101 protein-coding genes, 1 tRNA gene and 1 riboswitch are annotated in these 108,496 nt (G+C 65.2%); of the genes, 42 read left to right on the forward strand and 60 right to left on the reverse strand.

Annotated elements, in window-relative coordinates:
• A partial coding sequence (locus BMY90_RS12225) for a transposase (protein ID WP_139201666.1) occupies positions 1–228 on the forward strand: 228 nt, incomplete at its 5' end.
• Between the two features lie 483 nt (positions 229–711).
• Here BMY90_RS12225 and BMY90_RS12235 read toward each other — a convergent pair.
• The 4 genes from BMY90_RS12235 to BMY90_RS12250 all read right to left on the reverse strand — a co-directional run bounded on the left by BMY90_RS12235 (position 712) and on the right by BMY90_RS12250 (position 4,458).
• Positions 712–1,338 carry a glycosyltransferase gene (locus tag BMY90_RS12235; RefSeq protein WP_217638574.1) on the reverse strand — a complete coding sequence of 209 codons (627 nt, stop codon included), beginning with the start codon at positions 1,336–1,338 and terminating at the stop codon, positions 712–714.
• Between the two features lie 87 nt (positions 1,339–1,425).
• Entirely contained in the window at positions 1,426–2,346 is a 921-nt protein-coding gene (locus tag BMY90_RS12240; RefSeq protein ID WP_092704303.1) for a restriction endonuclease, read from the reverse strand.
• A 148-nt stretch (positions 2,347–2,494) separates the two neighbouring features.
• Entirely contained in the window at positions 2,495–4,168 is a 1,674-nt protein-coding gene (gene hutU / locus BMY90_RS12245; RefSeq protein WP_092704305.1) for a urocanate hydratase, read from the reverse strand.
• 14 nt (positions 4,169–4,182) lie between these two features.
• Entirely contained in the window at positions 4,183–4,458 is a 276-nt protein-coding gene (locus tag BMY90_RS12250; RefSeq protein WP_139201741.1) for a hypothetical protein, read from the reverse strand.
• Here BMY90_RS12250 and BMY90_RS12255 point away from each other — a divergent pair.
• Both BMY90_RS12255 and BMY90_RS12260 read left to right on the forward strand, forming a co-directional pair.
• Complete coding sequence (locus BMY90_RS12255; RefSeq protein ID WP_217638575.1) at positions 4,457–5,560, forward strand: catalase family peroxidase; 1,104 nt, start codon at positions 4,457–4,459, stop codon at positions 5,558–5,560. The two genes, BMY90_RS12250 and BMY90_RS12255, sit on opposite strands and share 2 nt — an antisense overlap.
• Positions 5,557–6,099 carry a cytochrome b gene (locus tag BMY90_RS12260; RefSeq protein WP_092704311.1) on the forward strand — a complete coding sequence of 181 codons (543 nt, stop codon included), beginning with the start codon at positions 5,557–5,559 and terminating at the stop codon, positions 6,097–6,099. The genes BMY90_RS12255 and BMY90_RS12260 overlap by 4 nt, the downstream gene beginning before the upstream one ends.
• A 230-nt stretch (positions 6,100–6,329) precedes the next feature.
• Here the strand turns inward: BMY90_RS12260 and BMY90_RS12265 are convergent, their stop codons facing one another.
• Complete coding sequence (locus tag BMY90_RS12265) at positions 6,330–7,751, reverse strand: GDSL-type esterase/lipase family protein (RefSeq protein WP_245735036.1); 1,422 nt, start codon at positions 7,749–7,751, stop codon at positions 6,330–6,332.
• A 179-nt stretch (positions 7,752–7,930) separates the two neighbouring features.
• On the opposite strand from BMY90_RS12265, the gene BMY90_RS12270 reads away from it, so the two are divergent.
• Together BMY90_RS12270 and BMY90_RS12275 are read left to right on the forward strand one after the other, a co-directional pair.
• Entirely contained in the window at positions 7,931–9,445 is a 1,515-nt protein-coding gene (locus tag BMY90_RS12270) for a DNA-3-methyladenine glycosylase 2 family protein (RefSeq protein ID WP_092704313.1), read from the forward strand.
• On the forward strand, positions 9,442–9,978 hold the full coding sequence (locus BMY90_RS12275; RefSeq protein ID WP_008209330.1) for a methylated-DNA--[protein]-cysteine S-methyltransferase: 537 nt from the start codon (positions 9,442–9,444) through the stop codon (positions 9,976–9,978). Before BMY90_RS12270 ends, BMY90_RS12275 begins: the two co-directional genes overlap by 4 nt.
• An 11-nt stretch (positions 9,979–9,989) precedes the next feature.
• Here the strand turns inward: BMY90_RS12275 and BMY90_RS12280 are convergent, their stop codons facing one another.
• Positions 9,990–10,385 (reverse strand): hypothetical protein, encoded by a 396-nt coding sequence (locus tag BMY90_RS12280; RefSeq protein WP_139201742.1) that lies wholly within the window; start codon positions 10,383–10,385, stop codon positions 9,990–9,992.
• A 59-nt stretch (positions 10,386–10,444) separates the two neighbouring features.
• Between BMY90_RS12280 and BMY90_RS12285 the strand changes: the two genes are divergently transcribed.
• The 4 genes from BMY90_RS12285 to BMY90_RS12300 all read left to right on the forward strand — a co-directional run bounded on the left by BMY90_RS12285 (position 10,445) and on the right by BMY90_RS12300 (position 15,609).
• Positions 10,445–11,728 carry an alkaline phosphatase family protein gene (locus BMY90_RS12285; RefSeq protein ID WP_092704317.1) on the forward strand — a complete coding sequence of 428 codons (1,284 nt, stop codon included), beginning with the start codon at positions 10,445–10,447 and terminating at the stop codon, positions 11,726–11,728.
• A 492-nt stretch (positions 11,729–12,220) separates the two neighbouring features.
• A complete protein-coding gene (locus BMY90_RS12290) occupies positions 12,221–13,462 on the forward strand; it encodes an NRAMP family divalent metal transporter (protein WP_245735037.1) in 1,242 nt (413 codons plus the stop codon).
• 122 nt (positions 13,463–13,584) lie between these two features.
• Complete coding sequence (locus BMY90_RS12295) at positions 13,585–14,523, forward strand: alpha/beta hydrolase (RefSeq protein WP_092704321.1); 939 nt, start codon at positions 13,585–13,587, stop codon at positions 14,521–14,523.
• Between the two features lie 171 nt (positions 14,524–14,694).
• A complete protein-coding gene (locus BMY90_RS12300) occupies positions 14,695–15,609 on the forward strand; it encodes a LysR family transcriptional regulator (protein WP_008207764.1) in 915 nt (304 codons plus the stop codon).
• Positions 15,610–15,712: 103 nt separating this feature from the next.
• Here BMY90_RS12300 and BMY90_RS12305 read toward each other — a convergent pair whose 3' ends face one another.
• The 4 genes from BMY90_RS12305 to BMY90_RS12320 form a co-directional block, all read right to left on the reverse strand.
• Positions 15,713–16,969, reverse strand: coding sequence for an MFS transporter (locus tag BMY90_RS12305; protein ID WP_092704444.1), 1,257 nt, complete (start codon positions 16,967–16,969; stop codon positions 15,713–15,715).
• Between the two features lie 176 nt (positions 16,970–17,145).
• Positions 17,146–18,150 carry a TolB family protein gene (locus BMY90_RS12310; RefSeq protein ID WP_175481566.1) on the reverse strand — a complete coding sequence of 335 codons (1,005 nt, stop codon included), beginning with the start codon at positions 18,148–18,150 and terminating at the stop codon, positions 17,146–17,148.
• A 177-nt stretch (positions 18,151–18,327) separates the two neighbouring features.
• The gene (locus tag BMY90_RS12315; RefSeq protein ID WP_092704325.1) at positions 18,328–19,704 is read right to left on the reverse strand and encodes a HAMP domain-containing sensor histidine kinase; all 1,377 of its coding nucleotides are present in this window, start codon (positions 19,702–19,704) and stop codon (positions 18,328–18,330) included.
• Positions 19,701–20,384 (reverse strand): response regulator transcription factor, encoded by a 684-nt coding sequence (locus BMY90_RS12320; protein ID WP_092704327.1) that lies wholly within the window; start codon positions 20,382–20,384, stop codon positions 19,701–19,703. The genes BMY90_RS12315 and BMY90_RS12320 overlap by 4 nt, the downstream gene beginning before the upstream one ends.
• A gap of 135 nt (positions 20,385–20,519) precedes the next feature.
• Between BMY90_RS12320 and BMY90_RS12325 the strand changes: the two genes are divergently transcribed.
• Positions 20,520–21,017 (forward strand): Spy/CpxP family protein refolding chaperone, encoded by a 498-nt coding sequence (locus BMY90_RS12325; RefSeq protein ID WP_092704329.1) that lies wholly within the window; start codon positions 20,520–20,522, stop codon positions 21,015–21,017.
• A 135-nt stretch (positions 21,018–21,152) separates the two neighbouring features.
• Here the strand turns inward: BMY90_RS12325 and BMY90_RS17250 are convergent, their stop codons facing one another.
• Positions 21,153–21,317, reverse strand: a complete 165-nt coding sequence (locus BMY90_RS17250; protein ID WP_157617978.1) for a YXWGXW repeat-containing protein — start codon at positions 21,315–21,317, stop codon at positions 21,153–21,155.
• A gap of 123 nt (positions 21,318–21,440) precedes the next feature.
• The gene (locus BMY90_RS12330) at positions 21,441–22,844 is read right to left on the reverse strand and encodes a formimidoylglutamate deiminase (RefSeq protein WP_092704331.1); all 1,404 of its coding nucleotides are present in this window, start codon (positions 22,842–22,844) and stop codon (positions 21,441–21,443) included.
• Positions 22,845–22,924: 80 nt separating this feature from the next.
• On the opposite strand from BMY90_RS12330, the gene BMY90_RS12335 reads away from it, so the two are divergent.
• The 3 genes from BMY90_RS12335 to hutI are packed head-to-tail and all read left to right on the forward strand — an operon-like array spanning position 22,925 to position 27,237.
• Positions 22,925–24,496, forward strand: a complete 1,572-nt coding sequence (locus tag BMY90_RS12335) for a bifunctional GNAT family N-acetyltransferase/carbon-nitrogen hydrolase family protein (RefSeq protein WP_008207749.1) — start codon at positions 22,925–22,927, stop codon at positions 24,494–24,496.
• A gap of 27 nt (positions 24,497–24,523) precedes the next feature.
• On the forward strand, positions 24,524–26,011 hold the full coding sequence (locus BMY90_RS12340) for a chloride channel protein (RefSeq protein WP_092704333.1): 1,488 nt from the start codon (positions 24,524–24,526) through the stop codon (positions 26,009–26,011).
• Complete coding sequence (gene hutI / locus BMY90_RS12345; RefSeq protein ID WP_175481567.1) at positions 26,008–27,237, forward strand: imidazolonepropionase; 1,230 nt, start codon at positions 26,008–26,010, stop codon at positions 27,235–27,237. The genes BMY90_RS12340 and hutI overlap by 4 nt, the downstream gene beginning before the upstream one ends.
• A gap of 64 nt (positions 27,238–27,301) precedes the next feature.
• On the opposite strand, the gene BMY90_RS12350 is transcribed toward hutI, so the two are convergent.
• From BMY90_RS12350 to gltX, 6 genes are all read right to left on the reverse strand, one after another.
• Complete coding sequence (locus tag BMY90_RS12350) at positions 27,302–27,463, reverse strand: 30S ribosomal protein THX (protein ID WP_008207743.1); 162 nt, start codon at positions 27,461–27,463, stop codon at positions 27,302–27,304.
• 80 nt (positions 27,464–27,543) lie between these two features.
• On the reverse strand, positions 27,544–28,524 hold the full coding sequence (locus tag BMY90_RS12355) for a cation diffusion facilitator family transporter (RefSeq protein WP_092704337.1): 981 nt from the start codon (positions 28,522–28,524) through the stop codon (positions 27,544–27,546).
• Between the two features lie 58 nt (positions 28,525–28,582).
• Positions 28,583–29,011, reverse strand: coding sequence for a MerC domain-containing protein (locus BMY90_RS12360; protein WP_092704339.1), 429 nt, complete (start codon positions 29,009–29,011; stop codon positions 28,583–28,585).
• 203 nt (positions 29,012–29,214) lie between these two features.
• Positions 29,215–29,697 carry a transcriptional repressor gene (locus tag BMY90_RS12365; protein ID WP_008207736.1) on the reverse strand — a complete coding sequence of 161 codons (483 nt, stop codon included), beginning with the start codon at positions 29,695–29,697 and terminating at the stop codon, positions 29,215–29,217.
• Between the two features lie 82 nt (positions 29,698–29,779).
• On the reverse strand, positions 29,780–30,043 hold the full coding sequence (locus BMY90_RS12370; protein WP_008207733.1) for a hypothetical protein: 264 nt from the start codon (positions 30,041–30,043) through the stop codon (positions 29,780–29,782).
• Between the two features lie 24 nt (positions 30,044–30,067).
• Positions 30,068–31,468 carry a glutamate--tRNA ligase gene (gltX, locus tag BMY90_RS12375; RefSeq protein WP_092704341.1) on the reverse strand — a complete coding sequence of 467 codons (1,401 nt, stop codon included), beginning with the start codon at positions 31,466–31,468 and terminating at the stop codon, positions 30,068–30,070.
• A gap of 31 nt (positions 31,469–31,499) precedes the next feature.
• Here gltX and BMY90_RS12380 point away from each other — a divergent pair, with 31 nt between their 5' ends.
• Entirely contained in the window at positions 31,500–32,288 is a 789-nt protein-coding gene (locus BMY90_RS12380; protein WP_245735039.1) for a transporter, read from the forward strand.
• A 30-nt stretch (positions 32,289–32,318) separates the two neighbouring features.
• Here BMY90_RS12380 and BMY90_RS12385 read toward each other — a convergent pair whose 3' ends face one another.
• Positions 32,319–32,753, reverse strand: a complete 435-nt coding sequence (locus BMY90_RS12385; RefSeq protein WP_092704345.1) for a DUF4399 domain-containing protein — start codon at positions 32,751–32,753, stop codon at positions 32,319–32,321.
• A gap of 201 nt (positions 32,754–32,954) precedes the next feature.
• Here BMY90_RS12385 and BMY90_RS12390 point away from each other — a divergent pair, with 201 nt between their 5' ends.
• Both BMY90_RS12390 and BMY90_RS12395 read left to right on the forward strand, forming a co-directional pair.
• Positions 32,955–34,115, forward strand: coding sequence for a glycosyltransferase family 4 protein (locus BMY90_RS12390; protein ID WP_092704347.1), 1,161 nt, complete (start codon positions 32,955–32,957; stop codon positions 34,113–34,115).
• Positions 34,084–34,647 (forward strand): phosphatase PAP2 family protein, encoded by a 564-nt coding sequence (locus BMY90_RS12395; protein WP_092704349.1) that lies wholly within the window; start codon positions 34,084–34,086, stop codon positions 34,645–34,647. Before BMY90_RS12390 ends, BMY90_RS12395 begins: the two co-directional genes overlap by 32 nt.
• Before the next feature lie 280 nt (positions 34,648–34,927).
• Here BMY90_RS12395 and accD read toward each other — a convergent pair whose 3' ends face one another.
• From accD to trpB, 3 genes are all read right to left on the reverse strand, one after another.
• Positions 34,928–35,803 carry an acetyl-CoA carboxylase, carboxyltransferase subunit beta gene (gene accD / locus BMY90_RS12400; RefSeq protein WP_092704351.1) on the reverse strand — a complete coding sequence of 292 codons (876 nt, stop codon included), beginning with the start codon at positions 35,801–35,803 and terminating at the stop codon, positions 34,928–34,930.
• A gap of 48 nt (positions 35,804–35,851) precedes the next feature.
• Positions 35,852–36,652: a tryptophan synthase subunit alpha gene (gene trpA / locus BMY90_RS12405; RefSeq protein ID WP_092704353.1), complete on the reverse strand. Its 801-nt coding sequence runs from the start codon at positions 36,650–36,652 to the stop codon at positions 35,852–35,854.
• Positions 36,653–36,762: 110 nt separating this feature from the next.
• Entirely contained in the window at positions 36,763–37,974 is a 1,212-nt protein-coding gene (gene trpB / locus BMY90_RS12410; protein WP_092704355.1) for a tryptophan synthase subunit beta, read from the reverse strand.
• A gap of 130 nt (positions 37,975–38,104) precedes the next feature.
• Between trpB and BMY90_RS12415 the strand changes: the two genes are divergently transcribed.
• Positions 38,105–38,995, forward strand: a complete 891-nt coding sequence (locus tag BMY90_RS12415) for a LysR family transcriptional regulator (RefSeq protein ID WP_092704357.1) — start codon at positions 38,105–38,107, stop codon at positions 38,993–38,995.
• An 8-nt stretch (positions 38,996–39,003) separates the two neighbouring features.
• Here BMY90_RS12415 and BMY90_RS12420 read toward each other — a convergent pair whose 3' ends face one another.
• The 10 genes from BMY90_RS12420 to prmB all read right to left on the reverse strand — a co-directional run bounded on the left by BMY90_RS12420 (position 39,004) and on the right by prmB (position 49,141).
• Entirely contained in the window at positions 39,004–40,038 is a 1,035-nt protein-coding gene (locus BMY90_RS12420; protein WP_092704359.1) for a cupin-like domain-containing protein, read from the reverse strand.
• Positions 40,035–40,670 carry a phosphoribosylanthranilate isomerase gene (locus tag BMY90_RS12425; RefSeq protein ID WP_092704361.1) on the reverse strand — a complete coding sequence of 212 codons (636 nt, stop codon included), beginning with the start codon at positions 40,668–40,670 and terminating at the stop codon, positions 40,035–40,037. The genes BMY90_RS12420 and BMY90_RS12425 overlap by 4 nt, the downstream gene beginning before the upstream one ends.
• Positions 40,667–41,434 carry a tRNA pseudouridine(38-40) synthase TruA gene (gene truA / locus BMY90_RS12430; protein ID WP_008207705.1) on the reverse strand — a complete coding sequence of 256 codons (768 nt, stop codon included), beginning with the start codon at positions 41,432–41,434 and terminating at the stop codon, positions 40,667–40,669. Before truA ends, BMY90_RS12425 begins: the two co-directional genes overlap by 4 nt.
• A 107-nt stretch (positions 41,435–41,541) precedes the next feature.
• Positions 41,542–43,899, reverse strand: coding sequence for a motility hub landmark protein FimV (locus BMY90_RS12435; protein WP_092704363.1), 2,358 nt, complete (start codon positions 43,897–43,899; stop codon positions 41,542–41,544).
• A gap of 194 nt (positions 43,900–44,093) precedes the next feature.
• The gene (locus BMY90_RS12440) at positions 44,094–44,399 is read right to left on the reverse strand and encodes a hypothetical protein (protein ID WP_139201743.1); all 306 of its coding nucleotides are present in this window, start codon (positions 44,397–44,399) and stop codon (positions 44,094–44,096) included.
• 8 nt (positions 44,400–44,407) lie between these two features.
• The gene (locus BMY90_RS12445; RefSeq protein WP_092704367.1) at positions 44,408–45,436 is read right to left on the reverse strand and encodes an aspartate-semialdehyde dehydrogenase; all 1,029 of its coding nucleotides are present in this window, start codon (positions 45,434–45,436) and stop codon (positions 44,408–44,410) included.
• Positions 45,433–46,470: a 2-hydroxyacid dehydrogenase gene (locus BMY90_RS12450; protein WP_092704369.1), complete on the reverse strand. Its 1,038-nt coding sequence runs from the start codon at positions 46,468–46,470 to the stop codon at positions 45,433–45,435. Before BMY90_RS12450 ends, BMY90_RS12445 begins: the two co-directional genes overlap by 4 nt.
• Positions 46,471–46,501: 31 nt before the next feature.
• Positions 46,502–47,590: a chorismate synthase gene (aroC, locus tag BMY90_RS12455; RefSeq protein WP_092704370.1), complete on the reverse strand. Its 1,089-nt coding sequence runs from the start codon at positions 47,588–47,590 to the stop codon at positions 46,502–46,504.
• Between the two features lie 78 nt (positions 47,591–47,668).
• Positions 47,669–48,211 carry a GNAT family N-acetyltransferase gene (locus tag BMY90_RS12460; RefSeq protein WP_008215712.1) on the reverse strand — a complete coding sequence of 181 codons (543 nt, stop codon included), beginning with the start codon at positions 48,209–48,211 and terminating at the stop codon, positions 47,669–47,671.
• Positions 48,212–48,214: 3 nt separating this feature from the next.
• Positions 48,215–49,141, reverse strand: coding sequence for a 50S ribosomal protein L3 N(5)-glutamine methyltransferase (prmB, locus tag BMY90_RS12465; protein WP_092704372.1), 927 nt, complete (start codon positions 49,139–49,141; stop codon positions 48,215–48,217).
• 175 nt (positions 49,142–49,316) lie between these two features.
• Between prmB and asd the strand changes: the two genes are divergently transcribed.
• Together asd and BMY90_RS12475 are read left to right on the forward strand one after the other, a co-directional pair.
• Complete coding sequence (asd, locus tag BMY90_RS12470) at positions 49,317–50,162, forward strand: archaetidylserine decarboxylase (protein WP_092704374.1); 846 nt, start codon at positions 49,317–49,319, stop codon at positions 50,160–50,162.
• Positions 50,163–50,288: 126 nt separating this feature from the next.
• On the forward strand, positions 50,289–50,729 hold the full coding sequence (locus BMY90_RS12475) for a hypothetical protein (protein WP_008215708.1): 441 nt from the start codon (positions 50,289–50,291) through the stop codon (positions 50,727–50,729).
• Positions 50,730–50,821: 92 nt separating this feature from the next.
• Here BMY90_RS12475 and BMY90_RS12480 read toward each other — a convergent pair whose 3' ends face one another.
• Positions 50,822–52,312 carry a transglycosylase SLT domain-containing protein gene (locus BMY90_RS12480; RefSeq protein ID WP_092704376.1) on the reverse strand — a complete coding sequence of 497 codons (1,491 nt, stop codon included), beginning with the start codon at positions 52,310–52,312 and terminating at the stop codon, positions 50,822–50,824.
• A 143-nt stretch (positions 52,313–52,455) separates the two neighbouring features.
• On the opposite strand from BMY90_RS12480, the gene BMY90_RS12485 reads away from it, so the two are divergent.
• Entirely contained in the window at positions 52,456–53,967 is a 1,512-nt protein-coding gene (locus BMY90_RS12485; RefSeq protein ID WP_092704378.1) for a helicase HerA-like domain-containing protein, read from the forward strand.
• A gap of 169 nt (positions 53,968–54,136) precedes the next feature.
• Complete coding sequence (gene greB, locus BMY90_RS12490) at positions 54,137–54,640, forward strand: transcription elongation factor GreB (RefSeq protein ID WP_092704380.1); 504 nt, start codon at positions 54,137–54,139, stop codon at positions 54,638–54,640.
• Positions 54,641–54,646: 6 nt separating this feature from the next.
• Here greB and BMY90_RS12495 read toward each other — a convergent pair whose 3' ends face one another.
• The 4 genes from BMY90_RS12495 to rimO form a co-directional block, all read right to left on the reverse strand.
• Complete coding sequence (locus tag BMY90_RS12495; protein ID WP_092704382.1) at positions 54,647–55,729, reverse strand: ADP-ribosylglycohydrolase family protein; 1,083 nt, start codon at positions 55,727–55,729, stop codon at positions 54,647–54,649.
• A gap of 303 nt (positions 55,730–56,032) precedes the next feature.
• Positions 56,033–57,175, reverse strand: a complete 1,143-nt coding sequence (locus BMY90_RS12500; protein ID WP_175481568.1) for a M23 family metallopeptidase — start codon at positions 57,173–57,175, stop codon at positions 56,033–56,035.
• A 186-nt stretch (positions 57,176–57,361) separates the two neighbouring features.
• Positions 57,362–58,171, reverse strand: a complete 810-nt coding sequence (locus tag BMY90_RS12505; protein WP_092704386.1) for a DUF3025 domain-containing protein — start codon at positions 58,169–58,171, stop codon at positions 57,362–57,364.
• A 4-nt stretch (positions 58,172–58,175) separates the two neighbouring features.
• On the reverse strand, positions 58,176–59,513 hold the full coding sequence (rimO, locus tag BMY90_RS12510; RefSeq protein ID WP_092704388.1) for a 30S ribosomal protein S12 methylthiotransferase RimO: 1,338 nt from the start codon (positions 59,511–59,513) through the stop codon (positions 58,176–58,178).
• 227 nt (positions 59,514–59,740) lie between these two features.
• On the opposite strand from rimO, the gene BMY90_RS12515 reads away from it, so the two are divergent.
• Entirely contained in the window at positions 59,741–60,421 is a 681-nt protein-coding gene (locus BMY90_RS12515) for a dienelactone hydrolase family protein (RefSeq protein WP_092704390.1), read from the forward strand.
• A complete protein-coding gene (locus BMY90_RS12520; protein ID WP_092704392.1) occupies positions 60,418–60,840 on the forward strand; it encodes an HIT domain-containing protein in 423 nt (140 codons plus the stop codon). Before BMY90_RS12515 ends, BMY90_RS12520 begins: the two co-directional genes overlap by 4 nt.
• A gap of 109 nt (positions 60,841–60,949) precedes the next feature.
• Here BMY90_RS12520 and BMY90_RS12525 read toward each other — a convergent pair whose 3' ends face one another.
• The 4 genes from BMY90_RS12525 to apbC form a co-directional block, all read right to left on the reverse strand.
• Positions 60,950–61,456 carry a hypothetical protein gene (locus BMY90_RS12525; RefSeq protein WP_008212275.1) on the reverse strand — a complete coding sequence of 169 codons (507 nt, stop codon included), beginning with the start codon at positions 61,454–61,456 and terminating at the stop codon, positions 60,950–60,952.
• A 91-nt stretch (positions 61,457–61,547) separates the two neighbouring features.
• Positions 61,548–62,117 carry a dCTP deaminase gene (dcd, locus tag BMY90_RS12530; RefSeq protein WP_092704446.1) on the reverse strand — a complete coding sequence of 190 codons (570 nt, stop codon included), beginning with the start codon at positions 62,115–62,117 and terminating at the stop codon, positions 61,548–61,550.
• 170 nt (positions 62,118–62,287) lie between these two features.
• A complete protein-coding gene (locus BMY90_RS12535; protein ID WP_092704394.1) occupies positions 62,288–62,833 on the reverse strand; it encodes an NADPH-dependent FMN reductase in 546 nt (181 codons plus the stop codon).
• Positions 62,830–63,924, reverse strand: coding sequence for an iron-sulfur cluster carrier protein ApbC (gene apbC / locus BMY90_RS12540; protein WP_092704396.1), 1,095 nt, complete (start codon positions 63,922–63,924; stop codon positions 62,830–62,832). Before apbC ends, BMY90_RS12535 begins: the two co-directional genes overlap by 4 nt.
• A gap of 177 nt (positions 63,925–64,101) precedes the next feature.
• On the opposite strand from apbC, the gene BMY90_RS12545 reads away from it, so the two are divergent.
• Positions 64,102–64,566, forward strand: a complete 465-nt coding sequence (locus BMY90_RS12545) for a DUF2147 domain-containing protein (protein ID WP_008212281.1) — start codon at positions 64,102–64,104, stop codon at positions 64,564–64,566.
• Between the two features lie 111 nt (positions 64,567–64,677).
• Here the strand turns inward: BMY90_RS12545 and BMY90_RS12550 are convergent, their stop codons facing one another.
• Genes BMY90_RS12550 through BMY90_RS12560 form a run of 3 tightly spaced genes read right to left on the reverse strand, consistent with a single transcriptional unit; the run spans position 64,678 to position 67,236 of the window.
• On the reverse strand, positions 64,678–65,475 hold the full coding sequence (locus BMY90_RS12550; protein ID WP_092704398.1) for a DeoR/GlpR family DNA-binding transcription regulator: 798 nt from the start codon (positions 65,473–65,475) through the stop codon (positions 64,678–64,680).
• Positions 65,468–66,097, reverse strand: a complete 630-nt coding sequence (locus BMY90_RS12555) for an HAD family hydrolase (protein ID WP_092704400.1) — start codon at positions 66,095–66,097, stop codon at positions 65,468–65,470. Before BMY90_RS12555 ends, BMY90_RS12550 begins: the two co-directional genes overlap by 8 nt.
• On the reverse strand, positions 66,094–67,236 hold the full coding sequence (locus BMY90_RS12560) for an MFS transporter (protein WP_008212287.1): 1,143 nt from the start codon (positions 67,234–67,236) through the stop codon (positions 66,094–66,096). The genes BMY90_RS12555 and BMY90_RS12560 overlap by 4 nt, the downstream gene beginning before the upstream one ends.
• A 220-nt stretch (positions 67,237–67,456) precedes the next feature.
• Between BMY90_RS12560 and metG the strand changes: the two genes are divergently transcribed.
• The 4 genes from metG to nth all read left to right on the forward strand — a co-directional run bounded on the left by metG (position 67,457) and on the right by nth (position 71,503).
• On the forward strand, positions 67,457–69,574 hold the full coding sequence (gene metG / locus BMY90_RS12565; protein WP_092704402.1) for a methionine--tRNA ligase: 2,118 nt from the start codon (positions 67,457–67,459) through the stop codon (positions 69,572–69,574).
• A 32-nt stretch (positions 69,575–69,606) separates the two neighbouring features.
• A complete protein-coding gene (locus BMY90_RS12570; protein ID WP_008212290.1) occupies positions 69,607–70,104 on the forward strand; it encodes a hypothetical protein in 498 nt (165 codons plus the stop codon).
• A 15-nt stretch (positions 70,105–70,119) separates the two neighbouring features.
• Positions 70,120–70,725: an electron transport complex subunit RsxB gene (rsxB, locus tag BMY90_RS12575; RefSeq protein WP_092704404.1), complete on the forward strand. Its 606-nt coding sequence runs from the start codon at positions 70,120–70,122 to the stop codon at positions 70,723–70,725.
• Positions 70,726–70,867: 142 nt separating this feature from the next.
• On the forward strand, positions 70,868–71,503 hold the full coding sequence (nth, locus tag BMY90_RS12580; protein WP_092704406.1) for an endonuclease III: 636 nt from the start codon (positions 70,868–70,870) through the stop codon (positions 71,501–71,503).
• Between the two features lie 283 nt (positions 71,504–71,786).
• On the opposite strand, the gene BMY90_RS12585 is transcribed toward nth, so the two are convergent.
• Positions 71,787–73,091 (reverse strand): porin family protein, encoded by a 1,305-nt coding sequence (locus tag BMY90_RS12585; protein ID WP_092704408.1) that lies wholly within the window; start codon positions 73,089–73,091, stop codon positions 71,787–71,789.
• Positions 73,092–73,280: 189 nt separating this feature from the next.
• Here BMY90_RS12585 and rnt point away from each other — a divergent pair, with 189 nt between their 5' ends.
• The 6 genes from rnt (at position 73,281) to phoU (ending at position 78,753) form a co-directional block, all read left to right on the forward strand.
• Positions 73,281–73,928 carry a ribonuclease T gene (gene rnt, locus BMY90_RS12590; RefSeq protein WP_092704410.1) on the forward strand — a complete coding sequence of 216 codons (648 nt, stop codon included), beginning with the start codon at positions 73,281–73,283 and terminating at the stop codon, positions 73,926–73,928.
• Between the two features lie 175 nt (positions 73,929–74,103).
• Positions 74,104–75,105, forward strand: a complete 1,002-nt coding sequence (pstS, locus tag BMY90_RS12595; protein WP_092704412.1) for a phosphate ABC transporter substrate-binding protein PstS — start codon at positions 74,104–74,106, stop codon at positions 75,103–75,105.
• Between the two features lie 150 nt (positions 75,106–75,255).
• Positions 75,256–76,227: a phosphate ABC transporter permease subunit PstC gene (pstC, locus tag BMY90_RS12600; protein ID WP_092704414.1), complete on the forward strand. Its 972-nt coding sequence runs from the start codon at positions 75,256–75,258 to the stop codon at positions 76,225–76,227.
• Positions 76,227–77,093, forward strand: a complete 867-nt coding sequence (gene pstA / locus BMY90_RS12605; RefSeq protein WP_092704416.1) for a phosphate ABC transporter permease PstA — start codon at positions 76,227–76,229, stop codon at positions 77,091–77,093. The genes pstC and pstA overlap by 1 nt, the downstream gene beginning before the upstream one ends.
• Entirely contained in the window at positions 77,090–77,902 is an 813-nt protein-coding gene (pstB, locus tag BMY90_RS12610) for a phosphate ABC transporter ATP-binding protein PstB (RefSeq protein WP_092704418.1), read from the forward strand. Before pstA ends, pstB begins: the two co-directional genes overlap by 4 nt.
• 119 nt (positions 77,903–78,021) lie before the next feature.
• Positions 78,022–78,753 carry a phosphate signaling complex protein PhoU gene (phoU, locus tag BMY90_RS12615; protein WP_008212302.1) on the forward strand — a complete coding sequence of 244 codons (732 nt, stop codon included), beginning with the start codon at positions 78,022–78,024 and terminating at the stop codon, positions 78,751–78,753.
• Positions 78,754–78,867: 114 nt separating this feature from the next.
• On the opposite strand, the gene sugE is transcribed toward phoU, so the two are convergent.
• From sugE to rnr, 4 genes are all read right to left on the reverse strand, one after another.
• Entirely contained in the window at positions 78,868–79,191 is a 324-nt protein-coding gene (sugE, locus tag BMY90_RS12620; RefSeq protein WP_008212303.1) for a quaternary ammonium compound efflux SMR transporter SugE, read from the reverse strand.
• A gap of 108 nt (positions 79,192–79,299) precedes the next feature.
• On the reverse strand, positions 79,300–79,572 hold the full coding sequence (locus tag BMY90_RS12625) for a CBU_0592 family membrane protein (RefSeq protein WP_008212304.1): 273 nt from the start codon (positions 79,570–79,572) through the stop codon (positions 79,300–79,302).
• Positions 79,569–80,315 carry a 23S rRNA (guanosine(2251)-2'-O)-methyltransferase RlmB gene (rlmB, locus tag BMY90_RS12630; RefSeq protein ID WP_008212305.1) on the reverse strand — a complete coding sequence of 249 codons (747 nt, stop codon included), beginning with the start codon at positions 80,313–80,315 and terminating at the stop codon, positions 79,569–79,571. The genes BMY90_RS12625 and rlmB overlap by 4 nt, the downstream gene beginning before the upstream one ends.
• Positions 80,312–83,071: a ribonuclease R gene (gene rnr / locus BMY90_RS12635; RefSeq protein WP_425438663.1), complete on the reverse strand. Its 2,760-nt coding sequence runs from the start codon at positions 83,069–83,071 to the stop codon at positions 80,312–80,314. Before rnr ends, rlmB begins: the two co-directional genes overlap by 4 nt.
• Before the next feature lie 114 nt (positions 83,072–83,185).
• Between rnr and BMY90_RS12640 the strand changes: the two genes are divergently transcribed.
• Positions 83,186–83,272: transfer RNA gene (locus BMY90_RS12640), tRNA-Leu, on the forward strand.
• 119 nt (positions 83,273–83,391) lie between these two features.
• On the opposite strand, the gene BMY90_RS12645 is transcribed toward BMY90_RS12640, so the two are convergent.
• Positions 83,392–83,799, reverse strand: coding sequence for a VOC family protein (locus BMY90_RS12645; protein ID WP_092704420.1), 408 nt, complete (start codon positions 83,797–83,799; stop codon positions 83,392–83,394).
• Positions 83,800–83,911: 112 nt separating this feature from the next.
• Here BMY90_RS12645 and BMY90_RS12650 point away from each other — a divergent pair, with 112 nt between their 5' ends.
• Positions 83,912–85,114 carry a sialidase family protein gene (locus tag BMY90_RS12650; protein WP_092704422.1) on the forward strand — a complete coding sequence of 401 codons (1,203 nt, stop codon included), beginning with the start codon at positions 83,912–83,914 and terminating at the stop codon, positions 85,112–85,114.
• Between the two features lie 191 nt (positions 85,115–85,305).
• A riboswitch (glycine riboswitch) is annotated at positions 85,306–85,418 on the forward strand.
• Between the two features lie 38 nt (positions 85,419–85,456).
• Entirely contained in the window at positions 85,457–88,384 is a 2,928-nt protein-coding gene (gcvP, locus tag BMY90_RS12655; RefSeq protein WP_425438664.1) for an aminomethyl-transferring glycine dehydrogenase, read from the forward strand.
• A gap of 69 nt (positions 88,385–88,453) precedes the next feature.
• Here gcvP and BMY90_RS12660 read toward each other — a convergent pair whose 3' ends face one another.
• The 8 genes from BMY90_RS12660 to miaA form a co-directional block, all read right to left on the reverse strand.
• Positions 88,454–91,102: a M1 family metallopeptidase gene (locus BMY90_RS12660; RefSeq protein ID WP_092704426.1), complete on the reverse strand. Its 2,649-nt coding sequence runs from the start codon at positions 91,100–91,102 to the stop codon at positions 88,454–88,456.
• A 273-nt stretch (positions 91,103–91,375) separates the two neighbouring features.
• Entirely contained in the window at positions 91,376–92,668 is a 1,293-nt protein-coding gene (locus BMY90_RS12665; RefSeq protein WP_008215005.1) for an adenylosuccinate synthase, read from the reverse strand.
• A gap of 77 nt (positions 92,669–92,745) precedes the next feature.
• Positions 92,746–92,931 (reverse strand): DUF2065 domain-containing protein, encoded by a 186-nt coding sequence (locus tag BMY90_RS12670; protein ID WP_092704428.1) that lies wholly within the window; start codon positions 92,929–92,931, stop codon positions 92,746–92,748.
• 10 nt (positions 92,932–92,941) lie between these two features.
• The gene (gene hflC, locus BMY90_RS12675; RefSeq protein WP_008214999.1) at positions 92,942–93,811 is read right to left on the reverse strand and encodes a protease modulator HflC; all 870 of its coding nucleotides are present in this window, start codon (positions 93,809–93,811) and stop codon (positions 92,942–92,944) included.
• Positions 93,808–95,022, reverse strand: a complete 1,215-nt coding sequence (gene hflK / locus BMY90_RS12680; RefSeq protein WP_092704430.1) for an FtsH protease activity modulator HflK — start codon at positions 95,020–95,022, stop codon at positions 93,808–93,810. The genes hflC and hflK overlap by 4 nt, the downstream gene beginning before the upstream one ends.
• Positions 95,023–95,192: 170 nt before the next feature.
• Entirely contained in the window at positions 95,193–96,581 is a 1,389-nt protein-coding gene (gene hflX, locus BMY90_RS12685; protein ID WP_092704432.1) for a ribosome rescue GTPase HflX, read from the reverse strand.
• A gap of 41 nt (positions 96,582–96,622) precedes the next feature.
• Positions 96,623–96,901 carry an RNA chaperone Hfq gene (gene hfq, locus BMY90_RS12690; RefSeq protein ID WP_008214995.1) on the reverse strand — a complete coding sequence of 93 codons (279 nt, stop codon included), beginning with the start codon at positions 96,899–96,901 and terminating at the stop codon, positions 96,623–96,625.
• Between the two features lie 164 nt (positions 96,902–97,065).
• Entirely contained in the window at positions 97,066–98,013 is a 948-nt protein-coding gene (gene miaA, locus BMY90_RS12695; protein ID WP_092704450.1) for a tRNA (adenosine(37)-N6)-dimethylallyltransferase MiaA, read from the reverse strand.
• A 448-nt stretch (positions 98,014–98,461) separates the two neighbouring features.
• Here miaA and tdh point away from each other — a divergent pair, with 448 nt between their 5' ends.
• The 5 genes from tdh (at position 98,462) to kbl (ending at position 105,981) form a co-directional block, all read left to right on the forward strand.
• Complete coding sequence (tdh, locus tag BMY90_RS12700; protein ID WP_175481569.1) at positions 98,462–99,496, forward strand: L-threonine 3-dehydrogenase; 1,035 nt, start codon at positions 98,462–98,464, stop codon at positions 99,494–99,496.
• A 118-nt stretch (positions 99,497–99,614) separates the two neighbouring features.
• A complete protein-coding gene (locus BMY90_RS17255; protein WP_175481570.1) occupies positions 99,615–99,779 on the forward strand; it encodes a hypothetical protein in 165 nt (54 codons plus the stop codon).
• Positions 99,773–100,600, forward strand: coding sequence for a tetratricopeptide repeat protein (locus tag BMY90_RS12710; RefSeq protein ID WP_092704434.1), 828 nt, complete (start codon positions 99,773–99,775; stop codon positions 100,598–100,600). Before BMY90_RS17255 ends, BMY90_RS12710 begins: the two co-directional genes overlap by 7 nt.
• A 314-nt stretch (positions 100,601–100,914) precedes the next feature.
• Positions 100,915–104,508, forward strand: coding sequence for a DUF748 domain-containing protein (locus BMY90_RS12715; protein ID WP_092704436.1), 3,594 nt, complete (start codon positions 100,915–100,917; stop codon positions 104,506–104,508).
• A 279-nt stretch (positions 104,509–104,787) separates the two neighbouring features.
• Positions 104,788–105,981, forward strand: coding sequence for a glycine C-acetyltransferase (kbl, locus tag BMY90_RS12720; RefSeq protein ID WP_008211596.1), 1,194 nt, complete (start codon positions 104,788–104,790; stop codon positions 105,979–105,981).
• A 39-nt stretch (positions 105,982–106,020) separates the two neighbouring features.
• Here kbl and BMY90_RS12725 read toward each other — a convergent pair whose 3' ends face one another.
• Both BMY90_RS12725 and BMY90_RS12730 read right to left on the reverse strand, forming a co-directional pair.
• Complete coding sequence (locus BMY90_RS12725; RefSeq protein WP_175481571.1) at positions 106,021–106,743, reverse strand: pseudouridine synthase; 723 nt, start codon at positions 106,741–106,743, stop codon at positions 106,021–106,023.
• 293 nt (positions 106,744–107,036) lie between these two features.
• Positions 107,037–108,155 carry an OmpA family protein gene (locus tag BMY90_RS12730; RefSeq protein ID WP_092704440.1) on the reverse strand — a complete coding sequence of 373 codons (1,119 nt, stop codon included), beginning with the start codon at positions 108,153–108,155 and terminating at the stop codon, positions 107,037–107,039.
• Positions 108,156–108,496: the final 341 nt, after the last annotated feature.

Here is a 108,496-nt window from a genome sequence, read left to right on the forward strand (position 1 = left end):
AGCGCCATCGATGCGCGCAAGGCGCGCGGCAAGGGGTACGCGATGAGTCTTCAGGTACGCAAGCGCATCGAGCAGGGTTTTGGCTGGATCAAGACTGTTGGCGGGCTGGACAAGTTGCCGCTGGTATCGCTGCCCAAGGTGCGTGGTTGGGTGACGTGGACGTTTGCGGCATACAACCTGATCCGACTCGGCGGCATTGGCGAGTGGTGGAATCCATCGCCAACGTGAGCCGCGACGGGAGGCGTGCGCCCGGAACCTGGAAAAGGGTCTTCACCCAAACGGACATGCACCTGCTGCGATAGAAAAACTCTATCGCTGCAGCTTTGAAATCGACATTCTCAACAGCCTGCTAGATATACCTTAGCTTTTGCTCCACCAATGCTTATGTACGCATAAGCACCTGGAGCATCACGGTGCCAAGAAGACCCCATATACCTAGCTCTAAAAATATACCGAAGACAAATCCGAAGGGCTCTTCGGCGGCGATTGACTTGACGAACCTGAGGCCTCGAATTGAGACAACATACCCTTTCGATATGTTAAAAATGAGTTTTATTAGTTGCAATACACTAACAACTAAGATCGGTGAAAAAAAAGCCCTTCTCATGGCAACCATTGCATGAGTCCCGGGTATTGGCACATAAAATTTTGTCAGTCCCCAGAAGAGCAACAGGTCAAGAAAGAGAATACCGACCATTGCACCATAAAATTTCATACAGCGACCTCTTTTAAGTGACAATGACATTGGTCAATTTTCATTACGCCAGCCACGGCGGAAACCATATGCATGTACGCGCGCACCCCTTCTTCGGACGAATATTTCATTGCCGTTTGCAGCGCCTGCCTTCGAAGTTCCGATCGGTTGGTTTTTCGCGTTAGGGCTCTGCATGCGGCATCCGCAATCTCGTGCGGATTAAAAAAATCCACCAACTCGCCGTTTTTGCCGTCCGTGATAACTTCTCGTACTGGCGCGGTATCTGAACCAATGACGTGGCAGCCACATGCCATGGCTTCCAGCAGCGACCAAGACAACACAAACGGGTAAGTAAGGTAGACATGCACTTTAGAAATTTGTAAAAACTTTCTGTATGTGCCGTAGCCGACCCTGCCGAGAAAGTGCACGCGAGAGGCGTCCATGGGATTCTCGCGCAGAAGCTTTTCACGCCAATTGGCGGCGTCGTCCGGTCTATGGCCATAACTCACTCCATCGCCACCCATGACAACAACATGGCAACTCGGGTTTTGCTCCAAAACCCCGGGAAGAGCACGCATAAATTGATGGAAGCCACGATGAGGTTCCAGGTTGCGTGCGACGTACGTTACGACTGGATCACCCACGCGCAGGATGTGGCCAAGGAAACAGGGGTCAGAGTCGACTTTCTACAATGCCAGCTTCAAGAAAGTGCACTCTCCCCCCTGTTTTGCTCACGCATCCGGATCGAAATAATCGCTATCGATGCGCTTGACGATGTAGGTAGCCTCCTGGCTCACGCCCACGTTGTGGCGGATCATCAACTCGGCCAGCTTGCGACCGTCGATCAACACGATCTTCTTGCTGATCTTGCCCACGTAGTCGTGAGCCTCGGCGGTGAAGGCAGAGGTGGTGATGAAAACGCCCTTGGTGGCGCGCTCGCCTTCCAGTGAACCGGAAAATGCCTGAACCAGCGGGCGGCCGACGTTGTCCTTCCAGCGCTTGGCCTGCAGGTAGATCTTGTCCAGGCCAAGCTGGTCCTCGTCGATGATGCCGTCGATGCCGCCATCGCCAGACCGGCCCACGGTATGTCCCGCCTCGGCGCGGGAACCGCCGTAGCCCATGGCCAGCATCAGATCCACCACGATGCGCTCGAAATACTCGGGGCTGACCTGCTTGACGCGTTCCAGCAACTCGTCGGCCAGATCGCGTTGTAATTGTCCGTACATGCGTTCAAGCGCTTCACGCGGTGTCTCGTCGTCGGTCGCCGATGGTTGGCTGTCGATGGACGATTGAGGCGATGCCGGTTTCGAGGGACGCGCCCACTCGGCGAACTCCGGGTAACGCATCAGCCAAGCGTCATTGAGGGTGGCCGGATTTTCCTGCAGCACTGACCTGCCGCGCTCGGTGATGCTGACCATGCCCCACTTGGGCGACTGCACCAGTCCCGCCTTCTTGAGAAAGGTGCGCGCCCAGGCGATACGGTTGCGATAGGTGTGATCCGTACCGCTTGGCAGCATTTCGCCAAGATCTGCGTCGGTCAGGCCTGCCTCTTTGGCGAGCGCATCGTATACGTCGGACATGCGCCATGCCTGGTCGTCACTGAGCAGGCGCAACAGCGGCAGATACCACCAGTCGTATTTGGGTACGGCCATGACTTGCTCCTTGTCCGGAGACTTTGGGACGGTTCAAATGAAGCGTCATCCCGGCGAACTATTGGACCCGGCGCCTCGGCAACCATTTGAAGGCACTGGATTCCAGCGTTCGCTGGAATGACGGGCAAAGGCTTGATCAGAGCGTCCCTTACGGAACCATCGGCAACTTCAACCCCTGCTCTTTCGCACACGCCACGGCATCCTCATACCCCGCATCCGCATGCCGCATCACGCCGGTGCCCGGATCGTTCCACAGCACCCTGGCAATGCGCTTGTCGGCCGCTTCGCTGCCGTCGCAGACGATGACGAGGCCGGCGTGCTGGCTGTAGCCCATGCCGACGCCGCCGCCATGGTGGAAGCTGACCCAGGTGGCGCCGCTGGCGGTGTTGAGCAAGGCGTTGAGGATGGGCCAATCGCTGACGGCGTCGCTGCCGTCTTTCATGGCTTCGGTTTCGCGGTTGGGGCTGGCCACGGAGCCGGAATCCAGGTGGTCGCGGCCGATCACCACGGGTGCCTTCAGCTCGCCGTTTCGCACCATTTCGTTGAAGGCCAGGCCCAGCTTGTGGCGCACGCCAAGGCCCACCCAGCAGATGCGCGAGGGCAGGCCCTGGAAGGCGATGCGCTGCTCGGCCATGTCCAGCCAGTTGTGCAGGTGCTTGTCCTCGGGGATCAGCTCTTTGACCTTGGCGTCGGTCTTCAGGATGTCTTCCGGGTCGCCGCTGAGCGCCACCCAGCGGAACGGGCCGATGCCGCGGCAGAACAGCGGGCGCACGTAGGCGGGCACGAAGCCGGGGAAATCGAACGCGTTCTTGCAGCCCACGTCGAACGCCATCTGGCGGATGTTGTTGCCGTAGTCGAAGGTGGGGATGCCCTGCTGCTGGAACGCCAGCATGGCTTCCACGTGCACGCGCATGGAAGCCTTGGCAGCGTCGCGGGTGACTTCGGGCTCGCTCTTGCGGCGCTCGAACCATTCTTCCAGCGTCCAGCCCTGCGGCAGGTAGCCGTTGACCGGATCGTGCGCGCTGGTCTGGTCGGTGACGGCGTCGGGGCGCACGCCACGCTTGACCAGCTCGGGCAGAATGTTGGCGGCATTGCCCAGCAGCGCGATGGATTTCGCTTCGCCGGCTTTCGTGTACTTCTCGATGCGTGCCAGCGCGTCGTCGAGGTCGCTGGCCTGCTCGTCCACGTACTTGGTCTTCAGGCGGAAGTCGATGCGGCTTTGCTGGCACTCGATGTTGAGGCTGCAGGCACCGGCCAGGCTGGCCGCCAGCGGCTGCGCGCCGCCCATGCCGCCGAGGCCTGCGGTAAGCATCCAGCGGCCCTTGAGGCTGCCGCCGTAGCTCTGCCGGCCCATTTCCACGAAGGTTTCGTAGGTGCCCTGGATGATGCCCTGCGAGCCGATGTAGATCCACGAGCCGGCGGTCATCTGGCCGTACATCATCAGGCCCTTTTTATCGAGCTCGTGGAAGTGCTCCCAATTGGCCCAGGCCGGCACCAGGTTGGAGTTGGCGATGAGCACGCGCGGCGCGTCCACGTGGGTGGGGAACACGCCGACCGGCTTGCCGGACTGCACCAGCAAGGTCTCGTCGTCGTTGAGTTCGCGCAGCGCCTTGAGGATGGCGTCGAAGCACTCCCAGTTGCGCGCAGCGCGACCGATGCCGCCGTACACCACCAGTTCGGCCGGATTCTCCGCCACGCCGGGATCCAGGTTGTGCTGGATCATGCGGTACGGCGCCTCGGTGAGCCAGCTCTTGCAGCTGAGCTTGTCGCCCTTGGGCGGATGGATCACGCGAGTGGTGTCGATGCGGGTGGGGGCGGTCATCAGCAGATCCTTGGCTACGAAATCGAAGCCTCGATTATGCGGCCCGGGCCACCCTGCCGACATTGCGCACTGCCGCAAATGCCCGCTTCGACGCAACAGCCACGCAACAACATCAGCGCCATCATGCAGCCGACGCCTGCCGTCACACGGGCCGCGCCCGCCAACCCGCGTTCGTGCACGTAGTGATGTAACCGAACCCAGTCGGGCAGCGAAACACCAGCCAACAGCCGCCGGCCGATGACAGCCAAACCATCGCCACGCATACGACCGTCCTGGCAGGAGTCCAGCATGTCCGATTCACCCTCTTCCCTTTTCCGCATGACGCCGAAACGCCAAGCGGGCGCGTTCCTGTTGATCGCCGCCATCGTGGCGGCTTTCGCACTGCTCTTCGGTTACGTCGGGGGCTGGCTTGCGCCGCATCGCCTGACGCCAAAGCGCATCGTCAACCAGTTTCAGAAGAATGCCGGCGTGTTTCCCGGTTACCGCCGCAACCACGCCAAAGGCGTGTGCGTGTCGGGCTATTTCGAAGGCAATGGCAACGCCGTGCCCTACTCCATGGCGCAGGTGTTCACGCGCAGTCGCACACCCGTGGTCGGGCGCTTCGCGATTCCCGGCAGCAACCCGTATGCGCCCGATGGCAGCGTACCGATCCGCAGCCTGGCGCTGCGCTTCACCCAGGCCGACGGGCAGCAATGGCGTACCGGCATGAACGCCATGCCGGTGTTCCCGGTGTCCACGCCGCAGGCGTTCTACGCGCAATTGAAAGCGACGCAACCGGACCCGGCCACCGGCAAGCCTGATCCGTCGAAGGTCGCGGCATTCTTTGCCGCCCATCCGGAAGCCGCGGCATTCCGTGCCTGGGCGAAAACCGCCAAGCCATCGGCCAGCTTCGCCACCGAGAGCTACCACAGCATCAACGCCTTCATCTTCATCAATGCCGCCGGCCAACGTCAGGCCGTGCGCTGGGTGATGGCACCGGTCGCCACCGATGCCAGCCACGATATCCACAAGGCTGGTGACCCGAATTACCTGGCGGCCGACCTGTCCCAACGTCTGGCCAACGGTCCGCTGCGCTGGCACCTGATGGTGACACTGGCGAACCCGGGTGACCCGACCAACGACGCCACCAGGACATGGCCAGCCGACCGCCGCAGCATCGACGCCGGCACGCTGGTGATCGACCACACCACGCCGCAGGAAAGTGGCCCGTGCCGCGACATCAACTACGACCCCACGGTGCTGCCCGACGGCATCGAGATTTCCGACGATCCGCTGTTGCCCGCGCGTTCCGCCGCCTACGCCGCTTCCTACCTGCGTCGTACCAGCGAGGAAGCGCATCTGCCTGGCACCACGCAAACACCGACCAAGCCCGCACCGGAGGCCACGCCATGAGCAACACGACCGGCATGTTCGTCCTGTCCGCCCGCATCCTGCACTGGCTGATGGCCGTGTTGATTCTGGCGATGCTGTTCATCGGCATCGGCATGGTGGCTTCGGTGTCCGAACGACACGAGTGGCTGATCCACATCCACAAGCCGCTGGGTATTGCGATCCTGATTCTTGCCGTGCTGCGCCTGGCTATTCGACTGCGCAATCCGGCACCGCCCTTGCCGGCCGACCTGCCATGGCTGCAGAAACTCGCCGCGCATGCCTCGCACTGGCTGCTCTACGGCTTGATGATCGCGATGCCGTTGATCGGCTGGGCGATGCTGTCGGCCGGCGGCTACCCGGTGATGCTGAGCGATTCGCTGCGACTGCCGCCGATCTTCCCCACCAACGCCATCGCCTTCGCCATCCTGCGCCAGTTGCACACCGTACTCGCCATGTTGCTGTTCCTCACCTTCCTGGCGCACATGGCAGCGGCGCTTTATCACGGGTTGATCCGGCGTGATGGCGTTTTGTCGAGCATGACCCACCGCCGAAAACCCTGAACGCATCGGCTTCGGTCATCCCGCATTACGCAACGCGCACCGACACCACGCCCTTGTTCGTCGTTTCGGCGCAGGCGGGAACGCGGTAGCCGTATGGCCTGAGCAAGCGAGGTCGTGACTGGATGACCAGACTGCCGCCTGTTGAAAGGCGCCTCCGGCCTGCGCCGGGATGACGAACACGACAGGTCATCGCTGGCCGATTTTGAGTCGCTCGCTTGCCACTCTCGTGCTCAATGGCACCCCTGCGCCGGCTTCAGTTTTGTGTGGAACAGCACGTTGTAAGCCAGCGTACCCATCACCGCATAACCGCGATCGTTCGGATGCAGGCCCTCGTCGCCGGCGCACACGATCGCCATGCCGGCGGGCAACGGCTTGAGCGTCGCAACCAGCGGCGGCGCATTGTAAGCACCGCGCACGGCGGCGGCAAAATCGATCACGCCATCGAAGCTGCCGGAATCGCGTATCCACCGGTTCACCTGCAGGCGGATTGCTTCCTTCTGCGGGGTGTACCAACCCGGCTCGCCAGCGAATGGCGTGATGGTGCCGGCGTAGATGCGCAAGTGATGCTGATGGGCAACATCGATCAACATGCGGTACGCGGCAATCAGGTCGCCGGCGGACACCCCGCTGGGATAACCGGCCGGATCGATGCCCCGGTTGAGGTCGTTGGCACCGAACAGCACGATCACGTCGGTGAGACCGGGACGATCGACGACATCGCGCAGGAAACGCTTCAGCCCGGAGGTACCTGCCCCCGGCGCGCCGATCTGGTCCGTGGTCAACTCATCCGCGCTGATGCCCGCATTGCCCACCGCGGCCGGCGTTCCACCCGCACGGTTCGCGATACCGGCCAGCGCAGCCGGCCACGACGTCGACGGCGCAGTGGCAAGGTAACCATCGGTAATCGAATCACCGAACGCGATGATGCTGCGTGTCGCCGTCGGCACCTCCATCTCAAGGCCGGTCAGCAGATAGATATGGTCGTCGCCCTGCTTGCCCGGCAGCGCTTTCGACGGCGCCCGCTGCGCCAGCGACGCGGCCTGCGTGGCGTCGCCATCCACGATGCGGGTGACATGGCCATGCTGCAAGGGATGGAAATCCGCAAGCGTTGCGTTGCCGGCGAAATACAGACTGACCACCACGTTCGACAGCGCCGGTACGTGCAGCGCAATCGGGTCGCTGACGATCTCCTGGCCAGGCGCAATGGTGACCGTGGTCTGCCCGCCGTGGAAGGTCAGCTTCCGATCGCTGTCGAGCTGGATCGCGGACAGGTCATCCGACTTGCCGACGCCGAGCGCGATGCGCGCGGCACTGATCGTGAGCGGTTGCAGACCGTAATAATTCGACAAGCGAATGCGCACGCGATCACCACCGATGCTGGCAAGCACGTTCTGGCGCAAGGTCACGTCGTGAACCGCTGGCGCGTGATCGACCGGCTGCCCGTAAGCATCGCGCTGCGGCTTGCCATCGGGGCCGTCGACCTGCGTGTATTGCGAAGTCATCGCCTGTTCCCAACTGCCGACCCACTTGCGCCCTGCCGTCGTCGCGCTGGCCGTCCACGCCATCAGCAAGAACACGCCGAGCAAAGCCGTGGACAGACTGCGGCGAATGCGCGTGCATGCCCCACGTGTGATCGACGTTCCAAGCGGCATGCGCGAATCCTCGAATGAAGACGGTGTGCGGAGAAAGATCGCACCGGGCATCCTCTGCCGACCCGTGCAAGCCTGTCAAACCGCCCGCGCCCCGATGCTTCCCGTCCAGGCAATGCGGCATGCGCATTGATGTCCGAAAACGGCGAGTCATGCGCCGGCCGCAGTGCTAGCCTGAGGCCATGTCCGACGCCCAGATCCATTCCTCGCTCGATCCACAAACCTGCGAACAGGCTCGCCTCAGTCGCGATGCGCGCTTCGACGGGCTGTTTTTCGTCGCCGTCACCAGCACCGGCATCTACTGCCGGCCAGTGTGCCCGGCGCGGGCTTCGAAGCGCGAAAACGTGCGCTACTACGCCAGCGCCGCCGCGGCCGAAACTGCAGGGTTTCGTCCGTGCCTGCGCTGCCGGCCGGAACTGGCGCCGGGCAACCTGGTATGGCAGCGCGGCGATCATGTGGTGGCCCGTGCGCTGAAGCTGATCGAGGCCGGGGTGCTGGATGAAGGCTCGCTGGACGACCTGGCCCGGCAAGTGGATGTGGGCTCGCGCCAATTGCGCCGGTTGTTCGTGGACCGGCTCGGCGCACCGCCGATCAACGTGCACACCACACGCCGACTACTGTTCGCCAAGCAGTTGCTGACCGAGACATCGATGCCGGTGACCGAAGTGGCAATGGCCTCCGGTTTTCGCAGCCTGCGCCGCTTCAATGCCGCGTTCGCGCAGGCGAACCGCATCGCACCGCGCGAATTGCGTCGCCATCCGCGCACGCCGCCGGGCGATACGCTGGTGCTGCGTTTGGGTTATCGCCCACCGTACGATTTCGATGCGCTGCTGACGTTCCTGCGCGGCCGCTCGCTGCCGGGTATCGAGCACGTGGACGAGCACAGCTACGCGCGCGTGTTCGGGCCCGCTGATGCACCGGGCTGGCTGCGCCTCAGCGCATGGCCGAATGCGGAGCACGCGTTGAAGCTGGAACTGCATTGTCCGCAGCCGGCGCAGATGTTGCCGGTGGTGACACGCATCCGCCGCATGTTCGACCTGGACGCCGATCCGCAAGCCATCGCCGGCGCCTTGCGCACGCATCCGGTGCTGCGTCCGCTGTTGCGCAAACGCCCCGGCCTGCGCCTGCCCGGCGGCTGGGGCGGTTTCGAAATCGCGGTGCGCGCAGTGCTCGGCCAGCAGGTCAGCGTGGCCGCGGCACGCACGCTGGCCTCGCGCATCGTGCAACGCCACGGCCTCGTGGTGCCGAATCCACCACGCCCCGGGCTGGAGCGATTGTTTCCAAGCCCCGAAACCCTGGCCGATGCCGACCTGCGCGAGATCGGCGTGACCACGGCACGATCCGAAACGATTCGCGGCATCGCCCGCGCGCTGCTGGACGGGCGCGTGGATTTTCGCAACGACCAGCCGCTGGACACCTTCGTCGCGCGCTGGGTGGCCTTGCCGGGCATCGGCGAATGGACCGCGCATTACGTGGCCATGCGCGCACTGAGCCATCCCGATGCGTTTCCCGCCGCCGACCTGATCCTGCGTCGCGCCGCCGCCGATGACGGTTCGATCCTCAGCACGAAAGCGCTCGACCACATGGCCGAAGCATGGCGCCCGTGGCGCGCCTACGCGGTGATGCACCTGTGGCGCAGTACAGCCGATGTACCACCCGCCCCGCGGCCCAAACGCCACAAGGAGGTCCGTGCATGACAAGCACCATCACTCGCACCGACGCCGAGCCGATCTGGTTCGACGAGATGCCCAGCCCGGTCGGCCGGCTGCTGCTGATCGCCGATCCGCACGGCCTGCGCCAGATCTGGTTCGAAACCGAACGCCACCCGAAAATACTGGCCGCGGACAGCATCCGCGATGCCGGCCGCGTCGCCTTCGCCCGCGTGCAACTCGATGAGTATTTCGCCGGCACAAGGCAACACTTCGACATGCCGCTGCATCCGCTTGGCACGCCATTCCAGCTGGAGGTATGGCACGAGCTGGCGAGGATTCCCTACGGCACCACGCTCAGCTATGGCGAGATGGCGCGTCGCATCGGCCAACCGAAAGCCGTGCGCGCGGTGGGTGCCGCCAACGGTCGCAACCCGCTGCCCATCGTGCTGCCCTGCCACCGCGTGATCGGCAGCGACGGCAGCCTCACCGGCTTCGGCGGCGGACTGCCGATCAAACGCCAGTTGCTGGCGATGGAAGACCGCATCGCGCGCGGCGACCTGTTCGGCCTGCGTGCCTGACGCGGCGGGGCTCAGCCGCCGGATGAGCTGCTGTGCGCCGGCTTTTTGCTGCGGGTGGGCCGCGGCGTCACCGCACTCTCGTAGCTGTCCAGCGCATTTTGCTGATGCGCCTGATAACGGTCGCGATGGGCCTGGTCGGCCTGGTTGATCAAATGCGTGGTGGCCGCGTCGTTCGTATACGGGCGCTTGGCGTTGTCGGAAATGTTCTGCCGCTGCTGCTCGCGGATGCTGTTGTCGCGCAACTTGTTGTTGAGCTGCTGCTGGCTCACGTTCTGCTGGTACTGCGCGCGCTGCTGCGCGTTGACTTGCGGCTGGGTCTGCGCCGCCGCCAATCCGGCCCAGGCGAATGCTGCCGCGCCCAGCAAGGTCACGCTGCCGCGGACACGCGAATGTCGAAAACTTGTCATGGCCATGATCCGGTCCCTGCGCGATGATGGAAGGATATTTCCATCCTGAGACATGCCTCATGAAATTTCCGTTTCGCCTGCTGTGCTGCGCCGTCGTCATGCTCGGTGCCGGCTGCGCCACGCAACCGCATGCGTCGCAACAAAATGCGGCGTCGGCAAGCGCTGCCGCGGCAACGCAGGCGCCCGCGCCGCTGCTGTTGATCTCCATCGATGCCTACCGTGCGGACTACTACGACCGCGGCCTGAGCCCGACCCTGGAGATGCTGGCGAAAACCGGCGTGCATGCCGATTCGATGCAGCCGTCGTTCCCGTCGCTGACCTTTCCCAACCACTACACCATCGTCACCGGTCTGCGCCCGGACCACAACGGCATCGTCAACAACACGATGTTTGACGCACAGCTCGGCAAGTTCTCGCTGGGCAACCGCAAGGCCGTGGCCGATGGCCGCTGGTGGGACGAAGGCACGCCGATCTGGGTCACTGCCGACGAACATGGCCTGCGCACTGCCACCATGTTCTGGCCCGGCTCGGGCGCCGACATCCACGGTCACTACCCCGATTACTGGAAGCCGTTCGACGACCACATCACGGCCGACCAGCGCGTCGACCAGGTGCTGGCCTGGCTGGACCTGCCGCAAGGCCAGCGCCCGACCTTCCTCACCCTGTACTTCGACGCCGTCGACCACGCCGGGCACAAGTACGGTCCGCACTCGCCGCAGGTGAACGAGGCGATACGCCATGTCGATGCCGCACTTGCTCGACTGGTGCAGGGGCTGCAGCAACGCCACCTGTTCGAGCGGATGAACATCATCGTGCTGGCCGACCACGGCATGGCCAGCGTGCCGCTCGCCAACAACGTGATGATGGACAAGCTGATTCCGCTGGACCACGTGCGACCGGTGAGCTTCGGCATCGTCGCCGGCTTCAACCCCAAGCCCGGCTACGACTTCGCCGCCATCGAACGCCAACTGGAACAACCGCAGAAGCACATGCGCTGCTGGGACAAGACGCGCATCCCTGCCCGCTTCGACTATGGCCACAACGCCCGCGTGCCGCAGCTGGTGTGCCTGGCCGACGTGGGCTGGCGCATCACCACCACCGACTACGCCGCCAGCCACAAGGGACATATCAGCGTGGGCGAGCACGGCTACGACAATACCGACCCGCGCATGCAGGCGCTGTTTATCGCGCACGGCCCGGCATTCCGCGACGGCATCCGCTTCCACGCCTTTCCGAACGTGGACGTCTATCCGCTGATGACGCATCTGCTGGACATTCCGGCCGCGGCCAACGACGGCAGCTACCAGGCGGTGGAAGGCATGCTCAAGCCGGGCATGCGCTGACGGAGCGAGCGAGGGATTGTGGGCTGACCGCGGGGACAGGCCGCCGACGGCTCCTCATGGCCTTCATTCCGGCGCAGGCCCACTGCTGTCCGGAATAATTTTGCGAAGGCATGACGGCGGCCGAATCCGTCATTCCAGCGAAAGCTGGAATCCAGTCGGACATGCGTGCGAAGCACACAAAAACAAGAAGTTGAGTGTGCTTCGCACAGCATCTTGACTGGATCCCAGCTTTCGCTGGGATGACGAGACGGGGTCGTGGCCGATAACTCTGAAATTTGAGCCTCATGCGAACTCAATGGTTGCAAAGTTGTACTGCTCGGGGTTTTCCACGCATCGCGCATTTTTATTCCGGACAGCAGTGGGCGTAGACCGGAATGACGGCAACAACGGGCCGGCACGATTTGACCTGCATCAAGTGCTGCCTACTCGAGAAGATTATGATAATCGTTATCATTTGAACGCCCCGAGGAGCTCATGGATCGCGCCGTTTCCGTGTCCAGTCTGCATCCGCAGCGCGCCATATCCGGTTGGAAAACCCTGCTCGCGACCCTCGGCCCCGGGCTGGTGGTGATGTTGGCCGATACCGATGTCGGCAGCGTGCTCACCGCCGCGCAAAGCGGCGCGCAATGGGGCTATCAAATGCTTGCCCTGCAACTGTTGCTGGTGCCGATCCTGTACGTGGTGCAGGAACTGACCGTGCGGTTGGGCATCTTCACCGGCCGTGGCCACGGCGAACTGATTCGCGAAACCTTCGGAGCATCCTGGGCCTGGGTGTCGGTGCTGGGGCTGGTCGTGGCCGCTGTCGGCGCGCTGCTCACCGAGTTCTCCGGCGTGGCCGGCGTGGGTGAACTGTTCGGCGTGCCGCGTACGTGGAGCCTGGCGCTGGCTGCCGGCTTCCTGCTGGTGGTGGTGTGGACGGGCAGTTATCGCCGCGTGGAACGCGTGGCCATCATCCTCGGCCTGTTCGAGCTGGTGTTCGTGTGGGTAGCGTTGCGTGCGCCGATCGATTCGCACGCGCTGGTCGACGGCATCACCCGCGTGCCGGTTCGCGACGCAGGCTTCTGGTATCTGGTGGCTGCCAACATCGGCGCCGTGATCATGCCGTGGATGGTGTTCTACCAGCAGTCGGCCGTGGCCGACAAAAAACTGCAACCCGCGCAATACACCGCCGCGCGCTGGGATACCGCGATCGGTGCGGTGGCGACCCAGGTGGTGATGGCGGCGGTGCTGCTGGTCGCTGCCGCCACCTTGTGGGCGGGACATCTCAGCCCACCGCTGGACACCGTCGGCCAGGTCGCCGATGCGTTGACGCCATTCCTCGGCATGACGCTTGGCCGCACCCTGTTCGGCCTGGGCATGCTGGGCGCGGCGATGGTTGCCGCCATCGTGGTGGCATTGGCCGCCGCGTGGGGATTGGGCGAAGTGACCGGCTACCGACGTTCGCTGGAATCGCATCCGCGCGAAGCGCCGTGGTTCTATCTGGTGTTCACGCTGGCCGTGGCCGGCGGTGCGCTGGTGGTGGCATTCGTTCCCAACCTGGTCGCCCTGTCCATTGGCGTGGAAGTGATGAACGCGCTGCTGCTGCCGCTGGTACTGGGCTTCCTGGTAGCACTGGCCGTTCGTGCCCTGCCCCCCGAACATCGCCTGCGCGGATGGTATCGGTGGGTGGTGACGGCGCTGGTGGCACTGACATCGGCACTGGGCGTGTACGGCGCGCTCAGCGGCCTGTTCTGAAAGGGCTTGCCCGGAAAAATCCACGGAAGCCGCCGCAACAAAACCGACGCATGGCACAGAATCGTGATCGGCAGTCTGCCCTGATCACGCAAACGTGGCCGCGCGCCACATGGGGAAATGTCATGAAGTGTTGGGTTATCGCCCTGTGCGGGCTGGTCGCATGCGCAAGCGTGCATGCGAAGACGATGGCTTGGCAGCCGACCGCCGGGCATACGCAAATACCGATCTGGCCGAGAACGATGCCCGATGCGCAGCCCGTGCCGGGGCCGGAAACCATGACGGCGAGCAAGAATCTGATAGCCGGCAAAGCGTGGATGGCAGCCACCAACGTGACCCGGCCAACGATGACGGTCTATGCACCCAGCGGCAAGAACACCGGTGCCGCGGTAGTGGTGTTCCCCGGCGGCGGCTTCGAGGTGCTGGCCATGGACCTGGAAGGCACCGAAGCATGTCATTGGCTGACGTCCAACGGCATCACCTGCGTGCTTCTGAAATACCGCGTTCCGAGTGCGCCTTACGGATGGCAATGCAACTGCCGCAGCGATGATTTCGTGACGCCGGTGCCCGCACTGGAAGATGCACAGCGAACCATGGGGCTGGTGCGCCTGCACGCCAAAGAATGGCATATCGATCCGCACAAGATCGGCGTGATGGGTTTCTCCGCTGGCGGCTACCTGGTGGCGGAAATCAGCACCCGCTTCAAGCCACGCCTGTACGCACCGGTGGATGCCGCCGACAAGGAAAGCGCCCGCCCGGATTTCGCCCTGGCGATCTATCCGGGTCACCTCGCCTTCGACAACGACACGCTGAATCCGAATGTAAAGGTTTCCCGCGATACGCCGCCCACCTTCCTGCTGCAGGCCGAGGACGACTACGTCGACGGCGTGAACCAGTCATTGGTCTACTACGCTGCCCTGGCCAAGGCGCACGTGCCAGCGGAGATGCACCTGTATGCGCACGGCGGCCATGCCTTCGGTTTGCGCCCCGGCAAATTTCCGATCAGCAGCTGGCCGAAACTGGCCATGGCGTGGTTGCAAACGATCGGCGTGGTGCCGCACTGAGCAAACCCCGCCGCAAACTCCGGTAGGAGCCCGCTAGCGGGCGATGCTGTTGCGAATCCCGGGTCCCGAAGAAGAGCATCGCCCGCCAGCGGGCTCCAAAAACGAAGGCGGTGACGGCCGACTTTCGAGTGCCCGCTTGAGGGCGGGCTCGCAACCCGCCAAAGTAGCGCCATGGATATCGAGCTGCGTCATCTGCGCTACTTCATCGCGGTCGCCGACGAGCTGCATTTCGGCCGCGCGGCGGAACGGCTGGGCATGTCGCAACCGCCGCTGAGCCAGCAGATTCGCCAGCTTGAGCAACGGGTCGGCGTGCGGCTGCTTGATCGCACCAATCGCCGGGTCGCACTGACCGAGCCGGGTCGATTATTCCTGGACGAAGCACGCGACATTCTTGCGCGCACCGATCACGCCATCGACCTGGCGCAACGTGCGCAGCGCGGCGAGACCGGCGAACTGCGCGTAGGCATGACCCGTTCCACCCCGCTGACCGGCCATATCCCGCGCGCGATCCTGGCCTTTCGCCAGCAGTTGCCCGAGGTGCAATTGCAGCTGGAGGAAATGAACTCGCTGCGGCAGATCGACGCCCTGCTCGACCGCCGCCTGCAGATCGGCATCGTTCGCGGCAACGTGCTGCCGGATGGGCTGGCATCGAAGCGACTGTTTCGCGATCCGCTGGTCGCCGTGCTGCGTTCGAACCATCCGGCACTGCGCGAGCTTGGCCCGCGTCGCAAACTGCGCACCGAAGCGCTGGCACAGGAGCCCTTCGTGCTGTTTGCGCGCAGTGCCGGCGCCGGCATCCACGACCACGTGATCTCGCTGTGCCGCCATGCCGGCTTCACGCCGCGCGTGGCGCAGGAAGCACGCGAGTCATCCACCATCGTGGGGCTGGTCGCCGCCGGGCTGGGCGTATCGATCCTGCCGGTCTCGTGCGAACACATCCATATCGATGGCGTCAGCTACGTGCCGTTGACCGACCCGGCGGCGATGTCGGAAATCCACGTGGCCTGGCGCCGCGACGAGCGTGCCCCACTGGTCGCGCAATTCGTACGCCTGCTGAGCGGCAGCCTGCCCAAAACCCCTGCATGACCCGCATGCGCATCACGATAGGACCCCGCTCGCGGGCGATGCTCCTGAGATCCCTCGAATCAAGCATCCCAGCCCGGACCGCGAAAACACACCCCCACGATCTTCACGGCATCGCACCCTTGCTCATCGGCGTAGGCATCGTCGCCACGTTCACCAGCGGCCGCAGGCGATACAAACCCAGCGCGATGACCAGTCCGGCCACCACCAGCGCGCCAATGAAAGCCGCCACGCCATCCCAGCCACCCCGGGTGTAGAACAACCCGCCGGCGTAACCGGCCACGCTGGAGCCCATGTAGTAGCAGAACAGGTACATCGACGACGCCTGCGCCTTCGCCGCGCCGGCGCGACGCCCTACCCAGCTGCTGACGATGGAATGACCGCCGAAGAAACCGAACGTCACCGCCACGATGCCCAGCATGATCAACCACAGCGACATGGTCAGGGTCAGCAGTACGCCGACCAGCATCAGCGCGAAGGCCGTCCACAACACCTTGCGCCGCCCCAGCTTGCCGGCCAGGTGGCCCATCCACGCCGAGCTGAAGGTGCCGATCAGATAGATGCCGAAGATCAGCCCCACCACCGCCTGGCTGAGGTTGAACGGCGGTGCCAGCAAGCGGTAACCGAGATAGTTGTAGACCGTGACGAAGGCGCCCAGCAGCAGGAAACCTTCGAGGAACAGCCACGGCAGGCCCGGATCGTGGAACATGCCGCTGAAGCGCCCGGCCAGCGCGCGCCAGCTCAGCGGCTGCCGCACGAAATGCCGCGACGGCGGCAACGCACGCCAGAACACCAGGCCCGACACGATGCCGATCACGCCCACCACGACCACGCCTACCCGCCAGTCGAAGAAATCCGTCAGCACGCCAGTGACCAGCCGACCGCCCATGCCGCCGACCGCGCTGCCGCTGATATACAGCCCCATGCCAAGGCCGATCGACTCGGGATGCATTTCCTCGCTCAGGTACGTCATCGCCACCGCCGGCAGGCCGCTCAGGGTCAGCCCGAGCAAGGTGCGCACGACCAGCAGCGAACCCCAGTTCGGCATCGCCGCCGTCACCAGCACCAGCACGGCCGAGGAAAGAATCGACGCTACCATCACCGACTTGCGTCCCCACGCATCGGACAGGCCACCCGCGAACAGCATCGCCACGGCCAGCACGCCGGTGGTCAGCGACAACGACAACGCACTGTCCGCCGCGCTCACGCCGTAGTCGTGGTTGAACTCCGGCATCAACGGCTGCACGCAATACAGCAACCCGAACGTGGCCAGACCGGCGGCGAACAAGGCGAGGTTGGTGCGCCGGAACGCCGGCGTGCCGTGATGGATCCAGTCATTCGCGGCCGCCGTGGCGCCTGTCATGCCGGGTGTGTCGCTATCGTTCATCGTGTTGCCCCACCCGTGGCGGCGTGCTGGAAATGCAGACAGCATAGCCCCGGCTGACAAGACGATCGATAACGCGAAAGGACTGTTTCGATATGCCAGACATATCGATCCTCACCGCAGGCGACAACCATCACGGGCCTGCGACGACGCGATCAGCCCACGTGCTTTTGCGCGTCCAGCAGCGGCGTCAGCGACACCGACCAGGCGTTGAGGTTGCCGTTATCCCAGGCCTCCACCCGCTGCAGGTAGGCACGCGCCTGCGCCGCGTCATGCGGATACGGCGCCACCGGCGCGCTGCGGTCGCTGGTGAAGTACAGCGTGCGCTGGTCCGGCGCCAGATGCGGCAGGTAGTCGGTGCTGAAGCCGTGGGCATCGTCGCCGGCATAGCGGATCGCCTGTGGCGTGCCCCAGCCGTTGCCTTGACGGAACACGATGAACAGGTGGTCTTTGCTGTCGCCGGCCAGGCGGCGGTCGCTGGCAAACACCATGAAGGAGCCGTCCGCGGCGATCTCCGGGTCCACGTCGCTGTCACCATAGTGGCTGAAGGACAACGGCTGCGCCTGCTGGTAGACGCCGTTCACGTAGCGCGACACGTACAGACGCTTGCCCTTGTCCTTGCCCGCGTCGATGGACAGGAAATACAGGCTGCCATCGCGCGCCACGCTGGCCTTCCAGATGCCATTGCCGATGTTCACCGTGGCCGGCAGGCGGCGCGGCGCGCTCCAGTGGTCCCAACCCGGGCCGATCCGGTCGACCCGCCACAGGTTCACCTGCATCCGTGCCGGACGGGTGTCGGTCTTGCGAATCGACACGTAGACCAGGAACGAGCCGTCGGGCGACAGCGCTGGTGCCAAGTCCTGCCAGGTGCCGGAGAACGGCGCGATGCGCGGCGTGGACCAATGGCCGTGCACGCGATGGGTCTCCATGATGGTGCCGCCACCGGCACCACTGCGGGTGAAGAACATGGTGTTACCGTCGGGACTGACGGCGGGCGATTCGTCGTTGGCGGGACCGGAGACCACGCCGGGCGCGAAGATCTGCGGCGCGGCCAGCACGGGTGGCGTGCTTGCGGCCGCGAGCGCGGCGGGGCCGGCAAGGATCAGTGACAGGGCAAGAACGGATGAAAGGCGGAAACGGATACGGCGACAACCGGGCATGGCGAAGCTCCTTGACGACATGGGGTCGGGAACGTGGACGCGGCGCCGTAAGCCTGGCACCGACGCGCCATGCTGATCCGCCTGCGACGCGGTGCAACGTGCCGGAGGTCACCCACTTGCGTCGGCCGCCGCAGCGCTCGTCGGGGACAGGGGTGCCCACCGCCACCGCGCCCTTCCTCAATCCGCAACCGCGCCCGCCGCCAGTGGCAGCTGCAGGCATACCCGCAAGCCGCCACCCTCGGCATTGGACGCGCCCACCGTGCCGCCGTGCACCCTGGCCACGCGCCGCACGATGGCCAGGCCCAGTCCGTGGCCCTCGGCACGCGCTGCATTGCTGCCGCGGTAGAACGGACGGAACAATTGCTCCAGCTCCTGCGGCGGCACGCCGGGACCGTGGTCGCGCACCGACACGCTGGCCTGGCCATCTGCCGAGTCCAGCGCCAGCACCACCTCGCCGCCGGCCGGGCTGAACTTGATCGCGTTACCCACGAGGTTGTCCAGCGCCCGCTCCAGCAGCATGGCGCTACCCTGCACGCAGGCCGGCTCCGATGCATCCACCCGTACGCGCACATCACGCGCTTGTGCCTCCACTTGCGCGCGCTGCGCACACTGGCGCAGCAATGCCTCCAGCGCCACGGGCTCGCACTGCATGCCGGGCAGGCCACCTTCCAGCCGCGACAGCGCCAGCATCTCGCCGGCCATGCGATCGAGCCGCACGATTTCATGTTCGGCCTGGAGAAAGTAGCGCCCGGCTTCCGTCGGGGCGTCGCTGCGCTGGGCCAGGTCGAGGATCAGGTGCAGCCGCGCCAGCGGCGAGCGCAATTCGTGCGACAGATCCTGCAAGACGCGCCGGTCATGCGTTACCAGTGCCTCGATGCGCTCGGCCATGGCATCGAAATCGCCGGCAAGCTGCGCCAGTTCGTCGCGCCGACCACCGCCTGGATGATTCACGCGTGCCGAAAGCTCGCCCGCTGTCATGCGCCGCGTTGCATCACGCAACGCCTGCACCGGCTTGGCCACGCTGCGCGCCACCCGCCAGCCGACCAGTCCGATGAACAGCAGCGACAGCAGCAATTGCACGCCCAGCAGGATTTTCTCGCGCGTCTGCGGCCGCAGGCGCGTGTGCGAACGGCTGACCGCCACCAACTGGCGCAAGCGTCCGTCGGCACCGGTGACCGGTTGCACCGCCACGTACACACCGCCACCTCGCCATGGCCGCAGCACCACGTCACGGTCGGCCGCCAGCATGGCCGGCAACGATTGCATGATCGACGGCGGCAGACGGATCGGATGCAGCGGCTGGCCATCCTGGTACAACGTGGCTTGCACGCCATCGTGGCGTTGTCGGATCGACCAGTCGCCCAGCCCGGCCACGCCACCCTGCTCGTAGGCTGCATCGGCCGACTGCGCCAGCGCGCTCCAGTCGATTTCCACCGCCGTGGTGTATTCGATGAAGCGCCGGGTGAGAAAACCGCCCAGCACCAACACCAGCAGGTTGACCACGCAAAACCAGACGAGCAAGCGCCAGTAGAGCGAACTCTTGAACGGATTCACGGCGCCACCACCAGCACATAGCCGGCGCCACGCACGGCGTCGATGCGCGGTGCGTCGGCCGAGGCTTCAGCGAGCTTGTGGCGCAAGCGGCTCACATGCACGTCGATGCTGCGATCAAAGCGTTCCAGTTCGCGCCCCAGTGCCAGTCGCGTCAACACGGCCTTGTCCACCAGCTCGCCCGCCCGTTGTGCCAACGCCTGCAGCAACTGGAATTCCGCGCCGGTCAACGCCAGTTCGCAGTCACCGATGCTGGCGCGCCGCTCGCCCGGGTAAAGCACCAGCTCGCCCACCTGCAAGGTGCCGCTGGTGGCTGGGGCCGATCGACGGAGCTGGGCCCGTACCCGCGCCAGCAGCTCGCGTGGCAGGCACGGCTTGGACAGGTAATCGTCCGCGCCCAGTTCCAGGCCCACCACGCGGTCTACCGGCTCGCCGCGGGCGGACAGCATGATCACCGGCAGCCGGTACTGCACGCGCAATTCGCGCAGAGTTTCCAGGCCGTCGCGGCCGGGCATCATCACGTCGAGGATCAGCAGATCGGGACGCAACGCCGGATCGCGCAGGCGTTCCAGCGCCGCCTCGCCATCGTGCACCACATCCACCTCGTAGCTTTCGCGGCGCAGGTACTCGGCCAGCAGGTCGCACAGGGCGCGGTCATCGTCGGCAAGCAGGATTCGGGACATGTCGGGATTATCGATCCATGCACCCAGGACATCCGGGGCTTTACGCATCTTTACGCTTCGGCAAAGAACATACACGCAGAGCTGTCGTCAAATGGAGGCAAGACAATTCCGTCCCCAACGACAGAGGTAATCCCCATGCGCAAGCCCCTCATCCTCGGCCTGGCCCTGACGTCCGCCCTGGCCTTCGGCACGGTCGCCATCGCCGCCCCGATGGGCCACGGCGGCTGGCATCACGGTCACGGCCATGGTCACCACGGCATGTTCGCCCTGCACAAGCTCAACCTGAGCGATGCACAGAAGGCCAGCATCAAGCAGATCATCAAGACCAGCTTCGCCTCGTCCAAGGCGCAGCGTCAGGCCGTGTTCCAGCAGCGCAAGGCATTCGAGTCGCTGACGCCCGACCAGGCCGGTTACCAGGCTGCCGCGGCCAACCTGGCCCAGGCCGAAGCCGATGCCACCAAGGTACACGTGGAACAGCGCGCCAACGTGCGGGCGCAGATCTACGGCGTGCTGACCTCGGCGCAGAAGATGCAGCTGGCCTCGATGAAGGCCCAGCGTGAACAGCGCAGGCAGGAGTGGAAGGCATTCCAGGCCCAGCATCGCGACCAGTCCACCTCGACATCCAACCAGTAAGCGGTAACGTTCATGGCCCCTCTCCACGCGTGGAGAGGGGCCATTTTCATTTGCCGGTTCAGAACCATCGGGCCATTGGATGAAAAACACGTTGGCGCGGAATCCACGCCAACGTGTCGCAGGAACGCAGAAGGCTTAGCGATAACGCCAGTGCGCGCCCACCCAGACATGCTGCGGTGCCCAGTAACCCGGCACCCAGACGCGTGCGCGATGAGCTGGCACGATGATGCAGCCGGTCAGCGACAGGGTACCGCCAAGCAAGGCGGCAGACAGCAGCACGGCGGACATGAGACGGCGCATAAGGCATTCCTCGTGTGGGGTGTGCTTACCCGAAACGCGTCGTCAGCAAAGCCGATGACGGCGCACTCCCCTGTCTGATAGCTGCCGTTCATTCGGCGGGCGGGCGGCCCCCGTCATGCGGCTTCATCGCTTCGCCAACGCCGTCACGGTGTCGCGATAACGTGCGGCAATGCGTGCCTCGTCGTAATGCCTGAAATCCCGCACCACCCAGCGACCGCCACACATCACGTCGCGCACCAGTGGCGTGTTGCCGGCGAACAGGAAGCTGTCGAGCAGCGAGCGCTCGTCGCGCGCGGCGAGCAGTGGCGAGGCATCGTCCAGCACGATCAGGTCGGTGCGCGCACCTTCGCACAATTCGCCGATGGCCATGCCCGAGGCCTGCGCGCCTCCGCGCAACGCGGCGCGCCACAGCGTTTCGCCCACGCTCTCGCCCTCGCCACGCGCGGCGACATTGCGATGGTGCGTGCGCAGGCGCTGGCCGTATTCCAGCCAGCGCAACTCCTCCACCGGCGAGATGGAGATGTGCGAATCCGAACCGATGCCCAGCGTGCCACCGGCATCCAGGTAATCGGCCAGCGGAAACAGGCCGTCGCCCAGGTTGGCCTCGGTCACCGGGCACAGGCCGGCCACCGCACCGCTGCGCGCCAGTTGCTGCGTTTCGGCGTCGGTCAGGTGGGTGGCGTGGACCAGGCACCAACGCGCGTCGACGTCGGCGTGGTCGAACAGCCACTCCACCGGGCGGGCGCCACGCGTGGCGAGGCTGTCCTGCACTTCGCCAAGTTGTTCGGCAATGTGGATATGGATCGGGCCGCGCCGCGCCATGTCGCTGGCGAGCACCTCGCGCAATGCCGTCTCGGGCACGGCGCGCAGCGAATGCAGCGCGATGCCAATACGCACGTCATCGCTTTCATGCGCGCGCAAGGTATCCAGCAGGCGCAGGTAGTCGTCCACGGCATGACCGAAGCGACGTTGCCGCGCCGACAACGGACGGCCGTCGAAACCGCCACTCATGTAAAGCACCGGCAGCAGGGTCAATGCGATGCCGGCCTCGCGCGCGGCTTCGACCAACGCCAGCGACATCGCTTCCGGCTGGGCGTAAGGTGTGCCGTCCGGCTGGTGATGCAGGTAATGGAACTCGCAGACCTGGGTATAGCCGGCCTTGAGCATTTCCACGTAAAGCTGCGCGGCGATGGCCTTGAGTTCCGCCGGGCCGATCGCGGCGGCGAAACCGTACATGGTCTCGCGCCAGCTCCAGAAGCTGTCGTGGCCCTGCCCCTTGCCCGAGTCGCCCGCGCCACGGGAGATTCCGCGGCGCTCGGCCAGCCCGGCCATGGCGCGCTGAAAGGCGTGCGAATGCAGGTTCGGCATCCCCGGCAGCACCCATTCGCCCAGCGACTCGCCCTGGCCGGCAGCCTCCACCGTCACACGTCCGCTGGCGTCCACGCCCAGCGTGGCATCGGCCTGCCAGCCGTCGGATCGCCACAGTCGGCTGGCGTGGAAGTTTCGGGCGGGGGTGGTGTCGCTCATGGGCTTGCCTCGATGACCAGGTGCGCAGTGTAACCGGCGCGCTCGCGCCCGCTTCACCTGCGCCGCAGCATCATTGGGGGATGACGAAAAAGACCAACGAACGCACCCCGAAACTGCTGTTGCGCCAGGCCACGCTCGCCGACGTACCGGCCCTGGCCGTGCTTACCGGCCGTGTCTACACGCCCGAATGGGGCCACTCGGAAGAAATGTTGCGTTCGCAACAGACGCACTTTCCGGAAGGCCAGTTCGTGGTCGAGTACGAAGGCACCATCGTCGGTTATTGCGCCACCTTCCGTATCGACGAAGCCACCGCGCTGGCGCCGCACACCTGGATGCAGATCACCGGTGGCGGCATGGCCTCGCGGCACAAGCCGGATGGTGACTGGCTGTATGGCATGGAAGTGGTGGTGCACCCGGATTACCGCGGCATGCGCATCGGCCAGCGGCTGTATCGCGCACGCAAGCAACTGTGCAGCGAACTCAAGTTGCGCGGCATCGTGTTCGGCGGACGCATTCCTGGCCTGGCGAAGAACATGTCGCGCTACGGCAGTGCGCAGGCCTACGTGCAGGCGGTGGTGGAAGGCCGGCGACGCGACCTTACGCTGAGCTTCCAGTTGTCCAATGACTTTGAAGTCGTCGGTCTGTTGCGCGATTACGTGCCGTCGGACCATGAATCGCTGGGCTACGCGGTGCACCTGGTGTGGCGCAATCCGCGCCTGCTCGACCAGCCGGACATTCCCTCGATCGCCACGCCGCAACGCCTGCCCGACTCGGTGCGCGTGGCCTCGGTGCAATACCTGCAGCGGCGCATCGCCTCGTTCGAGGAGTTCGCCACCCAGGTGGAATACTTCACCGACATCGCCGCCGACTACAACGCCGATTTCGTCACCTTCCCCGAGCTGATCACCCTGCAGCTGCTGTCGATCGAGAACACCGAACTGTCGCCGGTGGAATCGATCCGCAAGCTCAGCGCCTGGACGCCACAGGTGAAGGAACTCTTCAGCCGTCTGGCGGTGCGCTACAACATCAACATCATCGCCGGCACCCATCCCACCGAGCAGGCCAACGGCGACATCCACAATGTCTGCTACGTCTGCCTGCGCGACGGCTCGCTGCACGAGCGCGAGAAACTCCACCCCACGCCCAGCGAGCGCACGGTGTGGAGCATCACCGGCGGCGAAAGCGCCGCGACCGTGCTAACCGACTGCGGCCCGATCGGCGTATCGATCTGCTACGACACCGAGTTCCCCGAGGTGGCGCGCCACCTGGTCGACCAGGGCGCGCTGATCCTGTTCGTGCCGTTCTGCACCGACGTGCGCGAGGGCTACCTGCGGGTGCGCTACTGCGCGCAGGCACGGGCGATCGAAAACCAGTGCTACGTGGTGATGTCGGGCAACGTGGGCAACCTGCCCGGGGTCAACAATTTCGACATCCAGTACGGCCAGAGCTGCATCCTCACGCCCAGCGATTTCCCGTTCGCGCGCGACGGCATCGCCGCCGATTCCACCCCGAACATCGAAACCGTGCTGTTCGCCGACCTGCGTCTGGAAAGCCTGGCCCGGGCCCGCAACGCCGGCGCCGTGCAGAACCTCAAGGACCGCCGTTTCGACCTGTACGAGACCCGCTGGTTGCCACGCAACGGGATGAAGTGACTGCGGCAAACCTGCAATACTGAACAGATGCCCGAACCCCAGCCATCCAGTCCCCAGCCATCCGGCAGCCGCCTCCAGTCCGTGCTCGGGCACGAGTTCTTTGCCCCCCAGCAATGGAAGCGACGCATCGCCCTGTGGGCCGGCGCGATCCTGGTGGCACTGGCGGCGATCGTGTTCACCAAGGCCAGCAACTGGTCGTACCACCTGTTCCAGATCATTCTCGGATACGGCATCTGGATTCCGCTGGTGATCACGCCGATCGTGTTCGGACTGCTGGCATGGGCCACCGAAGGGCGCCTGAGCGCGACGCGCGGCAGCGGTATTCCGCAGGTGATCGGCACCCTGCACATCGAGGATGAAAGCTTTCGCCAACGCATGCTGGCGTTGCCGGTGGCCGTGTTCAAGATGGCGTTCACCCTGATCGCACTGATGGTGGGTGCCTCCATCGGCCGCGAGGGACCGACTGTACATGTCGGCGCGGGCCTGTTCTATTCGCTGGGTCGACGCTTCGGCTTCACCGACCCCAAGGCCGCTTCGCGCTTCATCCTCGCCGGCGGTGCCGCTGGTATCGCCGCCGCCTTCAACACGCCGCTGGCCGGCGTGATCTTCGCGATCGAGGAACTGGCCGGCACCTTCGAACACCGCTTCAGCGGCTTGCTGCTGACCGCCGTGTTCGTGGGCGGCGTGGTCTCGCTGGGCATCATGGGCAACTACTCGTACTTCGGCGAAGTGCAGGCCAGCCTGCCGCTGGGGCATGCATGGCTGGCGGTGCTGCTGACCGGGCTGGTCTGCGGCCTGCTGGGCGGCCTGTTTGCCCGGCTGATCCTGCTCAGCCGACGCGGCCCGCTGGCCTACATCGGCCGCCTGCGCGCGCATGCACCGGTCCTGTTCGCGGTGGGCTGCGGGCTGGCCCTGGCGATCATCGGCGTGCTCTCGCACGGCAGCGTCTACGGTACCGGCTACATCCAGGCCCGCTCGTTCGTGCAGGAAGCCGCCGTCACGCCCGGCGAAAGCTTCGGCATCGCCAAGCTGGCAGCCAACGTGGTTTCGTACTGGGCCGGCATTCCGGGTGGCATCTTCTCGCCGGCGCTGGCGGTAGGTGCCGGTCTTGGCCACAACATTGCGCACTTCCTGCCCAACGTTCCGGCCGCGTCCGTGGTGCTGCTGGGCATGAGCGCCTACCTCTCCGGCGTCACTGGCGCACCGCTGACCTCGGCAGTGATTTCGATGGAACTGACCGACAACCAGAACATGGTGATACCGATCATGGCCGCCTGCCTGCTGGCCCGCGCGGCAGCCTCGATCTTCAGCCCGACGCCGGTGTACAAGGATTTCGCCGAGCGCATGGTGCAGGACTTCGAACACCAGCAGGCCGCCCACGCCAGCGCGACCGAGCGAGCCCGCGCGGAAGCCGAGGCGGCTGCGCTGGCAGGCAACACCAGTGCGTTCGATGAGCGCGCTGCACCGGCCGAAGACGCGAAAGACGAGAAAGCGGACGAACGATCCGAATCATGAGCAAACCACACTGGGACCTGCTGCTGATCCATGCCACCCTGGCGACATTCACCGATGGCGCCCCCTGCGGCCTGCTGTCCGATGCCGCACTGGCTTGCGCCGACGGTCGCATCGCCTGGATCGGTCCGATGGCCGAACTGCCTGCCGATGCGCGGGCGGAGCATGTCGAGGACGCCGGCGGCCGACTGCTCACCCCGGGCCTGATCGACTGCCACACCCACCTGGTATTCGGTGGCGATCGCGCGCATGAGTTCGACCTGCGCCTCAACGGCGCCGGCTACGAGGAAATCGCGCGCGCCGGCGGCGGCATCGTGTCCAGCGTGCGCGCCACCCGTGCGGCCGACGAAGATGCGCTGTTCGCCCAATCGCTGCCGCGTGCGCGCGCCCTGCTCGCCGACGGCGTGACCACGCTGGAGATCAAGTCCGGCTACGGGCTGGCGCTGGACACCGAGCGGCGCATGCTGCGCGTGGCGCGACGCATCAGCCGCGAACTCGGCATCAGCGTGCGCACCAGCTTCCTCGGCCTGCACGCACTGCCACCGGAATACAAGGATCGTCGCGACGATTACGTGGCGCTGGTCTGCGACGACATGTTGCCCGCGCTCGCCGCCGAAGGGTTGGTCGACGCGGTGGACGCGTTCTGCGAAGGCATCGGTTTCAGCCATGCGGAAACGCAGCGCCTGTTCGAGCGCGCGAAGCAACTTGGCCTGCCCGTGAAACTGCATGCCGAGCAGTTGTCGGATCTAGGCGGCGCGGCCTTGGTGGCAGCCTTCGACGGACTGTCCGCCGATCATCTGGAATACCTGGGCGACGACGGCGTCGCCGCGATGGCGAAAGCGGGTACCGTCGCCGTACTGCTGCCCGGCGCGTTCTACGCGTTGCGCGAAACCAAACTGCCGCCGCTCGCCGCCCTGCGCGAGCACGGCGTACCCATCGCCATCGCCACCGACTGCAACCCCGGCACCTCGCCGCTGCTGTCGCTGCGGCTGGCCGCGAACATGGCCTGCACCCTGTTCCGCCTCACCCCCGAGGAAGCCCTGCGTGGCGTAACCGTGAATGCCGCCCGCGCGCTCGGCCTGCCCGACCGCGGCAGCCTGGCCGTGGGCCAGCGTGCCGACCTGGTGCTGTGGAACGCCAGCCAGCCCGCCGAGCTGTGCTACTGGATCGGCGGCAACCTGGTGCGGCAGATGTGGCTGGGCGGCGAAGCGATCGTTCCCGTGCCCTGATCCCCACAGTCCCGCGCCCACAAAAAAGCCCGCCGAAGCGGGCTTTTTTCGAAGGTCGCCGGGTTCAGGCCGACTTCTTCTTCGGCGCTGCCTTCTTGGCGGCGGCTGGCTTGGTCACGGTCGGCTTGGCACCGGCCACGGCCGGCTTGGCGACATGTGCACGGCTGTTGCCGTAGCTGCCGCGGTACGTCTTGCCGCGAAGGGTCTTGCGATCGCCCTTGCCCATGAAGAACTCCTTGATTCGCAATGGTGTTGATGGCCAATCATCGTAGCAGTGAGCGGCCAAAGCGCAAGCCTCGACGTCGCTCAGCGGCAAGCGCTGCCGCGGCCATGATCCGCGCAGCCCGAATCGCCATCCGGACACGCGCCCGGATCGATCTGCACGGTCACGTGGCGGATATCGAAACGATCCCGCAGCACCTGCCGGATCGTCGCCAGCACGGTTGCGCCATCGCCACCTTCGTTCAGGTCCACATGCAGGGTCGCCATGCGCGAACCCGAAGCCAGTTGCCAGACGTGGAGATGATGCACGTCGCGGATCGCCGTATCGGCCTCGCGCAGCGAAGCCTCCACTTCACCGGCGTCCACCCCTTCGGGCATGCCTTCCAACAGGATGTGGACGGAACGCCGCAGCAGCCGCCAGGCACTGCCCAGAATCAGCAGCGAAACCAGCAGCGACAGCAGCGGGTCCGCCCAGTTCCAGCCCAGCCAACGCACGGCCAAAGCGGCCAGCACCGCACCGACCGAACCGAACAGATCGCCCAGCACATGCAGGCTGGCGGCGCCCATGTTGACGTCGTCATGGGCATGCCCGTGCAACAAGCGCAGCACCAGCAGGTTGATCACCAATCCGAGCAATGCCGCAGCCAGCATCACGCCGGAGAGAATGTGGATGCGGTCCAGGTGCGACAAACGCACGACCGCCTCCCACGCAATGAAGCCCACCAACACGAACTGGACCAGCGAATTGACGAAGCCAGCCAGCACTTCCGTTCGACCGTAGCCGTAACTGCGCCGGGCATCGGCCGGGCGACGCGCCAGCCACGCCCCGACAAACGCCAGCAGCAGCGCCAATGCATCCACCAGCATGTGGCCCGCATCGGCCAGCAAGGCCAGCGAGCCTGACCACCAGCCGCCTGCCGCCTCGATCGCCAGCATCAGCACGGTCAGCACGAAGGCGAGCAGCAGCTTGCGTTCGCGACCGTCTACCTGGATGGCGTGATCGTGATCGTGGTCATGCTCGTGGGCATGGCCGGGCGCGGATTCGTGGCTGTGGACGTGATTCATGGCCGCGATGCTAGGAAGCACAGGCACCGTTACACAATCACCGCACGCGCGGCTTCATTCAATGTGCGTGGCGGATGCTGTGCACGTGGCCGGCCTGTCGATCCAGCCGCAGGTTGACGAAGTGCGCCGACGCCACCAGCAGGCCACCACACGTCACCATCACGCTGTGCAACACGATGGAATAGTGGGTCGCGAAAATGACGCCCACCAACAGCAACAGCAGCCCCGGCAATGCCAGGCACAACGGCAGCGGGCGGCCGTGGCGCCGATACCCGCTGACCAGGGTGGCCGTCGCCAGCATGCAGGCGAACAACACGAAGTTGCGTTCGAAGGTATGGCTAGCCAGGAAATCCAGTCCCAGCAGCGGCAACAGCGCCAGCACGAAAGGCAGCAGTGCGCAGTGAATCGCACACAGGAACGCCGCCGTCGCACCGAGACGGTCGGCGATACGCCAGACGCTGCGTTCGTTTTGGGGAGGCTTGGCCATGGAGGAATGCCGGTGCGGAGGATGCGTAATGTTATTCTATAACATATTCGGACGGCGAGACCAGCACGCCTCGCGGCCCGCCTGTTCAGGCATCGACACGATCGGCGAAGGCGGCAAAGCGGTGCAGCGCATCAGCATCCAGCCGGGCCGTCGCCATCGGCGGATTCACCCGCCGGTGCCGCTCCTGCACTGAACCGGCACGCTCAGCTGCGGCGGCACTGCTTGCAGATGCCGTGCACTTCCAGGGTCTGCGCCTGCGGGCGAAACCCGAACGCTTTCGCCTGCGCCTCGATCAGCTCGGCCACGTGCGGGTCACACACTTCCTGCGCGCTGGAACACACGTCGCAGATCAGGAACGGCACCTGATGTGCCTCGGCCGGGTGGTGGCAGGAGACGAAGGCGTTGATCGATTCCAGCTTGTGGATGAAGCCGTTTTCCAGCAGGAAATCCAGCGCCCGATAGACCGTGGGCGGCGCCGCGTTGCCGTGCTTTTCGCGCAGGTGATCGAGCAGGTCGTAGGCCTTCACCGGCTTGCCGGCGGCAGCCACCAGCTCCATCACTTCCCTGCGCAACGGGGTCAGGCGCAGGCCGCGTTCCTCACTGGCGTGCTCCACCGCAGCCACCAGTGACTTCGGCGTCTCATGGTGGTGATCGTGGGCGTGTGACTTGTCGGCGGCGCTGTTCACGTAAATCCCCTCAAACCCGTTTGCTGCGCCTGCAAAGGTGAGGGCTGCGCGGCAGAAAGGCAAGCGGGAGCACGTGAACGCATCATCGCGGCAAGGGCGGCGGCCGACGCTTGCGCAGCAGGAACACCAGCCAGCCGATCGGCCCCAGCACGAAAGCCCAGGCGATGCCCTCCGCCAGCCGTCCGCGCCACCAGCCCAGTAGCGCACCCACGGCGATGAAAAGCACGTTCCACCAGAACAGTGCCGCCCACGGCGTCATCGCCAGCAGATTGGCGAAGACGTGCCAGAACGCCCCCGGCGCGGTGAGGTCGACGCCCTGGGTGGCGCGAGCGAGCAGTTCGTTCATGCGAAAAGCTCGCTGCGAGCCATGTCAGCCCCGGGCCCGGACCAGCGCGGCGTCAATGCGCTTCAACGCTTCCTCGCGCCCACACAGATAGATGGTGTGGTCGATCGACGGCGATACCTGCGTGCCGGTCATCGCCACACGCAACGGCTGGGCGATCTTGCCCATGCCCAGTTCCAGCCTGGCGGCCACCTGCTCGATCACCTGATGGATCGGCTCCGGCTGCCATTCGACCGCGGCCAGCAATGCCTTGGCTTCGTCCAGCACGCGCGGCGCGCTGTCGTTCTGCAGGTGCTTGGCGACGGCCTTGTCGTCCCATTCGGTGATCGGGCTGTACCAGATCTTCGCGCGCTCGGCCATTTCCTTCAGCGTGTGCACGCGGTCGCGCAGCGCCACGATCACTTCGGCGGGTGCCGGCCCCTTCGACGCGTCGATGCCGATGCGTTGCAGGTGCCATTCGAATTCCGGCACCAGCGTGGCGGGCTCGTCGGACTTCAGGTAATGCTGGTTGAGCCAGTTGAGTTTTTCGGTGTCGAAGCGCGAGGCCGCCTTGTTGACGTCGGCGGTATCGAACAGCTTCACCATCTCCTCGCGCGAGAAGATCTCCTGGTCGCCATGCGACCAGCCCAGCCGCACCAGGTAGTTGAGGATCGCGTGCGGCAGGTAGCCGTCCTCGCGGTACTCCATCACGCTGACCGAGTTGGTGCGCTTGGACAGCTTCTTGCCTTCCTTGTCCAGGATCATCGGCAGGTGGGCGAACTCCGGCACCGGCGCGCCCAGCGCGTGGTAGATGTTGATCTGGCGCGGCGTGTTGTTGACGTGGTCGTCGCCGCGTATCACCTCGGTGATGCGCATGTCGATGTCGTCCACCACCACGGCGAAGTTGTAGGTGGGCCAGCCATCGGAACGGAAGATCACCAGGTCATCCAGTTCGCTGTTGGCGAACTCGATGCGCCCCTTCACCTTGTCCTCGAACACCACCGAGCCTTCCTGCGGATTGCGGAAGCGGATCACCCGGTTCGGATCCTCGCGGAAGGCTTCGTTGCGGTCGCGGTAATAGCCGTTGTAGCGGGGCTTTTCGCCCTTCGCCATGGCGGCATCGCGCATCGCCTCGATCTCGTCCTTGGACTCGTAGGCGTAGTACGCCTTGCCCTCGGCCAGCAGCTTTTCGGCCACTTGCTTGTAGCGGTCCAGGCGGTGGGTCTGGTACACCGGCGCCTCGTCGGCATCCAGGTCCAGCCAGTGCATCGCATCCAGGATGGCCTTCACCGCTTCCTCGGTGGAGCGTTCGCGATCGGTATCCTCGATGCGCAACACGAACTCGCCACCACGCCGCCGCGCCTCCAGCCAGCAATACAATGCGGTGCGTGCGCCACCGATGTGCAGGAAACCGGTGGGGCTGGGGGCGAAACGGGTGCGAACGGTCATCGGGATTCTTCGAAGGAAACGGAACTGAACCATGGATTTTAGCCGATACGGCGGCCTCCGCCGATGTGCGTTGCTGGCCGCGCTTGCGCTGGGTGCGATTGCCGGGCTTCCGGCCCTGGCCCATGCCGACGACAACCCGGGCTACGACCGCCCCGGCCTGGGCTTCACGCCTGCCGTGCTGGGCGCGGGCGACGTGACGCTGGAACAGGGCCTGCCGGACTGGAGCCGCGGACAGGGTGGCGGCATCGGCAGCTCGCAATACACCGCCGACACGTTGCTGCGAGTGGGCCTGGGCGGCCCGCTGGAACTGCAACTGGGCAGCTCGTACAACCGCCTGTATCCGCTCCCGACCCACAGCGGTGCCCGCTACGGACGCGGCGACAGCAGCGTGGCCATGAAATTCGCCCTGCCCGCTTCCGGCGCCTTCAGCTGGGGGCTGCTTGGCAGCGTGGAATTCACCGACGGCGCACGCGATTTCCGCAACGACCATCGGCAATACCTGCTGGGCGCCGACTTCAACTGGCAACTGGATCCGCGCAATGCATTGGGCATGTATCTGCAAAACGTGCGCGCCGGCGGACGTGACAGCACGCTGCTTGCGCTCAACGCCAGTCGCGCCCTGACCTCCACGCTCAACGGCTACGTCGAAGTGGCCCAGCAGCATGACGTCAACACGGGCACCGGCAGCATGGCCGGCGCCGGGCTGGCATGGCAGGTCACCCCGCGCGTGCAGCTCGACGGCAGTGTCCGCCACCGGCTCGCCGGCCACGCCGATACGTGGGAAGCCGGTATCGGCGTCTCGGTGTATTTCGGCCGCTGAGCACGCGGGCCCACGGCCGAAACATCCCGCTCACTTCACGTGAATGGTGATCCGCTTCGACACCAGCGGCGGGTCGAACGGGACGTGATGAGCATCGCCCAGCTCAAGCTGCAAGGTATGCGTGCCCGGCGCGAGCTTGAGTGTCGTCTGGGTCTGGCCGCCACCGAAATGGATATGGTGCGCATCGCTCGGAATCGGCAGCCCGGCCGCCGGCAGCTGTTTCACGTCGACCAGCAAATGGTGGTGACCGGTGCCCGCCTTCTCCACGCCGGCCGGCGCCACACCCATGCCCTTGAGGCCGAAGCGCACGGTGAAACTCTGCGGCACGGTGGCGCCGTCCCGGGGTGAAATGATGTAGACCGAGGCACCGGCAGACGCCTTGGTCACCGGCAATCCCTGCGTGGCGGCGGTGAACGTGGCACCGGACAAAACCGTCAGGGCGAACGCGATCATCAAGCGTTTCATCGACGCATCTCCATCGTGAAAGAGCGACCAGTCTATCGAGGCTGCAGGGAATCTCCACCCGGCTCGCGCATTGCACTCGCAAGCATCGGAAAGCACCCTGGCGAAACGACTGTGGCAACGTCATCGCGACGTCATGCAACAGCCATGCAGGCGCAACCCCGCACGACGATGCTGTGCGCAACGGGTTCGGGGATTGTCGCCATGCGCATTGGCATTGTCAGCGAGACATGGCCACCGGAAATCAACGGGGTTTCACTTACCGTGCATGGCCTGGCCACGGGCCTGGCTGCACATGGCCACCGCATCGACCTGGTGCGTCCCGACCAGGCACAGCCGGGAGCGCCAGAAGCCGGCATCGAGGAATTGCACACTCGCGGCATCAACGTGCCCCGCTACCCCGGTGTACGCGCGGGCCTGCCCGCCGGCCGCGCGCTGCGTGATCGCTGGGGTCGTCAGCGTCCTGATGTCGTCTATATCGCGACCGAAGGCCCGCTGGGCTGGTCTGCCTTGCGCGTCGCCCGCAGCATGGGCATTCCGATCGCCACCGGATTCCACACCCGCTTCGACCATTACGCCCACCATTACGGCATGGCCTGGACGACGCCGCTGGTGCGCATGTATCTGCGCCGCTTCCATCGTCGCGCCGCCAGCACCCTGGTTCCGACCGAAGCCCTGGCCCGCGAGCTGGAAACACTGGGCGTCGACAATGCGTGTCTGCTGCGCCGAGCAGTCGATACCTGCATGTTCCATCCGGACAAGCGCGATCTCGCACTGCGCGCGCAATGGGGCGTGACCGACGACGTCCCGGTGGCAATCTACGTGGGGCGCATGGCGCCGGAGAAGAACCTGGAACTGGCCGTGCAAGCCTTCGAGGCCGTGCGACAGCAGGCACCGGCAGCACGCTACGTGTGGGTGGGCGGCGGTCCCGCGCGCGCGGCGCTTCAAGCGGCGCATCCGGATTTCATCTTCGTCGGCATGCAGCGCGGCGAAGCACTGGCCCGACACTACGCCAGCGCCGACCTGTTTCCGTTTCCCAGCCTCAGCGAAACCTTCGGCAACGTCATCCTCGAAGCGATGGCCTCCGCCTTGCCGGTGGTGGCCTATGACGTGGGTGCCGCGCACGAACATCTGCGCGACGGCGTCAACGGCTACTGCATCAAGCCTGGCGATGCTGGCGCTTTCATCGCCGCCACCAGTCTTCTGGCCGAGCACTCCGGGCAGATCCGCCGCATGGGCCGCACCGCGCGCGAGGATGTGGAACGGCTGTCGCCGGAAACCGTGGTTCGCGAATTCGAAGCCTTGTTGACCGACCTGACCAGGGAGCAAGCCCATGCACGCCACGCCCTCCCCACCCGCACCTGACACACCGCGACTTGCCATGGATGCACGCCTCTGCATGCTGGCCAACCGCTGGGGTGCCCGCCACACGGTCGGCACTTTCTTCGCCGCCATCAGCCGCCTGGGCGATGGCGTGTTCTGGTACGCCGTGATGCTCGCCCTGGTTTTGCTGCATGGCTTGCGCGGCCTTCATGCGGCCTTGCACATGGCCGCGACCGGCCTGGTTGCGCTGCTGCTCTATCGCGTGCTCAAGCGCTATACGCGACGCCCGCGTCCGTTTCGTACCTGTCCCGGCGTGATCGCGCACCTGCCGCCACTGGACGAATTCAGCTTCCCTTCCGGCCACACGCTGCAGGCCGTCGGCTTCACCATCGTGGCGCTGGCGTGGTATCCCGCGCTGGCGCCGCTACTGCTGCCGTTCACCGCGCTGGTCGCGGCTTCGAGGGTGATCCTCGGACTGCATTACCCCAGTGACGTGCTTGCAGCGCTGGTGATCGGCAGCGGTCTCGGCGCACTTTCGTTGTGGCTGGTTTCCTGGGCGATCCCGTTCGCCTGAGCAAATGTTGCCCAGCATGTCGCGACACGTTGCGCAATCAAGCAGATAGGCCATCTATCCACAGGCTTTACCCAGCCAGCTCCACAGTCACTGTGGAAAAGCTGAAGCACGCTGCGCAAATTTTCATCAACGCGTGCCAAGTGCTTGTCGGCAAAGCCATGAAATCGGCTTGTCCACAGCTTTGTTCGACAACCATCCACACAAGCTGTGGAAAACCTCCAGGGCAGAAACGACGATGCCGCCCGAAGGCGGCATCGTCGTTGCGATCATGTATCGACGCTCACGCGGCGCGCGGCGCCTTGGTCATCAGGCCAAGCAGGTCGGCCAGCTTGTCGCGCATTTCGCGGCGGTCGACGATCAGGTCGATGGCACCATGCTCGACTAGGAATTCCGAACGCTGGAAACCTTCCGGCAACGTCTCGCGCACGGTCTGCTCGATCACGCGCGGGCCGGCGAAGCCGATCAGCGCCTTCGGCTCGCCGATATTGATGTCGCCCAACAAGGCCAGGCTGGCGGACACGCCGCCGGTGGTCGGATTGGTCAGCACGCTGATGTACGGCACGCCGGCATCGCGCAGCCGCGCCAGCGCCGCCGAGGTCTTGGCCATCTGCATCAGCGAAAACAGGGATTCCTGCATACGCGCGCCGCCGGTGGCGGAGAAACACACCAGTGCGCTCTTTTCGGCCAATGCCTTCTCGGCCGCACGGGTAAACTTCTCGCCCACCACCGAGCCCATCGAGCCGCCCATGTAGGCGAAGTCGAAGGACACCGCCATCAGCGAGCGGCCCTTGAGCTTGCCGCTCATCGCGATCATCGCGTCCTTCTCGCCGCTGGACTTCTGCGCGGCGACGATGCGGTCGCGATACTTCTTCGAGTCGCGGAATTTCAGCGGGTCGTTGGCTTCCATGCTCGACCACCATTCCCTGGTCGAACCTTCGTCGAACAGGGACTGCAGGCGCGCACGGGCACGGATGGCGTGATGATGGCCGCACTTGGGGCACACCATCAGGTTGCGTTCCAGCTCCGGCTTGTACAGCACCGTGCCGCAACCGCCGCACTTCTCCCACACGCCTTCGGGCACCTTGCCCTTGCCGGCAGCAGCGGCGGAGCCTTGCGTGCGAACACGCGGAGTCATGATTTTCTGCAGCCAATTCATCGCAACACCTCGAACGTTCCTGGCCTCGAAGCGGCCAGGTCAGCCGTTTCAAGGTGCATCAAGCGCCGTGCGGATCGGTTCAAGGAACGCCCGCGCACGCGCGGCGATCTCGCCTTCTTCATCCGCACCTGCCAACCGTTCCACCAGCGCGCTGCCGATCACGACTGCATCGGCGAAAGCGGCAATGGCTTTCGCACTCTGCGCATCGCGCACGCCGAAGCCCACCGCCACCGGCGTCCTGGCATGGGCCCGGATATCCGCCACGCGAGCGGCGATGTCCGAGGTGCTCAAGCGCCCCGCGCCGGTAATCCCGGCGAACGACACATAATACAGGAAGCCCTCGGCCGACTCGCACAACGCTGCCATACGCGCGGGTGCGGTGGTTGGCGCCGCCAGCAGGATCTGCCGCAAGCCGGCCTCGCGCAACGATGCCAGCACCGCGGATTCCTCCAGTGGGCAATCGACCAGCAGCACGCCATCGACTCCCGCCTGCACGGCTTCCCGGGCAAAGCGCGCATAACCGTGGATCTCGACCGGGTTGAGATAGCCCATCAGCACCACCGGCGTGTCTGCATCGCGCTGGCGGAACTCGGCGACCCAGCCCAGCACATCGGCCAGACCGACGCCCTTCGCAATCGCGCGCTCGCTGGCGTGCTGGATCACCGGACCGTCGGCCATCGGGTCGGAAAACGGCACGCCCAGCTCGATCAGGTCGGCACCGGCCTCGACCAGCGCGTGCATCAACGCCACCACATGTTCGGGCGACGGATCGCCCGCGGTGACAAACGGGATCAGGCCGGTGCGATGCGCAGCCTTGAGTTGGGCAAAACGAGCGTCGATGCGATTCATAAGGCAGAAGTGAGCCAAGAGTAGTGAGAAGTGAGAGAGAGCCGAGGCAAGTGCGAGAGGTGTCGGAGTGCGAAGCTTTTCTCTCACTCCTCACTCCTCTCCACTCACTCCTAGACTTCGACTCCTTCGCGTTCGGCGATCGTATGCACATCCTTGTCGCCACGGCCGGACAGGTTGCACAGCACGATGCCGTCCTTCGGATATTCGCGCGCCAGCTTGATCGCCTGCGCCACCGCATGACTGGATTCCAGCGCGGCAAGAATGCCTTCGCTGCGCGCCAGCAGGTGGAAGGCCTCCAGCGCTTCGTCGTCGGTGACACCGACGTAATCGGCACGACCGGCATCCTTGAGGAAGGCATGCTCCGGGCCGACGCCGGGATAGTCGAGGCCTGCCGAGACCGAATGCGTTTCGGTGATCTGGCCATTGTCGTCGCACAACACATAGGTGCGGTTGCCGTGCAGCACGCCCGGCCGACCCGCCGCCAGCGACGCGGCGTGATGACCGGTGGCAATGCCCTCGCCCGCCGCCTCGGCGCCGACGATGCGCACGTCGCGGTCGTTGAGGAAAGCATGAAACAGGCCGATCGCGTTGGAGCCACCGCCCACGCATGCCGTCAGCACGTCGGGCAAACGGCCGTACTGTGCCAGCATCTGCGCGCGCGCCTCGCGACCCACGATGGCATTGAAGTCGCGCACCATCAGCGGATACGGATGCGGCCCGGCCACCGTGCCGATGATGTAGAAGGTGTCGGCGACGTTGGTGACCCAGTCGCGCATGGCCTCGTTCAAGGCGTCCTTCAACGTCTTCGAGCCCGAGGTGACCGGCACCACCTCGGCGCCCAGCAGTTTCATCCGGTAGACATTCGCCTTCTGCCGCTCGATGTCCACCGCCCCCATGTAGACCACGCACTCCAGACCCAGCCGCGTGGCCACCGTGGCGCTGGCCACGCCATGCTGGCCGGCGCCGGTCTCGGCGATGATGCGGGTCTTGCCCATGTGCCGCGCCACCAGCGCCTGGCCCACGGTGTTGTTGATCTTGTGCGCGCCGGTGTGGTTCAGGTCCTCGCGCTTGAGCAGGATGCGCGCGCCGCCCACGTGCTTCGTCAGCCGTTCGGCAAAATAAATCGGGCTGGGCCGCCCCACGTAATTCGTCAGGTCGCGATCCAGCTCGGCGATGAAAGCGGGATCCTTGCGCAAGCGCAGGTAGGCCTCGGTCAGCTCGGCCAGCGGCGCGATCAGTGTCTCGGCCACATAGCTGCCGCCGTAATTGCCAAAACGGCCTTGCGCATCGGGCCAGGCATGGAAGTCGTCAATCGTGGACATCGCCGTTACTCGCATGAGGGAAATCGTCGCAACGCCAGAGCATTGCGACAAGGCGTTTACCCTAGCGCAGCGGCGCATCCGGAAAAAGCGATAAGATCACCACAACCTGTCAGAAAAACTCACAGATGCCATGTCCCGCGAACTGCCCTCGCTGAATGCCTTGCGTGCCTTCGAGGCGGCGGCGCGGCTGGAAAGCGTGAGTCGCGCCGGTCTCGAACTGCACGTGACCCACGGCGCGGTAAGCCGACAGATCCGTGCCCTGGAAGCCGAGCTTGGCGTAGCGCTGTTCAGCCGCGAAGGGCGCGGCCTGGCACTGACGGCCGCGGGCCTGCGCCTGCGCGACAGTGTCGCCGGGGCATTCACGCAACTGCGCAAGACCTGCGAGGAACTGCGCCACGGCGCAAACCACGCACCGTTCGTGCTCGGCTGCTCCGGCAGCGTGCTGGCGCGCTGGATCATTCCACGCATGGACCGGCTGGGCCGCGACTTGCCGGAACTGAAACTGCACCTGTCCGCCGCCGAAGGCATGCCGGCCGCCGCGCTGCCCGGCCTGGACGCCGCGTTGCTGCTGGCCGAACCGCCCTGGCCGACGGAATGGCAGGTGCACGAACTCGCCCCGGAACGGATCGGCCCCGTATTCAGTCCGCGTCACCCGCATCAGGCCGCCCTGCGCAAGGCCAGCGCCACCGCCTTGTGCAAGGAAGCCCTGCTGCACACCGCCTCGCGCCCGCAAGCGTGGCCGGCATGGGCGCGCACGCAACGCATCGCCGCCAGCCGCCTGCATTACGGCCAGTCGTTCGAACATCTTTACTATCTGCTGGAGGCGGCAGTAGCCGGCCTCGGCGTGGCCATCGCTCCGCAGCAACTGGTGGCCGACGACCTGGCCGCCGGCCGCCTGCTTGCGCCGTGGGGGTTTCGTCCAACCCGGGCGAGCTGGGCCCTGTGCGCGCCAAAGCGCGCTGGCGATGCACGCGTGACCGCACTGTCGAACTGGTTGCAGCGGGAACTGATGCAGCCTTGAATGAAGCGTCAAAGGTGCTGGCGCGCACCCTGCTTCAGTTGTTCGATGGTCTCGGGCGTGAGTGGACCGAGCACGCCCCTGCGATGCTCGGGGATATGCGCAATGGCTTCTTCGTCACCGAATACGTAGTGATCCAGCAGGTTCCGCCAACTGTCGCGCTCGGCGGACGGCAGCGCACGGAAGGCGAGCAGGCAGTGGTACAGCGCCGCCCGCGCATGCCCGGTGTGGTAGCCCGGGATATCGACCGGGTTCCACCAATAGTTCACCAGCGCGTTGAGCCGCTCCAGCGATTCGACGTTGTGCCACCACAAGGGCGGCATGTAGATCGCATCGCCCGGATGCAACTCGGCCACCTGCGCCGCCGCCAGTGCGCGCTTCAGGCGCGGATAGCGCGGATCATCCGGCCGGTCCAGCCGCGCCATGCTGATCGCGGCACCGGTGGGTGCGAAATCCAGCGGGCCGATGTAGAGGTTCGGCAGCTGCTCCGGCGGGAACAGCGTGAAGCGGCGCGTGCCGCACACCACGCAGGCGATGTTGTGCTGCGAATCGAAATGCGTGGGCGTGGTGACCCGGTTGCCCATCCACAGGCGCGGCTCCACGCCGGGGTCAAGGAAAGGCAGCGCATGATCGGCAAGGAATCCGGGCAGGCAATCGCGGATCGGCGCACTCTGGATCACCAGCCCCGGCGCATCTTCGCGCCGGCTGTACTTTGCCAGGCGCTGCAGCCCCAGGGTCACCGGCACCTTGAAGTGCTGGTAGCTGAGATCGCTCATGTCCGCCGTGTAGCCGATGATGCCATCGGCGTCCGGCTCGATCATCAAGGTGCTCACGTCGGCACCGTTGTCCAGCTCCGCCAACCGCTGCGCGAAGGCCGTGTCCGACTGTTGCGCCAGCTTCACGATCGGCCAGTCACGCACCAGGCCACGGATCACCAGCGGACGCTCGCGGCCCAGCACGTCGTCGAGTCCGAACGGGCGATCACCGCCGGCCTGGTATTCCTCGATGGCGGCGGGCGCAGGGGTCGCGCGGGAAAGTTCGCTCATGACGCTTCTTCCGTCTTGTCCGCGGCGCGCACGGCCGCAATGAAAGCCGCCAGCCTGGCCGGGTCCTTGATGCCTGGCGCGGACTCCACGCCGCTGGCCACGTCCACGGCCCACGGTCGCGCCGCCCGAATCGCCGCGCCCACGTTGGCGGCATGCAGGCCGCCGGCCAGCAGCAGCGGTTGCGCCAGGTCGTGCGGCATCAGCGACCAGTCGAACGCCTTGCCACTGCCGCCGGCCTCACCGAGACTATGCCCATCGAGCAGCAAGCCCATGGCATCGGGATAAGCGCGCAACCTCGGCAATGCGGCAGCCCCCTCGCCCATCGCCACGGCCTTCAACCATGGCACGCCGAATTGCGCGCACCAGTCGTTGTTTTCCTCGCCGTGGAATTGCAACAGGTCGGGCCGCACCGTTGCCAGCACCTCCTCGACCAGGGATGCCTCGTCGTCCATGAACAGCGCCACGCAGGTGACGAACGGGGGCAGCGCGCGGCGGATCGCCCGGGCCTGTGCGATGTCCACCTGCCGCCGGCTGCGGGCGGTGAACACCAGACCGATCGCGTCCGCCCCCAGTCGCGCCGCCAGCAGCGCATCCTCGGTCCGGGTCATGCCGCAACACTTGATCCGCGTCATTGGCTCACCTCCGGCGGCAGGCCCCAATGTGCCTCGTAGCGTGGCCCCATGAAGGCCAGCCCGTTGGGCAACGCGGTGGGACCGGCCACGTCACGATTGCGCCCGGCCAGCAGTTCGGCCATCCACTCGACCGGCTGTTCGCCACGACCGATCGGCAGCAGCGATCCGACGATATTGCGCACCATGTGGTGCAGGAAGGCATTCGCCTCGATCTCCACCACCACCTCCTCGCCGCTGCGATGCACGCTCACCGCCAGCACGCAGCGATTGGCATGCGCGGCCTGGCACGACGCCGCGCGGAAGGCGCTGAAATCGTGCTCGCCCAGCAGGGCCTGCGCCGCGGCATGCATGCGTCCGGCATCCAGCGGCAAGCGCTCCCAGGTCACGTAGCGCGCACGCAAGGCCGCCCGTATCGGGCGATTGAGAAGGGTGTATCGATAACGCCGGCTACGCGCGGAAAAACGCGCATGAAAGTCTTCCGGCACCGCATGCGCCCAGAGCACCGCCACGCCCGTGGGCAGGTTGGAGCAAGCGCCAAGTGTCCAGCCGCGCAGGTCGCGTCGGGCCTCGGTGTCGAAATGCACCACCTGGCAAACGCCGTGCACGCCGGCATCGGTGCGACCGGCACAGGTGACATCCACCGGGTGGGCCGCCACCGACGACAGCGCCTGCTCCAACGCGCCCTGCACGGTCGCGCCGTGGCTCAGCCGTTGCCAGCCGAGAAAGCCGGTGCCGTCGTATTCGATGCCAAGAGCGATGCGCATGAAGAAACCGCAGAACACATGAAGAGCAAAGCGTAGCAGGGCCGCAACGACAACGGGCCGGCAAAGCCGGCCCGTTGTCGGAAACCATCAATCGTGATGCAAGAACGTCAGGCTAGCTTTTCCAGCAAGCCCTTCGCCACGTCCTTCTGCATCTGAGTGCCTTCCTGCAAGACCTCTTCGAGCATCGCGCGGGCGCCATCGGGATCGCCCATGTCGAGGTAGGCGCGGGCCAGGTCGAGCTTGGTATCGACCGGGTCGTCATTGAGCTCGCCGAAATCGCCGAACTCGTCGCCGGCCGGCTCCGCATGCGATGTCGTGGCCGGCTCGTCGAAGTTCCAGCTCGACACGGCTTCGTCCTTCGGCGCAACCACTGGCTCGACCGGCTTGACCGGAGCCGCAGCCGCTTCCGCTTCCTCGGCGGCAGCCTGGGCGCGAGCCTGTTGCGGTGTCAGGTTGAAGTCGAAGTGGTACTCGCTGACCTTCTGGTTCGCGCGCAGCGGCGGCGGGGTCGGACCCGTCGACGCATCGACCGGCGCCTCGTCGGCGTAGCTGTCCAGGTCGAACTCGTTCAACGCCTGGATTTCATCCTCGGTGCGTGGCGGCACGACTTCGTCGTGAACGTCCGCGTCGTGATGCGCATGGCTCTCGTCGGCATGGGCGAACAACGGGTGGCCCGGGGTGAGATCCTCGCCCATGTGCACCACGTCCTGCCACTCATCCTGCTGCGGGCTGCTGACATGCGCATACATGGCTTCGGCCGCGGCCTCGAAATGTTCGACGTCTCGACGGCTGTAATACAGGCTGACCAGCTCCAGGTGCAGGCCCACGTCATCCGGATGCTCGGCCAGCTGGTCGAGCAGTTCGTCCTGGTCGGGATCGGCGCCGCCGGCAGCCGACGGGATCGGCGCGTCACCGAAACGATCGGCCAGCGACGACGGCGGGGTCGGACGACCCGGCGTGGCCGCCTTGCCGCGACGACCGCGTGAAGCGAGCAGCATGAGCAGGCCCAACACCACGATGGCGGCAACGGCGATCATCGCCCACGTCTGCATGTACCAGGGCTGCTCGGGCGACGGCGCAGGATGAACCGCCGGGCGCTTGTGCACCACGGGCTTCTTCACCGCCGGCTTGGGGGCGGCGACGACTGGGGGCGCGGCAGCTGCGCTGCTCGCCACGGCAGGCGTGGTCGCGGTCGATGCCGTGCCTGCGTGGGCTGGAGCCGCTACCGCCGGCTTGGGCGTTTCATGCGCCGTCACGGCCGCCACCAGCGGCGCCGTGGCATTGCTGGACGCAGCCTCGGCTGGCGCCGGCGTGGCCGCCAGCGGCTTGGGCGGCGGCAGCCCGGCGGCCTTGCGCGCGGCGGCCAGCTTGGCCTGCAGCGCGGCAATCTCGTTGTCTTTCAGCGACAGCAGGCGCTGGTTTTTGCTGTTGATGTCCTTCAGGTCCTTCAGGCGCGAATTCAGGTCCGCGCTCTGCTGCTGCAGGCTGGCCAGCGTTTCCTGGCTGCGCTGCAGATCCTGGCGCAAGCTGGCGACCGAACCATGCTTGCCGCCGCCGGAACCAGCGCCCTGTCCGCTGTTGCCGGCCGGTACCAGCGCCAAGCGATCGCCGGTGCCGGCATGGCTTGTCGGCGAGTTGGACGCATTGGCGCGGGTGGCGGCGGCCGCCACGGAGGTCGGCGTGCGCGCGGCACCGCCACTCCAGTCGCTGTTCTGCCGCCGCACGGCAGCGGCGGCCTCGGCCACCTTCATCGCCAGGGCGTCGTCACGCGAAGGAACGCGCAACACCGCGCCGGCCTTCAGCGCATTGATGTTGTCGCGATAGAAGGCATCCGGGTTGGCCTGCTTCAACGCCAGCATCATCTGGTCGACGTTGACCCCGCTGGGTGCCACGTCGCGAGCGACAGCCGACAGCGTCTGGCCGCGTTGCACCGGACCGTACTCGCCATTTTTCACTCCGGCAGCGGGCGCCTGGCGGGCCGTGGTCGACGGCCGGGGGCTTGCCGGCGCCGCATGGCTGGCGGCGGCATGGTGGCCCGCGTGGCGGTTGCCGGAGGTCGCGCCGGCCAGTTTGCCGGCCGGCGGATCAAGCAGTACCGGATATTCGTGCACGCTGGTGCCGGCGGCGCTGCTGACTTCGATGAGCAGATCGATATAGGGGTTGTTGACCGGCACGCTGCTGGTAACCAGGATCACCTTGTGGCCGTGCTCATCGGCCACCTTGAACTGCAGCGGCACGGAGGGACGGCCATCGGTGATGCCGGCGCGGGTGAAGGCATCGCTCGAGGCGAGGCGCGCGCTCAGGTTCTGCAATTCCGCCGGACTGGCCGGATTCACCGGAATTTCCACCCGCAAGGGCTGGCCCAGTGCGGATTTGACCTGGATCTGACCCAGATTGAGTGCCAGTGCCTGACTACTGCCCAGCGCGAGCGCTGCCAGCACCGACAACTTCAACGAACGATTCATGCCTGCTCCCCCAACTACCCGAATACCGCCAGTTGCTTTCGTCACCGCGGAATGACGGCAACTTTACGAATTGAGGCGTCACTTTAGTTAGATAGCCGCCAATCAACAATAGCCGGGGGAGGGAAATGGGCAGTGCATCGCGCCTTGAAGGCTGTCGGGCCCACCAGACTCGACAAGCTCCCGGTCCGTACCGATCACTGCCCCGCGGGGGAAGGCCTCTGACCGGATTGCACCGCCTGCAGCTGTTTCTTCAGCTCGGCGATGGTGCTGTCCTGTTGCTGCAGCCGGGCCGCCGCCTGCCGGCTGCGCGACTCCTGCTCTGCCACGCCCTGCTGCAGCCGCGCTACCCGGCTTTTGTCGCGGCTCAGCTGCTGTTGAAGCGGGCTGGATGCGGCCGGGGCGGCGGCGACGCGCGGGGCCGCCGCCTGCGTACCCGCCGCCAGGGCCGGCAGCGACAACAAGCCCAGCGTCAGCAGGCCGGGCACACACGAAAACGGCAAGCGATACGTCACAGATAGTTCTCGATCAGCAGTTCGGCAATCTGCACGGCATTCAGGGCCGCGCCCTTGCGGATATTGTCGGCGACAACCCACAGGTTGAGCCCGTGTTCGCCGGCCAGGCCCTCGCGGATGCGGCCCACGAATACCGGATCCTTGCCGGCCGCATCACCCACCGGCGTAGGATAACCGCCCGCCTTGCGCTCGTCCTGAACCACCACGCCATCGGCCTGTTCCAGCAGTTCCCGGGCCTGTTCGGCCGTGATCTTGTCGCGCGTCTCGATATGCACCGCCTCGGCGTGGCCGTAGAACACCGGCACGCGCACCGCGGTGGGGTTCACCTCGATCGACGGATCCTCCAGGATCTTGTGCGTCTCCCACACCAGTTTCATTTCTTCCTTGGTGTAGCCGTTGGGCTGGAAATCGTCGATGTGCGGGATCACGTTGAACGCGATCTGCTTCGGGAATTTCTTGCTTTCCACGTCCTGGAAATTGAGCAGCGCCGCGGTCTGCTTGCCCAGTTCTTCCATGCCCGAGCGCCCTGCCCCGGACACCGACTGATAGGTCGCGATGTTGATCTTGTCGATGCCCACCGCCCGGTGAATCGGCGCCAGCACCACCAGCAATTGCATGGTCGAGCAGTTCGGATTGGCGATGATGCCGTGCGTGGTGTACTGCGCGATGGCGTGCGGATTCACCTCGCTCACCACCAGCGGGATGTCGTCCTGGTAGCGAAACTCGGAGGTGTTGTCGATCACCACCGCACCAGCCGCGGCCGCACGCGGTGCATGCACCTTGCTGACCGAGCCACCAGCCGAGAAGAACGCGATATCCACGCCCTCGAAGTCGTAATCGGCCAGGTTTTTCACCGTCACCTGCTTGCCCGCGAACTCCACCTTGCCGCCAGCGGAACGCTCGCTGGCCAGCGGCACCAGCTCGCTGACTGGGAAATCGCGCTCGGCGAGGATGGCGAGCAGGGTCTCGCCCACGGCGCCAGTGGCGCCAACCATCGCAACCTTGTAACTGCTCTTCTTGCTCATCGGATAGATTCTTGTCGGGGTGGTGAAAGAGGCGCGCGGGCCACGGCCAGCGCTTCGGGGTTCAGCAGGTTGGGTGGATGCCCGGCATGCGGGCCATGGCCGAACAGTGCCAATACATTGTCCACGGCCACTGCGGTCATCGCGCGACGGGTTCCGGTCGTGGCGCTGGCGATATGCGGGCTGAGCAGCGCGTTGTCGAGCGCCAGCAGGTCGGGATGCACGCGCGGCTCGCCCTCGAACACGTCGAGTCCGGCCGCGGCCAGCCGCCCGTCGCGCAAGGCGGCGGCCAGCGCCACATCGTCCACGATGCCGCCGCGCGCCACGTTCACCAGCACCGCAGTCGGTTTCATCTGCGCCAGTTCGGCGGCGCCGATCGCGTGACGGGTATCAGGCGTCAGCGGCAACACGAGCACAAGGAAATCCGCTTCGCGCAGCAAGTCCGCCTTGTCCACGTAACGCGCATGGCATTCATGCTCGGTGGCCTCGGGCAGGCGTGAACGGTTGTGGTAGATCACCGGCATGCCGAATCCCGAAGCGCGACGCGCCACGGCCTGGCCGATACGCCCCATGCCGAGAATACCCAAGGTGCCACCGCGCACATCGGTGCCCAGCCAACCCTTGAATTCGGTGGCATGCCACTGGCCCGCTCGCAGCCAGCGTTCGGCGGCGCCCAGGCGCCGCGCCGCGCCCAGCAACAGCGCCCAGGCATGGTCGGCCACGCTCTCGTTGAGCACGTCGGCCGTGTTCGAGGCAGCGATGCCAGCGGCAGTGAGCGCGGCCACGTCGAGGTTGTCGTACCCCACGGCCAGGTTGGCCACGATGCGCAGGTGCTTTGCACCCGCCACTTCCGCCGCACCAATGCGCTCTTTCATGCCGACGATGGCTGCATCGTGGGAAGCCAGTTTCGCCACCAGATCAGCCGGGCCCAAGGTCCGCTCCACCGACTCTTCCACCACGCGAAAATGCGGTTGCAACCGCGCGATCACGTCGGGAAAGGTGGGGCGCGAGACCCATACGCTGGGCTTGTCGGTCATCTGTCCTGGTTCCAATACTGCGAACGACCCGTCACGGGATGCGCGGTTGCACCGCGCCCACATCGCCACATTGGGCGCGGTGACGCAGTGCATGATCCATCAGCACCAGCGCCATCATCGCCTCGGCGATAGGCGTGGCACGAACGCCGACGCAGGGGTCGTGACGGCCCTTGGTGACCACTTCCACCGGCTCGCCGGCCAGGTTCACGCTGCGGCCGGGAATCAGGATGCTTGAAGTGGGCTTCAGCGCGATCGAGGCAACCACCGCCTGACCCGTACTGATGCCCCCAAGGATGCCACCGGCATGATTGGACGTAAAGCCGTCCAAACGCATTTCATCGCGATGCTGGCTGCCGTGTTGTTCGACGGCCGCGAAACCGTCGCCGATTTCCACACCCTTCACCGCATTGATCGACATCAACGCCGACGCCAGATCGCCATCCAGCTTGCCGTAGATCGGCTCACCCCAGCCCGGCGGCACGCCATCGGCCACCACGGTAACGCGCGCACCGACCGAATCGCCGGATTTGCGCAGCGCATCCATGGCCTTTTCCAGCTCCGGCACCTGTTCCGCGCAGGGCCAGAAGAATGGATTCTGCTCGACCGCATTCCAGTCGAAACCGCGAGGCTTTGCGTCGCCCAACTGCGACAGGTAACCGCGCACGCGCACGCCGTGGCGCTCGGCCAGCCACTTCTTGGCGACTACTGCGGCGGCCACGCGCATGGTGGTCTCGCGTGCCGATGAACGACCGCCGCCCCGCGGGTCACGGATACCGTACTTCTGCCAGTAGCTGTAATCGGCGTGACCGGGGCGGAAGGTTTGCGCGATGTCGCCGTAATCCTTGCTGCGCTGGTCGGTATTGCGGATCAGCAGCGCGATCGGCGTGCCGGTGCTGCGTCCCTCGTACACGCCGGAAAGAATCTCCACCTCGTCGGCTTCACGGCGTTGCGAGGTATGCCGGCTCTTGCCGGTGGCGCGACGATCGAGATCGTGACGAAATTCGCCGGCATCGATCGGCAGCCCCGGCGGACAACCGTCGATCACGCAGCCAATCGCCGGCCCGTGGCTTTCGCCAAAGGTGGTGACGGTGAAGAGTTTGCCGAAGGAATTGCTGGACACGGGGTTTGGACGTCCATCCGATGAGAGCCGTCCAAGCTTACCCGGGTTTGCGCCGCATGTCGCGGCGCACAAGAAACCTCAACCAGCGGCCCGCGCACGCCACTCGCGGGCAAGCAGCGCGTAGATCGCGTCGTCGGCCCATGCGTCGCCATCACGAAAACTTTCGCGAAAATGCGCCTCCTGGCGCATGCCGAGCCCTGCCAGCAACCGTACGCACGGCGTATTGCGCGGATCGACCGAAGCGAACACCCGATGCCGCCCCAGCTCGCCGAAAGCGAGGTCAAGCATCGCCGCCAGCGCCTCGGTAGCCAGCCCTTTGCCCTGCCACGATGGAGCGAGGCTGATGCCCAGTTCCACGGTATCCCTGCCCACGAAATGCAGGCCGAGGTCCCCCGCCAGTTCAGCGGAATCGCGCCAGCGGATGGCGAACTGGAACCAGCTGTCCGGCGTGTCAAACACCACGCCCTGCTGGCGCTCGATGAACTCCCGCGCCGCCTCGACCGATCCCGGGCGCCACCCCTGGTAACGGCTGACCCGCGGGTCGGCACGGTAGGCGAACAGCGTCGCGGCATCGCCTGGATGAAGTGCATCCAGCCGCAATCGCGCCGTGGCCAGTTCCATCGATCAGCCAGGCCGGCGCGCGACGGCGGCGGCATGAATTACCGCCGCATACTCGACCAGGTCGCGCCGCTCCAGCGCAAACACGCCCATCGGTCCGACCTTGAACTCGATCCACACGAACGGCACCTCGGGCAGCAAGGCCGCCAGCGCGTGCTCGCTTTCGCCCACTTCGACGATCAGCAGGCCGTCGTCGCTGAGCAGGTCGGCCGCTTCATCGAGGATGCGCAGGCAGATATCCAGCCCGTCCTCGCCCGAAGTGAGACCCAGCTTCGGCTCGTGCGCGTACTCGCCCGGCAAGGCGGCGTACTCGTCCTCGGTGACATAGGGCGGATTGGACACGATCAGGTCGTACTTGCGCCCCTTCACGCCCGCGAACAGGTCGGACTTCACCGCTTCGACGCGGCCCTCGACATGCTGGAACGCGATGTTCTCGCGGGCCAGCGCCAGCGCGTCATCGCTGATATCGACGATGTCCACCTGCCAGTCCGGGTTGTACTCGGCCATCGCGATGCCGATGCAGCCGGAGCCGGTGCACAGGTCCAGCGCGCGTTCGATCTGGCGGCCATCCAGCCACGGCGCGAAGCCCGACTCGATCAGCTCGGCGATCGGCGAACGCGGCACCAGTGCGCGATGGTCGCTCTTGAACTTCAGCCCGGCGAACCAGGTTTCGCCGACCAGGTAGGCCACCGGCAGGCGCTCGCTGACGCGGCGCTCGATCAGCGCCAGCACCTGCTCGCGCTCGGCCGTGGTGAGCCGACCGGCACCATAGGCCGGCGGAATGTCCGGCGGCAGGTGCAGGCAGGCCAGCACCAGGTGCGTGGCCTCGTCGATGGGGTTGTCGTGGCTGTGGCCGAAGGTCAGCCCGGCCGCCGAAAAACGGCTGGCACCGTAGCGGATGAAATCGATGATGGTGGCAAGTTCGGCGGTCACGGCGACACCTGAAACGATAAAGACCGGCAAGTATAGCGAGGGAGGAGTGAGGGAAGAGGAGTGAGAAGTGAGAGAAGGCAGCTTGCCGGGAACTCATGCCTTTCTCTCACTTCTCACTCCTCTCCACTCACTTCCCGCTCCTCTTCCCTCACTGCTGCCCCCTATACTTCGCCGGATGACTTTCAAAGTATTCCTCCAATACGCCCTGCCACACCGCTTCCTGTCACGGCTGATCTACTGGGCCACGCGCTGGACCTTCGCGCCGTGGAAGAACTGGCTGATCGGCACCATCGTGCGCAATTACCACGTGGACATGACCGAGGCCGTGCAGCCCGATGCGCTGGCCTACCAGCACTTCAATGCCTTCTTCACGCGCAAGTTGAAAGCCGGTGCGCGCCAGGCCGACGCCGATCCGGCCGCACTGATCTCCCCGGCCGATGGCCGCATCAGCCAGGCCGGCACGATCGTCGACGGGCGGATCTTCCAGGCCAAGGGCCAGGATTACACCGCCGCCGAACTGCTCGGCGGCAGCGAGGCCGAGGCCGCGCCGTACCGCAATGGCCGCTTCGTCACCGTCTACCTGTCGCCGCGCGACTACCACCGCGTGCACATGCCGCTGAAAGGCACGCTGAAGGAAACCGTGCACGTGCCCGGCCGCATCTTCAGCGTGGCACCGTTCGCGGTGGAAGCGATTCCGCGCCTGTTCGCGCGCAACGAGCGGCTGGTCTGCCACTTCGAAGGCGAACACGGCCCGTTCGTGGTGGTGATGGTGGGCGCCATCCTGGTGTCATCGGTGGCCACGGTGTGGGACGGTCTGGTGATCCCGCCCTACGCCTCATCCATCCGCCGCAAGTCGTTCGAAGGCCAGGGCATCACGCTGGAACGCTTCGCCGAAATGGCACGCTTCAACATGGGTTCCACCGTGATCATGCTGCTGCCGGAAGGCACGGCCGAGCTCGATGCCTTGCAGCCGCAGCAGCCGATCCAGGTGGGGCAGCGACTGGGAAAAGCGGCACTCTGACCCAGTTGCACACCCGGAACGTGACACATTCCGTCATTTTGTGACGCTCTGGGCATACGGCGTCTTCACAATCGTTATGCTCCTCGCTTGCCCGGCGCTTGCGCCGCCAGCCAGATCGAGGACTGCATGCATATCGTCACCCGACTCATTGCGATGAACCGCGCCAGGCAGCTGCAGCGCCAGTTCCAGGAGATCGAACGAAGCATCCATGCACTGCCCGGCCGCAGCCGCGCGCGCCTGGGCACACTGACCCTGCGCGAGATCGGGCAGGCTTCGCAGTGCGACTTCCCCCACCTCTATGGCACACCGCCCGAGGATCGCTACCAGCCGTGGGGCCAGGGCACGGCGATCGGTTTCACCCGTGCGCAATCGGACAATGCCGAAGTGGCCTTGCGCGGCATCGCGCTGTGGCTGGCGGTGGCTTACCACGAAACCAAGGAGTCGCCCCACGCCAGCGTGCAGCCGCAGCACCGCCAGCTATTGCGCGTGTTGCGCGAACTGAAGGAAGTACACCATCGTGACGGCGACATCGCCGAGCAGTGGATGAATTCCAGCGCTGCGGCCTGAAGCCGCCAGGTCCGAGGGCAGGACGAACCTGCCACACTCATCACTCGACGCAACACCTTTCCAACGCCCGGCACATGCCGGGCGTTGGCGTATCAGCGCCGGCAGGCAGGCAGCTTCAGCACCTGGCCGACACGAATGCTGTGATGGCGAATACCGTTCAGGTGTTCGATCTCGTGCACACTGGAACAACCCTGGCGACGCGCGATGCTGCTGATGGTGTCGCCATGACGCACCGTGTAGCGCCGGGCCTTCGAAACCGGTGGCGGATCGTGCCGCACCGGCACCACTGGCACCACGGCGTTGTGCAGATCACTGGCCAGGATCGGCCACGGCCCATCCACGCAGCGCGAGGCGTACGCCTTTTCCAGCGGCTTGGGCAATTGCAGCACGGCACCCACCGGCTGCTCCTGCTGCGGATCGAGTCGCGGATTGAGGTTGCGCAAGGTACGGAACCAGCCGTCCTGCATGCCACCGGCTTCGCCGAGGCAGACGGTAAGCTCCGAAATCGAGGCCGCGCGCTTCAGCGTGATGTGCCCCGGAACGCCGTCGATCTTCGGGAAACGCAGGTTGTAGCTGTTCGGATGCAGGAACAACCATGCCGCCGCCAGCACGGAAGGCACGTAATCGCGGGTTTCCTGCGAGAGCTGGTCGTAGATGCGCGGGTCGTAGAAGCTCACCGAGGTGTCGCTGCCCACCAGTCGGCGCATGCGTCCCTCGCCGCCGTTGTAGGCGCCCAGGGTCAGTTCGAGGTTGTCGTTGAAGGCCTTGAGCTGCTCATTGATGTACGCAGCATTGGCACGCGCGGCATCGGCGGGATCGAAACGCGTGTCGAAGCCGTTGACGTTGCCCAGCCCGAAGCGCAAGCCGGTGGCATACATGAACTGCAACGGCCCGGCCGCGCCCGAACGCGACACCGCATGCACCTTGCCACCGGATTCCTTCGCCATGATGCCGAACAGCAGCGCCTCGGGCAGGTCCGCCTTCTGGTATTGCGGCCACATCTCGTGACGCAGGTACTCGTAGTTGACGTAGGCGTCCATCAGGTTCGGGCGCCACTGGGTCAACCACATTTCCAGCGCAGCCTTCACCGGGCCATTCATCGCAATCAGCTCGGACAGCTTCTGCCCGTGCAGCAGGATCACGCTGCGCTGCGCCTGCGGCAGACTGGCCGCGCCATTCAGGCCGGCGACCTGGCCGCTGGGGGATTCGTTGTCCTTGTCATCGGGTGATTCGTCGCCGATGAAGCTGCCATCCTTCAGGCGCAGCAGATGATCGAATACCGAGAAGAAGCGCTGCGGGTCGCAGCCCTCGGTGTTCTCGCAATGCGCGGCGGCATCACGCAGCTGATCCAGCGATTGCTTCAAGGTCTTTTCCGACGCATCCGTGTCGTTGTCGCGCGCTTGTTGCAACGCGGTTTCGTAGCCCTGGCTGGCCTGGTCGAGCTGGGCGTACAGCGCCTTCACGGAAGCCGGAGCCGCCGGTTTGCTGCCACCCGTGGCGCAGGCAGCGAGCAGGCCCAGCGCCGCGGCCAGGGGAGCGAGACGCAGGGAACGTGCAACAGGGAAGTACGACATGAGGAACATCTGACCGCGGGAAACGCCCACGATAACGGGCAATGCAGGTGGACTCAATGTGCGTCGACAGCTATCCACGCGCGGTGCGAGTGCGCCGACGGCAAATCGCCACGGTTGGCTACAATCCCTGCAACCCCATTGGACGGAATGCCATGACTGACATCCTCATCGGCCGCAACAACAGCACCAGCGTCAGCCTCGACCCGCACTTCGGCAACCGCCACGGCATGATTGCCGGCGCCACCGGCACCGGCAAATCGGTCTCGTTGATGGTGCTGGCCGAAGGTTTCTCGAAGCTGGGCGTACCCTGCTTCCTGGCGGACGTGAAGGGCGATCTGGCCGGATTGGCGATGGCCGCCGGCGCGCCGGGCGACAAGCTCAAGGCACGGCTGGACAAGCTCAAGCTGAGCGACTGGAAGCCGCAGGCCAACCCGGTGGTGTTCTGGGACCTGTACGGCAAGCTCGGCCATCCGGTGCGCGCCACCATCAGCGAGATGGGCCCGACCCTGCTCGGCCGTGTGCTCGACCTCAACGACACCCAGCAAGGCGTGCTGGAAGTGGTCTTCAAGGTGGCCGACGACAACGGCTGGCTGCTGCTGGACCTGGCCGACCTGCGCGCGATGCTCAACTTCGCGGTGGACAACAGCAAGGACATCTCCACTCACTACGGTCTGATCAGCAAACAGAGCCTGGCCGCGGTGCAGCGCGCCCTGCTGCAACTGGAACAGGATGGCGCCGATCAATTCTTCGGCGAGCCCGCGCTGGAACTGGCCGACCTGATGCGCCAGGACATGAGCGGCCGCGGCGTGATCAACGTGCTGGCCGCCGACCAGTTGATCCTGAAGCCGCGCCTGTACTCCACCTTCCTGCTGTGGCTGCTGTCCGAGCTGTTCGAGCAACTGCCCGAAGTCGGCGACCTCGACCAGCCCAAACTGGTGTTCTTCTTCGACGAGGCACACTTGCTGTTCGACGATTGCCCGTCGGCTCTGCAACAACGGGTGGAACAGGTGGTGCGGCTGATCCGCTCCAAGGGTGTGGGCGTGTATTTCTGCTCGCAGAACCCGGACGACGTACCCGGCGAAATCCTGGGCCAGATGGGCAACCGCATCCAGCACGCGCTGCGCGCCTTCACCCCGCGCGACCAGAAAGCGGTGAAGGCCGCCGCCGAAACCTTCGTGGCCAATCCGAAACTCGACGTCACCGAAGCCATCGGCAAACTCGGCGTGGGCGAGGCATTGGCTTCCACCTTGGGCAAAGGCGGCGTGCCCGCCCCGGTGGAACAGATACTGGTGAGCACACCGTGCTGCCGCATCGGCGCCATCACCGCCGACGAGCGCAACACCATCCGCAGCCGCTCGCCGGTGGGTGGCAAATACGACACCTCCGTGAATCGTGAATCGGCGGCGGAAATGCTGGCCAAGCGCGCCGACGACAAGGCCGCCGATGCAAATGCCGTCGCTGCCGACGCGCCGACCAAGGCCGCAGCCAGCGGCGAAACCGGCCCGGCCTGGAGCGGCGCCGTCCACGATGCCCTGTTCGGCACCAAGCGCCGCCAGGGCATGATCGAAACCATGGGCAAGCAAGTAGTGCGCACCATGGGCAGTCAGCTCGGCCGGCAGATCCTGCGCGGCGTGCTGGGCGGCATCTTCGGCGGCAAGCGTTGAACGCCTGCCCGCGACCTCGCCGCGGCAGGCGATCTCATGTAGGAGCGCACCCTGTGCGCGAAGGGTTTTCGCGGTACCCGACAAGAGCTTTTCGCGCACAAGGTGCGCTCCTACATCACCCCGTGCAGGGTCCGAAAGATCGTGGGCAAGCTCCCGCCGAAGGACAGGCATGAGTCGCTGGCGCCCACCTTCTCCCGGTTCCACCGCGATCATCACCCGCGAGGGTTTCGAGCGGCTGAAGGCCGAGCTCGACCATCTCTGGCACGTGTTGCGCCCAGAGGTGGTGAAGGCACTTGCCGCCGCCGCCGCCGAAGGCGACCGCTCGGAAAACGCCGAATACACCTACCGCAAGAAGCAGCTCGGCGAGATCGATCGTCGCGCACGCTACCTCAGCAAGCGCATCCCCGCACTGAAGGTGGCCGAGGGCGCACCGGCCGACCGCGACGCGGTATTTTTCGGCGCTGCCATCACGCTGGAAAACCTCGCCAGCGGCGAGGAAGTCCGCTACCGCATCGTCGGTCCCGACGAGACCGACGCCAAGCTGGGCTGGATCAGCATCGACTCGCCGCTGGCCCGCGCGGTGCTGAAGAAGCGCGTCGACGACGAGTTCGAAGCCGAACTGCCTGGCGGGCGCACGCACTTCCTGATCGTGGATGTGCGCTACGCGGCGTAATCGTCTTTACCCGGCCTGTTCCGCCAACGCCTCCGCCAGCGCCAGGTATTCCTCACCTTGCTGCAGTCCCGCGATGAAACGCGCAGGGATCGCCTCCAGCCCGCCGATGGCACCGCACAGCGCACCGGTGAGCATGGCGCGCGCCTGATTCTGCCCGCCTGCGTTCACCGCGTGGAGCACGCCCTGCTCCACATCGCCCTGGAAGCGCGCCGCGAGGTAATAGGCCGCGGGAAACTGGTGATACACCGCGCACGGCAGGCCATAGACCAGGCTAACCTTCGACGCCGGCTCGATGGAAACACACGGATCGTGCGCAGCACGGGCGATCGAGGAGACCGTGAGCAAGGCATCAGGCGAAGCGAACTGTCCCGCCTTGAGCGGCGTCTCCGCACCTTGCGGCACGTCCAACTCTCCGCTGGTCACGGCGTGGAACGGCAGCTCGCCGGACTTCACCATGCCCATCAAGCGGCCGGACAGGTCCGCATCCAGCGCCACCCCATTCACCAGCTGTCCCAGCACGGCGGCGAAAGCCAGCGTCATCGCGCCCACCGTGGGGTCGCGCTGGGTCAACGCCACGTTGGCACTCACGTGACGTGCCAGCTGTGCCGGGTCGCCGGCATGACGCAGCGCAATCGCCAACACCCGCTCCGCTGCCTCGGTGTTGTCCGCCAGTCCCGCCACCTGCCCCCAGGGCAAGCCCGCCCGGCGCTTGCCCCACGCCTCACGAATCGACTGGCTGGTGTAGCCACCCGGCCCCGCCATCGGCGTGCCGTCCAGCAGCGGAAACAGTTCCTGATCCATCCGCGCGCAGAAATCAGCCTCGTCGTAACCACCGCGCTCCACCAGCGAGCGTGTTGTCAGCGCGAGGATGAAGCCCGCCTGCGACGATGCGCCTGCGGGCAAACCCTCGTGGTAGCGCCCAGGCTTTGGCGCCGTGTAGTCAGTGATCCACTCGCCGTAGTCGCGACGCAGCGCGTCCAGGTCGTAGTACCAGTGCGGACCAAGCGCCAATGCGTCGCCGATGAAGGCACCCATCAGGGCGCCCTGGATGCGGTTTTTCCTTGAAACGGATGACGAAGCGTGTGACATGCGGGTTTACCTGCAATGACGAAGCCGGGCCATCGTAACGCCGGTCATGTGAGCACCTCGAAAAGCAGCTGGCCGGCGACGTCACCACCGATGGGAGCAACTCGTCCACGCACGATGTCGCGTCAGCCGTCTTCCCCGCAGCCCGCTTGCGAAGCGCGCCCGATATGTTCATCCGTGGAATGCTCAAGCGCGGGCACCCAGGAACGGGGCAGGTTCATTCCCGGCACGATCAAACGGATGCAAGTGAACCTGGCCCTGTTTTGCGGTGGACTACGACTGATCGATCAGCCGGGCATCACTCGTCTAAGATTCCGGAAAATCCACGACGGCGCCTGGTGCGGGCATTTCCCCATCTCGACCATGCTCGGTTTGCGCGGGCAAGGCGCGCCACGTCTTGCCTGCGTCGAAATCATCCAGATCCGGGTAATCGCCAAGCGTTTCATAGCTGGCGATGACGAATGGCAGCCCTTCGCCAGCCAGCGGAGCAGCGCCGTCACTGACGTGAAAGTGAAGATGGGGCCCGGTCGAGTCACCGCTGAAACCGAGCGCGCCGATGACCTCGCCGCGACGCACGTGCTCGCCGACATGCACGCGAATGCTGCCCGGTTGCAGGTGCTCGTAATGCGCGTAGCGGCCACCACCCAGCGCGAGCGACACGAAATTGCCACTGCCCTCGCCCAGCGGATGCCGCGGGTTCTTCAGCGTTTTGCTCTCGGGGTAGTCATTGCGCGTGGCGACCACCGTGGCATCGGCCACCGCCAGCACGTCCTCGCCATAACCGAGCCAATTCCTTGCCACCTGCGCGTTGGAGCGCGCGTGATGCCCACGCCTGTCCAACTTGAACCAGTCGATCGCGAAACGCGCGGGGATTCGCGCCCGCCCATCCAGCGCGAACATCACCCGGCGATGTCCACGTGGCACGGACGCGTCGTAGATGGCGACCCACGGCCCGCCGCGCAGAGGCGGTGCAAGGCTCACCGGCGCGCGCCGATCGACCGCAAACGCGCCACCCGTGACCTCGCCAGGTTCCCCCTCGTGCGAGATGGTCCGATACGCCAATCGGTGGATCAGCCTACGCGGCACCCGCGCATCAGCGGGCAGCACCACCTCCACGTAGATCACCGCCTGCATGCCGGCCGCCAGGCCTTCGGCACCCGGCGACTTGTCGGTACCGGCGATCGCCATGCGGGCCACCAGCGCGGGGCCGGCCCAGGAAGCCAGCGGCTTTTCCGTCGCATCCGCATCCAGCACGTCCAGTGCCGACGGCAGCAGGCTGACGCCGGCATAGTTCGTCACGTGCAGTTCGTAGACCAGTTGTCGGTGCCCATCGACCATCACCGCCATCGGTGCCCAAGGCACCTGCAGGTCGAACGATTGGCGCGGTGTCGAGGCGCTGGCAGGTGTCCACAAGCACACCAGCAGCATCACCAGGAGAAACCGGATCATCGTTGCATCTCCAGTTGGGGACACGCGCCGGCAGGTTGATCCACACCGGCGGCGAGGCGTTTCCACTATCGCGCGAAAACATCTCCGGCATACCTGCCACCAGTCATCTCCTCCGGGTATTCCGTGGGCCGCCATGCCTCGCACCAGGACATCAAACGGGAGAAATCGCCCGCGTCATTGCTTCGGTCACAGCACCGACGCGGGCGGATAGCGTCTCCCGGCACGCTTCGGCTGATAGCAGATGGTGCTGCGATGGAAGGCTTCGTCGGCATTCGCGGGATGCCAGCCGGGGATACCGGACAGCGGAAGCGGGCGCAGTTCCAGCGGGTCGTGCAGCAGCGCGCCGGTGGCGATCAGCCCGGCGCAGTGCATGTCGGCGTGCCGGATGTCCGCGTCGCCGGTGGACAGGAACGTCACGGCTTTCCCTACCAGCAGCTTGTCCGGATTCAACGCAAGTTCCAGCAGTGCATGCCCGAACAGCTCGCAGCGGATCGAGCCATCCAGCCACGCCTGCCGATGCTGCCAGAACAAGGCGTACCAGTCGTGAGCGTCCCACAAGCGCAGCAGTGCCGGATCGCGCACGACCACGATGACGCCGCCTTCGTCGAAGTGGGTCATCGCGTATTGGGCGCGCGAGCGCTGCTTTGGCCCCATGCGCACGATCTCGGCCATCTGGCGCAGATTCAATGCCTGCTTCAGCGCCGGATATCGCAGCCACACCAGCGCGTTGAGCAGGTCGTGCCAGTTGTCCTTGCGGGTGGCGATCCGGCCGTGCTCGGCGATGCGCTGCTCGTAATGCAGGCCATCGGCGAGCAGATCAGCATCCTGTGCCGCGAAGCGAGTAGACGTCGTGGCCGGCCACAACGCGTTGAGCGCTTCGATCGTGGGCCACGCCTGCCCTTGCAACAGACCGGCATGGTCCCGCCATGCCGCCAGCGGCAGCCGGTCGAACACCTGCGGGTCGACCGTGCCACGGGCCGGCGCGACATAGCGCACGGTCTTACACGATCTTGAGCTTGGGATGGGCCAGTCGCGCGTGCAGGTCGTGTTCGCTGGCCGCTTCGATCACCACGTCGACGAACTGACCGGGCTTCAGCGCGTGGCCGTCCGCGATCAGCACGTTGCCATCGATCTCGGGTGCGTCGGCAGCCGAACGCGCAACCGCGCCATCGGCATTCGCCTCATCAACCAGTACGGTCATCGTGCTGCCGATCTTGCGCTGCAGTTTCGCCGCGGAGATTTCCGCCTGCACTTCCATGAAGCGTTCGAGGCGATCTTCCTTAAGCTCCTCGGAAACCGCACCGGGCAGTTCGTTGGCCTTGGCGCCGTCCACCGGCGAGTAGGCGAACGCGCCCACGCGATCGAGTTCGGCTTCGCGCAGGAAGTCGAGCAGTTCCTCGAATTCGGCGTCGGTCTCGCCAGGGAAGCCGACGATGAAGGTGCTGCGGATGGTGAGGTTCGGAACCTGCTTGCGCCAGTTGCGGATGCGCTCCAGCGTCTTGTCGATGTTGCCGGGGCGTTTCATCAGTTTCAGGATGCGCGGGCTGGCGTGCTGGAACGGGATGTCCAGGTACGGCAGGATCTTGCCGGCGGCCATCAGCGGCATCAGTTCGTCCACGTGCGGGTACGGGTAGACGTAGTGCAGGCGCACCCACACGCCCAGCTCCGACAAGCCTTCGCACAGTTCGGTCATGCGCGTGCGGTACGACTTGCCGTGCCATTCGTGCTCGGCGTATTTCACGTCGACACCGTAGGCGCTGGTGTCCTGCGAGATCACCAGCAGTTCCTTCACACCGCCCTTGACCAGCTTTTCGGCCTCGACCAGCACCTCGTCGACCGGGCGCGAGACCAGGTTGCCGCGCATCGACGGGATGATGCAGAAACTGCAGCGGTGATTGCAGCCTTCGGAAATCTTCAGGTAGGCGTAGTGCTTCGGGGTGAGCTTGACGCCCGTGTCCGGCACGATGTCCAGGAACTTGTTGCGCTTCGGCGGCAGCACGTCGTGTACCGCGTGCATCACGCTGGCGTAATCCTGCGGCCCACTGATCGACAGCACGTCGGGATAGGCTTCGCGAATCAGGTCCGCGCGCTTGCCCAGGCAACCGGTGACGATCACCTTGCCGTTCTCGTTGAGTGCGGTGCCGATCGAATCCAGCGACTCCTGCACCGCTGCGTCGATGAAACCGCAGGTGTTCACCACCACCGCGTCGGCCTCGTTGTAGCTCGGCACGATCTGGTAGCCCTCGACCTTGAGCTGGGTGAGGATGCGCTCGGAATCCACCAGAGCCTTGGGGCAGCCAAGGCTGACGAAACCGATCTTCTGCGAAGCCTGGGACATGGGCGGGCTTTACCGTGAAAACGAGTGGGAACAGGCAATTATACGGAATCGACGTCTGCGGGGCCGGCTCCATCGCCGAAACCCGATGATTTCACGGGCAATCGCCTGCGCCATTCGCCGTGCCCCACTGCCCGGGAGCCCATCGTCTGGCCTGAAAAAAATCGACCTTCGGTCCATTTCTGCCGCCCACGCTCCTAGAATCACCCTACCCCCACAGGAGCATCGCCATGGGCCAGCACATCAACATTCCGACCTCTCGCACCCGGTGCATCGGCGGTTATCTGGCGCAAGCCGAGGGCCAGCCGAAAGGCGGCGTGGTGCTGATCCAGGAAATCTACGGCGTCACCCAACATATCCGCGACGTGGCCGATCGCCTTGCCGCCGCCGGCTATACGACGATCGCGCCGGCCTTCTTCGATCATCTGGAAGCGTGGCTGGAACTGGACTATGACGAAGTCGGCACGGCGCGCGGCAAGGGCCTGGTAGCCGAGCTGGGGCTGGATCACCCATTGGAGGACGTGGCCAGTGCGGCCGAAGCCATCGCCTCGTCCGGCAAGATCGGCACGGTGGGCTTTTGCTGGGGCGGCACGGTGGCGTTGCTGGCCGCGATGAAACTCGGCCTGCCGTCGGTGAGCTATTACGGCGCCCGCAACCTGTCGCTGCTGGGCAAGAATCCGAAGGCGCCCGTGATGTTCCACTTCGGCGAGAACGACCAGTCGATTCCACCTGAGGCCGTGGCCAAACATCGCGAACTGCTGCCCGAGTCGGCGGAAATCTTCACCTATCCCGGTGCCGGCCACGCCTTCAACCGCAATGTGCCGGGCGACAAGCACTATCACGAGGCCAGTGCCAAGCTGGCCTGGGAGCGCACGCTGGGTTTCCTCGACAAGCACCTGGCCAACGCATGAGCGAGACCGCCTTCACCCTCGACCCGCGCCTGCAGGGCGACACCCGTCCGGTGATCTCGCTGCCCTTGTGCAACGTATTGTTGATGAACGACGCGCGCTTTCCATGGCTGATCCTGGTGCCGCGCCAGGCTGGCAAGTCGGAAATTGCCGATCTGTCCGAAGCGGACCAGGCCCGCTTGTGGCAGGAAGTGAACAAGGCCGGTGCGGCACTGCGTGCCACGGCCCGATGCGACAAGCTCAACATCGGTGCATTGGGCAATATCGTGCGGCAGTTGCATGTGCATGTCGTCGCCCGATGCGATGGCGATGCGGCATGGCCCGGGCCGGTGTGGGGCAGCGGGCACGCGCTGCCTTATGACGACGCCGAGCGCCGTGGCCGCATCGAAAACCTGCGTGCCGCGCTGACGGCCACGCACTGAATCACGCCACTGCACATGAAAAACGCCTGCATGAACCATGCAGGCGTTTGCTTGTTCCGCCCGGTTGACGCCGGGCCGTCAGCCCAGGCGCCAGAACCGGGTCATGGCCTCAATAGCCGCCGCGCTGGCCGGCCTGCTCCACGCTGTCGCAACCTGCCGCGCTCTTGCACTTCTGGCCATCATCCTGCTTCACCGGCGCATGGTATTCCTGCAGCGCGCGCGCCTTGGTCTCGACCGGATTGATCTTCTTCAGCGTACCGCCGTCGTCGTAGTACACGGCAAAGCCGTAGTCGAGCACCATGCGGGCCATGTACTGCAGGTGCTGCTTGCGAATCTTCGAGTCATCACTGCGCACCAGCAACACGGTCTTCGGCAGTTTGCCGATGTCCTTCTCGTAGGCGAAATGGCTGCCCAGGTCGATCGAGGAGAGCACCGCGCCATCCAGCATGAACTGGCCGCTCTTGTAGGCCTCCACGGTGACATCGAACTTCTTTTCGACCTTCGCCATGTCGGCCGGGCTCTTGGTGCTGCCACGATGGCAACCGGCCAGAACCAGCAGGCTGCCCAACATCAGCGCAGCGGTGGCGCGGCTCAGCAGCGTGGAAAAACGGGTCATGCGGGTCTCCTGCATCTAGCGATGGCCCGACGGAGTGTAGCGCCGGGCCAGTGGGGTGGCGGACGTCACGGCGACGCCTGCCAACAATCGTTCAGGTACGCGGCAGGGTGACGCCCTGCTGGCCCTGGTATTTGCCGGCGCGATCCTTGTAACTGGTTTCGCACGGCTCGTCGGATTCGAAGAACAGCATCTGCGCCACGCCTTCGTTGGCGTAGATCTTGGCCGGCAGCGGCGTGGTGTTGGAGAACTCCAGCGTCACGTGGCCTTCCCACTCCGGCTCCAGCGGGGTCACATTGACGATGATGCCGCAGCGCGCATAGGTGCTTTTGCCCAGGCACACCACCAGCACGTCGCGCGGGATGCGAAAATACTCCACCGTACGCGCCAGCGCGAACGAGTTGGGCGGGATGATGCACACGTCCGACTCCACGTCCACGAAGCTGTTCGGATCGAACGCCTTCGGGTCGACAATGGTGGAGTTGATGTTGGTGAAAATCTTGAATTCGCGCGCACAGCGCACGTCGTAACCATAGCTGGACGTGCCCCAGGACACGGCACGACTGCCGTCATCGCGACGCTTCATCTGGCCCGGCTCGAACGGCTCGATCATGCCGCGGCCCTCGGCCATGCGGCGAATCCACTTGTCGGACTTGATGCTCACGCGGACTCCGGTCGGTAGCGGTGCGCCGGACAGGCCGGCCGCAAAGCAGCAAAAATACATGGTCGGGGCATCCCCACGCCAGCCGAGGAGCCACGCTCGCCCGCAGGAGCCCGCTCACGGCGATGCTTTTTCGATTTCCGCAAGATAGTGCATCGCCCGCGAGCGGGTTCCTACCGTTCGGGCGGAATGCCGGCCAGGACATCCAGCGCGGCCTGCAATTCCGCGCAGCGGTCCGTGCTGGCCAATACCTGATCTGCCGTGCAGCCGGCCCCGGGCAACGCCACGGGCACGGGTGCCGGGGCCAGCAAGCAGGCGGACATGGTGCGCAGAATCTCGGCCAGCGCCTCCTGCGCGTGCGTCGAGCCGCGCGCCGACGTGTTCAGCAGCAGCACCGGCTTGCCGGGAAACTCCAGGCTGCCGACCAGCCAGTCCAGCAGGTTCTTGAAGGCGCCGGGCACGCCGTGCGCGTATTCGGGGCAGGCGACCAGCAGCGCATCGGCCCGGCCCACCACCTCGCGCAGTACCAACACGGCGGTTGGCAACGGGTCGCGTTCGTCGTCGGGGTTGAACAGCGGCAACGCGGCAAGGCCGTCGTACGGCAACAGTTCCAGCGATGGCGGCGCCAACTGCCGCGCCGCCTCCAGTGCCGCGCGATTGGACGAAACCCGACGCAGACTGCCGCACAGGCACAGCACGCGCCGGGTCGCCGTCGTCATCCGGCTGGAGTGCCCTGCACCACGATCTTGCCCAGCCCCAGCGACTTGTTGCGTGGCTGGCGCGACAGGCGTCCCGCGGTATTGCGGGCGATATTCCGATAGCGCGCGGCCAGCTCGGAATCCGGCATCGCCACCACGGTCGGGGTACCGCCATCGGCCTGCTCGCGGATGCGGATGTCCAGCGGCAGCGAGCCCAGATAGGCCACGCCGTATTGCTCGGCCATGCGCAGACCACCGCCCTCGCCGAAGATGTGTTCCTCGTGGCCGCAGTTCGAACAGATGTGGGTGGCCATGTTTTCCACGATGCCGAGCACCGGGACTTCGACCTTCTCGAACATCTTCAGCGCCTTGCGCGCGTCCAGCAGGGCGATGTCCTGCGGCGTGGTGACGATCACCGCACCGGCCACCGGCACCTTCTGCGACAGCGTGAGCTGGATGTCGCCGGTGCCTGGCGGCAGGTCGATCACCAGGTAATCGAGCATGTCCCAGCGCGAGTCGGTCAGCAGTTGCATCATGGCCTGGGTGACCATCGGGCCGCGCCAGATCATCGGTGTTTCCTCGTCGACCAGGAAGCCGATCGACATCGCCTGCAGCCCATGTGCCTGCATCGGCGTGATGCTCTTGCCGTCGGGCGATTCCGGCTTGCCGCTGATGCCGAGCATGCGCGGCTGGCTGGGTCCGTAGATGTCCGCATCGAGCACGCCGACCCTGGCGCCTTCGGCCTGCAGAGCCAGCGCCAGATTGACCGCTACCGTGGACTTGCCCACGCCGCCCTTGCCCGAGGCCACCGCGATGATGTTCTTCACGTTCGGCAACGGCCCCAGCGTGCCCTGCACCTTGTGTACGTGGACGCGGCTGGTGATCGACACCACAGCCGACTCGATCGCCGGATCGGCTTCCAGCGCCTGCTTCGCTTGCGCGGCAAGCGCGTCGACCGCGCCCGCGGCGGGATAGCCCAGCAGCAGGTCGACCGAGACCTTCGCGCCGTCCACGCCCACCGCACGCACGGATTCGGCCAGCGGGGCGCCAGTGTGTGGATCGGCCAGCCCTTCCAGCACGCGGCGAACCCGCGCTTCGTCTACCTGCGTCATCGTGCTTGCAAACCTTGAACCATGGGGAATCCGCGCATTATGCCAGCCCGCCCCACCACCCCGTCCTGATGCAGGTCAGCCGGCCAAATGACTCGATGGCGCATTGCAGCTTGACGGCCTCGCAAGGTCCCGGCAGGCTCGAACCATACGCTTTCGTACGGGAGGAGGACCCCCACCATGAAGCCGATGTTCCGATTCGCGATCGCTACCAGCCTGTTGCTTGCCGCCGGCAGCGCCTTTGCCGCCAGCGACACCCCGGTCGGCACCTGGAAACAGGTGGACGACGTTTCCGGAAAAGTCACCTCGATCCTGCAGATCACCGACAACCAGGGCCAGCTCGAGGCCAAGGTACTCAAGGTGCTGAACATGACGCCCGAGCAGATCGCGCGCGACGGCGAACACCCCCGCTGCACCAAGTGCGACGGTGACCGCCACAACCAGCCCATCGAAGGCATGACCATCATGTGGGGTGTCAGCAAGGATGGCGACGTGTGGGACGGCGGCCACATCCTCGACCCCAAGAGCGGCAAGACCTACAAGGTGAAGCTGACCCTTGAGGACGGCGGCCAGAAGCTCGACGTGCACGGTTACATCGGCTTCTCGCTGTTCGGCCGCAGCCAGACCTGGACCCGCCAGGACTGATCCGAAAGCTTTGCATGCACGATGCCCGGGTTGGTTCCAGCCCGGGCATCGTCGTTTCGGGAATGACATGTCCGGTTGACAGCGGCAGCGCCAGCCCCGGCGAAACCCGGCTCAGGCGCGCACCACGCCCGCGCGATGCACGCTGGCGCCCTTCGCCACGAAGGCTGCACGCACGGCGCGGCCCGCATCATGCTCCACCACCAGGTGCTGTACATCGGTCATGCTGACAATCTGATGGGTGGCCTGGGTGCCCAGCTTGTCGTCGGTAGCCACCACCACGGTTTCGCCGCTGGCCTCGACCATCGCCCGCTTGAACAGCGATTCCTCGCTGTCGAATCCCCACAAGCCGGTTTCCGCCTCGATCGCACACGCGCCCGGAAAGCACAGGTCGGCACGGATGCGTTGCAGCTCGCGCAAGGTCTGTCCGCCGACCGCGCCACCGACGTGCGGATGGATGCGACCACCCAGCAGCAGGATCTCGAAACCCTCGCGGTCGTACAGCGCCAGTGCGATGTCCGGCGCATTGGTGACCACGGTCAGCCGCATCCGCTCGGGCAGCGCGGCGGCAATCGCGGCATTGGTGGAACCGGCATCGATCAGCAGCACCTGGCCCTCGCGCACCAGTTCCACCGCCTTGCGCGCCAGCGCCAGCTTGCGGCCGGCATGTTCGGCATGCCGCTGTTTCAACGGCGCCAACGGCGCCAGCAATGGCAACGCGCCGCCATAGACACGCTTGCACAGCCCCTTGGCGGCCAGTTCGCGCAAGTCACGGCGGATCGAATCCTCCGATGCGCCGAACTCCGCCGCCAGCTCGGCCGCCAGCACGCGCCCATGGCTGCGCAAGCGCTGCAGGATGCGTTGCTGGCGCTCCTGCGGCAACATCTCGATGCCGGGTGCAGGCCTAGCCATCGGCGGAATCCAGCATGCCGGCGCGGCACAGTTCTTCGCGCAAGGTGGCGGCATCGCGAAACTGCAGCGCATGCATGCCCAGCCGCGCCGCCGCCTCGACGTTGCGCGGCGCGTCGTCGATGTAGATCGTGCGCCTGGCATCAAGTTCGAAACGCTGCAACATGCGCCGGAAAATGACCGGGTCGGGTTTGATCAGCCGCTCCTCGCCCGACACCATGATGTCGATGAAGGCCTCCATGAACGTGAAGCGCTGGCGTGCCATCGGAAACGTTTCCTGCGACCAGTTGGTCAGCGCGTAGAGCGGCACGCCGCGCTCGCGCAATTCGTCGAGGATCGCCACGCTCGGCGCGATCGGACCGCTCAGCATGTCGTACCAGCGTTCGCGGTAGGCCGCGATCAATGCGGCATGTTGCGGATAGGCGGTACTGAGCTCGGCGATCGCCTCGGCCCACGAACGACCCTCGTCCTGCCGCTCGTTCCAGCGCGATGTACAGACGTCGGCCAGGAAGCGCTCCATCGCCGCTTCGTCGTCGAACAACTGGCGATATAGGTAGCGCGGATTCCAGTCGACCAGCACGCCGCCGAGATCGAACACCACGGTATCGAAACGCGTCGCATTCATGACTTCACCACCCGGGCCGAGGCTGCGGTCAGCAGCAACATGGCGCCCACCGCCGCCAGTGCCAACGGCAGGCTGCTGACATGCGCCACGAAGCCGACCAGCGCCGGGCCGCAAAGCAAACCGGCGTAGCCCAACGTCGTCACGGTAGCGATGGCGATGCCGGGAGAAGTCCCTGGCAGCCGTCCGGCGGCGCCGAACATCACCGGCACGATATTCGCCGCGCCCAGCCCCACCAGCACGAAACCCGCCAGCGACGCCCATGGCCACGCCAGCAGCGTGGCCATCAGGAAGCCCGCCGCCGCGGCACACGCACCGAAGCGCACGGTAAGGACCGGGCCAAAGCGCGCCACGGCACGATCGCCACTGAGGCGACCCAGCGCCATCGCCACCGAGAACATCGCATAGCCGATGCCGGCCGAGGCCTCGGAAAAACCACGCGAATCACGCAGCAGCACCGCACTCCAGTCCAGCATCGAGCCCTCGGCAAGGAAGCTGATGAAGCACAGAAAACCGAGCAGGAATACCGCGCCGCGCGGCATGCTGAAAGCCGGCCGGTGCGCCGCGCCGGCCACCTCGTCGAGCAGGCTGGACCATTGCGTCAGCACCACCGCAAGCAGCAACAGGGAAACGATCGTGGCGGCCATCGTCATCGAGGCGCCCAGCGCCAGCAACAGGCTCATGCCCGCTGCACCGCCCAGCCCGCCGATACTGAACAAGCCGTGGAACCCGGACATCAGCGGGCGCGCCGCGCGGCGCTCCACCTCTACCGCGTGCGCGTTCATCGCCACGTCCACCGCGCCCAGCGCCGCACCGAAATAAAGCAGCGCCAGCGCCAACGCCAGCGCATGCGGCGCCAGCGTCAGCAACGGCAACGCCACACAGGTCAGCAAGCCGCCGACCACGATCACCTTGCGACTGCCGAAATGGTGGGTAAGAAAGCCCACCAGCGGCATCGAGACCATCGAACCGCCGCCGAAGGCCAGCAACACCAGGCCCAGCGTGGCGTCATCCAGCCCCAGTCGAGTCTTGACGTAAGGCACCATCGGCGCCCACGCCGACACGCCGATGCCCGCGGCAAGAAATATCAGGCGCGTGGCACGTATCGCCGGCGCGAGGCGTCGCCCCTCTCCCACCGCCATCGCAACGTTGCTTGAAGGCACGGCCGACTCCACGGAATCACCGCGATAAAATGTATACAAACGTGCAAAAACATGCAACAGATCCACCCGCTCAGGCACCGTGTCCGGCGTGAACCCGATCCCGTCGTCCTGGCGACGCAGCCCCCGAATTCCTGCCTGCCCGGCGAAGCCGATGGACGGCCATGTCATAATGCGCAGTCATCATTGAAGACCGCGAACCATGAGCCGCTTACTCGTTACCAACGCCCTGCCCTATGCCAATGGCCCGCTGCACATGGGTCATCTGCTGGGCTACATCCAGGCCGACATCTGGGTGCGCGCGCAACGAATGAGCGGTCACGAGGTGGTCTACGTCTGCGCCGACGACGCGCACGGTACGCCGATCATGCTCGCCGCCGAAAAAGCCGGCATGACGCCCGAGGCTTTTATCGCCGGCATCCGCGAAGGCCACGAGGCCGACTTCGCCGCCTTCGGCGTGGCGTTCGACCACTACCACACCACCCACTCGGACGAGAACCGCGAGCTGGCGACGCTGATCTACACGCGTCTGCGCGATGGTGCCCAGCGCGGCAGCGCGGAAAACCAAAGTTATATCGCCAAACGCAGCATCCAGCAGTTGTTCGATCCGGAAAAACAGATGTTCCTGCCGGACCGCTACATCAAGGGCACCTGCCCGAAGTGCGGCACCGCGGACCAGTACGGCGACAACTGCGAGAACTGCGGCGCCACCTATGCGCCCACCGACCTGATCAACCCGTATTCGGTGGTGTCCGGCGCCACGCCTGTGCTGCGCGACTCGGAGCACTACTTCTTCGAGCTGGGCAAATTCGAATCGCTGCTGCGCGACTGGTTCGGCGGCAAGCTCACTGGCGGCAAGCCGGTGGCCAACAGCGGCGTGGTGGCAAAGCTGGCCGAATGGCTGGACGGCGGCCTGAAGGACTGGGACATCTCGCGCGACGCGCCCTACTTCGGCTTCCCCATCCCCGACGCGCCGGGCAAGTTCTTCTACGTCTGGCTGGACGCGCCGGTCGGCTACCTGGCCAGCTTCAAGGCGCTGTGCGACAAGACCGGTCTGAACTTCGACGATTTCCTGGGCGCCGACAGCACGGCCGAGCTGCACCACTTCATCGGCAAGGACATCATCAACTTCCACGGTCTGTTCTGGCCGGCGATGTTGCACGGCGCGCAGTTCCGCACGCCCACAGCCTTGCACGTCAACGGCTACCTGACGGTGAACGGCGCAAAGATGTCCAAGTCGCGCGGCACCTTCATCCAGGCGCGCACCTATCTCGACGCCGGCATCCATCCGGAATTCCTGCGCTACTACTTCGCCACCATGCTCAACGATGCGCCGGTGGATGTGGACCTTGATCTGAAGGCCTTCGAGGAACGCGTCAACTCGCACCTGATCGGCAAGTGGGTGAACATCGCCAGCCGCACGGCCGGCTTCGTGCAGAAATTCTTCGACGGCAAGCTGGCCGACCATTTCGAGGCCGAAGAGGCTGCGTTGTGGCAGCAGTTGCTCACGAATTACGACGGCATCGAGCAGCTGTATGCCGAGGGTGAATTTGCCGAAACCACGCGTCGCTTCGTCGCCATCGCCGACCTGGTCAACGGCTACATCGCCGCCAAGGCCCCGTGGCTGATGGCCAAGGACGAAGCGCGCCGCACCGAATTGCAGCAAGTCTGCACGCTGGCGCTGCACGGCTTCCGTCTGCTTGCCGGCCTGCTCAAGCCAGTGCTGCCCGCTACCGTCGCCGCCGCCGAACACTTCCTGGCCGCACCGATCGCCGATTTCGCCGATGCCCGCCGCGAACTGTTCGGCCATGCCGTCAACGCGTTCGAGCCACTGCTCGGTCGCATCGATCCCAAGCGCATCGAGGCGATGGTCGAAGCCTCGAAAGAATCGCTCGGCGCGCCCGCTGCCGCACCCGCACCTGCCAAGAAGAAAGCCATGAACGACACCGCCAAGCCCGCCACTGTCACCGCACCGGCCGACGCACCTGCCACCATCGGCATCGACGACTTCGCCAAGCTCGATCTGCGCATCGGCAAGGTCAGCGTCTGCGAATTCGTGGAAGGCTCGGACAAGCTGCTGCGCTTCGAGCTGGATGCCGGTGCACTGGGCACGCGCCAGATCTTCTCCGGCATCCGTGCCGCCTACGAGGAACCTGCGAAGCTGGTGGGCCGCAACGTGGTGTTCATTGCCAACCTGGCCCCGCGCAAGATGCGCTTCGGTCTGTCCGAAGGCATGATCCTGTCCGCCGGCACCGGTGGCAGCGACCTGTTCCTGCTCGACGCCGACCAGGGTGCAACGCCGGGCGCCACCGTTCGCTGAATATCCGTGTCCGCGGCACCAAGGAGGCTGCAGTGAAAATCTGGAAGATTGCGTTCGTGCTGATTGCGTCGGCATCGATCTCGACACTCGCATGGCCGGGCGGCGCCCATGCCACCCCTCTTCCGCAAACCAAGGCACCATCCGCCGATCCGGCCATGGCGCTGGTACAACGCCTCGACACCGCGCACAACCTGGAACGACTGGCCAACCGGGTGGCCGGCAGCACGGTGACGTTCGCCGGATTGGCAAGATCGCACGGAACCGACAACGCGCGGCAGATCGTTGCCGAAGAAATTACCAAGGCACGCCCCGGCTATCAGGCGCAATGGGACCACAATCTGGCCGAGATCTACGCCAGATATTTCAGCACGGAAGAACTTCGCTCGCTGTTGGCCCAAGGCCCGCGCTCACCCTACACATCCAAGCTTGTCTCCACACATGAGGCGATTGCCCTGGATATGCGCAAGGCGTCCAGCGGAATCCTGCAGCAGCTCGTCACCGAGTCACTGACCAATGCAGCCCGGCGCTAGGCGCCGACTGTTCCCATGACGACACTGGCCGACCGCATCGATGCCATCCTGCCGCAGACGCAGTGCGAGCAGTGCGGTTACCACGGCTGCCGGCCGTATGCGGAAGCGATCGCGCTGGGCGAAGCCGAGATCAACCAATGCCCGCCAGGCGGCGCCGACGGCATCGAGAAACTGGCTGCGTTGCTGGATCGCCCCGCGCTGCCGCTGAATTCCGAACACGGCGTGGAAAAACCGCGCATGCTGGCACGCATCATCGAGGCGGATTGCATCGGCTGCACCAAATGCATCCAGGCCTGCCCGGTCGACGCCATCGTCGGCGCGGCCAAGTTGATGCATACCGTGATCGTCGACGACTGCACCGGCTGCGAATTGTGCGTCCCGGCCTGCCCGGTGGACTGCATCGTGCTGGAGCCGATGCCGATGGAACAGCTCGACCAGGCGCATGCCGATGCGGCGCGCGAACATTTCCGGAAACGCGAAGCGCGGCTGGCGCGCGAAGCAGCCAAACGCGAAGCGGAACTGGCCGCGCGCAAGGCGGCGGTGGATGTTGCCGCAGCCAGCAATCCGGTGCTGGCCGCGCTGGCGCGCGCCCGGGCAAAACAACAGGGTAAAGACCAGTGACCGCAAATTGCCGCACCACTCCCGCCACGTCATGCCAGCGGACGCTGGCATCCAGTGCCTTGGCACCCTGGACATCCGAAAGCCACTGGGTTCCAGCTTTCGCTGGAACGACGGGGCACTTTCCGCAGCATGCACCATACCCATGAAGCGCGCCGACGTGGTCGAACTGTTCACCCGCCTGCGCGAGCTGAACCCGCATCCCACCACCGAACTGGAATACGACACGCCGTTCGAGCTGCTGGTGGCGGTGGTGCTGTCCGCGCAGGCCACCGACGTGGGCGTGAACAAGGCCACGCGCAAGCTCTATCCACTGGCGAACACGCCGCAGGCGATCCTCGCGCTGGGCGAGGACGGGCTGAAGAAGTACATCAACACCATCGGCCTGTTCAACGCCAAGGCGAAGAACGTGATCGCGCTGTGCCAAATCCTGGTCGAGCAGCATGAAGGTGAAGTGCCACGCACGCGCGAGGCGCTGGAAGCGCTGCCCGGCGTGGGCCGCAAGACTGCCAACGTGGTGCTTAACACGGCGTTCGGCGAACCCACCATGGCGGTGGACACGCACATCTTCCGCGTCAGCAACCGTACCGGCTTGGCACCGGGCAAGGACGTGCGCGTGGTCGAGGACAAACTGGTCAAGGTGATACCGGCGGAATTCCGGCAAGACGCGCATCACTGGCTGATTCTGCACGGGCGCTACGTGTGCAAGGCGCGCAAGCCGGACTGCCCGCATTGCGTGATCCGCGACCTCTGCCGCTACAAGGACAAGACCGTCACCTGAGTGGCATCAGGCCTTGCTTCCTCTCCCCTCCGGGGAGAGGACTGAGGTGAGGGGCGGGTGCTCGCGATAAGGCCACAAATGCAAGCTGTTCCGTTGAGGCATGCTGCGAGGTTGCCCCTCACCCCGGCCCTCTCCCCGAAGGAGAGAGGGAGAAGAGCTGACCACCCAAAAAAGCAAACGGCGGGCTGATGCCCGCCGTTTTCCGTCCCTGGGTCGAACTCCCTTCGATAAATCGCATGCCCATGCTGCCATGGGTATGTGACGGTTCGGGGGAACCCGTGTGTCAGAACGCGACCTGCCCGTACACGCCGATCTCGTTGGTCTTCAGGTTCTGCACATGCGGCGGCACCGGGGCAGATACCTGGGTGTCGCCCGACTCGTGCTTCCACACCGCTGCCAGCTGGAAGCCCTTGGTTACCGCGAACTGCAGGCCCAGGTTGTAATACTTGTCTTCGTTCTGCGACGCCAGCGTCTTGCTCGGCTTGATCTTGTCGTAACGACCAAACAGCGTCATGTAATCGTTCAGCGCCACGCTGCCCCACACCGAGTAACCATCAGCCTTGTCGGACTGCGGCAGCATGACGTTGTTCCAGTTCTTTGCGGTGAAGTATTCCGCACCCACCCGGAACGCTTTGCTCTTGTAGGCCACCATCAGGTCGCCACGCTGGGCGGTGTGGTCAACGCTGGTGTTCTCCAGCTTCTTGCCGCGATCGCCGGTGTAACCACCCAGCGCCACGACCATGCCCTCGATCGGCGAGAAGCCGACGCGGCCTTCGAAATCCACGCCCTTGCTGCGGCTCGGGTTCTTGTAGCCATTGCCGTTCACCGCGGACACGGCATAGTTGAACATGCCGTTCGAGCCCACGCTGCCGAACATGTGCAAGCCCCAATCCGCAGAGTTCGCGTAATGATTGCGATCGGTCACGGTCGGTTCCACGTAGCGGAAGCCGTAGTAATCCTCGACGAACGGAATCCACGGCATGTCGGCCGAACCTATGCGCAGGATCGCCGCCTTGTCGAACGTGCCCTGCACGTAAGCCTTCTTCACGAACAGGTTGGTTTCGCCATCATTGCTGACGTAGTTGAAGTCGGTCGTCAGGTTGGCCGACCAGATGTCGTCGAACTTGTGCGTCACGCTCAGGTAGAAGCGCTTCACATCCAGGCCGATACCGCTGTTGTTGGTCTTGCCGGTGTCGCTGTTCTTCTGGTTGATGTTGGAGAAATCGAAGTACATCTTGCCGCCGACCGTGGTGTTGTCGACCAGCTTGTCCAGGCGATCCAGGCGCTTGCTCAGTTCGGCATCCGGCGCCGGCGCGGCCGCAATCGTCTGCTGTTGCGCCTGCACCTGCTGCACCGCCTGCGCGGTCTGTTGTTGGGTCTGGGCCTGGTTGGCGGACTGCGACTGCAGCTCATCCACCTTCTGCTGCAAGGCCATGATCTCGGCCTTCATCTGTTGCAACTCGCTGGTGCTGGCCGAAGACCGCGCGGTCGACTTGTGATGACGGACCTGGGCCGGCGCGGCGGTGGCCGCAAAGCTGCTCACGCCCAGGCTGACGGCAATCGCCGCCACGAGAATCTTAGAACGCATGGAAATCTCCACTGATGGTAGGAATCACGTCGACCGCCCCCTAATCGATCTTGCTGGCCGGCCATGTCAGGAACGGCAAGCAGGATGTCGTGTCTGGATGACTATTCGATTCAAATCACGTTACGAAATGAAGACAGCCGTCATATCCGTGCCCGGCTCACGCCGCCGACTGGCTGATATGCTTGGCCCATGGACGTACACAACAACAGCATGGCCAACCGCATGGTCGAGCGGTTCCGCGGCTTCCTGCCCGTGGTGGTGGACGTGGAAACCGGCGGTTTCGATGCCGAGCATGACGCGTTGCTGGAAATCGCGGCGGTCACGCTCGACATGGACCCGGACGGCTTCCTGCATCCGCAGCCGGCGATATCGGCACATGTCGAGCCCTTCCCCGGCGCCAACCTCGACCCGCGCGCGCTGGAAGTCACCGGCATCGATCCGTACAACCCGTTGCGCGGCGCCATGAACGAACGCATGGCCATGGAACGCATTTTCCAGGCGGTGCGCCAGGTGATGCGCGAATACGGCTGCCAGCGCGCGATCCTGGTCGGCCACAACGCCGCCTTCGACCTCGGCTTCGTCAACGCCGCGGTGCGCCGCATCGCGCACAAGCGCAATCCGTTCCACCCCTTCAGCTGCTTCGATACCGCCACGCTGGGCGGCCTCGCCTATGGCCAGACCGTGTTGAGCAAGGCGGCGCAAGCCGCGGGCCTGGAATTCGACACACGCGAAGCCCATTCGGCGGTGTACGACGCCGAACGCACCGCCGAGCTGTTCTGCGGCATCGTCAACCGCTGGCGCCAGCTGGAAACACGCGAGCACGCCGCAACGCCCTGAAATTCGTGCGGATCTCCGTGCGGATCAATGACAGTTCTGCGCGACTGTCATCGTAATGAAACACTCGTCTCACATCCTTGCAATGCACGACGCTTGAAATAGCGGTACCGGGCACACCGCCCGTCGTCCCTTCCAAGGAGCCAACGTGTCGAAATCAATCCGCTTCACCCCGCGCATGGGCCTGATCGCCGTTGTTGTCGCCATGGCGCTGGGCGGAACCGCCCAGGCTACCGACATCACCGGCGCCGGATCGAGCTTTGTGTATCCGGTCATTTCCAAGTGGTCGGCCAGCTACGCCGAAAAGACCGGCAACCACGTCAACTACCAGTCCATTGGTTCCGGTGGCGGCATTGCGCAGATCAAGGCCGGCACGGTCGATTTCGGCGCTTCCGACATGCCGCTTGACGAGGCCACCCTGGACAAGTTCGGCCTGGGCCAGTTTCCCGACGTGATCGGCGGCATCGTGCCGGCGTTCAACGTCTCCGGCGTCGCCGCCGGCAAGATGGTGCTGGACGGCCCCACCCTGGCGCGCATCTACCTGGGCGAGATCACCAAGTGGAACGATCCGGCCATCGCCGCGCTCAACAAGGGCCTGAAGCTGCCCGACGCGAAGATCACCGTGGTGCATCGTTCGGATGGTTCGGGTACCACCTTCAACTTCAGCGATTACCTGTCCAAGGTCAGCGCCACCTGGAAGTCCAAGGTCGGTGAAGGCACGGCCGTGAAGTGGCCGGTGGGCATCGGCGGCAAGGGCAACGAGGGCGTGTCGGCTTACATCAAGCAGATCCCGAACTCGATCGGTTACGTGGAATACGCCTACGCGCTGCAGAACCATATCGGCTACGCGGTGATGAAGAACGCTGCCGGCAAGGTGGTGGAGCCCAAGACCGCCAGCTTCCAGGCCGCTGCCGCTACCGCGGACTGGGCGCACGCGAAGAACTTCAACCTGCTGATGACCAACGCCCCGGGCGCCGAGGCGTGGCCGATCACCGCCACCTCGTGGGTGATCATGTACAAGCAGCCGAAGAACGAGGCCAACTCCAAGGTTGCCCTCGACTTCTTCAAGTGGGCCTACGCCAATGGCCAGCCGCAGGCCAAGGCTCTGGACTACGTCCCGCTGCCCGCGCCGCTGGTGAAGCAGATCGAAGGTTACTGGAAGGCCGAGTTCAAGCTTTGAACATGGCATGAGTAACCGTTCGCGCTGAGCGCAGCTTGCACAGCAAGCGGAGTCGAGGCGACACCTCTTCGACTTCGGTCCCATCCTTGTTCCAAGGACGCGACCTGCGCTCAGGGTGAACGGAATTCGCTGGCACAACCTTCACTCGACATGCAGGCAAATCCCATCGACACCCGCCAACCATCCACCGAACACCGCAGCCGCGCCGACACGCGCCATGACGCGCTGTTCCGCCGCCTGCTGAAAGGTTGCGCGCTACTGGTCCTGGCTGCCCTGCTGGGTGCCGCGCTCTCCACGCTGTGGGGTGGGCGCGAGGTTCTGTTCGGGCAGGGTCTGCACTTTCTCACCAGTTCCGCATGGGATCCGGTCAATGACGACTACGGCGCATGGGCGCCGGTGTTCGGCACCTTGGTTACATCCCTGATCGCCCTGATTCTCGCGGTGCCGACCAGTTTCGGCATCGCCCTGTTTCTCACCGAGATCGCGCCAGCCTGGCTGCGCAGCCCGGTGGCCACCGCCATCGAATTGCTGGCCAGCATCCCGTCGATCATCTACGGCATGTGGGGCCTGTTCGTGTTCGTGCCGTTCATGTCGCGGATCGAGCCGACCCTGAGCGACACGCTCGGCCGCATCCCGCTGATCGGCAAACTGTTCCAGGGCCCGCCGCTGGGCCTGGGCCTGCTGACCGCCGGCATCGTGCTGGCGGTGATGATCCTGCCCTTCATCTGCTCGGTGATGCGCGAAGTGTTCCGCACCGTGCCGACACGCCTGAAGGAATCGTCCTATGCGCTGGGCTCGACCACCTGGGAAGTGGTGTGGGACATCGTGCTGCCGTACACGCGCTCGGCGGTGATCGGCGGCATCTTCCTCGGCCTTGGCCGCGCGCTGGGCGAGACCATGGCGGTGACTTTCGTGCTGGGCAACTCGTACGACATCACCTCGTCGCTGCTGATGCCGGGCACCACGATTTCGTCGGCCATTGCCAATGAATTCAACGAGGCCGTGGGCGTGCATCGCTCGGCGCTGATCGCACTGGGCTTCCTGCTGTTCGTGGTGACCTTCGTGGTGCTGCTGATTGCCCGCCTGATGCTGCGCCAACTGGCCCGCAAGGAGGGTCGCTGATGGCCTCCTCGATCCATACCCGTCGACGCATCATCAACGTCGTGGCCATGCTCCTCAGTGGCTGTGCCACCGCATTGGGGCTGATCTTCCTCGCGTGGATCCTGTGGGTGACGCTGAAGAACGGCATCGGCGCGCTCAGCCCGCGCCTGTTCACCAAAATCACCGCCTATGCCGATGAGGGCGGTCTCTCCAACGCCATCGTCGGCAGCCTGATGATGGACGTGATCGCCCTGCTGATCTGCACACCGATCGGCGTGCTGGCTGGCACCTATCTGGCCGAGTACGCCAACCGCTCGAAGCTGGGCGCCACCATCCGCTTCCTCAACGACATCCTGCTGTCGGCCCCCTCCATCGTGCTCGGCCTGTTCGTGTACGTGATCATCGTGGTACCGATGTCGAACTTCACCCACGGCGCGGTATCGTTCTCCGGTATTGCCGGGGCGGTGGCACTGGCCTTGATCGGCCTGCCGGTGATCGTGCGCACCACCGACGAAATGCTGCAACTGGTCCCCGGCACGCTGCGCGAGGCAGCCCTGTCGCTGGGCATCCCGCAATGGAAGGTGACCGTGCAGGTGCTGATGCGGGCCGCCACGTCCGGCATCGTCACCGGCGTACTGCTGGCACTGGCACGACTGGCCGGCGAAACCGCGCCACTGTTGTTCACCGCCTTCGGCAACAACTTCATGGCGGTGAACCCGCTGGACAAGATGGAAAGCCTGCCGGTAGCCATCTACCAGTACACCAACGATCCCAGCCCGTCACTGCACGCCATTGCCTGGGCCGGCGCATTGCTGATCACGCTGTTCGTGCTCGCATTGAGCCTGTTGACCCGCCTGCTGTTTGCACGCAAGAAAGGTTCCCCATGAACGAACACGCAGCCAACGATGCCATCGGCATGACCGCCACGGCCGCTGCTCCCGCCCGTACCAAGATCGAGGTGCGCGGACTGGATTTTTTCTACAACGGCTCGCGCGCCCTGCACGGCGTCAGCATGGGCATCCCGGAGAAGCAGGTCACTGCCATCATCGGTCCGTCCGGTTGCGGCAAATCCACCCTGCTGCGCGTGTTCAACCGCATCTACGCGATTTACCCGAAGCTGAATGCCACCGGTGAAGTAATGCTGGATGGCGAGAACATCCTTGATCCCGCGTACTCGATGAATCGCCTGCGCAGCAAGGTCGGCATGGTGTTCCAGAAGCCGGTGCCGTTCCCGATGACCATCTTCGAGAACGTCGCCTACGGCATCCGCCACCACGAGAAGCTGGGCAAGGCCGACATGGAGGTTCGCGTGGAGCAGGCGCTGCGCAGCGCCGCGCTGTGGGACGAGGTGAAGGACAAGCTGAAGCGCGATGCGCTCGGCCTCTCCGGCGGTCAGCAGCAGCGCCTGTGCATCGCGCGCGGCATCGCGCTTCGCCCCGAGGTGCTGCTGCTCGACGAACCCACTTCCGCGCTGGACCCGATCGCCACCGGCCGCATCGAACAGCTGGTGGAAGAGCTCAAGCACGACTACACCATCGTCATCGTCACCCACAACATGCAGCAGGCCGCACGCGTCTCCGACCGCACCGCCTTCATGTACATGGGCGAACTGATCGAATTCGACGCCACCGAAAAAATCTTCACCAAGCCGGCGAAAAAGCAGACCGAGGACTACATCACCGGTCGCTTCGGCTGAACAAAACGGCTCCCTCTCCCCTCTGGGGAGAGGGTTGGGGTGAGGGGGCGGGCGCCCTCGACGCATCGTTCCGCCCTCCCCTCTTCCTCCGAAAGTGAGGAAAAACCACGAGGCACACCATGAGCACCAGCAAAGACCACATCATCAAGAGCTACGACGACGAACTGGAACGCCTTACAGGCGAACTGGTGCGCATGGGCGAACTGTCCGTGCGTCAGCTCGAGGCTGCCATCGACGTGGTCGAACGCCGCGACGAACGCGCCGCCCGCCGTGTGGTGGACAACGACGACGCCATCGACCAGCTTGAGCAGGAAATCAGTCACGACGTGGTGCGTTTGCTGGCCTTGCGTGCACCCATGGCTGGCGACCTGCGCAACGTGTTCGCCGCGCTGCGCATCGCCGCCGACATCGAGCGCATCGGCGACTACGCAGCCAACGTGGCCAAGCGCGCGATCCCGTTGTCGATGCTGGCCCCGGTGGCGCCCGCCAATGGCCTGGCCACCCTTGCCGCACTGGCCGTGGACGAAGTCCGCGAAGTGTTGCGCGCCTACCGCAACCGCGATGCCGAGCACGCCCGCCAGGTGTGGGAGAGCGATGCGCGGCTGGACGAAGCCTGGACCGGCTACTTCCGCCAACTGCTCACCTACATGATGGAAGATCCGCGCAACATCACGCCGTGCACGCATCTGCTGTTCATGGCCAAGAACATCGAGCGCATCGGCGACCACGCCACCAACATCGCCGAAAACGTGTGGTTCCAGGTCACCGGCGAACAGTTGGACAAGCAACGCAACAAGCGTGACCTCACCTCCGAGCCGCAGCCCCCGATACCGGGCAAACCGCGCACGTAAGAAGTCACCTTCTCCCAGCCTCACCCTGCATGCAGGGTGAGGTGCAAAACCGGTATCGATGCACGTTTTGCTCCCCTCTTTGCTGCGCAAGAGAGGGCCGGGGAGCGGTGCTTTTCAAGACGCCCCGCCCACCAGTTTCAACCCGACCACGCCCAGCAGGATCAGTCCCACGCAGGCCAGCCGCAACGGCGTAGCGGGGTCGCCAAACAGCACGATCCCCAGGATCACCGCGCCGATAGCACCGATGCCGGTCCAAACCGCATACGCCGTGCCGATCGGCAGCGTCTTTGCAGCCAACGCCAGCAACACCACGCTGACGGCCATCGCCGCCACCGTCGCCACGCCGGGCCAAAGCCGGGAAAAGCCCTCGCTGTATTTCAGGCCGATGGCCCAACCGATTTCGAACAGGCCGGCGAGCACCAGGTAAAGCCATGCCATGACGAAGCTCCTTCGCATCGCGCGCAGGGCCGTCCCCACGAAACGGGAAAAGTGGCGGGTCGTCCCGCCACTCGAAGCACATGGCACGCATGAGCCTGCCGCATGTGACTACGGCAGCCGCTCGCGCTCCATGCGACGCACCTGCACACTGCGCGCGACGCCGAAGATGCCGATAAGCAGCCACGCCACCTGCATCAGAAAGGCCGACCAGTTGAAGCCGCCGAACAGCAGCGACAGCATCACCCCCACCGCGCCGAAGATGTTCATCAGCTGGTACGTCAGTCCGTTGCCATGCAACTTGTGGGCTTGCATCAGAAGGAATGCCAGCAACACCAGCAGCACGCCGATGTAACCGGCCCAGTCGTACCAGAAGAAAGTCATCGCACCGCACTCCGCTGACGCAAGGCCTCGAACAACACGACACCCGTCGCGACGGAAACATTGAGGCTTTCCATCGCACCCGGCATGGGAATCTTTGCCACGAAATCGCAGGTCTCGCGGGTCAACCGGCGCATGCCCTCGCCTTCGCTGCCCAGCACCAGCGCCACCGGTCCCTTCAGGTCGACACCATAGAGCGACTGCTCGGTGTCGCCGGCCAGACCGGTGATCCACACACCGGCCTCCTTCAGCTCGCGCAACGTTCGTGCGAGGTTGGTCACCGCGACCAACGGCACGCGATCCGCGCCACCAGCCGAGGCCCGACGCACCACCGGGGTCAGTCCCACCGCGCGGTCCTTCGGCACGATCACCGCGGTGACCTTGGCCGCCGCGGCACTGCGCAGGCAGGCGCCCAGGTTGTGTGGATCGGTGACGCCATCGAGCACCAGAATCAGGGTAGCGCTGCCATCGCGTTCGAGCAGCGCCGCAAGATCATTCTCGTGCCCCATCGGCGGCGCCTCGTACAACGCCGCCACACCCTGGTGCCGTGCGGCACCGGCCAGCTTTTCCAGTTGCTCGCGCGGACGATGATGCACCGGGATGTTCAGCGCCTTGGCCTGTTCGGCCAGCTCGTGCACGCGCGGATTGCGCTGGCCGTTCTCGACCAGCACTTCGCGCACACGCGTCGCGTCGTTGCTCAGCGCACCTTCGACCGGGTTGATCCCGACGATCCAGCTTTCACTCATGACTTGCCTTTGGGTTTGTTCGGTTTGCGCCCACTGCGTTTCTTCGCAGCGGGTGCGGCGGTTGACGCGGGCGCACGCTTGGCGGAACCGCTCTTGCGCGGTGCGGTGCGGCCGGCGTTGCCTTTCGCGTCCGCGCCTCGTGCCGGCCGTTCGCTGCCACGCGAGGATGCGCGCGGCGGATTATCACCCGATGCAGCCTTGCGTGGGGCCGGCACGGTCACGCTGGTCTCGGCGTCATCCTTGCGACCGAAGGCACGACCGATCGCCTTGGCCGCGCGGCCGAACATGCCCGCCCCCTTTCCAGCCGCCGCAGGCTTCTTCGGCAACGAGTAACGCTCGCCGGCCGCCGCGTAGTCGTAGGCTTTGCCGCCGCTCGCCGGCGGCTTGGCATGCGAGCGCGGCGCCACCAGCCGGAAATCGATCTTGCGATCCTCCAGGCTGGCGCGCAGCACCTGCACGCGCACGTGGTCGCCCAGGCGGAACTGGGTGCCGGTACGCTCGCCCTTCAGCAAGTGTCGCTGCGGATCGAAGTGGTAGTAGTCGTTGCTCAACTGGCTGATGTGCACCAGGCCGGACACCCGCGATTCTTCCAGCTCCACGAACAGGCCGAACGAGGTGACGCCGGTGACCACGCCGTCGAACTCCTCGCCCACGTGCTTGGCCATCCAGGCGCACTTGAAGCGTTCGTCCACGTCGCGCTCGGCTTCCTCGGCGCGGCGCTCGCGCTGCGAGCAATGCACCGCCATCGCGGCCATTTCGGCCGGCGTGTACTGGTAACCGGACGGCTTGCCGCCGGTGATCGCATAGCGCAGCGCGCGATGCACCAACAGGTCTGGATAGCGGCGGATCGGCGAAGTGAAATGCGCGTACGCCGACAGCGCCAAACCGAAGTGGCCGCGGTTGTCTGGCTGGTAGGCGGCCATGCTTTGCGCACGCAACAGCACGCTCTGGATCAGCTCGCGCTCGGGACGATCCTGCACCATGCGCAGCACGTCGGAGAAATCGGCCGGCGTGACTTCGTCCACCGGCGGCATGCGCAACTTGAACTCGCGCAGGAACTGCTGCAGGTCTTCGTACTTTTCCGCCGGCGGCGGCTCATGCGCGCGGAACAGCGCGGGGATCTTCTTCTTTTCCAGGAACAGCGCCGCCTGCACGTTGGCGGCGATCATGCATTCCTCGATCAGCTTGTGCGCGTCATTGCGCTGGGTGGCGCCCATCGCCTCCACTTCACCGCGTTGATCAAGGCGGAACTTCACTTCCGGCGTCTCAAAATCGATCGCGCCCCGGCGCTTGCGCTGCGCCGCCATCGCCTTGTACAGCGCGTGCAGGTTTTCCAGCTGCGGCAGCACGTCGGCCACTTCGTGGCGCGCATCGGCATCGTTCAGGCCGACCACCTGCCACACCTTGTCGTAGGTCAGGCGTGCGTGCGAACGCATCACCGCGTCGTAGAACTTCGACTTGACCACCGCGCCTTCGGCATCGACCTGCATGTCGCAAACCATGCACAGCCGCTCCACCTTCGGGTTGAGCGAACAGATGCCGTTGGACAGTGTCTCGGGCAGCATCGGCACCACGAAACCGGGGAAATAGGTGGATGTGCTGCGTTCGAACGCTTCCTTGTCCAGCGCGCTGCCGACCGGCACGTAATGCGACACGTCGGCGATCGCCACGATCAGCCGCCAGCCACCGCCACGCTTCGGCTCGGCATACACCGCGTCGTCGAAGTCACGCGCATCGGCGCCGTCGATGGTCACCAGCGGCAGCTTGCGCAGATCCGTGCGGCCCTCGCGCTCGGCGGCGGTGACCTGCGATTCCACCTGCGCCGCGTCGCGCAGCACTTCCGCCGGCCACTCGTGCGGCAGGTCGTGGCTGGCAATCGCCATTTCCACCAGCAGCGACGGCTGCAACCGTTCACCCAGCACCGCGCGAATCGCACCGAGCGGACCACGATGCGGCGACGGCGGATCGGTGATTTCCACCACCACGATCTGGCCCGAACGTGCGCCCTGGGTCTGGTCGGGCGGAATCATCACGTCCTGGTGCAGGCGGCGATCGTCCGGCGTCACCAGGGTCACGCCGTTCTCGATCACCACGCGGCCGACCAGCCGCGGCGAGCGCCGCTGCAGCACTTCGACGATGGCGCCTTGCCGGCGACCGCGCCGGTCCACGCCGACCACGCTGGCCAGCACGCGATCGCCATGCAGCACCGTGCGCATCTGCTGCGGTGACAGGTAGAGGTCCTCGCCGCCCTCGTCGGGGCGCAGGAAACCGTAGCCCTCGGCATTCGCCAGCACCACGCCGGGAATCAGGTCGAGCTTCTGCGCCGGGGCATAGCCGCCACGCCGGCCCAGCAACAACTGGCCATCGCGCACCATCGCCGCCAGGCGCTTGTGCAACGCGCCCACGTCGTAGGCGTCGTGCAAGTCCAGCGCTTCGGCAATGCGCGCCTCGGACAGCAATTCGCCGCGTTCCTCAAGCAAGGCGAGGATCGCCTCGCGACTGGGAATCGGCCGCTCGTAACGCTGCGCCTCGCGATCGGCGTGCGGGTCGCGCGAGCCGGCGTTGCCGCCATGGCCCTTGCCACCTTTGCGCGCACGCGGCGTCGGCTTGGGCGACGACGCCTTCGGGGACGCGGCCCGGGATGTCTTGGCCTTGGCCACGGGGGTCTTGTCCGCGGGCGCCTGCGGCGCGCCGTCTCCGTTGCTGCCTTGCCTGGTTTTTCTGGTCACTTGATTACCTTGTAGGGGGCACCGCATGCAGTGTGACGCGATGTCCGGGAAAATTGTTTGAAGATTATGGTTGACAACCCCCGGGGAGGTGCCTACTCTACGCGGCTCACGCAGACCGGAAACGGGCGGCGTGAACCACTTGCCCAGGTGGCGGAATTGGTAGACGCACTAGCTTCAGGTGCTAGCGGGGGCAACTCCGTGGAGGTTCGAGTCCTCTTCTGGGCACCAATTGTAAACGAAGGCCGCCGCAAGGCGGCCTTCGTTTTTTCCGGCAGTTGGCCTGCACTCAGTTGCGACCGCGTGGCACGTCGAGCACTTGCCACCCATTCCGGGGCAAAACAGCCACCTCAGGCGACCGCCGGCCCCTTCAGTTCCACCATGTTGCCCTGCGGGTCGTACAGGTAGATCGACGGGCCCTCGCCGCGCGCGCCGTAACGCATGCCCAGCTCGCCGATGCGCACCGCGTGCGCTTTCAGGTGGGCAAGGATCGCCGCCTCGTCGTAATCCTCCACGCGCAGGCACAGGTGATCCATGTTGTGCCCTTCCCGGCCCGGTGCCGTACCGCCGGCGCGACCCAGCTTGCCGTCGATGCTGACCAGGTCGATCAGCGAGGCGCCGGCACGCAATTGCACCAGGCCGATCTCGTCCTGCCGTCGCTCTTCATGACAACCGAGCACATCGCAATAGAAACGCTGCATGGCCTCGATATCGATGGCGCGCAGGACCACGTGGTCGATTTCACCGATGCGGATCATTTCTTGGCACCTCGTGTCGGGGAATCCATCCGCACGAGCATAACGTGCCAGCGAATGATGCCCGAACCCTGCCGCTAGAATCTGTCGCCTGCCACCGCATCCCGCCACGCCCATGCCATCCGCACCGCTGTACCGTCGCCTCGCCACCGTGGCCATTGCCGGAATAATCGCTGTTGCCGCACCCTCGCAGGCGGCCGCGGCCCCGGCCCCGGGCCAAGCCCACGTCCCGCTGTTCCAGCGAATCACCCTGGCCAGGCCCGGCGATCTTGACGTGCACACGTATCGCATTCCCGCACTGGCCGTGGCGAAAGACGGCACCCTGCTGGCCAGCTACGACGCGCGTATCGACGCGGCACACGACCTGCCCGGCAACATCGACGTCATGCTGCGCCGCAGCCGCGACATGGGCCGCAGCTGGAGCGCACCGCAACGCGTGGTCCACTACGGCGACGGGATCGGCGCGGGCGACAGCAGCCTGCTGGTCGATCGTGACACCGGCCGCATCTTCCTCTTCTACGCCTACGCTCCGCGCGGCATCGGCTTTGCCACGTCGCAGCCGGGCAATACCACCGACAGCAGCACCACGCTGCATCCACGCTACGTGTGGTCGGACGACAACGGCGCCAGTTGGCAGGGCCCGCGCGACCTGACCGCAACCATCAAGTCGCCCACGTGGAAAGGCATGTTTGCCACCTCCGGCCACGGCCTCCAGTTGTTCAACGACCAGGGCGCCAGAGGACGACTGATCCAGCCCTATGTCTTCCGCGGCCCGAACAACCTCAACCACGTCGTCAACATCTACAGCGATGACCATGGCACCAGCTGGAAAACCGGAGTGCCGATCGGCGACAACCTCGATGAGAGCAAGGCGGTGGAACTGGCCGACGGCACGGTGATGGAAAACATGCGCTCGTCCGATCCCCGCATGCATACGCGCATGCTGGCCCGCTCGCACGACGGCGGCATCCACTTCGGCCCGGTCGCCCCCGAGCCCCAGCTTCCCGACCCGCACAACAACGGCGACATCATTCGCGTTGCGCCGCTGGCCGCGCCCGGCCAGGCCAAGGCCCACTGGCTGCTGTTCAGCAATACGGCCGACCCGCACGAGCGGCGCCGACTCACGCTGCGCCTGTCCTGCAACGACGGCCGGACCTGGGATGCCGGGCGCGTACTCGATGCCGGTGACGCCATGTATTCGGTCATGACGCGGTTGCCCGATGGCAGCTTCGGCATCTTCTATGAGGACGGTGCCGGCAACCTCAGCTTCGCCCGCTTCAACCTGGCCTGGCTTCATCACGGCTGCCACCAGGGATAGCGCGGCGCAACGGCCGCCCGGGCGCCCGATGCCCCTCATTTCGGCGCACGTCCAGACAGGCGGCAACACGGCCTGTGCCCCTGTATAATCAATCCGGTAGATGCATGGTGGGAGAAGCGCGCGAGCCCGGAGGGGCGCGTACGCTGCCGAAGACGTAACGCCCGTAATCGCTCAGGCCCCACACCACCACGCGTAAACACTCTGGAGAGACCGGTTGAATCCGGCGCCGAAGGTGCACGAGGCATGGGTCAGTCACACCGATCCACGCCTCCAAACTCTCAGGCAAAAGGACAGAGGGGCGCCTAGCGTGCGGCATGCACGTGCTTTCGGATGCCCTTTGCCATGAGCCAGAAGACCTCTCCCCCCTCGCTGCGCGACCTGGAAAACCACGGCGCGTTCATCGATCGCCACATCGGCCCCGACGATGCCGAGATCGCCCGGATGCTGCACATCGTCGGCCATGATTCGCTGGAAGCGCTGACCGACGCCATCGTGCCCGGCAAGATCAAATCGCCCGCACCGCTGGCCTTGGCGCCGGCCATGACCGAAGTGGACGCACTGGCCAAGATCCGCGCCATCGCGGACAAGAACCAGGTGTTCAAGAGCTTCATCGGCCAAGGCTATTACGGCACCCACACACCGAACGTCATCCTGCGCAACATCCTGGAAAACCCGGCGTGGTACACGGCCTACACGCCGTACCAGGCGGAAATCTCGCAGGGCCGCATGGAAGCGCTGATCAACTTCCAGACCATGTGCGCCGACCTCACCGGCATGGAGATCGCCAGCGCCTCGCTGCTGGACGAAGCCACCGCGGCCGCCGAGGCGATGACCCTGGCCAAGCGTTCGGCCAAGGCCAGGGGCAACGTGGTCGTGGTGTCCGGCGATGCGCATCCGCAAACCATCGAGGTCATGCGCACGCGCGCCGAGCCGCTGGGCCTGACGGTCAAGCTGGCCAACTCGGCCGAGGAATGGGACGCCGCGATCGCCGCGGACGACTATTTCGCGGCATTGATCCAGTACCCGGCCAGCAGCGGCTGGCTGATGGACTGGAGCGACGAAGTCGCCAAGATCCACGCCAGGAACGCGCTGGCCATCTTCGCCAGCGACCTGCTGGCGCTGACCCTGCTCAAGTCGCCAGGCGAGATGGGTGCGGACATCGTGATCGGCAATACGCAGCGTTTCGGCGTGCCGTTCGGCTTCGGCGGCCCGCATGCCGCCTTCATGGCCTGCCGCGATGCCTACAAGCGCTCGATGCCGGGCCGCCTGATCGGCGTCTCCATCGACGCCGAGGGCAACAAGGCCTACCGCCTCACCCTGCAGACGCGCGAGCAGCACATCCGCCGCGAGAAAGCCACCAGCAACATCTGCACCGCCCAAGTGCTGCTGGCCGTGATGGCCTCGATGTACGCCGTCTACCACGGCCCGCAGGGCCTGACGCGCATCGCCTCGCGCGTGGCGCGACTCACTGCCATCCTCAAGGCTGGCCTGCAGCAGCTCGGCTTCACCGCCAGCCACCATGAAACCGCATTCGACACGATCAGCCTGAAGACCGGCGATCGCACCGACGCCATCGCCGCCCGCGCGGTGGCGCTGGGCGCCAACCTGCGCAAGGCGTGGGGCGAATACCTGTGCATCTCGCTGGACGAGACCACCACCCGCGCCGACATCGAGCTGCTGTGGCGCATCTTCGGCGGCGACGACGCCAAGCTCCCCAGCATCGACGACCTGGACACCAGCGCGCCGTCGCTGATCCCGCCGGCACTGCAGCGCACTTCGCCGTTCCTCACCCATCCGGTGTTCAACACGCACCACAGCGAGCACGAACTGCTGCGCTACCTGCGTGCGCTGGCCGACAAGGACCTGGCGATGGACCGCACGATGATCCCGCTGGGCTCGTGCACGATGAAGCTCAACGCCACCGCCGAGATGATCCCGGTCACCTGGCCGGAATTCGCCAACATCCATCCGTTCGCACCGGCCGCGCAGACCCATGGCTACCAGGAACTGATCGCCGGGCTGGAAGCGCAACTGGTGGAGATCACCGGCTACGACGCGGTGAGCCTGCAGCCGAACTCCGGCGCGCAGGGCGAATACGCGGGCCTGCTGGCGATTCGTGCGTATCACCAGTCGCGCGGCGAAGGTCATCGCGACATCTGCCTGATCCCGGAATCCGCCCACGGCACCAACCCGGCGTCCGCCCACCTGTGCGGCATGAAGGTGGTGGTCACCAAGTGCGACGCGAACGGCAACGTGGACCTGGCAGACATCCGCGCGCAGGCCGAAAAGCACTCGGCCAACCTTGCCGCGATCATGCTCACCTATCCGTCCACCCACGGCGTGTTCGAGGAAGACGTGGTCGCCATCTGCGACATCGTCCACCAGCACGGCGGGCAGGTGTACACCGACGGCGCCAACATGAACGCGCTGGTCGGCGTGGCCAAGCCCGGCAAGTGGGGCTCGGACGTCAGCCACCTCAACCTGCACAAGACCTTCTGCATCCCGCATGGCGGCGGCGGCCCGGGCGTGGGCCCGTGCGCGGTGCGTTCGCACCTGGCGCCGTTCCTGCCGGGCGCGCTCGGCAACGACGGCATCCGCACGCAGGGCACCGGCAACGGCGCGATGGTCAGCGCCGCCACGTTTGGCAGCGCATCGATCCTGCCGATCAGCTGGATGTACATCACCCTGATGGGCCAGCAAGGCCTGCGCAAAGCCACCCAGGTGGCCTTGCTCAACGCCAACTACGTGGCCAAGCGACTGGCACCGCACTATCCCACCCTGTACACCGGCCGTAACGGGCTGGTGGCGCATGAGTGCATCCTCGACCTGCGCCCGCTGAAGGACAGCACCGGCATCAGCGCCGAGGACGTGGCCAAGCGCCTGATCGACTTCGGCTTCCACGCGCCCACGCTCAGCTTCCCGGTCGCCGGCACGCTGATGGTGGAACCGACCGAAAGCGAGTCGCAGTTCGAACTGGATCGCTTCATCGACGCGATGATCCAGATTCGCGACGAAATCCGTGCGGTGGAGGAAGGCAAGCTGGACCGCGAAGACAACCCGCTGCACCACGCGCCGCACACCGCCGCCATGGTCAGCGGCACCGAGTGGACGCACGCCTACCCGCGCGAACTGGCCGCCTTCCCGCTCGCCACCTTGCGGCAGCAGAAGTACTGGCCGCCGGTGGCCCGCGTGGACAACGTCTACGGCGACAAGAACATCATGTGCGCCTGCATCCCGGTGGATGCCTACAAGGAAGAAGCCGAGGCCTGATCCACGCCTCGGTACAGATGAAGAAAGGCCCCGCTTGGCGGGGCCTTTCTGTCAGTGCTTCACGCCGACTCAGCCGCCGTTCTTTTCCAGCCACGCATCCACCGCCGGCAGGCGCTGGTTGCGGATCATCGTGCGGTACTTGATGTTGGCGATGACGGTTTCCGCCGGGCGACGCGCGGTCGGTGCGATGGTGGCCTCGTAGGCCTTGATCTTGCCGATCATCGCCGGGTCGAACGAGCTGCCACCCAGCGCCGGATAGAAGCGGGTGCTGGACGTGGAATCAACCAGCTTGTCCACCTGCGCGCGGTGCGCCATGGCGAAGTCGTAGGCCAGTTCCGGATGGCGCCAGCCCACTCCGCGGATCATCCCGGCGCTGTTGGTGGCACCGGGTTCGGCGGTCAGCGCCAGCGCCAGCGCGCGCTTGCCCAGCGCCTTGTCCTTGGCGATGGAAAGCAGGCCATACAGGCGATCCTTGATCAGCGGCGTGGTCTCGGCCTTCGCCTGAGCGTGCAACTTGTCCCAGGTGGCTGCGTCGGCGTTCACCGCCACGATCGCGTAGACGGTCTTGCGCAAGGCCGCCGGCAACGCCTTGGGGTTGCTGGCCTGCTCGGCGTAGCGACGACGAACCTCGTTGAGCATGTCCTGGTCGCCCAGTTCGGCCAGCGCGCCGATCAGCTGTGTGCGCAGCAAGGTGGTGGAAGTGCTTTCGCCAGGCTTCGCATCCCAGCCCACCCGTGCGAACACCGGCTTGAGTTGCTTGACCGCATAGGCGCGAAAGCGGGTCTGACGGGCCTTGTCGCCGCGGTAATAGCTGTCCAGCGCGGTCAGGCTGCCGGCCACTTCCGACCAGATGGTCGGGTTGGCATCCGCCGGTATGGCTTTGGCCATGTCGAGGAAGTCGGACACCGGCTCCAGGCCGGCCATGCCTTCGGCCCAGGCATCGCTCATCAAGCCGAGCTGGTCGATCGGAGCCAGCTTGTTGAAGTCGCCCTTGAGCTTGGCAAGCTGTGCCGGCGCATACAGGGTGCGGTAGTAGCCGCTCTGCCCCGCATTGACCAGCACCGGGCCGCAACCCGGCAGTTTCATGGTGACGTGGCCATCCACCAGGGTGCTGGCCTTGGCACTGCCCACCACCTGTGCAATCACCGGCACGTGCCAGTGCAGCGGCTTCTTGTTCGGGCGATCCTTGGTGAATTCACCCTGGGTCAGCTTCACGGTGGTGGCTCCGTCGCTGCACACGACCGAGTCCACCTTGATCAGCGGGACTCCGGGCTGCAGCGTGAAATCGTGTGCCACCTGGGTGATCGGCTTGCCGCCAGCCACGCCGTCCATCGCATGCCACAGGTCGTCGGACACGGTATTGCCGTACGCGTGCGCCTTGATGTAATTGCGCACGCCCTGGCGCCACGCATCGGGGCCGACGTAGGCCTCGAGCATGCGGATCACCGCCTCGCCCTTGGAATAGGTGATGGTGTCGAAGGCCTGGCTGGCCTGCTCCACGGTGTCGATCTTCTGCACGATGGGATGGGTGGTGGCCACCGCGTCGCGCGACATAGCGCCTTCGCGCGTGCCCACGGTGTCGAGCACCGTGTTCCATTCCGGATGCCGCAACTCGGTCTCGCGTTCGGCCATCCACGAGGCAAAACCCTCGTTGAGCCACAGGTTGTCCCACCAGTTCATGGTCACCAGGTCGCCAAACCACTGGTGCGCCATTTCGTGCGCCTCGGTGTTGAACACGTTCATCTTGTCGCCCTGGGTGGAGAACGACGGGTCGAGCAGCATCGCGTACTCGAAGGTGAAGATCGCGCCCCAGTTCTCCATCGCCGAGAAGAACTGGCTGCTGCCCGGCGCGGCGATGTTGTCCAGCTTGGGCAGCGGGTACTTCACGCCAAAGTAGTCGTTGTAATCGTGCAGGACTTCACTGGCCGACTTCAGCGCAAATGCCGCCTGCGCGCTCTTGCCCTTCTGCATGATCACGCCGATCTGGGTGCCGTCCGAGGTGGTGGTGGCGCGATCGAAATCGCCCACGCCGAAGAACAGCAGGTAGGTGGACATTTTCGGCGTGGGCTGGAAGGTCACTTTCGCCATGCCGTTGCCGAGTTCGGTCTTCGACGCCACCGGCATGTTGCTGACCGCCATCTCGTCGCTGGGCACGGTCACCGTCAGGTCGAAGGTGGCCTTGTAGGCCGGCTCGTCCCACGAAGGAATGAAGCGGCGCGCATCGGAATTCTCGAACTGGGTGTACAGCGCGCGCTTCTTGCCACTCTTGGTGTCGTAATCGATCGCGAACAGCCCGTTGGGCTGGGTCTCGATCTTGCCGGTGTAGGCCATCGCCAGCTTGTAGCTGCCAGGCGCCACTGACTTGTCGAAGGTGAAGGTGGCCGTCTGGTGCTTCGCGTCCACACTTACCTTGGCGACGAGCGCCTTGCCGTGCGCCGGAGTCAACCGCGCCGAGGCGAACGTCATGTTCAACGCGTTGAGCGTGATGCTGCGGGTGGGCTGCAGCACCCGCACGTCCACCGTGACTTTGCCGTCGAAGCTCAGCTTGTCGGCATGCGGCACGATGGCCACATCATAGTGCGTGGGTCGCACGGTGCGCGGAAGCTGGGTGGTCGTCAGCGAGGCGCCATCGGCGACCGCATGCGCCGGTGCCGCCATCAGGCCACCTGCGGAAAGGGCGAGCGCCAACGCGATCGCGGAAACCAAAGACTTGCGCATATACGACTTCTCCTTGTGTCAAGCAACGACCCGATCTACGGCTGGCAGCCGCACCGGGCAAATAACGAACATGTGGATGCGGATGTCCCGCACAGCTCCAGCACACATGGTGGCGACAAGGGAGCCACCCAGACACCGCCGGAAGTCATGCCTGCACGGCTTGGTTTGCAGCGGATCAGGACCCGTGCGGAAACGGGCAGGCACGACAAGCCCTGGCCAAAATGGAAAAGGCCCCGAACGGGGCCTTTTCGCAGCAACGAACACACGCACCAATCAGGCGAACGGATCGTCCAGGCAGATGGTGTCGTCGCGGTCGGCGCCGGTGGCGACGATGGCCAGGCGGCAACCGGACAACTCCTCGACTGCACGCAGGTAGGCGCGGGCGGCAGCGGGCAGCTTGTTCCAGTCGCGGATGCCGGCGGTGGACTCTTCCCAGCCCGGGAACTCCAGGTAGACCGGCTTGCACTCGTCCCAGCCGTCCGCATCCAGCGGCGCCAGCTCGCGGCGCTTGCCGCGGTATTCGTAGGCGATACAAACCTTGATGCTGGGCAGGCCGTCGAGCACGTCCAGCTTGGTGAGCGCCAGGCCGTTGATGCCGTTGATCTGCACCGCACGCTTCAGCGCGACCAGGTCGATCCAGCCGCAGCGGCGCGGACGGCCAGTGCTGGCACCGAACTCGTTGCCCTTCTTGCGCAGCAGTTCGCCCATCTCGTCGTTCAGCTCGGTCGGGAACGGACCGCTGCCGACGCGGGTGGCGTAGGCCTTGCAGATGCCCAGCACGTAGTCGATGTCGTGTGCGCCCACGCCGGTGCCGGCCAGCGCGCCGCCCACGGTGGTGTTGGACGAGGTGACATACGGATAGGTGCCGTGGTCGATGTCGAGCAGCGCGCCCTGCGCACCTTCGTACAGGATGTTGCCGCCATCCCTGCGCACGTCGTGCAGGATGGTGGCGACGTCGTCCACCAGCGGCTTGATGTATTCGCCCCAGGCCAGCGCATCCTTCAGCACGGTGTCGTAATCCACCGGCTCGGCCTTCAGCCACTGGGTCAGGATGAAGTTGTAGTACTCCACCGCCGCCTTGATCTTCTCCGGCAGCTCATGCGGATACATCAGGTCGGCGACGCGGATGGAACGGCGGGCGACCTTGTCTTCGTAGGCCGGGCCGATGCCGCGGCCGGTGGTGCCGATGGCCTTGCCGCCGGCCGCGATCTCGCGCGCTTTGTCCACGGCAATGTGGTACGGCATGATCAGCGGCGTGGCCGGGCTGATCTTGACGCGCGAACGCACGTCGACGCCATTGGCTTCCAGCTCGGCAATCTCGTTGATCAACGCCTCGGGCGAGAGCACCACGCCGTTGCCGATCAGGCACAGCGCATCGTCACGCAGGATGCCTGATGGAATCAGGTGCAGCACGGTCTTCTTGCCCTTGATCACCAGCGTGTGGCCGGCGTTGTGACCGCCCTGGAAGCGTGCCACCGCGCTGACCCGCTCGGTCAACAGGTCGACGATCTTGCCCTTGCCTTCGTCGCCCCACTGGGCACCGAGAATGACGACTGACTTGCCCATAGCTGCTCTCGCTCATCAATGCGCCCCATCGGGGGGCGCGGAAAGAGGTTCGGCGGGATCGTGCCCCGCCGCAAATTTCAATGCACCAGCCGCAACACCAGCAAACCGGCGACCATCGCCACCGCACCGAACACGCGCAGCGTGCGCGGGTCCAGCTTCAGCGCCTCGCGCACCATGGCCTGCCAGCCACGCGGCGCCGCAAACAACACCAGGCCTTCGATCACCAATACCAGACAGAACGCGGCAAGCAGGGTGTGCGACATGGCCTGGTGCTCAGTGCCTGGCCGGAGCGGGATTGCTGAAGTAACGCAAGAATTCGGAATCCGGCTTGAGGATCAACACGCCCTTGCCATCGGCAAATGCCTTTTTGTACGCCTGCAGGCTGCGGTAGAAAGCGAAGAACTCCGGATCCTGGCCATACGCCTGCGCGTAAATGGCCGCGGCCTGCGCATCGCCCTCGCCACGGATCTTGGCTGCATCGCGATCGGCATCGGCACGGATGATCTGGCCCTGCTTGTCGGCATCGGCCTGGATCGTCTCGGCCAGCTGCTGGCCAGTGGATCGCAGTTCATTGGCCAACTGCAGGCGTTCGGCACGCATGCGCTTGTAGACCGACTCGCTCACCTCGTCCGGCAGGTCGATGCGCTTGATGCGCACGTCGACCACGGCGATGCCCAGGTTCTTGCGGGCGATCGCATCGGTCTGCTTGCGCACGCTGGCGGTGATGTCCTTGCGGCCGCCGCTGATCAGCTCCTGCAACGTGCGCGCATTGAACTCATGCCGCAGCGCGTCCTTGACGATCGGGGTAAGCCGCTGCACGGCCTGCAATTCGTTGCCGCCCGTGGCACGGTAGTAGGTGGCGTTGTCGGCAATGCGCCACTTCACGTAGAAGTCGACGTTGACGCTCTTCTTCTCGGAAGTGAAGTAGCGCTCCGGCTGCGCGTCGAGGGTGAGAATGCGGCTGTCCAGATGCACCACCTGCTGCAACAACGGCAGCTTGAAGTGCAGGCCCGGCTGGTCGCCATTGCGCACGATGCGGCCAAACTGCAGCACCAGCGCGCTCTCGCCCTCGTTCACTACATACATGCTGTTGAAGCCGAGCAGCACCAGCACCACGGCGAAAATTCCGGCGGCGATCTTCATGGCTGTTTCTCCTTGCCGGCGTCATCGCTGGAGGCGCTGGACGGGGCCACCACCGCACCGGTGGTCGCCGCATCCGGGCCGGAGTTCGGCAACGCACGGGCCTTTCCAAACGGCAGGTTGATGATGTTGCGACCGCCCGAGCCGTCGATCACCTTGGGATCATTGGCCAGCACCTTCTCCATCGTTTCCAGCCACAACCGGCGACGCGTGACTTCCGGCGCCGCCTTGTACTGCGCCAGTATCAGGTCGAACTGCTCGGTGTCACCCTGCGCGCGGGCAATGCGTGAAGCCTTGTAACCGGCGGCTTCGGCGAGAATGCGTGCAGCATCGCCACGGGCCTGCGGAATCACCTTGCTGGCGTAGGCGCGAGCCTTGTTCTCGGTGCCCTGCTTGTCTTCGCGCGCGGCGTTCACGTCGTCGAAGGCGTCCTTCACTTCCTGCGGCGGCGCCACGTTCTGGAAGCTCACGTCGGTCACCTGCAGGCCGATGTCGTAGCCATTCAGGGTGTGCTGGAGGATGTCGCGGGTCTGCTGTTGCAAGGTGTCACCCGACGGGCTTGCCGCTGCCGGAACAGCCGGTTTGACCACTGTCGTGGCCGCCACGGCAGCTACGCCCGTGGCGGCACTGGCCGCTACCCCTGCCGTCGCGGCGGCCGCGGCAGCAGCACCCGTCGAGGCGTCGGAACCGGTGAGGATGTCGTCCATCGAATGTGAGCCGACCACCGCGCGTACTGCTGCCTCGGCGGCCTCGCGCAAGGTGTCTTCCGGATCACGCGTGGAGAACAGGAACTTGCGCGCGTCCGAAACCTGGTACTGCACGTTGAAGTTGACCGAAACGATGTTCTCGTCGCTGGTCAGCATGCGCACCTGGTCGGAAACCGAGCGCACGTTGGTGGTGGCGACCTTGCTGACCGACTCGATCGGCTGCGGCAACTTGAGGTGGAAGCCCGGCGCCAGCGTGCGGGAATAGTGGCCGAAACGCAGCACCACGCCGGACTGGTTGGCACCGATCACCGTATAGCTGCTGAGCAGCAGCCATGCCAGCAGCAGTGCCGCGATGATGGTGAGGATGCCCCCCGGACCATTGCCGAACTTGCCAAGGTGCTTGCGCAGATTCTTCAGCGTGGCATCCAGCCCCGGCTTGTTGCCGGAGGGACGGTTGTTCTTGTTCCACGGATCACGCTGCCCGTTGCCGGGTTCGTTCCAGGCCATGGTCAGTCTCCTTGGGGCCGCTGGGAGGCCGGCTGCAACGGCCGGAAAATACTGTGAGCAAATAGGGACATGGTGGCGACGCGTGATGAGACAAGTACGTGCCCGCACCGGGTCGCGCACAAACATCCGCATTCTACCAGAGCTGGCCGGTCCGCTGCCGCATCGGCGGTCTATTCGATCGTGCCGAGCAGATCCCGCAAGGAAGACGCGTCGGCATCGCGACCGCCCGCCAGCGAGGCGATCACGCTGCGCGGCGCATCGATGCGCAATTGCCAGCCGTGTTCGTCCACGACTTCCCCAGCGATGACGCCGGCGGCCTTGAGCTTGGCGTGCAATCGGCCGGCGCTCAGCGGCAAATGCAGCTTGGACTGCATGCGGTCACCGCCCAGCAACTCGCCCAGCGCCTGGCGCAGCAGGTCCAGCCCCTGCCCGGTGCCCGCCGACAGCCATACGGTCCGGGGTCGACCCTCACCGTCCCGATCGATCCGCGGCTGCACCGCCCCCGCCGCAGCCGAAGCCACGCTTTCCTGCGGGATGCGGCCATGGATGCTCGCTTCTTGATCCTCGTCGGCAGGAATGTCGGCATGAATCATGTCGATCTTGTTCATGATCCGCAGTTGCGGCAGGTCACCCGCGCCAATCTCCTCCAGCACCTGATCCACCACCCGATGCATGCGATCGCGCTCCTCGTCGGCGGCATCGCTGACATGCAGCAGCAGGTCGGCGTCGCGGGCTTCGGCCAGGGTGCCGCGAAAGGCGGCGACCAGGTCATGGGGAAGATCGCGCACGAAACCCACGGTATCGGCCAATACGGCCGGTCCGCAGTCGAGGTCGTCGAGCTTGCGCACGGTCGGGTCGAGCGTGGCGAACAACTGGTCGGCGGCGTAGACGCCACCGGTGGTCAGTGCATTGAACAGGGTGGATTTGCCGGCGTTGGTGTAACCCACCAGCGCAATGCGCGGCACCGTGTTGCGCAGGCGCGCACGGCGCTGCTGGCCACGTTGGGTCTGCACCTTTTCCAGCCGTTTGGTGAGCATCTTCACGCGCTCGCCGAGCAGGCGGCGGTCGGTTTCCAGCTGGGTTTCGCCGGGACCACGGTTGCCGATGGCGCCACCGCGCTGGGCATCCAGATGGGTCCAGCCACGCACCAGCCGGGTAGCCAGGTGCTTGAGCTGGGCCAGCTCCACTTCCAGCTTGCCTTCGTGCGAACGGGCACGCTGGGCGAAAATGTCGAGAATCAGGCCGGCGCGGTCGACCACGCGTACACCGAGGTGTTTCTCCAGGTTGCGTTCCTGGACCGGACTGAGCAGGTGGTCCACCAGGATCAGGTCGGCCTCCAGCGCGCGTGCCATCTCGGCCACTTCGTCGACCTTGCCGCTGCCGATGTAGTAACGCGGATTCGGAACATCGACGCGGGCCGCCAGGCTGCCCAGCACCTCGGCACCGGCGGACTTCGCCAGTTCGGTGAATTCGGCGGCACGACGCGCGGCGTCGCCCCCTCCGCGGGCATGCGGCAGGACGAGGACGGCGCGTTCGCCTTTCTTTTGTCTATCGAACAGAGCGGATCAACCTTGGCAATCGTACCGACGGATGATAACGCTCAGTCGTCCGCCCCGCTGCTTTCGGGTGAACCTTCGCCACCGCTTTCATGGCCATCGTGGCCATTGCCGACACGCACGTTGCGGCTTGGCACCACGGTGGAGATGGCGTGCTTGTAGACCATCTGGCTCACCTGGTTGCGCAACAGCACCACGAACTGGTCGAACGACTCGACGGTCCCCTGCAACTTGATGCCATTGACCAGGTAAATGGCCACCGGTACGCGTTCGCGGCGCAGCGCGTTGAGAAACGGATCTTGCAATGACTGCCCTTTGGACATTTCTTGTTCTCCCCTGCGGCGGACGGGCCGGAAAAAAGACGCAGCACGTCCCGGCCCAACTCTTTCTTCAGCTCTTTGGAGGAATGTTAACCGTTTTTAAATCGCGTATGTAAGAAAGCCATTATGCGCTGGCGCACAGATCCGTCGAACACCCGACAGGCCCGTCAGATCTCGCCGAAAAACAGCCGTAGCGCGTCGCTGGCGTACCGTTCCGGATCACCGGCGTCCGGGTCCAGCACGCGGGCATCCAGTTCGCTGCGCAACCAGGTGATCTGCCGTTTCGCCAGTTGCCGGGTGGCGAAGATGCCGCGGTCACGCATCTGGGCACGATCGCAACGCCCCTCCAGATACTCCCAGGCCTGGCGGTAGCCGACCGCACGAATGGCCGGCAGGTCGGGATGCAGGTCACCGCGGTGACGCAGCGCAGCCACTTCGTCGAGCAAGCCGTCCGCCAGCATGGTGTCGAAACGGGCCTCGATACGCGCGTGCAAGCTGGTGCGATCGGCCGGCAGCAGGGCCAGTTTGAGTACCCGCCAGGGAAACGGCTCGCCGCTGCCACCCGACTGCTGTTCGCTCAACGGCAATCCGGTGAGCTCGATCACCTCCAGCGCTCGCTGCAGGCGTTGCTGGTCGCCGGGACGAATGCGTTGCGCCGCAGGGGGGTCCAGTTCCGCCAGCCGCCGGTGCATCGCATCCCACCCGATCTCCGCCGCTTGCGCCGCCAGCCGCCCACGCAACCCGGCGTCGGCCGGCGGCAGATTCGACAAACCCCGCTGCAAGGCGCGGAAATACAGCCCGGTGCCGCCTACCAGCAACGGGACCCTGCCCGCCTCGCCGATACGCTGCATGGCCCCCAATGCGTCGTCACGAAAATCGGCCGCCGAATACGGCTGGCCCGGGTCGCGGATATCCACCAGTGCATGCGGATGGCGCGCCAGCGTGGCCGCGTCCGGCTTGGCCGTGCCAACGTCCATACCCCGGTAGACCAGCGCAGAATCGACGCTGACCAGATCCAGCGGGAAGTGCTCGCGCAAGGCGCAAGCCAGTGCGGTCTTGCCCGACGCAGTGGGACCCATCAGGAAAACGGCAAGCGGACGCAGATCGACAGACATCGATGCATTGTAGCGGCGGGAACTGCCGTTCCACGTCAGTCGCACCGTGTGTCGGAAATGTGACAGACGCTGCCCGCGACCCGATGCGGGGCATTCGACCCTGCCCAGTTCACGCATCTGCCGACAAAGTCGCCCCATAACTGGAGTGAGATCACATTTTGGTGACAAGAGCGCGGACCAGGCCGCCACTCGGCCCAAGTGTTGCTTCATTCTCCGTGATACCGCGGTAGCGGTAGCAAGGGGGATCCACCATGATGAGCACGCCAATCTGGAACAAGAACAACCACGGCTTCTGGTTCGCTGTCTGCATCGGAATCAGCGTCGTGTTCGCATTGAGCTACCACCTTCCGCAAAGCCTGATCCACTGACGGCACCACCAGCCTGCCCACGCGGCGTTCTATAATCGGCGTTTCCCCGCCCGCCACGCGGGCCAGCCGATGGAATTCCCATGTCGCAGATGATGAAAGCCCTGGTCAAGCGCAAGCCCGAGCAGGGCATCTGGATGGAAGAGGTGCCGATGCCTCAGGTCGGCCCGAACGAGGTGCTGATCAAGATCGAGAAGACCGCCATTTGCGGTACCGATCTGCACATCTACAAGTGGGACGAGTGGAGCCAGCGCGTCATCAAGCCAGGCCTCACCATCGGCCATGAATTCGTCGGTCGCATCGTCGAGATCGGCCCCGGCGTAACCGGCTACGCCATCGGCGACCGCGTTTCGGCCGAAGGCCACATCGTTTGCGGACATTGCCGCAACTGCCGTGCCGGTCGTCAGCACCTGTGCCCGAACACCGTCGGCATCGGCGTGAACCGCAACGGCGCGTTCGCCGAGTACATGACCATGCCGGCCTCGAACCTGTGGCCGATCCCGGACCAGATCCCGTCCGAGCTGGCGGCCTTCTTTGACCCCTACGGCAACGCCGCGCATTGTGCGCTGGAGTTCAACCTGATCGGGGAGGACGTGCTGATTACCGGCGCCGGCCCGATCGGCATCATTGCCGCCGGCATCGCCAAGCACGTCGGCGCCCGCAACGTGGTGGTCACCGACGTCAACGACTACCGCCTGAAGCTGGCCGCCGAGATGGGTGCCACGCGGGTGGTCAACGTGGCCAACGCCTCGCTCAAGGACGTCATGAAGGACCTGCACATGGAAGGCTTCGACGTCGGCCTGGAAATGAGCGGCAACCCGCGTGCCTTCAACGACATGCTCGACTGCATGTACCACGGCGGCAAGGTGGCCATGCTCGGCATCCAGCCCAAGGGCGCCGGCATCGACTGGGACCGGGTGATCTTCAAGGGCCTCACCCTGCAAGGCATCTACGGCCGCAAGATGTACGAGACCTGGTACAAGATGACCCAGATGGTGCTGACCGGCTTCCCGCTGCAGAAGGCACTGACCCACCAGATCCACATCGACGACTTCCAGAAGGGTTTCGACCTGATGGACGCCGGCCAGTGCGGCAAGGTGGTGTGTTCCTGGTATTGATGTAGCGACTCGACCGTGCCGGGGCTACTTCACGCTTTGGGCTCGTTATAGTCGCAGCTCTGACGTACAGGGGGTGGGGCGGCGGCGGAATTGTTCGCGCCTGAAAGCGCACAAGCTGGTGCAATGGACACTGGGCTATGTCGCCGTGTCCTTCGCCCTGCTTCCGATACTCGATATCGTGGCGGAGCGCTTCGGCTGGTCGCAGACGGCGGTGCGTTGTCTGATCATTGCGATGACCTCTGGACTCTTCGTGACGCTGGTGATCGCGTGGTACCCATGGTGAGCGTGGCGAGCAAGCTGCCCAAGGTACGCGCGGAGGCGAACAAGGCGCTGGTGCCGGACCCGCGCAACGTGGAGGCACTGGTGTATCTCGGCAATGCGGATACGACGGAAGGCAAGAAGGCCGAGGCCGAAACGTATTTCCAGCGCGCGCTGGCGCTCGATCCCAGCAATGCCAACGCACATCTGGATTACGGCAATGTGCTGCCAATGAAACAAACGCTGGCGCAGGAACAGGAAGCGGTGCAGCTCGATCCCGACAGCGCCCCCGCGCAGAACAACCTCGCGGTGGCTGAACTGGACATGGGCGAGTACGCGCAGGCGCTCATCCCTGCGCGGGCGCTGATTCGGCTCGACCCAACCAGCGCGGACAGCGCGATGGGCTTGGCGCTGATTTATTCGCTGCTGCACCGCAACGCCGAGGCGGTGAAAGCCTTCGACCTCGTCCAGCCCAAGACGGAACTCGCCAAGGCGCTGGTCGCCGCGGGCCAGTTGACCTATCAATCGCTGCTCGAACCCAAGCTGCGCGCGCAGGCGCTGGCCGCGGTGGATTCGCTGCGCCGGCGCACCGATCTCGATCCCGGCTCCTTGGGCGACGTGATGCAGCTCGAACTGGCGCTGAGCCAGAATGCCAGCGTGCTGGAACAGTTGCCGAAGAACTGCGCCAGCGCGCCGATCGGCTGCAACGATCTCAGCATCAATCCCGTATATGTGCCGCTACACGGCCAACCACGCTTCCAGGCGCTGGTGAAACAGTACGACACCGTCTCCAAACCCGCCGCCGATTCTGCCGCACCTGCCGCAATGCCCACACCATCACCGTGACGCGTGGCCCCCTTCGGTACGGAAAAGCATCACCGCTCTCCTTCAGCAGTGGTGCATCGGAGTCGGGCCAACTGCCGCAAAGTCATGCTTGCGCAAGCAGGCATGACCTCGTCGTCGAGTTCAGGGCACTACCTTCAACGGGATGGACTTGACTCTCCGCGATACCTGCATGGCAACAAGACGGCCTACCGCGTCCCGGCGCCGCGACACCTGATCGCGGTATCTGCGTAAACTTCCCCTGTCCGGCATGGCTGCCGGACAGGGGGAGGCACCGGCGATGCGTGCCGGTTCACGACGCTCACGGATACCGCCGCATGAACGACCCGCACCCATCGGAAGGCTCCCGTCTGGCAGCGGCGCGCGCCAGTGCGCGGCAACTGTATCGTTCGCACCGCCTGCGCCGAGCCACACTGATCGTCGCCCTCGTGCTGGTCGTGTTCGGCCTGCTTGGCTTCTTCGCCGCACCGCCGATCATCAAGAGCCAGTTGCAGACGCGGCTCACCGCCCTGCTCGACCGCCCGGTCAGCGTGGCCGCCGTGCACCTCAACCCGTTCACCTTGCGGCTGGAACTGGACAAGCTGCACGTCGCCGACCGCGACGGCCACTCGCCGTTTGTCGACGTCGATCAGCTGGTGGTCAACGCGTCATGGACTTCGCTATTCCGCATGGCGCCGGTGCTGGACGAGCTCTCGCTGCAGCATCCGCAATTGCATCTCGCGCGCACCGCGCCGCAGCAGTTCAATTTCTCCGACCTGATCGGGAAATTCACCGGCTCGCCCGCGAAACCCGACAGCAAACCGGCGCGCTTCGCGCTGTCCAACATCAGCGTGCACGACGGCGACATCGTGTTCGACGATGCGGTGACGCATGCCAGCCACCAGATCGATCATCTCGAACTGGGCATCCCGTTCATCACCAACCTGCCGCACGACACGAACGTGTTCGTGAAGCCCTTGCTGGCGATGACCGTGGACGGCAGTCCGTTGCGCATCGACGGCCAGACCAAGCCGTTCGCGGACAGCCGCGAGTCGGTGATCAGCTTCACGCTGGATCATCTCGACCTGCCCCGCTATCTCGGCTACGTGCCGGCGTCGCTGCCAGTGGTGATCCCGAGCGGGCAGCTGTCCGGCCAGTTGGAACTGCATTTCGTGCAGGCCAAGTCCGGGCCGCAAGTGCGACTGGGCGGACAGCTGACACTGGACGACTTTGTGCTGACCAACCATGACGGTTCGCCGATCCTCGCGCTCGGCCACGCCAGCGCGGTGCTGGACGACGTGGAGCCGCTGCTGTCGCGTTATCACCTCGGTGCGCTGCAGCTGAGCCAGCTGGTGCTGCATTACACGCGCAAGCCCGGCGGTCGCAGCAACTTCGATGCGCTGACCGGCGCCGGCAGCACGGCGGGCAAGTCGACCACAACCGAGCCAGCAACCGCCACCGACCTGCGCATCGCCGCACTTGCGTTGCAGAATGACCGCTTCGATTACACCGACGCCACCGGTCGCAAGCCGGCCACGCTGTCGCTGCAATCCATCAACGGCACGTTGCACAACCTGTCCCTGCTGGCTGCGCCGCCAGCCGTGATCAACCTCGCCGCCCGGCTCAACGGTGGCAGCATCGGCCTCGATGGCAAGCTGGACCTGGCGAGCAGCCGATATGCCGGCAAGATTGATCTCAAGGGCGTGGCGCTGGCACCGCTGCTGTCGCTGGCACCACCGCTGTTGAACGCCGAACTGACCAAGGGCACGCTGGACGCCGACGGCCAGTTGCAGGCGGACTGGCGCAAAGCATTCAACCTCGTGTTGCAACCCGCCATCGTGACGATCAACGACCTCGCGCTCAGCCGGCATGGCCGCACGCCGCTGGCATGGAAGTCGTTGCAAGCCGGCATCCGGCACCTGGACCTGGCCAGCAGCACGGCGCAGCTCGACCGCGTCACCGTGCATGGCCTGCAGGTGGAGGCACGACGGTTGCATAACGGCGGCATCGACCTCAGTCATCTGGTCAGGTCGACGCCAGCATCGACTTCGCACAAGTCGGCACCCGCACCGTCCTGGCACTGGAGCATCGCGCACATCGGCGTGGACACCAGCGCGCTGACGCTTACCGATCCGCGCATCAAGGGCCGACGCGGACGTGTCGCGGTCAAGCTCGACAAGCTCAGCGTCGACCATGTCTCGGACAACCTGCACAAGGCGCTTCAGCTCAACCTCGCCGGCGGGATAGGTCGCGGCAGCTTCCGCGTCGACGGTCGCGTGCGGCCGCAACCGCTGGATGCCGAGTTGCGTGTGCATACCACCCGCCTCGACGTGGCCTCACTGCAATCACTCGTTACCGTACCGCTCAACGTGAATCTCACCAGCGCGCTGCTGAGCGCCGATGGCCGGCTGCGCTACCGCGAGCACCAGCCGCAGGCGCTGATCGACTGGCACGGTCGCGTCACCCTGGGCCGCGTGCGGGTGCAGGACAAGCTCAGCGGCGACGATTTCCTGCGTTGGCATTCGCTCAACGCCAGCGGCCTCAACGTGCGCCTGGGCGAGGACATTCCGCACGTAACGGTGGCCGGGCTGGCGCTCAGCGGCTTCTACGCCCGCGTCATCGTCAATACGAACGGACGGCTGAACCTGCAGGACGTGGTGGCCAACCCGGCATCGGCACCGGTTTCGGTCACCCAGGTGCAGAAGGCACCCGCGGCACCCGCTGCGAAGCCACAAGCCGCGCCGGCAACCGCGGCCACGACGGCGGCGCCGGCCGCCGATATCCGGATCGGCCAGATCACCCTCGCGCGCGGCCACCTCAACTACACCGACAATTTCATCAAGCCGAATTACACCGCCAACATCACCCAGCTCGACGGCAAGATCGGCGCCTTCGGCACGGCGGGCGGCCCACCGGCCGACATGAACCTGCAAGGCCAGCTCGACGACAACGCGCCGGTGGACATCACCGGCACGATCAATCCGCTGGCACCGGTGGCCTTCCTCGACGTGAAGGGCAAGGCCGACGGCGTGGAACTCACCCATCTGTCGCCCTATTCCGGCAAGTACACCGGCTACCCGATCACCAAGGGCCGGCTGACGATGGATGTGCACTACCAGCTGGACAACGGCAAGCTCACCGCCGACAACCACATCTTCATCGACCAGCTCACCTTCGGCGACCGCATCAAAGGCCCCGGCATCAGCCACCTGCCGGTGAAACTGGCGGTGGCGCTGCTGAAGAACTCACAGGGCCAGATCGACGTACACGTGCCGGTGTCCGGTTCGCTGGACGACCCGAAGTTCAGCGTGGGCAGTCTGATCTGGCACGCCTTCGTCAACCTGATCGGCCGCGCGGTCACCTCGCCGTTCCGGTTGCTGTCCTCGGCGATGAGCGGCGGCCAGGACCTTGGCTACGTGGAATTCGCGCCCGGCTCCGACGTGCTCGATGCCAGCGCGCAATCACGGCTGGCGCAGATCGTGAAAATCCTGCAGAAGAAACCCTCGCTCAAGCTGGACATCATCGGCCGCGTCGATCCGAAATTCGACGAACACGGGCTGCGCAAGGTGATGGTGGATGAGCTGGTCCAGCAGGAAGCCGGTCGCGACGTCAATCTCGCGAAGCTCGCTCCGGACACCTACGACAAGTACCTGAAGAAGGCCTACAAGCATGCAAAATTCCCCAAGCCGCGCGACCTGATCGGCCTCACCAAGTCGCAGCCTCCCGAGGTCATGCACAAGCTGCTGGAAACCAACATGCCGGTGAACGCCGATGCATTGCGCCACCTGGCCGAACGGCGCGCCGATGCGGTGCGATCGTGGCTGCACGGCAAGATCGCCGACGAGCGCGTGTTCGTGCTGGCGCCCAAGCTCGACGCCAGCGGCATCACCGACAAGGGCAAGACCACCCGCGTCGACTTCGGCCTGCACTGAAAGTCTTCGGCATCTCCGTTCAGGGAAGGTCTGATCAACGGGCTTTTTGCTCGTCATCCCGGCGAAGGCCGGGATGACGAGCAAAATTAGACCTTCCTCACCGTGCGTTGTCACCCCGTTGTATAAGGATATGTACGTCGTGGTTTTTCCATGCGCAGCGTACAAAAAACTCCCGGTACGGGCACGCGGAGGCGCTGCACGGATTCGGAACGCCGGCCATGGTTTTCCGCAACGCTCGAAAGGCCCACAATAGGCATTTCCCCACTGCGGAACACCACCATGAGCTACCCCGGCCAGGCGCGCTACGCCAGCGAACTCGAATCCATCCGCGAGCAGGGCCTGTTCAAGGCCGAGCGCGTGATCGTCTCGCCGCAGTCGGCCGAGATCGAACTGGAAGGCGGCCGCAAGGTGCTGAACTTCTGCGCCAACAACTACCTGGGACTGGCCGACCACCCCGACGTTATCCAGGCCGCCAAGGAAGCGCTGGACACCCACGGCTTCGGCATGGCCAGCGTGCGCTTCATCTGCGGCACGCAAGACCTGCACAAGCAGCTTGAAGCGAAGATCGCGCATTTCTTCGGCACCGACGACACCATCCTCTACGCCGCCTGCTTCGACGCCAACGGCGGCCTGTTCGAGCCGCTGCTGGGCGAAGAGGATGCGGTGATTTCCGACGCGCTGAACCACGCCTCGATCATCGACGGCATTCGCCTGTGCAAGGCCAAGCGCTTCCGTTACGCCAACAGCGACATGGCGGATCTGGAGAAGCAATTGCAGGCCGCCGATGCCGCCGGCGCCCGCACCAAGCTGATCAGCACCGACGGCGCGTTCTCGATGGACGGCTTCATCGCCAAGCTGGACCAGATCACCGCGCTGGCGGCGAAGTACAACGCGCTGGTGCACATCGACGAATGCCACTGCACCGGCTTCCTCGGCGACACCGGCCGCGGCTCGGCCGAGGTCAACGGCGTGATGGACAAGATCGACATCTTCACCGGCACGCTGGGCAAGGCGCTCGGCGGCGCGCTCGGCGGTTTCACCACCGGCCGCACCGAGATCGTCGAAATGCTGCGCCAGCGCTCGCGCCCATACCTGTTCTCCAACTCGCTGCCGCCGCACGTGGTGGCGGCGGCGATCAAGGTCTTCGACATGCTGGAAACCGCCGGCGACCTGCGCACGAAGGTGCAGGAGAACACCCGCTATTTCCGCGAGCAGATGGCCAAGGCCGGCTTCGACATCAAGCCCGGCGTGCACCCGATCGTGCCGGTGATGATCTACGACGCGAAGAAAGCCCAGGCGATGGCTACTGCCCTGCTCGATGAAGGCATCTACGTCACCGGCTTCTTCTACCCCGTGGTCCCGCAGGGACAGGCGCGCATCCGCACCCAGATGAGTGCCGCGCATACGCGTGAACATCTCGACCACGCGATCGCCGCCTTCACCAAGGTGGGCAAACAGCTCGGCGTGATCTGATCGCCCGGCCACGCTACCGGTGATGCCACTTGCGCGGCGTCACCGGGTGGCCAGGGCCTGCACTTCCGCATCATCAAGGTGGCGCCACTGCCCTTTCGGCAAGTCGCCCAGCGCCAGCGACCCGACGCTCACCCGGATCAATCGCAACACCCCGACCTCGTGCGCCGCCAGCAGGCGCCGGATATGCCGGTTGCGCCCTTCGTCCAGCACGACGGCCAGCCAGGCATGCTTGTCGCCATGCCGCAGCAGGCTGACCTGCTTCGCCGCCAGCCGCTCGCCCTGCTCCATCACGCCGGCTTCCAGTCGTTGCAGCAAAGCCGCGTCAGGCACGCAGTCAATCTGTACGTGATAGGTCTTGTCGACGTGGTGACGCGGCTCGGTAAGACCCGCCGCCCAGACGCTGTCGTTGCTGAGCAACAGCAGGCCCTCGCTGGCCCGATCCAGCCGCCCTACCGGGCCCAGCCACGGCAAGCCGGCTTCTTTCAGAAGATCGTAGACCGTGGCGCGGCCCCGCTCGTCACTGGCACTGGTCACGATGCCCCGCGGCTTGTTCAGCGCAATGTAGACACGGGCCCGCGCGCCCACGACCACGCCGTCCAAGGCAATCCGCTGGCGTTCGGCATCCACCGGGCGCTCGGGATCCAGCACGATCCGGTCATCCACGCTCACCCGACCCTCGCGCACGGCTCGCTCCGCCTGGCTACGCGAACACACGCCAAGCTTGCTGAGCACCCGCGCCAGGCCATGGCGGGGAACCGTCAAGGGAAATTTTCCAGCCCCGGAGGGGCGACGGCGAAAAGGTGGTGTCATGCGGACAAGCTTAAAGGGTGTTCAAAATCTTTCCACGACGAGTGCACAACCGCCGGAGCTTGCGGCATACGGCTGGAGCGGCGGCAGCCCCGGGCACGCCGGTGTGATCGACGAGATTGACTCACGGCGCTGGTCAGCGCGAAACACGGTGACAACCATCTGCTCACGCCAGGGAAATTCGACGTGCAAAAAAGAAAAACCCGGCACAAGGCCGGGTTTTTCCGTACTGCTTACGGCTTAACCGATTACTGCTGAACCTGCAGTTCGGTGCGGCGGTTCTGCGCACGGCCCGCATCGGTGCTGTTGTCGCCGATGGGATCGCTCTCGCCATGACCCACCGGGCCTTCCAGGCGGCTGGCGTCGATGCCATGCGAGGTCAGGTAGTTGTACACGATCTGCGCACGACGCTCCGACAGCTTCTGGTTGTAGGCATCGGTGCCCTTCGAGTCGGTGTAACCGGCCACCATCACCTTGACGTTCGGGTAGCGGTTCAGCGTGTCGACGGCCTGGTCCAGCGTGGCCAGCGAGGCAGAGGTCGGCTCGGCCAGCGACTTGCTGATGTCGGTCTCACCCTTCTTCGGGCGGTCGAACTTGAAGTTCACGCCGCGCAGGTCGATCACCACCTTCTGCGGGCAGCCATCCGGGCCAACGATCGTGCCAGCCGGGGTGTTCGGGCACTTGTCGTCGCAGTTGTTCACGCCATCATGGTCGCCATCCAGCGTGGAGCAATCAGGCGCGGCCGGCGGCGGCGGGGCCACCGGGGCCGGCGCAGCGGCAGGTTCGCCGAAGCGCGAAACGATGCTGAAGCCCAGGATCCAGTCGCCATAGCCGTTCTGGCTCGGCTGGCTCTTGTCGTCCCAGTCGTAGCGGTAGCCGGCTTCCACGCGGAAATCGCTGCTGTCGGTGATGGCCTTGGACAGGCCCGCGCCGATCTGCGCGGCCGGAGCCCAGCCCTTGTCCATCGCATTGTGGTGATTGCTGCCCATCACGGCGGCCATCAGGTACGGGCGCCATGCCGTCCACTCACCGAAATAGTAACGAGCGGCAACACCGTAATTGTTGTTCGACCACTTGCCGCCACCATCGCGACTACGGCTGGTGCGATCGATGAACAGATCGATCGAGGTGTTCGGCGAGATGAAACGACCCACGCCCAGACCATAATAGAACTGGCGGCTATGGGTGTTGCGGTCGGTGTCGTTGTAATAGCCACCCACCGTCGGTGCGATATACCAGCGACCGTCGTAGCTCGGCGCCATGGTGCTGGCCGCACTGTCGGACGCAGCGGCCGTATCTTGCGCGTGAACGGCACCCACGCCGCCAAGAGCAAGAGCAATCAGAAAATACAGGCCCTTACGTTTCATCAGGTGTCTCCTCGTTTATTGGTTTTTGCGGCTATGCCACGTGCAACGGCAGAAATCTCGCAAAGCTATTCGACCCAAATTGGCGAATAACAATCTTCCTGTTAATGAGTCGCCTTGGGGGGCGTCCGCAGTTTATCAAAAAATAAACAAGCGCACGCACCCCAAAAACTTCCGTTCATACTTGGCTCACCCTGATCTTCAAACCGTGAAGAGCTTGAGAAAGCGGTGAATCGGCATGGCATCCAGCTTGGCTGGATCGGCGGTGGCCGCCAGGATGGCCTGGACCTGATGCGCCGGCAGGTGGCCGCGCATGGCCGCCTCGAACTTCTTCAGCAGCACCG

Source organism: Rhodanobacter glycinis (assembly GCF_900114325.1).
Lineage (GTDB): Bacteria > Pseudomonadota > Gammaproteobacteria > Xanthomonadales > Rhodanobacteraceae > Rhodanobacter_A > Rhodanobacter_A glycinis.

Excerpts from the sequence above, each read along its gene's own strand:
- BMY90_RS12240 (WP_092704303.1), bottom strand. The coding sequence starts at position 2,346 with ATGGCCGTACCCAAATACGACTGGTGGTATCTGCCGCTGTTGCGCCTG.
- hutU (WP_092704305.1), bottom strand. The coding sequence starts at position 4,168 with ATGACCGCCCCCACCCGCATCGACACCACTCGCGTGATCCATCCGCCC.
- BMY90_RS12255 (WP_217638575.1), top strand. The coding sequence starts at position 4,457 with ATGTCCGATTCACCCTCTTCCCTTTTCCGCATGACGCCGAAACGCCAA.
- BMY90_RS12250 (WP_139201741.1), bottom strand. The coding sequence starts at position 4,458 with ATGCTGGACTCCTGCCAGGACGGTCGTATGCGTGGCGATGGTTTGGCT.
- BMY90_RS12260 (WP_092704311.1), top strand. The coding sequence starts at position 5,557 with ATGAGCAACACGACCGGCATGTTCGTCCTGTCCGCCCGCATCCTGCAC.
- BMY90_RS12265 (WP_245735036.1), bottom strand. The coding sequence starts at position 7,751 with ATGCCGCTTGGAACGTCGATCACACGTGGGGCATGCACGCGCATTCGC.
- BMY90_RS12270 (WP_092704313.1), top strand. The coding sequence starts at position 7,931 with ATGTCCGACGCCCAGATCCATTCCTCGCTCGATCCACAAACCTGCGAA.
- BMY90_RS12275 (WP_008209330.1), top strand. The coding sequence starts at position 9,442 with ATGACAAGCACCATCACTCGCACCGACGCCGAGCCGATCTGGTTCGAC.
- BMY90_RS12280 (WP_139201742.1), bottom strand. The coding sequence starts at position 10,385 with ATGACAAGTTTTCGACATTCGCGTGTCCGCGGCAGCGTGACCTTGCTG.
- BMY90_RS12285 (WP_092704317.1), top strand. The coding sequence starts at position 10,445 with ATGAAATTTCCGTTTCGCCTGCTGTGCTGCGCCGTCGTCATGCTCGGT.
- BMY90_RS12295 (WP_092704321.1), top strand. The coding sequence starts at position 13,585 with ATGAAGTGTTGGGTTATCGCCCTGTGCGGGCTGGTCGCATGCGCAAGC.
- BMY90_RS12300 (WP_008207764.1), top strand. The coding sequence starts at position 14,695 with ATGGATATCGAGCTGCGTCATCTGCGCTACTTCATCGCGGTCGCCGAC.
- BMY90_RS12305 (WP_092704444.1), bottom strand. The coding sequence starts at position 16,969 with ATGACAGGCGCCACGGCGGCCGCGAATGACTGGATCCATCACGGCACG.
- BMY90_RS12310 (WP_175481566.1), bottom strand. The coding sequence starts at position 18,150 with ATGCCCGGTTGTCGCCGTATCCGTTTCCGCCTTTCATCCGTTCTTGCC.
- BMY90_RS12320 (WP_092704327.1), bottom strand. The coding sequence starts at position 20,384 with ATGTCCCGAATCCTGCTTGCCGACGATGACCGCGCCCTGTGCGACCTG.
- BMY90_RS12325 (WP_092704329.1), top strand. The coding sequence starts at position 20,520 with ATGCGCAAGCCCCTCATCCTCGGCCTGGCCCTGACGTCCGCCCTGGCC.
- BMY90_RS17250 (WP_157617978.1), bottom strand. The coding sequence starts at position 21,317 with ATGCGCCGTCTCATGTCCGCCGTGCTGCTGTCTGCCGCCTTGCTTGGC.
- BMY90_RS12330 (WP_092704331.1), bottom strand. The coding sequence starts at position 22,844 with ATGAGCGACACCACCCCCGCCCGAAACTTCCACGCCAGCCGACTGTGG.
- BMY90_RS12335 (WP_008207749.1), top strand. The coding sequence starts at position 22,925 with ATGACGAAAAAGACCAACGAACGCACCCCGAAACTGCTGTTGCGCCAG.
- BMY90_RS12340 (WP_092704333.1), top strand. The coding sequence starts at position 24,524 with ATGCCCGAACCCCAGCCATCCAGTCCCCAGCCATCCGGCAGCCGCCTC.
- hutI (WP_175481567.1), top strand. The coding sequence starts at position 26,008 with ATGAGCAAACCACACTGGGACCTGCTGCTGATCCATGCCACCCTGGCG.
- BMY90_RS12350 (WP_008207743.1), bottom strand. The coding sequence starts at position 27,463 with ATGGGCAAGGGCGATCGCAAGACCCTTCGCGGCAAGACGTACCGCGGC.
- BMY90_RS12355 (WP_092704337.1), bottom strand. The coding sequence starts at position 28,524 with ATGAATCACGTCCACAGCCACGAATCCGCGCCCGGCCATGCCCACGAG.
- BMY90_RS12360 (WP_092704339.1), bottom strand. The coding sequence starts at position 29,011 with ATGGCCAAGCCTCCCCAAAACGAACGCAGCGTCTGGCGTATCGCCGAC.
- BMY90_RS12370 (WP_008207733.1), bottom strand. The coding sequence starts at position 30,043 with ATGAACGAACTGCTCGCTCGCGCCACCCAGGGCGTCGACCTCACCGCG.
- gltX (WP_092704341.1), bottom strand. The coding sequence starts at position 31,468 with ATGACCGTTCGCACCCGTTTCGCCCCCAGCCCCACCGGTTTCCTGCAC.
- BMY90_RS12380 (WP_245735039.1), top strand. The coding sequence starts at position 31,500 with ATGGATTTTAGCCGATACGGCGGCCTCCGCCGATGTGCGTTGCTGGCC.
- BMY90_RS12385 (WP_092704345.1), bottom strand. The coding sequence starts at position 32,753 with ATGAAACGCTTGATGATCGCGTTCGCCCTGACGGTTTTGTCCGGTGCC.
- BMY90_RS12390 (WP_092704347.1), top strand. The coding sequence starts at position 32,955 with ATGCGCATTGGCATTGTCAGCGAGACATGGCCACCGGAAATCAACGGG.
- BMY90_RS12395 (WP_092704349.1), top strand. The coding sequence starts at position 34,084 with ATGCACGCCACGCCCTCCCCACCCGCACCTGACACACCGCGACTTGCC.
- accD (WP_092704351.1), bottom strand. The coding sequence starts at position 35,803 with ATGAATTGGCTGCAGAAAATCATGACTCCGCGTGTTCGCACGCAAGGC.
- trpA (WP_092704353.1), bottom strand. The coding sequence starts at position 36,652 with ATGAATCGCATCGACGCTCGTTTTGCCCAACTCAAGGCTGCGCATCGC.
- trpB (WP_092704355.1), bottom strand. The coding sequence starts at position 37,974 with ATGTCCACGATTGACGACTTCCATGCCTGGCCCGATGCGCAAGGCCGT.
- BMY90_RS12415 (WP_092704357.1), top strand. The coding sequence starts at position 38,105 with ATGTCCCGCGAACTGCCCTCGCTGAATGCCTTGCGTGCCTTCGAGGCG.
- BMY90_RS12420 (WP_092704359.1), bottom strand. The coding sequence starts at position 40,038 with ATGAGCGAACTTTCCCGCGCGACCCCTGCGCCCGCCGCCATCGAGGAA.
- BMY90_RS12425 (WP_092704361.1), bottom strand. The coding sequence starts at position 40,670 with ATGACGCGGATCAAGTGTTGCGGCATGACCCGGACCGAGGATGCGCTG.
- truA (WP_008207705.1), bottom strand. The coding sequence starts at position 41,434 with ATGCGCATCGCTCTTGGCATCGAATACGACGGCACCGGCTTTCTCGGC.
- BMY90_RS12435 (WP_092704363.1), bottom strand. The coding sequence starts at position 43,899 with ATGAATCGTTCGTTGAAGTTGTCGGTGCTGGCAGCGCTCGCGCTGGGC.
- BMY90_RS12445 (WP_092704367.1), bottom strand. The coding sequence starts at position 45,436 with ATGAGCAAGAAGAGCAGTTACAAGGTTGCGATGGTTGGCGCCACTGGC.
- BMY90_RS12450 (WP_092704369.1), bottom strand. The coding sequence starts at position 46,470 with ATGACCGACAAGCCCAGCGTATGGGTCTCGCGCCCCACCTTTCCCGAC.
- BMY90_RS12460 (WP_008215712.1), bottom strand. The coding sequence starts at position 48,211 with ATGGAACTGGCCACGGCGCGATTGCGGCTGGATGCACTTCATCCAGGC.
- asd (WP_092704374.1), top strand. The coding sequence starts at position 49,317 with ATGACTTTCAAAGTATTCCTCCAATACGCCCTGCCACACCGCTTCCTG.
- BMY90_RS12475 (WP_008215708.1), top strand. The coding sequence starts at position 50,289 with ATGCATATCGTCACCCGACTCATTGCGATGAACCGCGCCAGGCAGCTG.
- BMY90_RS12480 (WP_092704376.1), bottom strand. The coding sequence starts at position 52,312 with ATGTTCCTCATGTCGTACTTCCCTGTTGCACGTTCCCTGCGTCTCGCT.
- BMY90_RS12485 (WP_092704378.1), top strand. The coding sequence starts at position 52,456 with ATGACTGACATCCTCATCGGCCGCAACAACAGCACCAGCGTCAGCCTC.
- greB (WP_092704380.1), top strand. The coding sequence starts at position 54,137 with ATGAGTCGCTGGCGCCCACCTTCTCCCGGTTCCACCGCGATCATCACC.
- BMY90_RS12495 (WP_092704382.1), bottom strand. The coding sequence starts at position 55,729 with ATGTCACACGCTTCGTCATCCGTTTCAAGGAAAAACCGCATCCAGGGC.
- BMY90_RS12500 (WP_175481568.1), bottom strand. The coding sequence starts at position 57,175 with ATGATCCGGTTTCTCCTGGTGATGCTGCTGGTGTGCTTGTGGACACCT.
- rimO (WP_092704388.1), bottom strand. The coding sequence starts at position 59,513 with ATGTCCCAGGCTTCGCAGAAGATCGGTTTCGTCAGCCTTGGCTGCCCC.
- BMY90_RS12515 (WP_092704390.1), top strand. The coding sequence starts at position 59,741 with ATGGGCCAGCACATCAACATTCCGACCTCTCGCACCCGGTGCATCGGC.
- BMY90_RS12520 (WP_092704392.1), top strand. The coding sequence starts at position 60,418 with ATGAGCGAGACCGCCTTCACCCTCGACCCGCGCCTGCAGGGCGACACC.
- BMY90_RS12525 (WP_008212275.1), bottom strand. The coding sequence starts at position 61,456 with ATGACCCGTTTTTCCACGCTGCTGAGCCGCGCCACCGCTGCGCTGATG.
- BMY90_RS12535 (WP_092704394.1), bottom strand. The coding sequence starts at position 62,833 with ATGACGACGGCGACCCGGCGCGTGCTGTGCCTGTGCGGCAGTCTGCGT.
- apbC (WP_092704396.1), bottom strand. The coding sequence starts at position 63,924 with ATGACGCAGGTAGACGAAGCGCGGGTTCGCCGCGTGCTGGAAGGGCTG.
- BMY90_RS12545 (WP_008212281.1), top strand. The coding sequence starts at position 64,102 with ATGAAGCCGATGTTCCGATTCGCGATCGCTACCAGCCTGTTGCTTGCC.
- BMY90_RS12550 (WP_092704398.1), bottom strand. The coding sequence starts at position 65,475 with ATGGCTAGGCCTGCACCCGGCATCGAGATGTTGCCGCAGGAGCGCCAG.
- BMY90_RS12555 (WP_092704400.1), bottom strand. The coding sequence starts at position 66,097 with ATGAATGCGACGCGTTTCGATACCGTGGTGTTCGATCTCGGCGGCGTG.
- BMY90_RS12560 (WP_008212287.1), bottom strand. The coding sequence starts at position 67,236 with ATGGCGGTGGGAGAGGGGCGACGCCTCGCGCCGGCGATACGTGCCACG.
- metG (WP_092704402.1), top strand. The coding sequence starts at position 67,457 with ATGAGCCGCTTACTCGTTACCAACGCCCTGCCCTATGCCAATGGCCCG.
- rsxB (WP_092704404.1), top strand. The coding sequence starts at position 70,120 with ATGACGACACTGGCCGACCGCATCGATGCCATCCTGCCGCAGACGCAG.
- nth (WP_092704406.1), top strand. The coding sequence starts at position 70,868 with ATGAAGCGCGCCGACGTGGTCGAACTGTTCACCCGCCTGCGCGAGCTG.
- BMY90_RS12585 (WP_092704408.1), bottom strand. The coding sequence starts at position 73,091 with ATGCGTTCTAAGATTCTCGTGGCGGCGATTGCCGTCAGCCTGGGCGTG.
- rnt (WP_092704410.1), top strand. The coding sequence starts at position 73,281 with ATGGACGTACACAACAACAGCATGGCCAACCGCATGGTCGAGCGGTTC.
- pstS (WP_092704412.1), top strand. The coding sequence starts at position 74,104 with ATGGGCCTGATCGCCGTTGTTGTCGCCATGGCGCTGGGCGGAACCGCC.
- pstC (WP_092704414.1), top strand. The coding sequence starts at position 75,256 with ATGCAGGCAAATCCCATCGACACCCGCCAACCATCCACCGAACACCGC.
- pstA (WP_092704416.1), top strand. The coding sequence starts at position 76,227 with ATGGCCTCCTCGATCCATACCCGTCGACGCATCATCAACGTCGTGGCC.
- pstB (WP_092704418.1), top strand. The coding sequence starts at position 77,090 with ATGAACGAACACGCAGCCAACGATGCCATCGGCATGACCGCCACGGCC.
- phoU (WP_008212302.1), top strand. The coding sequence starts at position 78,022 with ATGAGCACCAGCAAAGACCACATCATCAAGAGCTACGACGACGAACTG.
- sugE (WP_008212303.1), bottom strand. The coding sequence starts at position 79,191 with ATGGCATGGCTTTACCTGGTGCTCGCCGGCCTGTTCGAAATCGGTTGG.
- BMY90_RS12625 (WP_008212304.1), bottom strand. The coding sequence starts at position 79,572 with ATGACTTTCTTCTGGTACGACTGGGCCGGTTACATCGGCGTGCTGCTG.
- rlmB (WP_008212305.1), bottom strand. The coding sequence starts at position 80,315 with ATGAGTGAAAGCTGGATCGTCGGGATCAACCCGGTCGAAGGTGCGCTG.
- rnr (WP_425438663.1), bottom strand. The coding sequence starts at position 83,071 with ATGCGGTGCCCCCTACAAGGTAATCAAGTGACCAGAAAAACCAGGCAA.
- BMY90_RS12645 (WP_092704420.1), bottom strand. The coding sequence starts at position 83,799 with ATGATCCGCATCGGTGAAATCGACCACGTGGTCCTGCGCGCCATCGAT.
- BMY90_RS12650 (WP_092704422.1), top strand. The coding sequence starts at position 83,912 with ATGCCATCCGCACCGCTGTACCGTCGCCTCGCCACCGTGGCCATTGCC.
- gcvP (WP_425438664.1), top strand. The coding sequence starts at position 85,457 with ATGAGCCAGAAGACCTCTCCCCCCTCGCTGCGCGACCTGGAAAACCAC.
- BMY90_RS12660 (WP_092704426.1), bottom strand. The coding sequence starts at position 91,102 with ATGCGCAAGTCTTTGGTTTCCGCGATCGCGTTGGCGCTCGCCCTTTCC.
- BMY90_RS12665 (WP_008215005.1), bottom strand. The coding sequence starts at position 92,668 with ATGGGCAAGTCAGTCGTCATTCTCGGTGCCCAGTGGGGCGACGAAGGC.
- BMY90_RS12670 (WP_092704428.1), bottom strand. The coding sequence starts at position 92,931 with ATGTCGCACACCCTGCTTGCCGCGTTCTGTCTGGTATTGGTGATCGAA.
- hflC (WP_008214999.1), bottom strand. The coding sequence starts at position 93,811 with ATGAAGATCGCCGCCGGAATTTTCGCCGTGGTGCTGGTGCTGCTCGGC.
- hflK (WP_092704430.1), bottom strand. The coding sequence starts at position 95,022 with ATGGCCTGGAACGAACCCGGCAACGGGCAGCGTGATCCGTGGAACAAG.
- hfq (WP_008214995.1), bottom strand. The coding sequence starts at position 96,901 with ATGTCCAAAGGGCAGTCATTGCAAGATCCGTTTCTCAACGCGCTGCGC.
- miaA (WP_092704450.1), bottom strand. The coding sequence starts at position 98,013 with ATGTCTGTCGATCTGCGTCCGCTTGCCGTTTTCCTGATGGGTCCCACT.
- tdh (WP_175481569.1), top strand. The coding sequence starts at position 98,462 with ATGTCGCAGATGATGAAAGCCCTGGTCAAGCGCAAGCCCGAGCAGGGC.
- BMY90_RS12710 (WP_092704434.1), top strand. The coding sequence starts at position 99,773 with ATGGTGAGCGTGGCGAGCAAGCTGCCCAAGGTACGCGCGGAGGCGAAC.
- BMY90_RS12715 (WP_092704436.1), top strand. The coding sequence starts at position 100,915 with ATGAACGACCCGCACCCATCGGAAGGCTCCCGTCTGGCAGCGGCGCGC.
- kbl (WP_008211596.1), top strand. The coding sequence starts at position 104,788 with ATGAGCTACCCCGGCCAGGCGCGCTACGCCAGCGAACTCGAATCCATC.
- BMY90_RS12730 (WP_092704440.1), bottom strand. The coding sequence starts at position 108,155 with ATGAAACGTAAGGGCCTGTATTTTCTGATTGCTCTTGCTCTTGGCGGC.